83 protein-coding genes, 1 tRNA gene, 1 other RNA gene and 1 riboswitch (1 of these 86 only partly in view) are annotated in these 83,308 nt (G+C 57.4%); of the genes, 57 read left to right on the forward strand and 28 right to left on the reverse strand.

All coding sequences use genetic code 11. From position 1 onward, the window contains the following. From ACQQCD_RS01595 to ACQQCD_RS01615, 5 genes are all read left to right on the forward strand, one after another. A protein-coding gene (locus ACQQCD_RS01595; protein WP_430266730.1) for a peptidoglycan DD-metalloendopeptidase family protein crosses the window boundary here: on the forward strand, positions 1 to 823 show its 3' portion. Its footprint begins 557 nt before the window's first position; 823 of the gene's 1,380 nt are visible here — the last part of the coding sequence; its start codon lies beyond the left edge, outside the window; its stop codon occupies positions 821 to 823. Between the two features lie 51 nt (positions 824 to 874). After that, positions 875 to 1,348, forward strand: coding sequence for an SsrA-binding protein SmpB (smpB, locus tag ACQQCD_RS01600; protein ID WP_430266639.1), 474 nt, complete (start codon positions 875 to 877; stop codon positions 1,346 to 1,348). A 147-nt stretch (positions 1,349 to 1,495) separates the two neighbouring features. Then, positions 1,496 to 1,864: a transfer-messenger RNA gene (gene ssrA / locus ACQQCD_RS01605) on the forward strand. A 277-nt stretch (positions 1,865 to 2,141) separates the two neighbouring features. After that, positions 2,142 to 2,690, forward strand: coding sequence for an AMIN-like domain-containing (lipo)protein (locus ACQQCD_RS01610; RefSeq protein WP_430266640.1), 549 nt, complete (start codon positions 2,142 to 2,144; stop codon positions 2,688 to 2,690). Between the two features lie 59 nt (positions 2,691 to 2,749). Continuing rightward, entirely contained in the window at positions 2,750 to 3,139 is a 390-nt protein-coding gene (locus tag ACQQCD_RS01615; RefSeq protein WP_430266641.1) for a YrdB family protein, read from the forward strand. On the opposite strand, the gene ACQQCD_RS01620 is transcribed toward ACQQCD_RS01615, so the two are convergent. The 10 genes from ACQQCD_RS01620 to ACQQCD_RS01665 all read right to left on the reverse strand — a co-directional run bounded on the left by ACQQCD_RS01620 (position 3,136) and on the right by ACQQCD_RS01665 (position 12,519). Further along, positions 3,136 to 3,522: a fluoride efflux transporter FluC gene (locus ACQQCD_RS01620; RefSeq protein WP_430266642.1), complete on the reverse strand. Its 387-nt coding sequence runs from the start codon at positions 3,520 to 3,522 to the stop codon at positions 3,136 to 3,138. The genes ACQQCD_RS01615 and ACQQCD_RS01620 overlap by 4 nt on opposite strands. Continuing rightward, positions 3,519 to 3,995 (reverse strand): fluoride efflux transporter FluC, encoded by a 477-nt coding sequence (locus tag ACQQCD_RS01625; RefSeq protein ID WP_430266643.1) that lies wholly within the window; start codon positions 3,993 to 3,995, stop codon positions 3,519 to 3,521. Before ACQQCD_RS01625 ends, ACQQCD_RS01620 begins: the two co-directional genes overlap by 4 nt. Positions 3,996 to 4,003: 8 nt before the next feature. Beyond that, positions 4,004 to 4,756 (reverse strand): metal-dependent transcriptional regulator, encoded by a 753-nt coding sequence (locus ACQQCD_RS01630; RefSeq protein WP_430266644.1) that lies wholly within the window; start codon positions 4,754 to 4,756, stop codon positions 4,004 to 4,006. Positions 4,757 to 4,775: 19 nt separating this feature from the next. Beyond that, the gene (locus ACQQCD_RS01635; protein ID WP_430266645.1) at positions 4,776 to 6,044 is read right to left on the reverse strand and encodes an Nramp family divalent metal transporter; all 1,269 of its coding nucleotides are present in this window, start codon (positions 6,042 to 6,044) and stop codon (positions 4,776 to 4,778) included. Positions 6,045 to 6,174: 130 nt separating this feature from the next. Then, complete coding sequence (locus tag ACQQCD_RS01640; RefSeq protein ID WP_430266646.1) at positions 6,175 to 6,930, reverse strand: class I SAM-dependent methyltransferase; 756 nt, start codon at positions 6,928 to 6,930, stop codon at positions 6,175 to 6,177. A gap of 49 nt (positions 6,931 to 6,979) precedes the next feature. After that, the gene (locus ACQQCD_RS01645) at positions 6,980 to 8,380 is read right to left on the reverse strand and encodes an aminotransferase class V-fold PLP-dependent enzyme (protein ID WP_430266647.1); all 1,401 of its coding nucleotides are present in this window, start codon (positions 8,378 to 8,380) and stop codon (positions 6,980 to 6,982) included. Between the two features lie 31 nt (positions 8,381 to 8,411). Continuing rightward, positions 8,412 to 8,526, reverse strand: a riboswitch (SAM riboswitch). Between the two features lie 114 nt (positions 8,527 to 8,640). Then, positions 8,641 to 9,459, reverse strand: coding sequence for a histidinol-phosphatase (hisN, locus tag ACQQCD_RS01650; RefSeq protein ID WP_430266648.1), 819 nt, complete (start codon positions 9,457 to 9,459; stop codon positions 8,641 to 8,643). 65 nt (positions 9,460 to 9,524) lie between these two features. Further along, positions 9,525 to 10,640: a ribosome small subunit-dependent GTPase A gene (gene rsgA, locus ACQQCD_RS01655; RefSeq protein WP_430266649.1), complete on the reverse strand. Its 1,116-nt coding sequence runs from the start codon at positions 10,638 to 10,640 to the stop codon at positions 9,525 to 9,527. Position 10,641: 1 nt separating this feature from the next. Then, positions 10,642 to 11,997, reverse strand: a complete 1,356-nt coding sequence (gene aroA, locus ACQQCD_RS01660; protein ID WP_430266650.1) for a 3-phosphoshikimate 1-carboxyvinyltransferase — start codon at positions 11,995 to 11,997, stop codon at positions 10,642 to 10,644. Between the two features lie 6 nt (positions 11,998 to 12,003). Then, positions 12,004 to 12,519: a DoxX family protein gene (locus tag ACQQCD_RS01665; protein WP_430266651.1), complete on the reverse strand. Its 516-nt coding sequence runs from the start codon at positions 12,517 to 12,519 to the stop codon at positions 12,004 to 12,006. Positions 12,520 to 12,689: 170 nt separating this feature from the next. Here ACQQCD_RS01665 and ACQQCD_RS01670 point away from each other — a divergent pair, with 170 nt between their 5' ends. Then, positions 12,690 to 13,484: a sigma-70 family RNA polymerase sigma factor gene (locus ACQQCD_RS01670; RefSeq protein WP_430266731.1), complete on the forward strand. Its 795-nt coding sequence runs from the start codon at positions 12,690 to 12,692 to the stop codon at positions 13,482 to 13,484. Beyond that, entirely contained in the window at positions 13,481 to 13,738 is a 258-nt protein-coding gene (rsrA, locus tag ACQQCD_RS01675) for a mycothiol system anti-sigma-R factor (protein ID WP_430266652.1), read from the forward strand. Before ACQQCD_RS01670 ends, rsrA begins: the two co-directional genes overlap by 4 nt. A gap of 78 nt (positions 13,739 to 13,816) precedes the next feature. Here the strand turns inward: rsrA and ACQQCD_RS01680 are convergent, their stop codons facing one another. The 5 genes from ACQQCD_RS01680 to ACQQCD_RS01700 all read right to left on the reverse strand — a co-directional run bounded on the left by ACQQCD_RS01680 (position 13,817) and on the right by ACQQCD_RS01700 (position 20,304). After that, positions 13,817 to 13,891, reverse strand: a complete 75-nt coding sequence (locus ACQQCD_RS01680) for a 50S ribosomal protein bL37 (RefSeq protein ID WP_369299106.1) — start codon at positions 13,889 to 13,891, stop codon at positions 13,817 to 13,819. Positions 13,892 to 13,995: 104 nt separating this feature from the next. Further along, positions 13,996 to 14,706, reverse strand: coding sequence for a PadR family transcriptional regulator (locus tag ACQQCD_RS01685; protein ID WP_430266653.1), 711 nt, complete (start codon positions 14,704 to 14,706; stop codon positions 13,996 to 13,998). Continuing rightward, on the reverse strand, positions 14,703 to 15,587 hold the full coding sequence (locus ACQQCD_RS01690; RefSeq protein ID WP_430266654.1) for a DUF4097 family beta strand repeat-containing protein: 885 nt from the start codon (positions 15,585 to 15,587) through the stop codon (positions 14,703 to 14,705). Before ACQQCD_RS01690 ends, ACQQCD_RS01685 begins: the two co-directional genes overlap by 4 nt. Positions 15,588 to 15,722: 135 nt before the next feature. After that, positions 15,723 to 16,322: a GDSL-type esterase/lipase family protein gene (locus ACQQCD_RS01695; protein WP_430266655.1), complete on the reverse strand. Its 600-nt coding sequence runs from the start codon at positions 16,320 to 16,322 to the stop codon at positions 15,723 to 15,725. Positions 16,323 to 16,458: 136 nt separating this feature from the next. After that, positions 16,459 to 20,304 (reverse strand): multifunctional oxoglutarate decarboxylase/oxoglutarate dehydrogenase thiamine pyrophosphate-binding subunit/dihydrolipoyllysine-residue succinyltransferase subunit, encoded by a 3,846-nt coding sequence (locus ACQQCD_RS01700; RefSeq protein WP_430266656.1) that lies wholly within the window; start codon positions 20,302 to 20,304, stop codon positions 16,459 to 16,461. A gap of 484 nt (positions 20,305 to 20,788) precedes the next feature. Here ACQQCD_RS01700 and ACQQCD_RS01705 point away from each other — a divergent pair, with 484 nt between their 5' ends. From ACQQCD_RS01705 to ACQQCD_RS01725, 5 genes are all read left to right on the forward strand, one after another. After that, positions 20,789 to 22,111 carry a hemolysin family protein gene (locus tag ACQQCD_RS01705; RefSeq protein ID WP_430266657.1) on the forward strand — a complete coding sequence of 441 codons (1,323 nt, stop codon included), beginning with the start codon at positions 20,789 to 20,791 and terminating at the stop codon, positions 22,109 to 22,111. After that, positions 22,104 to 23,171 (forward strand): hemolysin family protein, encoded by a 1,068-nt coding sequence (locus ACQQCD_RS01710; RefSeq protein WP_430266658.1) that lies wholly within the window; start codon positions 22,104 to 22,106, stop codon positions 23,169 to 23,171. Before ACQQCD_RS01705 ends, ACQQCD_RS01710 begins: the two co-directional genes overlap by 8 nt. A 101-nt stretch (positions 23,172 to 23,272) precedes the next feature. Continuing rightward, the gene (locus tag ACQQCD_RS01715) at positions 23,273 to 24,229 is read left to right on the forward strand and encodes a metal ABC transporter solute-binding protein, Zn/Mn family (RefSeq protein ID WP_430266659.1); all 957 of its coding nucleotides are present in this window, start codon (positions 23,273 to 23,275) and stop codon (positions 24,227 to 24,229) included. Between the two features lie 55 nt (positions 24,230 to 24,284). Further along, positions 24,285 to 25,082, forward strand: coding sequence for a metal ABC transporter ATP-binding protein (locus ACQQCD_RS01720; protein ID WP_430266660.1), 798 nt, complete (start codon positions 24,285 to 24,287; stop codon positions 25,080 to 25,082). Further along, a complete protein-coding gene (locus tag ACQQCD_RS01725; protein WP_430266661.1) occupies positions 25,083 to 25,976 on the forward strand; it encodes a metal ABC transporter permease in 894 nt (297 codons plus the stop codon). An 11-nt stretch (positions 25,977 to 25,987) separates the two neighbouring features. Here the strand turns inward: ACQQCD_RS01725 and ACQQCD_RS01730 are convergent, their stop codons facing one another. Beyond that, positions 25,988 to 26,431, reverse strand: a complete 444-nt coding sequence (locus ACQQCD_RS01730) for a Fur family transcriptional regulator (protein ID WP_430266662.1) — start codon at positions 26,429 to 26,431, stop codon at positions 25,988 to 25,990. 167 nt (positions 26,432 to 26,598) lie between these two features. Here ACQQCD_RS01730 and ACQQCD_RS01735 point away from each other — a divergent pair, with 167 nt between their 5' ends. Next, positions 26,599 to 27,276 (forward strand): MBL fold metallo-hydrolase, encoded by a 678-nt coding sequence (locus tag ACQQCD_RS01735; RefSeq protein ID WP_430266663.1) that lies wholly within the window; start codon positions 26,599 to 26,601, stop codon positions 27,274 to 27,276. Between the two features lie 10 nt (positions 27,277 to 27,286). Here the strand turns inward: ACQQCD_RS01735 and ACQQCD_RS01740 are convergent, their stop codons facing one another. Next, on the reverse strand, positions 27,287 to 28,372 hold the full coding sequence (locus tag ACQQCD_RS01740) for a PLP-dependent cysteine synthase family protein (protein WP_430266664.1): 1,086 nt from the start codon (positions 28,370 to 28,372) through the stop codon (positions 27,287 to 27,289). A gap of 50 nt (positions 28,373 to 28,422) precedes the next feature. Between ACQQCD_RS01740 and ACQQCD_RS01745 the strand changes: the two genes are divergently transcribed. Then, positions 28,423 to 29,283 (forward strand): sulfurtransferase, encoded by an 861-nt coding sequence (locus ACQQCD_RS01745; RefSeq protein WP_430266665.1) that lies wholly within the window; start codon positions 28,423 to 28,425, stop codon positions 29,281 to 29,283. Positions 29,284 to 29,341: 58 nt separating this feature from the next. After that, positions 29,342 to 29,770 (forward strand): HIT family protein, encoded by a 429-nt coding sequence (locus ACQQCD_RS01750; protein WP_430266666.1) that lies wholly within the window; start codon positions 29,342 to 29,344, stop codon positions 29,768 to 29,770. Here ACQQCD_RS01750 and ACQQCD_RS01755 read toward each other — a convergent pair. From ACQQCD_RS01755 to ACQQCD_RS01765, 3 genes are all read right to left on the reverse strand, one after another. After that, positions 29,743 to 30,753: a beta-ketoacyl-ACP synthase III gene (locus tag ACQQCD_RS01755; protein ID WP_430266667.1), complete on the reverse strand. Its 1,011-nt coding sequence runs from the start codon at positions 30,751 to 30,753 to the stop codon at positions 29,743 to 29,745. The genes ACQQCD_RS01750 and ACQQCD_RS01755 overlap by 28 nt on opposite strands. Before the next feature lie 10 nt (positions 30,754 to 30,763). Continuing rightward, on the reverse strand, positions 30,764 to 34,708 hold the full coding sequence (hrpA, locus tag ACQQCD_RS01760; protein ID WP_430266668.1) for an ATP-dependent RNA helicase HrpA: 3,945 nt from the start codon (positions 34,706 to 34,708) through the stop codon (positions 30,764 to 30,766). Positions 34,709 to 34,851: 143 nt separating this feature from the next. Beyond that, positions 34,852 to 34,924: transfer RNA gene (locus tag ACQQCD_RS01765), tRNA-Arg, on the reverse strand. A gap of 201 nt (positions 34,925 to 35,125) precedes the next feature. On the opposite strand from ACQQCD_RS01765, the gene argS reads away from it, so the two are divergent. The 10 genes from argS to ACQQCD_RS01815 all read left to right on the forward strand — a co-directional run bounded on the left by argS (position 35,126) and on the right by ACQQCD_RS01815 (position 47,729). Beyond that, on the forward strand, positions 35,126 to 36,775 hold the full coding sequence (argS, locus tag ACQQCD_RS01770; protein WP_430266669.1) for an arginine--tRNA ligase: 1,650 nt from the start codon (positions 35,126 to 35,128) through the stop codon (positions 36,773 to 36,775). A 2-nt stretch (positions 36,776 to 36,777) separates the two neighbouring features. Further along, entirely contained in the window at positions 36,778 to 38,268 is a 1,491-nt protein-coding gene (gene lysA / locus ACQQCD_RS01775) for a diaminopimelate decarboxylase (protein ID WP_430266670.1), read from the forward strand. Further along, entirely contained in the window at positions 38,261 to 39,574 is a 1,314-nt protein-coding gene (locus ACQQCD_RS01780) for a homoserine dehydrogenase (protein ID WP_430266671.1), read from the forward strand. Before lysA ends, ACQQCD_RS01780 begins: the two co-directional genes overlap by 8 nt. Next, positions 39,575 to 40,678, forward strand: a complete 1,104-nt coding sequence (gene thrC, locus ACQQCD_RS01785) for a threonine synthase (protein WP_430266672.1) — start codon at positions 39,575 to 39,577, stop codon at positions 40,676 to 40,678. Further along, complete coding sequence (thrB, locus tag ACQQCD_RS01790; protein WP_430266673.1) at positions 40,679 to 41,653, forward strand: homoserine kinase; 975 nt, start codon at positions 40,679 to 40,681, stop codon at positions 41,651 to 41,653. 310 nt (positions 41,654 to 41,963) lie between these two features. Next, on the forward strand, positions 41,964 to 44,126 hold the full coding sequence (rho, locus tag ACQQCD_RS01795) for a transcription termination factor Rho (RefSeq protein WP_430266674.1): 2,163 nt from the start codon (positions 41,964 to 41,966) through the stop codon (positions 44,124 to 44,126). A gap of 85 nt (positions 44,127 to 44,211) precedes the next feature. Beyond that, complete coding sequence (gene prfA / locus ACQQCD_RS01800) at positions 44,212 to 45,285, forward strand: peptide chain release factor 1 (RefSeq protein WP_430266675.1); 1,074 nt, start codon at positions 44,212 to 44,214, stop codon at positions 45,283 to 45,285. A gap of 2 nt (positions 45,286 to 45,287) precedes the next feature. Further along, positions 45,288 to 46,145 carry a peptide chain release factor N(5)-glutamine methyltransferase gene (gene prmC, locus ACQQCD_RS01805; RefSeq protein ID WP_430266676.1) on the forward strand — a complete coding sequence of 286 codons (858 nt, stop codon included), beginning with the start codon at positions 45,288 to 45,290 and terminating at the stop codon, positions 46,143 to 46,145. A gap of 70 nt (positions 46,146 to 46,215) precedes the next feature. Next, positions 46,216 to 46,941, forward strand: coding sequence for an L-threonylcarbamoyladenylate synthase (locus ACQQCD_RS01810; RefSeq protein ID WP_430266677.1), 726 nt, complete (start codon positions 46,216 to 46,218; stop codon positions 46,939 to 46,941). Continuing rightward, complete coding sequence (locus ACQQCD_RS01815; protein ID WP_430266678.1) at positions 46,938 to 47,729, forward strand: WecB/TagA/CpsF family glycosyltransferase; 792 nt, start codon at positions 46,938 to 46,940, stop codon at positions 47,727 to 47,729. Before ACQQCD_RS01810 ends, ACQQCD_RS01815 begins: the two co-directional genes overlap by 4 nt. 74 nt (positions 47,730 to 47,803) lie before the next feature. On the opposite strand, the gene ACQQCD_RS01820 is transcribed toward ACQQCD_RS01815, so the two are convergent. Beyond that, complete coding sequence (locus tag ACQQCD_RS01820; RefSeq protein WP_430266679.1) at positions 47,804 to 48,700, reverse strand: glycosyltransferase; 897 nt, start codon at positions 48,698 to 48,700, stop codon at positions 47,804 to 47,806. 298 nt (positions 48,701 to 48,998) lie between these two features. Between ACQQCD_RS01820 and ACQQCD_RS01825 the strand changes: the two genes are divergently transcribed. The 12 genes from ACQQCD_RS01825 (at position 48,999) to ACQQCD_RS01880 (ending at position 58,652) form a co-directional block, all read left to right on the forward strand. Continuing rightward, the gene (locus tag ACQQCD_RS01825; protein ID WP_430266680.1) at positions 48,999 to 50,129 is read left to right on the forward strand and encodes an MraY family glycosyltransferase; all 1,131 of its coding nucleotides are present in this window, start codon (positions 48,999 to 49,001) and stop codon (positions 50,127 to 50,129) included. 158 nt (positions 50,130 to 50,287) lie between these two features. Next, positions 50,288 to 50,782 carry a hypothetical protein gene (locus ACQQCD_RS01830; RefSeq protein WP_430266681.1) on the forward strand — a complete coding sequence of 165 codons (495 nt, stop codon included), beginning with the start codon at positions 50,288 to 50,290 and terminating at the stop codon, positions 50,780 to 50,782. Then, entirely contained in the window at positions 50,772 to 51,086 is a 315-nt protein-coding gene (locus ACQQCD_RS01835) for a hypothetical protein (protein WP_430266682.1), read from the forward strand. Before ACQQCD_RS01830 ends, ACQQCD_RS01835 begins: the two co-directional genes overlap by 11 nt. An 81-nt stretch (positions 51,087 to 51,167) precedes the next feature. After that, on the forward strand, positions 51,168 to 51,968 hold the full coding sequence (atpB, locus tag ACQQCD_RS01840; protein ID WP_430266683.1) for a F0F1 ATP synthase subunit A: 801 nt from the start codon (positions 51,168 to 51,170) through the stop codon (positions 51,966 to 51,968). 81 nt (positions 51,969 to 52,049) lie between these two features. Next, positions 52,050 to 52,268: an ATP synthase F0 subunit C gene (gene atpE / locus ACQQCD_RS01845; RefSeq protein ID WP_430266732.1), complete on the forward strand. Its 219-nt coding sequence runs from the start codon at positions 52,050 to 52,052 to the stop codon at positions 52,266 to 52,268. Positions 52,269 to 52,321: 53 nt separating this feature from the next. Next, positions 52,322 to 52,879, forward strand: a complete 558-nt coding sequence (locus tag ACQQCD_RS01850; protein WP_430266684.1) for a F0F1 ATP synthase subunit B — start codon at positions 52,322 to 52,324, stop codon at positions 52,877 to 52,879. After that, complete coding sequence (locus ACQQCD_RS01855; protein WP_430266685.1) at positions 52,879 to 53,706, forward strand: F0F1 ATP synthase subunit delta; 828 nt, start codon at positions 52,879 to 52,881, stop codon at positions 53,704 to 53,706. Before ACQQCD_RS01850 ends, ACQQCD_RS01855 begins: the two co-directional genes overlap by 1 nt. 82 nt (positions 53,707 to 53,788) lie before the next feature. Then, positions 53,789 to 55,426: a F0F1 ATP synthase subunit alpha gene (gene atpA / locus ACQQCD_RS01860; RefSeq protein ID WP_430266733.1), complete on the forward strand. Its 1,638-nt coding sequence runs from the start codon at positions 53,789 to 53,791 to the stop codon at positions 55,424 to 55,426. A 72-nt stretch (positions 55,427 to 55,498) separates the two neighbouring features. Beyond that, positions 55,499 to 56,389, forward strand: a complete 891-nt coding sequence (locus ACQQCD_RS01865; protein ID WP_430266686.1) for a F0F1 ATP synthase subunit gamma — start codon at positions 55,499 to 55,501, stop codon at positions 56,387 to 56,389. A gap of 80 nt (positions 56,390 to 56,469) precedes the next feature. Then, positions 56,470 to 57,924, forward strand: a complete 1,455-nt coding sequence (atpD, locus tag ACQQCD_RS01870; protein ID WP_430266687.1) for a F0F1 ATP synthase subunit beta — start codon at positions 56,470 to 56,472, stop codon at positions 57,922 to 57,924. A gap of 1 nt (position 57,925) precedes the next feature. Further along, a complete protein-coding gene (locus ACQQCD_RS01875) occupies positions 57,926 to 58,210 on the forward strand; it encodes a F0F1 ATP synthase subunit epsilon (protein WP_430266688.1) in 285 nt (94 codons plus the stop codon). A 10-nt stretch (positions 58,211 to 58,220) separates the two neighbouring features. After that, entirely contained in the window at positions 58,221 to 58,652 is a 432-nt protein-coding gene (locus tag ACQQCD_RS01880) for a DUF2550 domain-containing protein (protein ID WP_430266689.1), read from the forward strand. A 116-nt stretch (positions 58,653 to 58,768) separates the two neighbouring features. On the opposite strand, the gene ACQQCD_RS01885 is transcribed toward ACQQCD_RS01880, so the two are convergent. From ACQQCD_RS01885 to nucS, 3 genes are all read right to left on the reverse strand, one after another. Further along, positions 58,769 to 58,972, reverse strand: coding sequence for a cold-shock protein (locus tag ACQQCD_RS01885; RefSeq protein WP_430266690.1), 204 nt, complete (start codon positions 58,970 to 58,972; stop codon positions 58,769 to 58,771). Positions 58,973 to 59,216: 244 nt separating this feature from the next. Continuing rightward, on the reverse strand, positions 59,217 to 60,461 hold the full coding sequence (locus ACQQCD_RS01890) for an N-acetylglucosamine-6-phosphate deacetylase (RefSeq protein ID WP_430266691.1): 1,245 nt from the start codon (positions 60,459 to 60,461) through the stop codon (positions 59,217 to 59,219). 32 nt (positions 60,462 to 60,493) lie between these two features. Continuing rightward, positions 60,494 to 61,189, reverse strand: a complete 696-nt coding sequence (gene nucS / locus ACQQCD_RS01895; protein ID WP_430266692.1) for an endonuclease NucS — start codon at positions 61,187 to 61,189, stop codon at positions 60,494 to 60,496. Between the two features lie 42 nt (positions 61,190 to 61,231). On the opposite strand from nucS, the gene ACQQCD_RS01900 reads away from it, so the two are divergent. Together ACQQCD_RS01900 and ACQQCD_RS01905 are read left to right on the forward strand one after the other, a co-directional pair. Continuing rightward, positions 61,232 to 61,558, forward strand: a complete 327-nt coding sequence (locus tag ACQQCD_RS01900) for an ATP/GTP-binding protein (protein WP_430266693.1) — start codon at positions 61,232 to 61,234, stop codon at positions 61,556 to 61,558. Positions 61,559 to 61,594: 36 nt separating this feature from the next. Beyond that, entirely contained in the window at positions 61,595 to 62,401 is an 807-nt protein-coding gene (locus ACQQCD_RS01905; protein WP_430266694.1) for an alpha/beta hydrolase, read from the forward strand. A gap of 14 nt (positions 62,402 to 62,415) precedes the next feature. Here the strand turns inward: ACQQCD_RS01905 and ACQQCD_RS01910 are convergent, their stop codons facing one another. Next, positions 62,416 to 63,768 carry an AI-2E family transporter gene (locus ACQQCD_RS01910; protein WP_430266695.1) on the reverse strand — a complete coding sequence of 451 codons (1,353 nt, stop codon included), beginning with the start codon at positions 63,766 to 63,768 and terminating at the stop codon, positions 62,416 to 62,418. Between the two features lie 160 nt (positions 63,769 to 63,928). Between ACQQCD_RS01910 and ACQQCD_RS01915 the strand changes: the two genes are divergently transcribed. The 7 genes from ACQQCD_RS01915 to ACQQCD_RS01945 all read left to right on the forward strand — a co-directional run bounded on the left by ACQQCD_RS01915 (position 63,929) and on the right by ACQQCD_RS01945 (position 72,184). Beyond that, positions 63,929 to 65,620, forward strand: a complete 1,692-nt coding sequence (locus ACQQCD_RS01915; protein WP_430266696.1) for a hypothetical protein — start codon at positions 63,929 to 63,931, stop codon at positions 65,618 to 65,620. Between the two features lie 24 nt (positions 65,621 to 65,644). Further along, positions 65,645 to 66,664 carry a co-chaperone YbbN gene (locus tag ACQQCD_RS01920; protein WP_430266697.1) on the forward strand — a complete coding sequence of 340 codons (1,020 nt, stop codon included), beginning with the start codon at positions 65,645 to 65,647 and terminating at the stop codon, positions 66,662 to 66,664. 113 nt (positions 66,665 to 66,777) lie between these two features. Continuing rightward, on the forward strand, positions 66,778 to 67,560 hold the full coding sequence (locus tag ACQQCD_RS01925) for an ABC transporter ATP-binding protein (protein WP_430266698.1): 783 nt from the start codon (positions 66,778 to 66,780) through the stop codon (positions 67,558 to 67,560). Further along, entirely contained in the window at positions 67,542 to 69,113 is a 1,572-nt protein-coding gene (locus ACQQCD_RS01930; RefSeq protein WP_430266699.1) for a transporter, read from the forward strand. Before ACQQCD_RS01925 ends, ACQQCD_RS01930 begins: the two co-directional genes overlap by 19 nt. Before the next feature lie 91 nt (positions 69,114 to 69,204). Beyond that, positions 69,205 to 69,987 (forward strand): glucosamine-6-phosphate deaminase, encoded by a 783-nt coding sequence (gene nagB, locus ACQQCD_RS01935; RefSeq protein ID WP_430266700.1) that lies wholly within the window; start codon positions 69,205 to 69,207, stop codon positions 69,985 to 69,987. Between the two features lie 33 nt (positions 69,988 to 70,020). Next, on the forward strand, positions 70,021 to 70,338 hold the full coding sequence (locus tag ACQQCD_RS01940; RefSeq protein WP_430266701.1) for a DUF3039 domain-containing protein: 318 nt from the start codon (positions 70,021 to 70,023) through the stop codon (positions 70,336 to 70,338). A gap of 76 nt (positions 70,339 to 70,414) precedes the next feature. Next, entirely contained in the window at positions 70,415 to 72,184 is a 1,770-nt protein-coding gene (locus tag ACQQCD_RS01945; RefSeq protein ID WP_430266702.1) for a DEAD/DEAH box helicase, read from the forward strand. A 6-nt stretch (positions 72,185 to 72,190) separates the two neighbouring features. Here ACQQCD_RS01945 and ACQQCD_RS01950 read toward each other — a convergent pair whose 3' ends face one another. Further along, entirely contained in the window at positions 72,191 to 73,519 is a 1,329-nt protein-coding gene (locus ACQQCD_RS01950; RefSeq protein ID WP_430266703.1) for a nicotinate phosphoribosyltransferase, read from the reverse strand. Between the two features lie 38 nt (positions 73,520 to 73,557). Here ACQQCD_RS01950 and clpS point away from each other — a divergent pair, with 38 nt between their 5' ends. Genes clpS through rdgB form a run of 6 tightly spaced genes read left to right on the forward strand, consistent with a single transcriptional unit; the run spans position 73,558 to position 77,690 of the window. Next, entirely contained in the window at positions 73,558 to 73,923 is a 366-nt protein-coding gene (gene clpS, locus ACQQCD_RS01955; protein WP_430266704.1) for an ATP-dependent Clp protease adapter ClpS, read from the forward strand. Continuing rightward, the gene (locus tag ACQQCD_RS01960; RefSeq protein ID WP_430266705.1) at positions 73,916 to 74,503 is read left to right on the forward strand and encodes a DUF2017 domain-containing protein; all 588 of its coding nucleotides are present in this window, start codon (positions 73,916 to 73,918) and stop codon (positions 74,501 to 74,503) included. Before clpS ends, ACQQCD_RS01960 begins: the two co-directional genes overlap by 8 nt. Further along, positions 74,500 to 75,462, forward strand: a complete 963-nt coding sequence (gene murI / locus ACQQCD_RS01965) for a glutamate racemase (protein ID WP_430266706.1) — start codon at positions 74,500 to 74,502, stop codon at positions 75,460 to 75,462. The genes ACQQCD_RS01960 and murI overlap by 4 nt, the downstream gene beginning before the upstream one ends. After that, the gene (locus ACQQCD_RS01970; RefSeq protein WP_430266707.1) at positions 75,459 to 76,253 is read left to right on the forward strand and encodes an MBL fold metallo-hydrolase; all 795 of its coding nucleotides are present in this window, start codon (positions 75,459 to 75,461) and stop codon (positions 76,251 to 76,253) included. Before murI ends, ACQQCD_RS01970 begins: the two co-directional genes overlap by 4 nt. Positions 76,254 to 76,296: 43 nt before the next feature. After that, complete coding sequence (gene rph, locus ACQQCD_RS01975) at positions 76,297 to 77,049, forward strand: ribonuclease PH (RefSeq protein WP_430266708.1); 753 nt, start codon at positions 76,297 to 76,299, stop codon at positions 77,047 to 77,049. Further along, on the forward strand, positions 77,049 to 77,690 hold the full coding sequence (gene rdgB, locus ACQQCD_RS01980) for an RdgB/HAM1 family non-canonical purine NTP pyrophosphatase (RefSeq protein ID WP_430266709.1): 642 nt from the start codon (positions 77,049 to 77,051) through the stop codon (positions 77,688 to 77,690). The genes rph and rdgB overlap by 1 nt, the downstream gene beginning before the upstream one ends. A gap of 158 nt (positions 77,691 to 77,848) precedes the next feature. Here rdgB and ACQQCD_RS01985 read toward each other — a convergent pair whose 3' ends face one another. Then, complete coding sequence (locus ACQQCD_RS01985; RefSeq protein ID WP_430266710.1) at positions 77,849 to 78,580, reverse strand: VTT domain-containing protein; 732 nt, start codon at positions 78,578 to 78,580, stop codon at positions 77,849 to 77,851. A gap of 96 nt (positions 78,581 to 78,676) precedes the next feature. Here ACQQCD_RS01985 and ACQQCD_RS01990 point away from each other — a divergent pair, with 96 nt between their 5' ends. Both ACQQCD_RS01990 and ACQQCD_RS01995 read left to right on the forward strand, forming a co-directional pair. After that, the gene (locus ACQQCD_RS01990; protein WP_430266711.1) at positions 78,677 to 79,708 is read left to right on the forward strand and encodes an exonuclease domain-containing protein; all 1,032 of its coding nucleotides are present in this window, start codon (positions 78,677 to 78,679) and stop codon (positions 79,706 to 79,708) included. Positions 79,709 to 79,822: 114 nt separating this feature from the next. After that, positions 79,823 to 80,347: a DUF4395 domain-containing protein gene (locus tag ACQQCD_RS01995; protein ID WP_430266712.1), complete on the forward strand. Its 525-nt coding sequence runs from the start codon at positions 79,823 to 79,825 to the stop codon at positions 80,345 to 80,347. Here ACQQCD_RS01995 and ACQQCD_RS02000 read toward each other — a convergent pair. Beyond that, entirely contained in the window at positions 80,328 to 81,386 is a 1,059-nt protein-coding gene (locus ACQQCD_RS02000; RefSeq protein WP_430266713.1) for an ADP-ribosylglycohydrolase family protein, read from the reverse strand. The two genes, ACQQCD_RS01995 and ACQQCD_RS02000, sit on opposite strands and share 20 nt — an antisense overlap. Before the next feature lie 31 nt (positions 81,387 to 81,417). On the opposite strand from ACQQCD_RS02000, the gene ACQQCD_RS02005 reads away from it, so the two are divergent. The 3 genes from ACQQCD_RS02005 to ACQQCD_RS02015 all read left to right on the forward strand — a co-directional run bounded on the left by ACQQCD_RS02005 (position 81,418) and on the right by ACQQCD_RS02015 (position 83,240). After that, entirely contained in the window at positions 81,418 to 81,774 is a 357-nt protein-coding gene (locus ACQQCD_RS02005) for a YidH family protein (protein WP_430266714.1), read from the forward strand. 11 nt (positions 81,775 to 81,785) lie between these two features. Further along, positions 81,786 to 82,148: a DUF202 domain-containing protein gene (locus ACQQCD_RS02010; RefSeq protein ID WP_430266715.1), complete on the forward strand. Its 363-nt coding sequence runs from the start codon at positions 81,786 to 81,788 to the stop codon at positions 82,146 to 82,148. 126 nt (positions 82,149 to 82,274) lie between these two features. Beyond that, the gene (locus ACQQCD_RS02015; RefSeq protein WP_430266716.1) at positions 82,275 to 83,240 is read left to right on the forward strand and encodes an aquaporin; all 966 of its coding nucleotides are present in this window, start codon (positions 82,275 to 82,277) and stop codon (positions 83,238 to 83,240) included. Positions 83,241 to 83,308 lie beyond the last annotated feature (68 nt).

Raw genomic sequence — 83,308 nt, forward strand, 5'->3', positions numbered from 1 at the left:
TGAGGCTGAGATCAAAGACCTTAAAGCTAAGGCCGACGCTGCACTTGCTCGTGAGCAGGCAGCGCGTGATGATGCAGCGTCAAAAAAGGCCGCTGTGGACAAACTTGTTTCAGACACCACCGCGCTGAACAACCAACTTCAAGCTGCTAAACCTGGCATCCAGAAGAAACTTGCCAGTGTTCAAAGTGCGCAAAACGAAGTTGCAGCGCAGATCAAGGAACGCGATCGTAAGCTTCGCGAAGCTTGGGAAGCAGAACAGCGCCGCAAAGCTGCCGAGGCTGCCGCAGCCGCTGCGGCAGCACAAGCTGCTGCGGAGGCCGCAGCGGCAAAAGCCGGACAAGCAGCTCCGCCGGCCCCGCCGACCCCGCCGGCCTACACCCCAAGCCAGGGTTCGCCGTCGGCCTTTGGTCTCCGGCACCCGTTCAGTGGTGACATTCCCATCACCTCCGGGTTCGGTTGGCGCGCAACACCGCCTGGCACCATCGACTTCTATGGCACCGGTGGATACATGCACACCGGTATCGACTTCGGTGCGGCATGTGGCACCCCGGTGTACGCTGCAGCGGCTGGTGAGGTCACCGTGGGTGGCTGGACCAATTACGGTGGCGGCAACACGGTGATGATCTCGCACGGAGTTGTCCAAGGCAACTCCTTGACCACGGTTTACTACCACAACAGCAGTGTTGTGGTCTCTCCCGGGATGCGCGTCAGCCAAGGTCAGCTCATTGCCTATTCGGGCACCACAGGTAACTCCACTGGTTGCCATGCCCACTTCGAGACGTGGCTTAATGGCTCGCCGGCTGACCCCATGACCCTGCTCTAGGTTTTCTGCGCGTAAACTAGTGGGAATCAATTCGTTCTAAGGAGTTTTACCGTGCCCAGAGAGAGTGGCCGGAAGGTAGTGGCCACCAACCGCAAGGCCCGGCACGACTACCACGTTCTTGATACCTATGAGGCTGGTATTGCCCTCATGGGGACCGAGGTGAAGTCCTTGCGTGAAGGCCATGCCTCAATGGTTGATGGTTTTTGCACCTTCTACAACGATGAGTTGTGGATGGAAGGCATCCACATCCCGGAGTACAACCAAGGCAGCTGGACCAACCACGCAGCACGCCGGCGCCGGAAGCTGCTTTTGCATCGCGAAGAGCTCATCAAAATCAGCCACAAGATTCGTGAATCCGGTTTTACGATAGTGCCGCTTCAGCTGTACTTCGTAGATGGCCGGGCCAAGGTTGAGATTGGCATTGCCCGGGGTAAAAAGGACTATGACAAGCGCCAAACGCTGCGTGAGCAACAGGACAAGCGCGAGGCGTTGCGCGCCATGCGCGAAAAAAACCGCGGTAGCTAAGATTCCTGGCTGGAAGGCCAAGGGCAGTTTGTTTCCTCAAGGCCTGCGCCGTTCTGCCGGCTGAGGTGGCGGGGTGCCCTGTGCCGCGCTATACTGAAAAGTCCTGCTGGACACTTCGGTGCACGTCAGGTATTGGTAACAAAATACGGGGATGATCGGTTTCGACGGTGTTCGTCGCGCCAGGTGAAGCGGGCCGAGGATGCAGAATTATCTCGTAAACGCTGTCTGCAAACCAATAAGTGCCGAATCAAAGCGCACTGACTTCGCTCTCGCTGCCTAAGCAGTAAGACAGTCCGTCAGCCCGGGGATGCTATCGCTCCGGATACTGGCGTCATTAAGATAGCCACTGCTAGTTACTTTTGTCATTGGAGTAGCTGGGACTTTTAGATGACTGGGCCCGGATCGGCTACCTGTTTGCAGGATGGCCGGGGCCGAGAAAATCCGACGCAAACTGCGCCCGGAGAAGCCCTGGCAACACCACATCGGACGGGGGTTCAATTCCCCCCATCTCCACATTTTGAAAGCCCTCAGATCCTTTTGATCTGGGGGCTTTCTTTGTGTCCGCAGAGAAGATTACGGGTGGGACTACGCTTCGAAAGCGGGTGCACCATAGGCGAGCTAATTTGCAACATAAAAGATCCCCTTAGCGCTCTGACCTTGCATGATATTCGTGCCTTAGCATCACCGGTTTATAACACCCATAACGATTCTGGTGCATCCATTTTCCACCGGATCCTTGTTCTCAGAACGGGATTAGTCTGGCGCTATCTAATCGCTCAGTGAGGTGGAAATCATGAAAAAAGTATGGAGGTTCATCGCCGCAGCCGTCTTGCTCACGGGTGGTCTTGGCGTGGTCTCGGCTCCGGCAAACGGAGCAACGGTCAGCTGTAGCGTGGATTGGGGGTCGCTCACCAAAACGCAGCAGCATTCAACTACCGCTGCCCTAACGAATGTACGCACCGGCCACCATGACTGTTTTGACCGTCTGGTGATCGACATTTCCGGCAAGGGCGCTGGCTACTCCGTGAGCTACGTGTCAGCCGTGCACCAAGAAGGATCGGGACTAGTGGTTCCTTTGCGGGGTGGTGCCTTTTTGAACGTTGTGCTCAGAGCTCCGGCGTACACGTCAACGGGGGCTTCCTCGTACAACCCCATTAACCGCAAAGAACTCACCAGCGTCTTGGGCTACCAAACGTTCCGCCAAGTAGCATTTGCTGGTTCTTTCGAGGGGCAAACTACCTTGGGGCTGGGCGTGCGGGCCAGGCTTCCGTTTAGGGTCTTCACCTTGGATGGCCCTGGCGCAGGCAGCCGCGTGGTGATAGATGTAGCTCACCGCTGGTAGGCGCTTGGGTAGGATTCATATATCCGTGATTCTTACCCAAGCCAAGGGGGACACCAGACGTGGAGCAGCGCAGACGACGCCAACGAAACACTCTAGTTCTGCAGTTGAAGCCTCTAGACGTCTTCCATGCGGTGCTGTCTTTTGTCCTCGAAGTGGCCATGCTGGCCGCCTTCGGATTCTCAATGATTCGTTTGGTCCCAGGCCCGTGGGGAATTGTTCTTGGCCTGGTTGTCGCGGCGATTGTGGTCAGTGTCTGGGGAGGGTTCTTGGCACCTAAAGCACGACGACGGTTGAGCTGGCCTCTGCTGCCAGTCGCCACCTTGGGCCTCTTTTTAGTCGCGGCACTGTTGCTGCTTTTGGCTTCCCTACCGGTATTGGCGCTGGTGATGACCATTCTGGCTGTGGTGCATGTGGCTTTGGGTTTCTACTTGTACCGGCGGGCGCATTAGAGCAGCTCACCCAGCAGGATCCCCACTCCAGCAGCAGTGATGCCTACGAGCAAGTTGGCGCCGACATTCAGCACGGCACCCACAACGCGTTTTTCACTGATGAGACGCACAGTTGCAGTAGTCCATGAGCTAAACGTGGTCAGACCACCAGCCAAACCGGTGCTGATGACAAGCTGCCAGCCACTGCTTAGGTGCCCGGAATGAGCCCACCCAAACGCTAGGCCGATCAGTAACGAACCAACCGCATTGACCCAGAACGTTGCCCACGGCCAGTGCCGATGATGCGGGTGGTTGGACGCGAAGTAACCGTCCAGAGCAAACCGGACGAGCGTCCCAAGTGTGCCCGCGAAGCCGATCACGAGAGTCAGCAGCAAGGGATTCATGCCCGGCCCCTCGGAATTTGATCTTTGCTTGGGGCGCCCAGGGCTGGGTTGTCAGAATCTAGAGGGCTTGTGCCAGCGCCTATGCGTTGCCCTGTGATCCAACCTGCACCGGCCGCCGCTAACCCCAGGACGAGTGAAAGCCCCAAATAGCCCAAAAATAAGCCGATCCTCCCCGTGCTGGCAAAGGTATTCAGACTCAAGGCCACAGCGGAAAATGTTGTGAACGAGCCTAGGGTCCCGGGGCCGATGCCTGCACGAATCCACATGGCTGTTCCGGGGCGGGCTATCCACCACGTGCTCAAGACAGCCAGGACAAAGCTACCCCCAACGTTGATGGCCAGGGTGATCCAGGGGATTCCGGTGGTGTGCGGTTCTAAGAGACTCAGCCCGTAACGTATCTCGGTGCCTATGAAGCCACCTACGGCGACGGCGAGCCAAGTACGGCGAGAGTGCCCGCCTACTGCAGTCAGCACTTGGCCCTTCACGCTTTGGTGCTCTCAGCGGAGTGTCTGGCAGGACTGATTGCCTCCGAAAGCGTGCAGCCAGCATGTGCAGTGGTGCTGCTAACCCAGAGAGCGGCGCCTATACTATCGCTAAGATCAATTTCGCGGCGGTCCCTACCAGTGCCGATGCCAATCATGAGTGGCCCACCAAAGGGACGGCGACCAATTAGTTCAATTTTGGTGTCTACGGCGATGGATTCTTCGGCAAGGTAGCGCAGGAGATCAGGATTCTCGTCGCTGATGCGAGTGATTTGCCCCAGGTGGCCGGCATCGAGCGCGGACAGTTGGTGAGCAGGCGGGACAATGATGGTTCCGTCGGCGCTTGGGATGGGATCGCCGTGGGGGTCCCTGGCGGGGTTGCCGAGCTTTTCAGCCATCCGGTCAATAAAGGTGTCAGAGACAGCATGCTCCAGCTGCTCGGCCTCGTCATGAACTTGGTCCCAACTGTAACCAAGTTCCTGAACTAGGAACGTTTCAATCAAACGGTGCCGCCGAACCATAGCCAAGGCTAAGCGGAGGCCCTCTGGAGTCAGTGTTACGGCACTATAAGGCTGGTGATCAACTAGGCCTTGCTCCTTGAGTTTGCGCACCATCTCCGATACCGAGGAGTTGGCCACCCCTAGTCTGACAGCTAGTTGGGAGGAAGTGATGGGTTTTTCCTGCCACTCCGTGTAGCTGTAAATGACCTTCACGTAGTCCTCTATTGAGGATGAGGTAACAGGGGTCTTCACGAGTTCCAGCCTACCGGGTTTAGGAGCCAACCACGGTGAGCCACAACAGAACCCCGTTGAGCCCCACTACGAGTGCTGCGCTGGTCATGGCAGCAATGCGCAGCGGCCAACGGTCCACAAATTTGCCCATAATTTCAGCGTTTCCCGTCAACCGAATCAGTGGAATTAGAACAAAGGGAATCCCAAAACTGAGCACTACCTGGCTCAAAACGAGCGCCCAAGTGGGATCCACTCCAAGCGCCAGTAGGACGATCGCAGGCAATAGTGTTGCCACTCGGCGGGCCAAAAGCGGAATACGGATTTTTAGTAGCCCAGCCATAATTGTGGCGCCGGCGTAACAACCAACGGAGGTTGAAGCGAGTCCGGAAGCCAATAGACCTACGGCAAAAATGACTCCCACCACCGGGCCCAAGCTAGCTACGATCGCAGCGTGTGCACCCGGGATGCTATCAGTACCGTCTTGACCACCCAAGGTGGATGCTGCCAAGAGCAGCATGCCAATATTTACCACGCCAGCCAGCGCCAATGCGGCTAAAACGTCCACTCGAGTGGCTGTCAAAAGTCGTGCAACGGCGGCTGGGGGGACGTGGACGTGAGGGCTGGGGCGGTGCCGGTCTCGGGACAGCGCCGAATGTACGTAGATCGCATGTGGCATCACCGTTGCGCCCAACATGCTCGCGGCTAGCAGTACAGTGTCCGGGCCCGCGAAGCGCGGGATTAACCCGGCAACTACGCCACCGGCGTCGGGCGGGCTGAAGACTAACCCGGTCAAAAAACCTACTGTCACGATCGCCAGGAGGAAAACAATGATTAGTTCAAAGGAGCGCTGGCGGTTATTTCCCTGGGCGAGGAGCAGGATCATGGAGATGACCCCAACAATGCAGGCACCCAGCGGCAGTGGAATGCCGAACAATAGCCATAGGGCTAGCGCCCCACCAACAACTTCGGCGATATCGGTAGCGGCGGCAACGAGTTCCGCTTGGAGCCAGTAGGCGCGCCGAGCCGTTTGCGGAAGGCGTTCGCCGAGCAGTTCGGGTAGCGACTTCCCGGTCACAATTCCAAGTTTCGCTGATTGGTATTGGATCAGCATCGCCATCACATTTGCCGCGACGAGGACCCACACCAGTAGGTAGCCGTACTTTGCGCCAGCAGTGAGGTTAGCCGCCACATTCCCAGGATCTACATACGCGATGGCCGCAACGAATGCCGGGCCCAAAAGGCCCAGGAGGGCACGGCGAGAAACGCGATGCGTCTGTACCGAGATAGTGGTGGGGGATGGCTGACTCATGGTGAATGTTCCTTGTAGTCGCCATCGTCATCGAGGGCGAGCGCACACTAGTTCGATGTTCCTTAATAAAATATTTAGATTCACCGAAACTTTAGCTGGGCAGACATAAGAAGGCAATGCCCAGTGCCGCTCAGAGCTTGAGTGTTCGCCAAGCGTGGCAGCGGTACGGCAAGTGCACTGAATCTGTGGGCGAGTACCCCAAGTGCTCATATAGATACCAGTGAAGGTTGTGCAGCATTCGCTCACGAGACTTGTCATTGGCAGAGAGATAAAAACTGCGCGATTTCGCCAGCTCGATGATGCCCACGGGCGTCAGCGGATCCGCCCAATGAATGGTGAGAGATTCGAGGGCCGCGAATTCAGATCCGACGGCGGGCCGAAAGTCGGGTTTTAGAACATCACCAGCATGCATAATCCGTGAGAGGCGATGAACCCAGGGGATGGTGGTGTCCAGTTGATTCCACACCAGCCCTAACACCCCACCCGGAGTCAGAATCCGGGCAACCTCTTCGCTCGCAAGGTGCGGGTCAACCCAGTGCCACGCTTGGGCAACAGTGACTACTTGGAATGTCTGGGCGGACAGGCCAGTGGATTCTGCAGTGCCCAGATAGGACGACACCGTGGGCAGGACCAGCCTCAACTGCATCAGCATGTCATCGGAAGGATCCACGGCGCTGACTTCGAGTCCAAGCTCCACTAAGCGGGCAGTGAATTTACCCGTCCCGGCGCCCAAGTCTGCAGCCCGCCGTGCGCCCTCAGGCACAAGCCACTGAGCAATCTCAAGCGGGTACCCAGGGCGCACCTCGTTGTAGTGTTCGGCACCATCTTCGAAGGCCTTGCCGAGCTCACGGCGACGTTCGTGGTGGATTTTGGGACCGCCAATCACGCGTGGCTATCCTTCCAAGAAGTGGGGCGAGTTTTATACCGCTTCCACTTTAGACCGAGCAGGGTGCTGCACCGGCTGTTCCCGGAGTATTCGGCGCCCAATCGGGGTAGTTGCGGGAATCGTTGGCAGGAACCCAACGACCAGCGTCGATCACGTAGTCCCACCCCAAGCCACTACTGCGAAGTTCGGTCACAGCCTTGATAAGCCGTTCTGCGTCCTCAAGGCGGGATCCAACGCCGAAGCTGGCCCGCAATGATCCAGCTGGCAGCCCAAGCCGCTTCAACAAGGGGTGAGCGCAGAACTTACCGTCACGAATCCCAATTCCGTGCTCTGCAGATAAGTAAGCGGCCACCAGTCCGGCGTCGTAACCTTCTACCGAAAAGTTCACTACACCAATGGTGTCCAGATGATCCTGAGGGAAGATCTTGTGAACCTTCACCCCGCTAATGGAGCTCAAGCCCTCAACAAGGTGGTCACGGATGGCCGCTTCGTGACCGATCCACTGTGATTCGTCGAGACTGGCCAAAATTTGGGTGGCCCGGGCCAAGGTTGCTGCACCCAAAACGTTGGGCGAGCCAGCTTCATGGCGAGCCGGACCGGTAGTCCACGTCACCGAATCCAGCCGAGCTTCCTTGACGGCACCGCCACCGGCAAGAAGCGGGGTGCCTTCATCGAGCCAGTCGCTGCGTCCCACCAGCACTCCTGCGCCGAACGGTGCATACAGTTTGTGGCCGGAGAACGCGAGATAGTCAACGTCCAGTTCCGAAATATTGATTCGGCGGTGCGGAGCTAATTGAGCAGCATCCACAACAATCCGTGCACCATGCTGGTGAGCGAGTGTGGCTAGTCGCTGTAGCGGCAGAACTTCGCCGGTGACATTTGAGGCGCCCGTGACTGCCAGCAAGGAAATCCCGCCGTTAGCGAGTTCAGCATCCAGGGCCCGGACAGTCGCCTCAATCGTTGACTCCGCCACTACGCTGCGGTGTGGCAACCGTTGCCAAGGGAGCAGATTGGCGTGGTGCTCAATATCCAAGTAGAGAACTTCGCCGAGTGGACTGCCATGAACGCTTGGTAGGGAGCCGGCTAAGACGTTGAGTGAATCGGTGGTGTTCCGGGTGAAAATCACCGTGTCATCAGGACGGCCGCCCACAAAGTCACGCACAATGTTCCGAGCATTTTCGTACACCGAGGTGCTGATCTGCGAGGCATAGCCAGCGCCTCGGTGGACGCTGGCGTAATAGGGGAGGATCTCATTCAAGTAGGCGGAAACCACGCTCAGCGCCGGAGCGGAAGCTCCGTAGTCCAAGTTGGCGTAGCGGACACCACCACCTTGGATCAGTGGGGCAACAATTTCGGCACCGGTGACTGCAGCAAGCGGGCGAACTGCAGAAACAGCCTGCTGAGCAGAGTATTCGGCAGTGAAGGCGGGGGACAGGCGAGCAAGAGACATGTGTGACCTCATCGGAGAGGAACCCCTGAGGGGTTCGCGCTTGCCAGCAACGGTTCATTGCCAGCCAGGTCGTCACCCGGGGCACCCCACCGCGATAGGAGGGTTGCCGACCAGCAAACCGGGGTTTAGCGCTGGCACTCGTGACCTGCCAAAAACACTAAGGTACCCATCCCGGCGAGCTCAAGCCTCCGGGAAATGTTACGTGTTGTGTGAAGCGTGTTTCCACGCCCGCTTTGCCTGAGCCGCAGTTCTTCGAGGTGCTAGTTACTCAAGAGGTCGTCCAACTCGGGATTCAAACGGTGCAGAACCTCGGAGTGAAGAATCGAGTTGGTCGCCAAGGCGTTGCCGCCAAAGGGGCCATCAGCGCCATCGAGCGAGGTAAAACGCCCACCGGCCTCAGTAACAATCGGAACCAAAGCGGCCATGTCATAGAGGTTCAATTCCGGCTCGCAGGCAATGTCCACTGCACCTTCGGCGACCATGCAATAGGACCAAAAATCTCCGTAGGCCCGGGTGCGCCATACGTCTTCAGTCAACGCTAGGAACTCGTCGAGATTTCCGCGTTCCTTCCACCCACTCAGGCTCGAGTAAGACATCGAAGCGTCGGAGAGCTCTGTGACATTAGAAACCCGCAAACGAGTTGCGGAAGCCAAGGAACGGCCCATATAGGCGCCCATTCCCTGAGCTGCCCACCAGCGTTTGCCCAGTGCCGGTGCGCTCACCACCCCAACAACCGGCTCACCCTCGTCAACAAGGGCAATCAGCGTTGCCCACACGGGAACACCGCGAATGAAGTTCTTAGTACCGTCGATCGGGTCAATAATCCAGCGTCGTGCCCCATGACCTGAGCTGCCAAACTCTTCACCCAGCACAGCGTCGCGCGGGCGGGAACGGGAGAGTTGGCCGCGAATGGATTCTTCGGCAGCCTTGTCAGCGTCCGTCACGGGCGTCATGTCCGGCTTGGTCTCAACATTGAGGTCCTGCGCTTTGAAGCGGGCCATGGTCTGGGCGTCTACAGAGTCAGCAAGAACGTGGGCCAGGCGTAGGTCATCGTTGTAGCTTTGTGGCGCAAGAGTCATGTTTCCACGCTACCGGTAAATCCGCCCGAGGGTTGGGAGGTGGGAGCTCTGGAGCGAAGTAACGCCTAGTTGACGGTGCCCAATTCCTTGCCCTCGCGGGCTTCTTGGCGGGGGTCTGTACCCAATAGCCGGCGGAAGGACAGTAGGCGCTCAGCACCGGCCGCTCCGGCATGTCCCTCAGCAACCCACGGGTCAAGACCACAATTTACAGCCGAGGTGTTGTGTTTACAGCCACGTTCGCAAGAATCGGTACCCGGCTCGAGGTCAGGGAAAGCGCGGATGATCCGGTCAGGGTCAACCAAAGCCAAACCAAAGGAGCGGATGCCGGGGGTGTCGATAATCCAACTTCCCGCTGGCGAATCAGTAAGCCTGAGTGCCAGGGCCGAACTGGAAGTATGGCGGCCGCGACCAGTAACAGCATTTACCCCGCCGGTGGCTCGTTGGGAACCAGTTAAGGCATTAACCATGGTGGATTTTCCAACACCGGAGTGACCGATCATCACCGTGACTTTGGCGTCCAAAAAGCTGCGAAGCTGCTTCACAGCTGCCTCGTCGAGACTTGCTGAGAGTCCGTCGTCGGAGCGGGCATCGATACCGGAGGCGCCATTGTCCGCCGTCCGGCTAATCACAATCTCCAAATCCAGATTCGCGTAATTGGCCAAGAAAGGTGCTGGATCTTTGACGTCCGCCTTGGTGACCAAGAGCAACGGCGCAATTCCGGCATCATACGCTGCAACAAGTGCCCGGTCAACAAAACCGGTACGAGGTTCTGGGTTGGCTGCGGCCACCACAATGACCAGTTGGTCTGCGTTGGCTACCACAGCGCGTTCCACCGGGTCCGTGTCATCAGCGCTACGGCGCAACAGGGTGCGTCGCTCTTCGACTCGCACCAGACGGGCTAGTGTGTCCGGCGCTCCAGAGACATCACCCACTAGCGCAACGAAGTCTCCAGCAACCACGGGATTACGCCGCAGTTCACGGGCTCGGGCAGCTATAACTGTTCGTTCTGTGCTGGTGTCCTCATCAACGATCGCGGTGTAGCGGCCACGGTCAACAGTGATAATGCGCCCGATGACCGCTTCAAGATGATCCGGGCGGTCCTTAGTGCGTGGACGTGAACCTTTTTTGTTGGGCCGGACCCGAACATCGGATTCGTCCCAGGACTGCAGACTACGGGCCATGCTAGTCACCACCGTGCTGGGCGAGCATCGCATGCCACAACTGGGGGAAATCAGGCATGGTTTTAGACGTTGTGCCAATGTCTTGGACTTCAACGCCGGGTACCGCGAGGCCAAGGATGGCACCGGCGGTCGCCATTCGGTGGTCAGCGTAACTACGTACGACGTCGGCACGGAGCTTGGCGGGCCGAATTATCAGGCCATCGCTGGTTTCCTCGGCATCGCCACCTAAGCGATTAATTTCCGCCACAAGGGCGGCCAGCCGGTCGGTTTCGTGACCGCGCAAATGTGCGATTCCGGTCAATTGCGAGGGGCTGTTAGCCAAGGCGCACAATGCGGCAACTGTAGGAGCCAATTCGCTGGTTTCATCAAAGGTGGACCCCTTGATCTCGGGCCCGCCAGTTACGGTGAGTGTCCCGCCGTCGAGCGTTACGGTGGCGCCCATTTGGGCAAGAATGCTTCGCCACTGGTCACCCACTTGGGTGGTTTTTTCCGGCCAGTTGGGGATCCTGACGGTGCCATGCGTAGCCAGTGCAGCGGCCAGGAAGGGGCCAGCATTAGAAAGATCCTGCTCAATGCGCTGGTCGAAAGCGCTGATGGCTCCCGGTTCCACCACCCAGTGGTTAGGAACCGAGTTATCAACTGTCACACCCACTTGGCGAAGAACCTCCACCGTCATGTTGATGTGATCCAAGCTTGGGACCGTCTGGCCCACATGTTCGAGGTGAAGGCCCTCGGTAAAACGGGCACCTACCAACAACAACGCAGAGACAAACTGAGAAGAGGCGCTCGCATCGATCACAATGTGACCGCCCTTAACTTCACCCGTTCCGGAGACAGCGAATGGCAGAGAAGTTGCCACCTCGCCGTCGGGCGTTTGCGTTTGAATTCCCAAGGCGCCTAGCGCCGAGATGATGGTGTTCATGGGGCGCTTGCGCGCGTGCGGGTCGCCATCGAAGACCGTAACGCCGTTGCGAAGAGCGGCCACTGGCGGAACAAATCGCATCACCGTTCCGGCGAGGCCGCAATCAATGTTCGTACTCGCGGTAGGAAGGCCTGCAGGAATGGGCGTCACCAAGAGATCAGGACCAAAGGCTGAATCGCCGTCGATCTCTTGGATTACGGCCCCCAACTGCACTAATGCCGCGATCATTAGCGCCGAATCACGCGAGTGCAAAGGGGCGCGCAACCTGGAGGGGCCTTCAGCCAGCGCGGCTAAAACTAAATAGCGATTGGTTAAAGACTTCGAACCGGGAACGGTGACTGTGGCATTAACGGGGCGTTCGGCAAACGGTGCCGGCCACGCACTGGGAGCATTACTGGCGATGCCCCCAGCGGGTGCCTCGGTTCGAGCGGTCATTGGCGCTTAGGCTCCTACGAAGTTGTCGACTGCTTTACGGGTTGCTTTGTCTGCTTTGCGGAGCTGCTTGCTGCTTGCCTTTTTGGTGTCCGCGACCAGGTGCTCAGCACGCCAAGCAAGGCTAGGCTGCCCGGCCGTATCCACCGATGCGAGCAATACGCCGCCGGTCAAAGATACGTTTTTGAGCAACTGTTCGCGACGCGCGGCACGCCCTTCTTTGGTGCTGGCGTCCGCTGAGCGCCACTCTACGTAGCCGTTGAGGGCTGAGGTGAGGGAAAGAACCAATGCCGAAAAACGGGAGAACTTCCCGATTGCGAACAAAGCACCGGCACCGAGCTGTGCACCGCCAATCACTCGGGCAATGAGCTTCTCATCAGCTGGGAAAGGCAAAGCGTCGGAGGCACGTCGCAGCACGGGGGAGAGCTGCCGCGCAGTGTCGTCCACATTCTTGATCTTGTCCAGACCGGCGATCACAAAACTGGAGCCAAGCATGGGGCGGGCGAGAAAACGGACGATAGACATAGAGTTCCTCCTCGAAGGCAGCCCCACCACATTTGTAGTGCGAGCAAATAGTTCAAGTGCAGTCACAACGACTCTAGTTTTGCACTTTTGCGGAATAATTGCCCGGCCGCACTGGTTGTGATCAACAGTTCATTAAGAAGTTCGCGCCCTTCAGGAGGTAAATATTGGTATTGCTGAATGAACGTGTTCGTGAAGCACCGGTGAACATACGCCTTGACGGACGGCCAACAGTAGACTTGAGCTTGATGACTACTGTGGACCCGGCCGGTATGGCCATGGATGAAGATGCAGCCTCTGCTCTCGAACACGATTCCGCTGAACTGGATATCGCTACCGAGGGCGTTGAAGCGCGTCGAGCTCGCTTTGAACGTGACGCCATGCAATATGTTGACCAGCTATATTCGGCAGCTATGCGTATGGCTAGAAACCCCGCGGACGCCGAAGATTTGGTTCAAGAGGCGTACACCAAAGCGTTTTCTGCCTTCCACCAGTACAAGCCGGGCACCAACCTAAAGGCTTGGCTGTACCGGATTTTGACGAACACGTACATCAACTTGTACCGCAAGCGTCAACGTGAGCCGTTGCAGTCCAACTCGGACACCATCGAAGATTGGCAGCTGGCCCGCGCGGAGTCGCACACCTCCAGAGGTCTGCGCTCAGCGGAAGCTGAGGCTTTGGATCACTTGCCGGACTCGGACGTCAAGAGCGCACTCCAGTCCATTCCCGAGGAATTCCGCCTAGCGGTTTACTTCGCGGATGTTGAAGGGTTCGCGTACAAAGAAATTTCAGAAATCATGAACACCCCGATCGGCACGGTGATGTCCAGACTGCACCGTGGGCGACGAATGCTGCGAGAGATGCTGGCGGAATACGCCGCGGAACGTGGTTTCGGGACTCAAGATTCGTCGGCAGAACCATCGAGTTCAGCTGCGAACAACAGCACGCAACAGGAGAAAGAAAAATGAGCGATTGCCAGGGACTGGGCGACTGCGACGATACGCGCATGGAACGCATCTATGAATACCTCGATGGAGCGCTCCCCAAGAGTGCTGTCCAAGAGATCAAAGAGCACCTGGACAGCTGCCCAAATTGCTTGGAACAGCATGACTTGGAGTGCATGATCCGCACCATGGTCAAGCGTTCGTGCACGGAGGCGGCGCCAGAGAAGCTTAAGCAGGGCATTCTTGACCGCATCCATGCGGCTCGTGCAGCTAGCTAATAGAAAACCTAAAAGTAAGGGCCCCAGCCGTTTGGCTGGGGCCCTTACTTTTTAGAACCTTTACGCTAAGTCGTTGACTTAGGTGTTGGGGCGCTTGCCGTGGTTCGCGCCGCCACGCTTACGGTCACGACGCTTGCGTGCACGCTTGCTCATAGCTGGCCTCCTTATTCTTGTACTCAAAAGAGCTGCCCTCTAGTCTCCCACACACCATCCTCTGGGACGAAACGAGCAAGCGCTCGGCTCCATATTTCGTGCCGCTAATGCCGCAAAGAATTCCGCACCGCAATCGATGCTTGCTCCAACACTGTGCGAATGGTCTCCACCGTCACCTGAGAAATAGCTTGCTCACGCGAGGCCAAGCGGAGTTCAACACGCAGATCGTCTCGGAACTGCTGAAGGAGAACTTCGCTGTGCTTGAGCCGCTGAATTGATGCGCCACTGTTATTGGCGGGCGTGTTGCTCGCTGGCACGGTGCTAGCTGGGCTGATATTGGCTGGGCCCGGGCTGACCGGGTTCAGGGGTGCACCTGGGCCGGAGTGGTTCTCTGGTTGGCGGACGGAATTACGCCGTGCAGCCGACTTTGCAGCTTCTGCGGTTGCTGCGAGATCTGCACGCAGGGCTCGCATATTGGTGGTGATATCCGTACGGAGATCATCGGCCAGACGGCGCATAGAGGCAGCGATTCCTTCTTCGACACCCTCGATTTCGGCCCGGCGGTTTTGGATCTCAGTCAGGCCTGCTTCGGTGACCGAGTATCGCGTTCGGCGGCCCTCGGTTTCCGTGGCCACCAGGCCCTCTTCTTGGAGCTTTGATAAACGCGGGTAGATGGTTCCAGCGCTTGGTTTGTAGCTACCACCAAATCTTTCGCTAAGTTCCTTTATGAGTTCGTAGCCGTGTTTGGGGCCTTCTTCGAGCAAAACCAGCAAGTACAAGCGTAAAGCGCCGTGTGGGAAGACAGGAGGAGTCACTGCTGTCCTTCTAATGCTTCCCCTATTGATGGGAGTGTTTCCTGCGCATGGGTTTCTGCTTCTGCTCGGTGCAAAATCGTGAGGTGGCCAGAGACGGAATTCGTACGCATTGTGACCAACTGTAGGTCGGGCCCAGCGATGGTTCGTACTCGCCCAGAAGACGGCACGTACTTTTGGTGGTTGATAATAACTGTTCCCGAGGCTGTGTTGGCGCTGATGTCTACCCCAAGGTCATGCGGAAGCCGTATGGTGACGTCCCCGGAAACTGAGTTGGTGCCAACGTCCTGTGTGTATCCCAACAGATCAAGGCTCAGCTCGCCGCTGACGGTTGAAGCACGGACGTGGCTTAGCTCTCCGGAGGCTGTCACTTCGCCCGAGACGGACTTGGCGGAAAGAAGTCCATTGTGACGGCGGATGATCACTTCACCGCTGACGGTATTAACGTTCAGCTCCCCGGAGGTGGCATCGGCAACGACGGAACCGCTCACGGTGTTGAGTTTAGTGATTTTTGTGGTGCCTTGGACAAGGCCATCGCCGCTAACTGTGCCGGCCTCGACCGTGGTCTGTGCGGGTACTGAGATAGTGATGACAGCGCGGTTGTCATTGTTGTTGGTCACTGAGGTCATCAGGTTTTTGAACCACCCCGGCGCACCCTGAATTTGATGGCGGATTTCTAAGCGCCCGTCCTCAAAGGTGATTGCAAGTGGATCGCCAACCACCTCAGATACTTCGATGCGTGCGGGTTCCTGAAAGTCCTCACCTTCGTTAGCGGCTTGGGCTACAACGTCGAATCGGCCGGCAACGATGCCCAGCTTGAGCGAAGTAACACCACTGAGATCAATGATTTGGGGGCCGGTAACTGACCACACTTCTTGTGCCACAAAAACCTCCAAGACGAGATGCGATATATCGCGTTATGTAACTCACGATATATCGCGTCTTGAGACGCGTCAAGGGCTTGGCAGATGCTGGTTAAGCGCTCTGCCAAGCCCTTGATGACGAGTACTGATAGTTATTTAGACATTCTCAGGGACGTTCAACCACTGGAACCAACCACGGTGCAGTACCAGCCAAGCCATCAAACCGTAGCCGGCCTGGCCCGGGGTACCAGCATTGGCGGCCAGATCAGTACGCCACTGCTCGTGGTTGAGCAACGGCGAGAACGTGTCAACGTATAAGTGCTTGCGGCGGGTGGTGACGTCGGCGAAGGCGGTGTTCAGCTCAGCCAAGCGACGGTTCTGCGCAGGATCCAAAGTGGGCGGCGGACCCACTACAAAAACGCCGATGTTGGACTGAGATGCCGAATCGAGGATGTTGGCCAGATTGAGCCGACTGCGTGCTGTTGAAAGACCGAATTCCACATCTCTGCCCGAGAGGCCAATCACCAGCTTGTTCTCAGTTGAGGCGCTGAAACGGCGGCCAGCTTCCTCTTGCCAACGAGCAGCGAGCCCCTCCGTGCCTTCTTCCGGGCAGGGCAGGGAGAAGCTTTCAATGCTGGCGTGCTCTTGTGGGGTCCGGGCTAAAACTCTGCCAATCCAGCCAAGGGCACGTGGGTCACCCAATCCCGCAAGCAGCTCGTCACCCACGGCGGCGATGCGCACTCTTCTGTCCTCCACTGGTACCTCTTTACCTCGTCGACGCCACCGTTCTTAGGAACAGGCGTGCCGTTGCTGTTGGTTCTTCTAGCTATTAAACAGAACTGCCCGGCTACGGCGCCGCATTTGCAGCGCTGCCGCCGGGCAGTTTGTGTGACTACTTTTGGCCGAAGGCCGATTTGAGCAGAATTTCCTGCTCGGCAGCGTGGCGTTTCATGGAACCAGCAGCGGTCGACGCCGATGCGGGGCGGCTAACCAGACGAACCTTGCGATCCAGCTGGGGTGCCAAATTCAAACCAATAAACGGCCACGGGCCCTGGTTGGCTGGCTCGTCCTGTGCCCAAACAACTTCAGCGTTCGGGTACTTGGCGAGTTCGGCTTCGATCTCGGCCAGCGGCAAGGGGTACAACTGCTCGAGCCGAACAATCGCCGTCGTTTTGTCCTCGGACTTCTGGCGTGTGGACAAGAGGTCGTAGTACAAACGTCCGGAGACCAGCAATACGCGCTGAACATCGGCGCCGTTGAGGGACTCGTGCTCGCCAATGACCGGCTTGAAGGTGCCATTGGTGAAGTCCTCAACCGGAGACGCTGCAGCCTTGAGGCGGAGCAACTGCTTGGGTGTGAACACAATCAGTGGCTTACGCGGACGGCTGTAGGCTTGGCGGCGCAACAAGTGGAAGTGCGAGGCGGCCGTGGTGGGGTTAGCCACAATCAAGTTCTCTTCGGCGCACATCTGCAAGAAGCGCTCAATGCGTGCCGAGGAGTGGTCCGGTCCCTGACCTTCGTAGCCGTGCGGGAGCATCAACACGAGTGAAGAGCGCTGGCCCCACTTCTGCTCGGCCGAGGAGATGAATTCGTCGATGACGGTCTGAGCGCCGTTGACGAAGTCACCGAACTGAGCTTCCCAGAGGACAAGTGCGTCAGGCCGTTCCACGGAGTAGCCGTATTCGAAGCCGAGCGCTGCGTATTCGGAGAGTAGGGAGTCGTAGATCCACAGCTTCGCCTGGTTGTCAGAAAGCTTGGAAATCGGCGTCCACTCTTTGCCGTTGGCACGGTCGTGGAATACTGCGTGACGCTGCACAAAGGTTCCACGGCGGGAGTCCTGACCCGCCAAGCGAACCGGAACACCTTCCATGATCAAGGAACCAAAGGCTGCGATTTCGCCGAAGCCCCAGTCAATGCCACCTTCGCGGGACATCTGCTCGCGCTTTTCAAGGAGCTGCTTGAGCTTGGGGTGAACCGTAAAGCCCTCAGGGATGTTCACGTGCGCCTGGCCAATGTGGGCCAAAGTCTCCGCCGTGATTGCCGTGGAAGCGGGGGAGTTGACTACCGAATCGCCGCGCTGAGAGAGCGGACGCTCGATTCCGGACACTGCTGCGGAATCAGAGGTGACAATCGGGATCGGTGAAGTTTGAGCAGCGTGGGTTTCCGCAAAAACGCGCTCAAGGCGTTCTTGGTAGTCGCGCAGCAGCTGCTCGGCTTCTTCCTCGGTGATGTCGCCACGGCCGATCAGAGCCTCGGTGTACAGCTTACGAACGGAGCGCTTAGCTTCGATCAAGTTGTACATCAGCGGCTGCGTCATCGAAGGATCGTCGCCCTCGTTGTGACCACGACGACGGTAGCAAACCATGTCGATAATAACGTCCTTGTGGAAGCGCTGGCGGAATTCGAAGGCCAACTGTGCCACACGAACTACTGCCTCAGGATCATCGCCATTGACGTGGAAGATCGGTGCCTGAATCATCTTGGCAACGTCCGTGGAGTACGTAGACGAGCGCGATGATGAAGGTGAGGTAGTGAATCCAACTTGGTTGTTCACAATGACGTGGACGGTACCACCCGTGCGGTAACCGCGCAGCTGGGAGAGGTTGAGAGTCTCAGCTACAACACCTTGGCCTGCGAAGGCAGCGTCACCGTGGACTAGGATTGGCAGTACCGGGAACGAGTCGCCCTGGTCCAAAAGGTCCTGCTTGGCGCGGACAATACCTTCAAGTACGGAGTCAACAGCCTCAAGGTGTGAGGGGTTAGCGGCAAGGTAAACCTTTGTCTCGTTGCCGTTGTCCGAGGTGAAGGTGCCTTCAGTACCCAAGTGGTACTTTACGTCGCCGGAACCCTGCACGGAGCGGGGGTCCTGGGTGCCTTCAAATTCGCGGAAAACCTGGGCGTACGTCTTGCCGGCAATGTTGGTCAAGACGTTCAAACGGCCGCGGTGCGCCATACCAATGGCAACCTCATCCATACCCTGGTCTGCAGCGTCAGAAATGAGTGCGTCCAAGAGCGGGATCAGGGATTCTCCACCTTCGAGGCTGAAACGCTTCTGGCCCACGAACTTGGTTTGCAAGAACGTTTCGAATGCCTCTGCTGCATTGAGCTTGGAGACGATCCGAAGTTGCTCTTCACGGCTCGGCTTGGAGTAGGGGTGCTCCAACTGGTCCTGGAACCAAAGCCGCTCTTCAGGATCCTGGATGTGCATGTACTCAATGCCGGTGGTGCGGCAGTAAGCGTCGCGCAGGACACCAAGGATGGTGCGGAACTTCAAGAATGGCTTGCCACCAAAGCCGCCTGTTGGCCATTCGCGGTCCAAATCCCACAGCGTCAAACCATGGTTCAAAACGTCGAGGTCAGGGTGCTTTCGCTGGACGTACTCGAGCGGATCGGTGTCAGCCATCAAATGACCACGTACACGGTACGAGTGGATGAGCTGCTGAATGCGAGCAACCTTGTTGATCTGGCCTGCGGGGTCTACCTGAATATCAGGGCTCCAGCGGACTGGCTCGTAAGGAATGCGGAGCTCTTCAAAGATTTCGTCGTAGAAGTTCTGCTCGCCCAACAGCAACTGGTGGACAATCCGCAAGAATTCGCCCGAGCCAGCACCCTGAATGACGCGGTGGTCATAGGTGGAGGTCAAAGTGATGATCTTGCCAATGGCCTGTTCTGCGAGCTTGATTTCAGAAGAACCCTGGAACTCAGCCGGGTACTCCAAAGCACCAACACCAATGATGGCGGCCTGGCCCTTGGACAAACGAGGAACAGAGTGAACGGTGCCAATTCCGCCGGGGTTGGTCAAAGAAACCGTGGTGCCTGAGTGGTCGTCAGCGGTCAGCTGGCCATTACGGGCGCGCTTAATGAGGTCCTCGTAGGTGTGCCAAAAAGCAGCAAACTTGAGCGTTTCAGCCTTTTTAATGTTCGGCACCATCAGCAAGCGTGTGCCGTCGGGCTTAGGCATGTCAATGGCAATACCGAAGTTGACGTGTGCGGGCTGCACAACTACGGGCTTGCCGTCCTTTTCGTCGTAGTAGACGTTCATCGACGGGAACTGGCTCAGAGCCTTGACCACTGCGTAGCCGATCAAGTGCGTAAAGGAGATCTTGCCGCCACGAGCACGCGAGAGGTGGTTGTTGATCACCACGCGGTTGTCGATCAGAAGTTTGGCCGGAATGGCTCGCACGCTGGTTGCAGTGGGGACTTGGAGGCTCGACACCATGTTGGTTGCGATGGCCTTGGCCGGGCCGCGCAAGACGGAAACGGTGTCCTCTTCCGGTGCCGTAGTTGCCTTGGCGCTCTTGGGAAGTTGAGCGGGGATCGGGGCTGTTGCGGTACCACCGTTTTGCCGGTTGCCGTCCTTGGCAACTACACGCGGCTCGGGCCGCTTCGGTGCTGCGGCAGCCGGTGCAGCAGGTGCGTTAGCGGCAGGTGTTTGGGGTGCACTCGGTGCTGCAGCAGCAGGCGTAGAGCTTGCTGGAGCACTTGCCGGCTGTGCCGCTGGAGCGGGGGCGTCGGCCTTGACTACCGGAAGCTCGCGAGTCGGCGGGTGAGCCGAGGTGCCATTTGAGGTAGCTCCCTTGGAGCTGGAATTATCTCCCGAGTCAAAGGTAGAGAACAGCGGCCACCATTTTGCGTCCACCGAATTCTTGTCCTGCTGATACCGCTCGTAGAGTTCATCGACGAGCCATTCATTTCCGCCGAATTCTTCGGGTAGACGGTGATTGGGCTGCTCTGGCACGTGAAATACGCCTCTTCCATAAATCTGATTGCCCGCTGGCATGAGTCCCGGCGCCTGTGCCGGTAGGAGCTCTTATGTCTGAGCCGCAACCCAGACTTTGCCAGTCTAGTGAGGTTTACGGGCTAACTGCCAATCTTTGTGATGGAGATGACCGTGCCGCGACTTTGACGTTCAGAACTAAGGGGCCTGTCACGCGCTCCTGTAGACTGTTAGCCTTATGGACCCTAATTCTAGGTGCCGGCCCGGAGCCGCTCGCCGTCTTGCTCACGCAAGCACAGCGCCGAGTTCCCCAGTTGCCGGCAAACCCCGTTCACGCGCCCCTCATGAAGCAGTTAGTCAGGACTCTGCCGCCGGGGCTGCCGCGGCCTCCGCTGATCATCCTCCGCCTGCCCGATCTCAGCCCATCGCTATTTCTCCGTTGGAGCCCGCCTTGCGAGCAGTGAGATTCGGTGCTGCTGGCGCTCTAAGCCGAGGTGCCAACTAAATGGAATGGTTGCTTCTAGTTGCCGGACTTCTGCTGATCGCGGGGACCGGCTTCTTCGTTGCTGTTGAGTTTTCGATGTTGGCCCTTGACCAAGCGACAGTGCAGCGTGCAGTGGACGACGGCGACGAGGGTGCAGTTCCGCTTTTGCGCTGCCTCAAGTCCCTTTCCACTCAGCTCTCTAGCTGCCAACTTGGCATCACCTTGACCACGTTGCTGACCGGTTACGTGATGGAACCGTCCGTGGGCAAGCTCCTAGAGGGTCCACTGACGGCCATCGGCTTGCCTGGCGCTGCGGCGATTTCCTTGGTTGTGGCAATGGTTTTGGCGACTTTTTTGTCGATGCTGTTAGGCGAATTGGTGCCTAAAAACTTGGCTATTTCACTGGCGTTTCCGATTGGCCGCGCTGTGGCTCGTCCCCAATTAATGTTTACAGCGGCGTTTCGACCAGCGATTGTATTGCTTAATGGTTTCTCGAATCGGATCTTGAACATTTTTGGTCTCGAAGCCAAGGAAGAAATTTCCGGGGCACGCACACCGGCGGAGCTCTCGTCCTTGGTCCGCCGTTCGGCTGAGATGGGCACCTTGGATGCCGGAACTGCGAATTTTGTGGCCCGCACACTGAGATTCTCTGGCCGCAATGCCGCCGATGTGATGACTCCGCGGATTCGAATGGAAACTATCGACGCCGATGCGCCCTTGACTGAGGTCGTTGCAGCTGCTCGACGCACTGGGTACTCGAGGTTTCCTGTAATTGGTGACTCGCCCGATGACATTAAGGGTGTTGTTCACATCAAGAAGGCAATCGCTGTGCCAGCCGATCGCCGTGAAGGCGTTGAAGCTGGCGCGATTATGACTGAAGTTCTTCGCGTTCCAGAAACCATGCATTTGGACGCCTTGTTGACTGAGCTTCGCGAAGGCAATCTTCAGCTAGCTGTTGTGCTCGATGAATACGGTGGCACGGCTGGTATCACCACGCTCGAGGACCTTGTTGAAGAAATCGTTGGCGAAGTTTCCGATGAACACGACAAGGTCAAGCCAGGCGTTTTGCAAGGCGCGGGCGGTGATTGGTACTTCCCTGGCCTGATGCGCCCGGATGAAGTCACTGAGCATGTACCGTTTTTGGTGGTCCCTGACGAGGCGTCGTATGAAACGGTCGGTGGCTTTGTGATGAGCGAGCTCGGCCGCATCCCAGAAGTGGGAGACGAGGTAGAGCTACCCGCGGGGACGTTGGTAGTAACCCGGATGGACGGGCGCCGGATTGACCGGATGCGCTTTGTTCAACGTGTGGAAACTAACGACGGCGAGGAGACTAGCCATGAGTGATTGGTGGGGGATCGTTTGGCTAGTGCTGCTCTTGATGGGCAACGCATTTTTTGTTGCTGCAGAGTTCGGCATTATGTCTGCCCGCAGAAGCCAGATTGAACCGTTGGCTGATTCCGGGTCCCAGCGTGCAGTAACCACGCTCAAAGCCATGGAAAACGTGTCACTAATGTTGGCGTGTGCGCAGCTAGGCATCACCGTGTGTTCACTGTTGATTCTCCAAGTTGCGGAGCCCTCCATCCACCATCTTCTGGCTGGACCGCTGGAACTGTTGGGTATCCCGGTGGAGGCCGCCGACGTCGTGGCGTTTGTACTGACTTTGTTGCTGGTGACTTTTTTGCACGTGACATTTGGCGAGATGGTCCCTAAGAACATCTCAGTGTCCGCCGCTGACAAAGCAGCACTGTTGTTAGCGCCGCCGCTGGTTGCCCTTGGCCGGGTGTTTAAGCCAGTCATCTCAAGCTTGAACTGGATGGCTAACCATATTCTTCGTCTACTAAAAGTCGAACCGAAGGATGAGGTGTCCTCGAGTTTCACCCTTGAGGAAGTTCAGTCCATCGTTCAGGAGTCCACGCGTTCGGGCCTTGTTGATGACGAGTCCGGGTTGTTGAGCGGAGCTCTGGAATTCTCTGAGCACACCGCCGCGCACATTATGGTTCCCCTGGATCGCCTAGTAACTCTCAAAGCAAGCACTACGCCGTCCCAGTTTGAAAAGGCTGTGGGGCGTACTGGCTTCTCGCGTTTTCCGATCCTGGACGAGGATTCGGTGCTTGCAGGTTATTTGCACATCAAAGACGTCATCTCTATCGATGCTGAGCAGTACCGTCAGCCGATTGCCGTGAGTCGGGTTCGGACCTTGGCGAACCTGCGTCCAGAGGAAGAAATTGAAGATGCTCTGGCCACGATGCAGCGCACCGGCTCCCATCTGGCCCGTGTAGTGGGCGCGGACGGTGTGACGGTGGGAGTGCTTTTCCTCGAAGACGTTATTGAACAATTGGTGGGCGAAATTCGTGATGCCACACAGGCCACCGGTATCCGCCGGCTAGGCGAGCAGGAAGCCTAGACCGCTCGGTGTAGCGCTAAATAGGAATCATTCCCATTTAGCGCTACACTCGATGAGTACTTATTGTTACTGATTCTCATCTGAGTAGAACTGAGGCTTCCGTGCGACGTCGAGCCGCCCGAACTTCCTTTGCCGCCCTCGCGGTATTTTCCCTAGTTTTGACCGCGTGCGGAACATCTGCGGATTCAAAAACGAGCTCCGCCTCAGGGGCGATCAATGTGGTTGCCTCCACCAACGTCTATGGCGACATTGCCAAAACGATTGGTGGCGAACACGTCACTGTGGAAGCGATTATTTCCAAAACCAGCCAGGACCCGCACTCCTACGAAGCCACAGCCCAGGATCGTTTGAAACTCTCGCATGCAAAGCTCGTGATCGAAAATGGAGGCGGTTACGACTCGTTTATGGATGGTCTCACCCAAGCAAGCAAGGTAGACCCCGCAAACGTTATTTCCGCCGTCGACGTTTCTGGCCTAGATTCGTCCAGTACTCAAGGCAGCACAAACGCAGTTCATGGTCACACCGACTTCAATGAGCACGTGTGGTATTCGCTTGAGACGATGGGCAAAGTCGCTGATACTGTTGCAGCGCATTTGAGCAAACTCGATGCTACTAATGCTGCTCAATTCGGCTCCAACGCGAAGACGTTCAAATCCTCGCTGACAAAGCTCGGCACTCGCCTTGAAACCATCAAGAGTGAGCACCCGGGGACCGCAGTGGCCATCACCGAGCCTGTTCCGCTCTACCTGGTAGAGCAAGCTGGGATGGAAAACAAAACTCCAGAAGCGTTCAGTCACGCTATTGAAGAAGGCACAGACGTGCCAGCCACAGTTCTGCGCAGCACCTTGGAACTATTCAGCTCACATCAGGTAAAGCTGTTGGCCTACAACGAGCAAACTGAGGGATCGCAAACTCAGGCCCTCAAACAGGCTGCTGAGGACTCCGGAATTCCAGTCCTCAATTTCACTGAAACCATGCCGGAATCGAGCAACTACCTTCAGTGGATGACAGCGAACGTTTCCTCCCTGGAGAGTGCTTTTCAGCAAGCCAAAAGCTAGGTACCCACTAGGCTGAGATTCATCATTTCAAGGAAATAGAACCGCGAAGGACGTTATGACCAAGGCCGCTATCGAGCTGCACAATGCCGAGCTCAAATTTGGCCAGAGAACGCTGTGGCACCGGCTGAACCTTGAGATCAAGCCGGGGGAGTTCTTCGCGGTTCTTGGCCCGAACGGATCCGGGAAAACTAGCCTCCTGAAAGTTCTTTTGGGGCTTCAGCCACTCAGCGGCGGAACACTCTTGATGGATGGTGCTCCAGTCACGCGGGGCAGTCGCAGCGTTGGGTACATCCCGCAGCAAAAATCCCTAGGTATGGACACACCTCTGCGAGCTCGTGACCTAGTAGCGCTAGGCGTTGATGGCCACCGGTGGGGTGTTCGGTGGCGCAGCGCCGAGGTCAACAAAAAAGTTGATCAATTGCTAGAGGTGGTGGGTGCATCCGCCTATGCCAAGGTTCCGGTGGGTCAACTCTCTGGCGGGGAGCAACAACGACTACGTGTAGCTCAGGCGCTGGCCTCGGATCCCAAGATCCTCTTGTGCGATGAGCCTTTGCTCTCTCTAGACCTCCGGCATCAACAAGAAGTCAGCGCCCTAGTCAACGAACGCTGCCGCAAGGACAATGCAGCGGTTGTTTTTGTGACCCACGAGATCAACCCGATCATCGACTACGTTGATCGCGTTTTGTATCTAGCCGGTGGTGACTTTCGGATTGGTCCGCCAGAAGAGGTGATGACCACATCAGTCCTCAGCGAGCTCTACGGCAGCCATGTAGAAGCGATCCATAGCAACGGCCGAATTGTGGTGGTTGGTATCCCAGACGGGCCTCACCACGAAGAAGAAGAGACCGAGTAGATGAATCTCAATGATGCGCTTGGCGCCATCTTTAACTTTGACAACTATGGGGAGCTGCTAGTCCTCGTTCAGAATTCCGTCTGGGCCGGGGCCGTACTAGGAATCCTCGGCGGAATGATCGGCGTTTTTGTCCTCAAACGTGACCTAGCTTTCGCCGTTCACGGCATCTCAGAGCTTTCCTTTGCTGGCGCGGCCTTTGCACTTCTCATCGGTGCCGATGTGATTATCGGTTCGCTCACAGGCTCCATATTGGCAGCGCTTCTGCTGGGCATTATGGGCGTCCGGGCCAGAGACAAAAACTCCATTATCGGAGTGATTATGCCTTTTGGCCTAGGCCTCGGAATCCTTTTCCTAGCCTTGTACGAAGGTAGAGCAGCCAACAAATTCGGGCTCTTGACTGGGCAAATCGTCTCGGTGGATACCATCCAACTTCAAGGTCTAGCAGCCGCCGCTGCAGTGGTGATGATCGCTCTGATCATCATGTGGCGTCCGCTCACGTTTGCCAGCGTTGACCCGGAGTTGGCTGAGGCTCGTGGTGTACCGGTTAGAGGACTTTCGCTAGTGTTTATGTTCTTGCTGGGCATCAGCGTTGCACTTTCCATCCAGGTGGTTGGAGCTTTGCTGGTACTAGCGCTGCTGATTACACCTGCTGCCGCGGCCTTACAGGTCACAGCATCACCGCGCTTGGTCTTGCTATTGAGTGTGGTTTTCGCGCTGACTTCAACCGTAGGTGGAATCCTGCTAGCACTCGGTGGCCGGATTCCGATCAGCCCGTATGTCACCACCATCTCGTTTTTGATCTACGTGGTCTGCCGCATTATTGGGAGCGTTCGGCGCCGTGCAGGCCTGAATAATCGTGTTCTGCCCAGCCCCGGACCGGCACCAGCGCAATAGCCGGGTAGCTGTTATTTTGCGGCTTTCGCCGCGCTGCACTCCGGGCACAAACCAAAGATCTCCACCGTGTGCGCTACCTCAGTGAAGCCGTTGTCCTGGGCAACACTGGCGGCCCAAGCCTCAACAGCCGGGGCTTCGATATCCACCGTTTTGCCACAATTCCTGCACAACAAGTGGTGGTGGTGAGTGGAAGCCGCGCAGCGGCGATACACTGCTTCCCCTTCAGCGTTACGTAGAACGTCCACCTGGCCATCTTCGGCCATAGATTGCACAATGCGGTAGGTGGTGGCCAGCGAAACGCGAGAACCGGCGTCGTACATCATTCGATGCAATTCTTGTGTACTCACAAAGTCATCGATGGTATCCAAAGCGGCCCCCACAGCAATGCGCTGTTTGGTGACTCGCTGCTCTTTAATTGCCGGTTCCTCAGCACGATTGCCGTGTGCATTACTCATGTGCCGAACCTACCTTCCACGGTGACTTTCGCGAATTGTTCACGTGTGAATCCAGAGGAAACGGGTCCCCTTCCGCGGTAATCCAGCCTATCAGTCAGCCGCCAACCAGCAGCGAATTTTCAGGCTAGATGATGGTTTGGGACAGGGAAGAACCGTAGGCTGGGATGATGCTGCTGACTAAATTTACGCATTCCTGTATTCGCCTTGAGAAGTCCTCCGCTGATTCAGCTGAACCGGCCGTTTTAGTGCTTGACCCGGGGTCCTTTTCCGAGGCCGATCAGGCCCTCGCTGGCGCCCAGACGGTTTTGATCACGCATGAGCATCAGGATCATTTTGATTCCAAAGCCTTGGCCACAGCGTTGGCAGCCGAAGGTTCAGCTCTTCAGGTGTGGGCGCCGGTTGGGGTAGCCGAGACCTTGCGCAGCGAGAACCCAGCCGCAGCGGAACGCATTCATAACGCCGAACCCCGGCAGAGCTTCTCGGCTGGCGGTTTTGAGATCCGCACTTTTGGTGGCCAGCATGCCTTGATTCATGCGAGCATTCCTATGGTGGCCAATGTTGCCTACCTCGTGGACGATGCTGTTTACCACCCGGGGGATTCGTTTACGATTCCGGACGGCCACAACGTTGAGGCACTATTGGTTCCGGTCCACGCGCCGTGGTCTAAGTCCAGTGAAGTGATCGACTTTGTCCTGAGCGTTCGTGCAAAACAAGCCTTCCAAATGCATGATGCCCTGTTGAACCAGCTAGGTTTGGGCTTAGTGGAGTCACACGTCGGACGGCTCGCAGCAACGGTTGGAACAACGTTCCGGCACTTGGCAACGTTGGAATCCGTGGAGATCTAATACTCCTGATTTAGGCGAGTGTGACTGGCAGCAATGTTCCAGTCTCGAAGAACTCGGCGATCGCTGCTTCGTAAGGTGCAGGATCCAAGCCTTGGGCGCTGATCCACTCCTGGTTGTAATAGTTGCCTTCGTAGCGTTCTCCGCCGTCGCACATCAAGGTGACAATGCTGCCCGTTTCACCCTTGGCCATCATCTCTGAGATGAGCATCCAGACACCCCACAGATTAGTACCCGTAGACGGGCCGGCGTGGAGACCGGCAACTGTATGCAGGTGCCGCATCGCCGCGATAGATGCGGCATCCGGCACCTGGATCATGTGGTCAATAACGCTTGGGACAAAGCTTGGTTCTAGCCGTGCCCGGCCAATGCCTTCGATGCGTGAAGGTTTCCCCGTGCAGGGAGTGCCTTGTGGCTCCCGCCAGTTCGGGTAGAACGCACTGTTTTCAGGGTCCACTACAGTGAGTTCTGTTGGGTGACGGCAATAGCGCAAGTACCGGCCAATGGTGGCGCTGGTTCCACCGGTTCCGGCTCCCACCACAATCCACCGTGGTATGGGATTAGGTTCATGGGTCAGCTGGCCGAAGATTGATTCGGCAATGTTGTTGTTGCCACGCCAATCCGTGGCACGCTCGGCGAAAGTGAACTGGTCCATGTAATGCCCGCGAGTCTTGGTTGCCATCTCTTGTGCTGCCTCGTAAACCTGTGCGGCGTGGTCCACGAGTAAACAAGAACCGCCAAAGTTCTCGATGAGCCGGATCTTCTCGGGGCTGGTGGTGTTGGCCATCACCGCAACAAAGGGCAAACCTAAGAGTGAGGCAAAGTAGGCCTCGGAGACAGCAGTGCTGCCGCTACTTGCTTCCACGATGGTGGTGCCTTCATGTATCCAGCCATTGACCAGGCCAAAAAGGAATAGCGAGCGTGCCAGCCGGTGCTTGAGGCTTCCCGAGCGGTGGGTGGACTCATCTTTGAGATACAACTGTATGTCCCAAGACTCCGGCAAAAGCACTGAATATAGGTGGGTGTCCGCCGAGCGTTTGGTTTCGGCCTCGATCTTGCGGATGGCTTCCTCAGTCCAAACACGGTTTTGGCGGTTCATATGACTCACCCTCGAAGCCTATAACGATCTCTTCCGGTTAGAGTCGGAGCATGAATCCTCTCATCGACGCTCCTAGCCTTGCTCAACGCCTGGAAAGCGAAGCAAGCATTGTTCTCTTGGATGTTCGCTGGGCATTGGGCGATCCGAAGGGGGCGCAGCACTACGCTGAAGCTCATGTGCCCGGTGCGGTGTTTGTTGACCTTGACCATGAGCTGGCGGACCCCGCCACACCCGAACGCGGTAGGCATCCGCTGCCCTCCGTGGACCGCTTTGAAACGGCCACCCGTCGGTGGGGGATAACGCCCAGTAGCTTGGTGGTGGTTTATGACAACACCGGTTCTCTAGCCGCTTCCCGCGCATGGTGGCTTTTGCGTGCAGCTGGCCATGCAGAGACTTTAGTGCTCGACGGCGGATTGGCGGCATGGTCCCAAGCGGGACTACCGCTCGAGTCCGGTTCCGTCACGCCGGCGCCTGGTCCGGGACTAACACTCGATACACAGAATCCGTGGGCCGGGATGGCAACTATTTCGCAAGAACAGGCGGGCGCTTGGACCAGTGGTTCTGGGAAGGTACTACTGGACGCGAGAGCTGGCGAGCGGTACCGCGGCGAAGTAGAACCCGTGGATCCGCGGCCCGGGCACATCCCGGGTGCGCTGAGCGCCCCAACGGCAGGGAACCTTGCTGCGGATGGACGCTTTGGGGCAGCTGCTGAGTTGCGTGAGAGGTTTGCGGGGCTGGGTGTTGACCCTGGCACAGAAGTAGCAGCCTATTGTGGCTCGGGCGTTACGGCGGCTCACACCGTGCTTGCGTTGGAGATTGCCGGAATTTCCGCGGCACTTTACCCAGGATCTTACTCACAGTGGTCTTCGAATCGGATGAATGAAGTAGCCACCGGAGATCAGCCCGCTTAGAAGATTTTCCATTCTGGACGGTAGTTTTTTGTTATACCCCGAAGACTTAGGAGAGCACATGCCCACGTTGTTCACTCGAATCATTAACGGTGAAATTCCCGGCCGCTTTGTGTGGCGTGACGAGGACGTTGTGGCGTTCTTGACGGTTGGTCCCCTCGCAGATGGGCATACTCTGGTGGTTCCGGTTGAGGAAGTGGATCGCTGGACCGATGCAGATCCTCAAACGTGGAGCCGGGTGATGGACGTTGCACAGAAAATTGGTGCCGTACAGGTAGCAACCTTTGGTGCTGCGCGCGCCGGCTTGCTGGTTGCCGGCTACGAGGTTAACCACCTGCACGTGCACGTGTGGCCTTCAAACACTATGGCTGACTATGACTTCGCTTCGGTGGACAACAATCCAGATCCAGCGCAGCTTGATGCCAATGCGGAAAAGCTCCGCGAAGGTCTGCGAGCAGCCGGTTACAGCGAGTCTGTTCCGGCAGAGTGAGCCTTTCGCGGGGTCATTGCCACCATTCCCGCGTAAGTAAATCCGCCACCGAATCCAAAGAGCAGGGCTGGGACATCGGAAGGGATTTTACCGGCGTGCCACCATTTGCTGTAGCCAAGCGGAACACTGGCTGCGGAGGTGTTGCCGGATTCGATGACGTCCGTCATGACCACCTTCTCGGCTAGGCCCAGTGCCTGTGCCAGGGGTTCGATAATGCGCAGATTGGCTTGATGGCTGAGGAGCACCTCGATGTCTTCCATCTCGAGGCCAGCGGCTTGAACGGCGGCACGGGCGTGCCGCTCGGCGTCCTTGAGCGCCCAGCGGAGGACTTCACGGCCGTTCTGCCAGAACTTATTGCTCGGTGGTGAGATCAATACGGCGTCCGCTAGATCGCCCTTCGAACCCCATACCACTGGCCCAATCCGGGGCTCGTCAGTGGCTCCGATGACCATGGCCCCTGCGCCGTCGGCCGTGAGAACTGCTGTGCTGCGGTCTGTCCAGTCGGTGGCCTTGGAGAGGGTCTCTGAGCCAATAACCAAGGCGTATTTGGCTGATCCGGTCCGGATGGACTGGTCTGCCAGGCCAAGTGCGTATTCAAAGCCGGAGCACGCGGTGTTGACGTCAATCACACCGGGCCCTTGTTCGCCGGTTCCAAGGCCCAAAGCTTGGGCTACTCGTCCAGCGGTATTGGGGGTCCGTTCTACGGCGGTGGTGGTTGCAACGATCACTAGATCGATCTGTTCGGCTGCTACGCCGGAATCCTCGAGTGCCATACGGGCGGCAGTAATGGCCAGATCCTTGGCGGACTCGTCCTCGCCCGCAATATGCCGGGTGACAATGCCGGTGCGCTGACGGATCCACGCATCAGAGGTGTCCATCATGTTTTCGAGTTCGTGGTTATCCATGACCCGTTGTGGCTGGGCGTGGCCTAGGCCAAGAATTTCAGACCCGGCGTTCGGCGCGGGGAATGTCAGCTTTTTCATGTGGGGTCCTTTACACCGGGGATAGGGCTTTATTGAGGGCAACGCGGATACGTTTCTCGGACACTGAATAAGCTGTGCCAAGCTCAACGGCGAAGAAGCTGACGCGAAGCTCTTCGATCAGCCAGCGCACATGAGTTAAATCGGCAGTAGTGCCGCGGCCAGGTGCCAAAGCCGCCACGGCGTCGTCGTAATCATCCTCGAGGCGCTGGACAACGCTCATGTTCGCGCCGTCACGCGCCACGTTGTTGGGGAGCTTCTCGAGGCGCTTTTCAATCCCTGCCAGATAGCGTGGCAATTGGCTCAATTGGGCATAGCCCGTGCGTGCTACAAAGCCCGGATACACCAATTGCTCCAATTGGGATTTGATGTCATTCAGGGCGCTAATGAGGGGCAAGCTCGAGGTTTGGCGCAGGGCTTTGCCAATCCGCATACTGCTAGCCAGAATTCGCTCCACAATGGCCGTGACAGCAAAAACTGTATCGATCAGATCAGCACGGACTGACTCATACAACGTCTCGAAGCTGGCCTGATCCCAAGGGAGTTCTTGGGGTGTGAGCTTGTCCACGGCCGCTTGAGTGCAATCGGCGATCAACGATTCAACCGAGCCATGCGGGTTCTGGCTAAAGGTCAATTTCTCGGTATTGGACAGATGCTCCAGCACATACCGCGCAGGCGAGGGAACCCGGAGTACCAAAAGGCGGATCACACCGGCCCGCATTGCGGTATTCGCCTCTGCAGCACTCTGGAAGATCCGCAACGCTACGGTGCTACCTTCGTCGACTAATGCCGGGTAGCCCGTCACACTGTGCCCAGCAACCAAGCGAGTTACCGAGCGTTCAATCTTGCCCATAGTCCACGAAGTGAGCCCACCCTGCTCCGGAACCCCAGCACCGGATGCCCCAGGTGCGGCATCTACTTGTTGAACAGAGCTACCGGTGCCTTGAGAGTGGCCCGCGCGAGGGTTTGAAGCCTGAGTTTTTTTGTTGGCTGCGGCATTGCTCGCCGGTGTAGCACCCAAAGATTCCGCAATAGCGCGGCGCGTTGCAGGGGCTAGGGCAGCTTGGAGGGCGGCTAGGTCTTTACCTTCGTCGAGGACTTTGCCTGCGGAGTCCACAACTTTGAAACTAACCCGCAAGTGTGGGGGAACAGCGTCCCAATTCCAAGAACCAGGAGGAATGACATGGCCTTTGAGCCTACGCAGGGCAAGCTCAAGGGACGCCTCGAGATTATCCACGGAGGGATCAAAGTCCTGTTCTAATAGCTGCACCGTTTGGCGTGCCACGTCCGGGGCTGGAACAAAATTCTTCCGTACCTGTTTGGGCAGTGACTTGATCAAAGCGGTGACCAGATCTACGCGTTGGCCAGGAATCTGCCAGCGGAAAGCAGTGTCGTCCAGTTGGTTCAAGAACAGAACCGGGACTTCAGCCGTTACACCGTCAGATGGATGAGGGGTAGAACCGGGAGCCACTGGATGGAATTCATAACTCAGGGGGAGGTCGAAGCCTTTGTGCAGCCACACCTTGGGGTAAGCGGTGTCATCCAAAGCCTCCGCTTCGGGATTGATCAACAGAGACTGATCAAAATCTAGAAGTGCGGCGTCCTGAGCGCGTGCTTCTTTCCACCATTTGTCGAAGTGCCTTTCGGAGACAACTTCCTTGCCAATCCGAGCGTCATAGAACTCAAAGAGCGCCTCGTCGTCAACCAAGATGTCCCGGCGCCGCATCCGGGTCTCAAGTTCTTCAACTTCTTGCAACAGGGCGCGGTTGCGGTGGAAGAACTTATGGTGTGTACGCCATTCACCCTCCACCAAGGCGTGGCGGATAAAGAGTTCACGGCACAACTCTGGGTCGATCCGCGCATAGTTGATTCGACGTTGAGCCACGATTGGCACACCGTACAAAAGGACCTTCTCATAGGCCATCACTGAGCCAGAACGGCTAGACCAATGTGGTTCGCTATAGCTTCGTTTGACTAGATCAGGAGCCACGAGTTCGGCCCAAGCCGGTTCAAATTTTGCCGCTACACGAGCCCACAGCCGGCTGGTTTCAACAAGTTCAGCTGCCATCACAAAGGTTGGCGACTTCTTAAACAGCGCGGACCCGGGGAAAATGGCGAAGCGGCTACCGCGTGCACCGGCATATTCGCGTTTGCGCTCGTCCAAAAGACCAATGTGGCTGAGGAGCCCGGACAAAAGACTGATGTGGACGGACTCGTGGTTTCCCACGGCGTCTGCGTCACGTCGCCCGTCAACGGAAATTCCCAACGGCTTGGCCATCTGGCGTAACTGGGCGTAGAGATCTTGCCATTCGCGCACTCGCAAATAGTTGATGAACTCCGCCCGGCATAACTTCCTGAACTGCGAAGAGGAGAGTTCAGCCTGCTTCTCTTGAAGATAGTTCCAGAGATTCAAAAACCCAGTAAAGTCCGAGTTCTCGTCGCGGAAACGGGAGTGCTTTTCCGTAGCTTGTTGCTGCTTATCGCTAGGGCGCTCGCGTGGGTCCTGAATGGTCAAGGCGGCGGCGAGGATCATCACTTCTTTGACGCAGCCACGCTTGCCAGCTTCAACAATCATGCGGCCTAATCGTGGATCTACCGGCAATTGCGCTAATTGGTGGCCCACGGCGGTGAGCCCACCGCCGCTCTTCGCGCCAGCGGCGCGCAAGGCCCCGAGTTCGCGGAGGAGAGTGACGCCGTCGTTGATTGCTTTGGAGTCTGGCGGCTGAACAAACGGGAAGTCTTCTACGTCTTTGGGACCGCGAGCAACGCCCATTGCTGTCATTTGCAAAATGACAGCGGCGAGGTTGGTCCGCAAAATCTCAGGATCGGTAAAAGCGGGCCGGGAATTAAAGTCTTCTTCGGAGTACAAGCGGATAGCGATGCCGTCAGAGACGCGCCCGCAACGGCCAGAACGCTGATTGGCTGAGGCTTGCGAGACTCGTTCAATCGGCAATCGTTGAACCTTGGTCCGGTGCGAGTACCGGGAGATGCGAGCCGTGCCGGTGTCCACTACATATTTGATGCCAGGAACGGTCAGTGACGTTTCTGCCACGTTGGTTGCCAGCACAATTCGACGCTTGGAACCCGGGTTGAAAACCGCGTGTTGCTCTTGCAAACTCAAGCGAGCAAACAGCGGAAGTACCTCTGTGCCAGCAAGTCGCCTATTGGACTGGATTCGGCCCTTGAGCGCTTCTGCAGCGTCGCGGATTTCACGTTCGCCGGAGAAAAAGATCAGGATGTCGCCGGGCGCTTCTTTGGCTAGCTCGTCCACTGCGTCACACACAGCATCGAGAGGATCTCGGTCCTCTTCGAGATCGTCGTCAGAGGCGTCGGCATCGGTGTTGTTGGCCTGGGAAAGCGGGCGGTAGCGAATTTCTACCGGGAAAGTTCGCCCAGATACCTCAATGATGGGCGATGGCTCTTCGGCGCTACCAAAGTGCTCGGCAAAGCGTTGTGGATCAATCGTGGCCGAGGTGATGATGACTTTGAGGTCCGGGCGCTGGGGGAGGAGTCGTTTGAGATATCCCAGAATAAAGTCGATATTGAGGCTGCGCTCGTGAGCTTCGTCGATGATGATGGTGCTGTAACGGCGCAAGAGTTTGTCGCGTTGGATCTCGGCGAGCAAGATACCGTCGGTCATCACTTTGACCTTGGTTTGTTTGCTGACTTCGCCGGTAAACCGGACTTGGAAGCCAACTTCTTGGCCTATCTCCACTCCGAGTTCCTCGGCGATTCGCTCTGCAACTGTCCGTGCAGCGAGTCGGCGCGGCTGGGTGTGGCCAATCATGCCTTTCTCACCAAGGCCCAGTTCTAGACACATTTTGGGGATCTGAGTGGTCTTACCGGAACCGGTCTCCCCAGCGATGATGGTGACCTGGTTGGCCGCGATAGCCGCCATGATGTCCTCGCGGCGTTCGGAAACCGGCAAAGCCGCAGAGTAAGAAATGTGAAAAGTCATGGCCTAGACAGTCTACTGTGCCGGGTGTGGACAGTATTAGCCGTCCACCTAGGCGGTTTGTCTCGTAGCTCCTGGAATGATTCCGGGGGCAAACAAAAAAGTAACCCGACCCCACACCGTGGGATCGGGTTACTCGAAAAACGTGCCCTCGATAGGATTCGAACCTACGGCCTGTTGCTCCGGAGGCAACCGCTCTATCCCCTGAGCTACGAGGGCAACAGGGTCTCCGCTAAAGCCAGCGGAACGTCCTAGAGCTTATCAGCAGGCCGGGCCGTTCAAAAAACCATCCGAGCCTGGGCCCTTCTTTGAGCAAGGAGCTAGCGGCGTTTGCTGCGTCAGCGACTAGTGTCGAGTGCCTTTGACCACTTCGCTGAACACAGTTCTAGCCCCGGCGCCTGTGCAAAGTAGGATTGCAGGGTGACTCCAGAACAGCTTTCCGCCGCCATTTCCGCTTGCCTCAACGACGCCGTCCATGACGGCGCCATTGCCATGAACGTTTCCGATATCCCGGAACACGTCCGAGTGGACCGACCCAAAAATCGGGAACACGGGGACTGGGCCAGCAATATCGCGATGCAGCTGTCCAAAAAAGCTGGCATCAACCCGCGCGAATTTGCCCAGATTCTCAGCGAGCGGTTAGCGAAGGCTGAGGGTGTGGCCAAGGTGGACATCGCCGGTCCCGGCTTTTTGAACATCACTTTGGACGCTGCCGCTGCCGGCGCCCTGGCCAAGGCCATTGTGGAAGCGGGTGCCAGCTACGGAACAAACGATGCGCTCGCGGGCCACGTGATCAACATGGAATTTGTTTCCGCTAACCCCACGGGTCCGCTACACATCGGTCATACCCGCTGGGCCGCGCTCGGCGACGCTATCGCCCGAGTTCTGCGTGCCTCTGGTGCCGACGTCACCGCTGAGTACTACATCAACGATGCTGGCTCTCAGATGAACGTTTTTGCTAATTCAGTTCTGTCCCGCTTGCACGGCCGTGATGTGCCGGAAGGCGGTTACCCGGGTGAGTACATCAAGGAACTCGGTGATGAGGTCCTCAAAGCGCACCCGGCCATCCGCGAACTGACCGATGAAGCAGCACTGCCGGTAATTCGTGAAGCTGCATACGAAGCTCAAATGGCTGACATCAAAAAGACTCTGGCTGAATTTGGCGTGGAGTTTGATGTGTTCTTCTCCGAGAAGGAACTCCATGAAGCTGGTGCGATCGAATCAGCTGTGGCGCGTCTTCGTGAACAGGGACATGTTTTCGACGATGGCGGCGCCGTGTGGTTGCGTACCACCGACTTCACGGATGACAAGGATCGTGTGATGATCCGTGCCAACGGCGAGCCCACGTACTTTGCCGCTGACGCTGCGTACTACTTGTCCAAAAAGGACCGTGGCTTTACCGAAAAGATCTATCTCCTAGGGGCCGACCACCACGGTTACATCAATCGTCTTAAGGCCATTGCTGCTGCCGCTGGCGATGACCCGGAGGTAAACATCGAGGTCCTCATTGGTCAGCTGGTTTCGATTAATGGCGCCAAGCTCTCCAAGCGTGCCGGCAACATCATTGAGCTCAAGGATCTTATTTCGTGGCTCGGGAAGGACGCTGTTCGGTACTCACTCGCGCGCTTCCCTGCAGATTCGCCACTGACGCTGGATCCCGAGCTATTGACAAAGAACACCAACGAGAACCCTGTTTTCTACGTGCAGTACGCCCACGCACGCTCATGTGGCACTGCCCGGAACGCTGTGGCGGCTGGAGTGGACCGCTCAGAGTTTGATGCTGCCCTGTTGGATCACGCTACGGAGAATGAGCTGCTCTCTTACCTTGGGAGCTACCCGTCGATTGTGGCTAAGGCCGCTGAGTTCCGCGAGCCGCACCGCGTGGCCCGTCACCTCGAAGTAATTGCTGGTGCTTATCACCGCTGGTATGACGCTTGCCGTGTGGCGCCTATGGGCGATGAGCCCATTACGGCGCTGAACCGCACGCGTTTGTGGCTCAATGATGCCACTAGCCAGGTTCTGGCGAACGGCCTAGGTCTATTGGGTGTTTCGGCTCCGGAGAAGATGTAGTTATGGTCGCTTCGAAAAACGCGCTGGCACCCGAGTGGCTCGACGTTCCCGAGGATCTAAACGCCCTCCACGCACCCATGTGGGCACAAGACGTTGAACGCAATAACGACGGCGAACTCGCAGTTGGTGGCCTCAGCGTCGCCGAGCTTCAGCAACAGTTTGGGACGCCGCTGTTTGTGATGAGCGAACCTGACTTCCGGGCCCGCGCACGAGACTTCAAAACTGCCTTTGATACCGCGTTTGAAGACATCTGTGGCGGTGTTGACGTTTACTACGCCGGCAAGTCTTTCCTGTGCACCACTGTTGCTCAGTGGGTAGCAGAAGAAGGTCTGCGTTTGGACACGTGCTCCGGGGGAGAGCTCGCGGTAGCACAACGTGCAGGACTCGAAGGTAGCCAGCTTGGCCTTCACGGGAACAACAAATCCCGCGCCGAGATCACACGTGCCCTCGAGATGAACGTGGGCCGCATTGTTGTTGATAGCCTCGATGAGCTTGAACGCGTTGCCGAGATCGCTCAGGAACTGAACCGCACCGCCAAGGTGATGCTTCGGCTCACTCCCGGTGTCCACGCGCACACCCACGAATTTATTGCCACTGCTCATGAGGATCAGAAGTTCGGGCTGTCCATGGCTGAGGACACTTCAACCACCGCTGGTATATCGGCTGCCGAAGAAGCAGTGGCTGCTGCGATCAACGCCCCGAGCATTGAACTTTTGGGCTTGCACTGCCACATTGGTTCGCAGATTTTTGAAGCGACTGGGTTTGAGATTGCCGCCGAGAAGTTGTTGCGCTTTTTGGACGCCATGCAGCGCAACTATTCGGTCGTACTGCCGGAGCTGGATCTGGGTGGCGGGTACGGCATTGCCTACACCCCTGTGGACACCCCACGGCCGGCGACGGAGATCGCTCAGGCGATGGCCGCCGTCGTGCGTTCTACTTGCTCTGCTCTGGGTATCACCTCGCCGCGAATCTCGATTGAACCTGGACGGGCGATTGTTGGATCCACCACTTTCACGCTGTACGAGGTCGGCACACGAAAGACGGTTCGGGTTGAGGCACCTGCTTCATCCAACGTTTCACCTACCGAAGATGGAGTCGACGCCCAACAGAACGTTACGTTGGCGCGCCGCTATGTGTCGGTAGACGGCGGTATGAGCGACAACGCCCGGCCAGTGCTCTACGACGCGGATTATTCGGCAGTATTAGCCTCCCGAGCTTCCTCGGCTGCGCCTTCGCTGTCCCGGGTAGTGGGCAAACATTGCGAGAGCGGAGACATTGTTGTTAGAGATGTATATCTGCCCGAGGACGTAGCAGCGGGGGATCTGCTCGCAGTTCCTGGTACCGGCGCCTATTGTTGGGCGCTCGCAAGCAACTACAACTATGTAGCCCGCCCGGGCGTTGTTGCCGTGCGCGATGGTGCCGCCCGGTTGATTGTCCGAGGGGAGACCGAGGAAGACCTATTGAACCGTGACATGGGAGCAGTACGTGACTGATTTGCAAACGCTCAAGGTGGCTCTTTTGGGCTGCGGCAATGTGGGTTCACAAGTGGCGCGAATTTTGATTGACGACGCCGATGCCCTGGCCGCGCGCACTGGTGCGCGTCTTGAACTGACCGGCATCGCAGTCCGCCACATCGACGCTCCACGCGACGTTGAACTGCCGCGAGAGCTGTTCACCACAGACGCCGAAACCCTCGCAAAGGGCGCCGACATTGTGGTGGAACTGCTGGGCGGCATCGAGCCTGCCCGCACATTGATTCTGACGGCCATTCGCAACGGTGCCAGTGTCATCACCGGTAACAAGGCGTTGCTGGCTCAAGATGGCCCCAGCCTTTATGAAGAAGCAGACAAAGCTGGCGTTCAGCTCTCCTATGAGGCCGCAGTGGCAGGCGCCATCCCGATCCTGCGCCCCATTCGCGACAGTCTCTCCGGGGATCACATCACGCGTGTTCTGGGCATTGTCAACGGCACCACAAACTTCATTCTGGACCAGATGGACTCCACTGGCGCGCAGTTCGCAGACGCCCTCGCCGAGGCACAAAAGCTTGGTTACGCCGAGGCGGACCCCACGGCCGACGTTGAAGGACACGATGCTGCGGCAAAGGCGGCCATCCTCGCCTCACTTTCTTTCCATACACGTTTTGCTCTTGAAGACGTTCACTGCCAAGGCATCACTGAAGTCAGTGCCGCGGACATTTCAGCGGCAAAAGATGCTGGCTTTGTGATCAAGCTGCTGGCCATCGCAGAAAAGATTTCCGGCGACGCCGGCGAAGGAGTGAGCGTCCGCGTTCACCCCACGCTTTTGCCGCGCGAGCACCCGCTCGCCGCTGTACGTGGCGCGTTCAACGCCGTTTTTGTTGAGGCAGAAAACGCAGGCGAGTTGATGTTCTACGGACAAGGTGCTGGTGGTACCCCCACTGCCTCGGCAGTGCTCGGAGACCTAGTATCGGCCGCGCGTCGAATTGTTTTGGGCGGTCCCGGCCGTACCGAGACCACCACTGGTCACGTGCCTGCGTTGAGCATCAACGCAGTGAACACGAGCTACTACATTGGCTTGGATGTTGCCGATCAGCCTGGTGTTTTGGCGCGTATTGCGCAGATTTTCGCTGAAAACGGCGTCTCCATCGAGCAGTTGCGTCAGACCATCCACCGCGGCGATGCCAAGGTAGCAAACTCTGCAGAACTTCGAATTGTCACCCACCGCGCTTCCGAAGCCTCATTGGCCGCAACGGTAGAAGCGGTTCGCAAACTTGATGTCATCAATTCGGTGTCATCTGTACTTCGTGTAGAAGGGGTCTAAGTGGCTCAGCAATGGCGCGGTGTAATCCGCGAATACGCCGAACGTCTTCCGGTAACTGCGGAAACCAAGATCATTACGCTCGGCGAAGGCGGCACGCCGCTGGTACCCGCGGTGAAGCTTTCAGAGCTCACCGGCTCCACTGTTTACCTCAAAGTTGAGGGGATGAACCCCACCGGTTCTTTCAAGGACCGTGGCATGACCATGGCCATGACCGCCGCTGTTGAGGCCGGGGCCAAAGCTGTTGTTTGTGCCTCTACTGGCAACACCTCGGCCTCTGCTGCAGCGTATGCAACAGCAGCAGGTCTGACCTGTGCAGTACTGGTCCCCGAGGGCAAGATCTCCATGGGCAAGCTCAGCCAGGCCATCGCCCACGGCGCCACACTGTTGCAGGTAGACGGAAACTTTGACGACTGCTTGGAAATCGCGCGCAAGCTCGCCGAGTCCTACCCGGTCTTTTTGGTCAACTCGGTGAACCCTGCCCGTATTCAGGGCCAGAAAACCGGTGCCTTTGAAGTAGTGGACGCACTCGGGGACGCCCCGGACATTCACGTCTTGCCGGTAGGTAACGCTGGAAACATCAGTGCTTACTGGAAGGGCTACCAAGAGTACGCGGCACCTTACCAAGCGGGGGAGACCCTCTTGGATGCAGTGGCTACCAAAACTCCCGCCATGTGGGGATTCCAAGCTGCTGGTGCTGCACCGTTTGTTGCCGGACACCCCATTTCCGAGCCTGACACTATCGCCACCGCCATCCGGATTGGTAACCCCGCATCGTGGGATACCGCCGTAGCTGCTCGCGACGATTCCGGCGGGCTAATTGAGGCAGTTACGGATGAGGAAATCCTCGCCGCGCACCGTTGGCTCTCTGCCAAGGAAGGTGTGTTTGTTGAACCCGGTTCTGCCGCTGGTGTTGCAGGCCTGATCAAAAAGCATGCTGCGGGAGAAGTCCCCACGGGCAAAACCATTGTGATCACGGTGACCGGTCATGGTCTCAAGGATCCTCAGTGGGCCCTTCGAATGGCTGATGGTTCTGATGTTGAGCCCGTGAAGGTTGGCAACGACGTCGTTTCAGTTGCGAGTGCCCTCGGATTGGAAAGCCAGTAGATGGACGCGACCGCAGGCGCGAATTCCTTGCCTCAGACCGTCACCAGCGGCCAGCTGGTGACGGTCACGGTTCCAGCAACTAGCGCTAACTTGGGCCCGGGTTATGACAGTTTGGGCCTAGCACTTGGACTCCGGGACACCCTGACGGTGGAAACCTTGGACACCGGTGCACTCGAATTTGATCTTGAGGGCGAAGGGGCAAAGACCCTGCCGCGAAACGCCAGCCACCTAGTGGCGCGGACCATCAACGCCGCCCTTGGGGAACTCGGTTACCAGCACAATGGTCTGAAGATTACAGCCAACAACGTTAATCCTCAGGGCCGTGGGCTAGGCAGCTCCGCCTCGGCAATTGTGGGCGCAGTAGTTGCAGCAAACGCTCTGGTGCCGGAGGAAGCCCAAAAGCCCAGTAGCTGGGTGCTGCAATTCTGCAGTGCGTTGGAAGGTCACCCTGACAATGTGGCGCCAGCCATTTTTGGTGCCTTAGCGCTTTCATGGCAGGACGGCGAGAGCTATAGCAGCACGCGAGCCGAAGTGAACCCGAACATTGTTCCGGTAGTTGCCATTCCCGATTTTGAACTCGCAACCGAGGCGGCACGAGCACTACTTCCTACCTCCGTGGCGCACCATGTTGCAGCGATGAACTCAGGACGTGCTGCATTGCTCATTCATGCTCTGACCCACCGCCCTGAACTTTTGCTCCCGGCAACACAGGACTACCTCCACCAGGACTACCGCGCTGAAGCAATGCTCCCGAGCGCTGAGCTGATTCAGGCCCTGCGCGCACGTGGTCATGCTGCAGTTGTCTCCGGTGCTGGGCCTACGGTGTTAACGCTGACGCACAGTGATGCTGAAGCGCTTGAGGTGACGGCCTTGATTCACGAGCTCACGGAGAATCAAAGAAGCAAGGGCACATGGCGTGTTCACGCGCTTTCTGTTGACCCTGAAGGTGCTAAAGTGGAAGTGCACCGGCGGTAAAACCGCACTGGATGCTGGCCGCGATTCGTTCTAACAAGCTAGCTTGCTGAAGGATCCTTCTGGTCTCTAAGCCTCTACTGCGCTCTTTCAACGGTGCCATCTTCCTTGGTATGCCCCAGATTTCTGCCGAAACTTTTTGTGCAGCGACGGGCATTTATCCAGATGGATATGGAAGGTGAGTAATACCAGCCCGGCAGGCTCATTGCCTCCCACTTGGGTTGGGAATCAAGGCTTCAGATCTGAACTGAGGCCCCAATTATCATCGCGTTCGGCTCAAGTTCCGAACGCCGTCGAGGGGGAAGGATCCTTCGTGACCGAAACCACTGACCTGGCAACAGGTGTGGACCATTCAACTTCTGCTGCCGCCGAGGCAGCACCAGCCAAGAGCAGTGGATTGGCCGGGCTTAAGCTCGCCCAACTTCAAGTTCTGGCTAGCCAGCTAGGAATCTCCGGCGGTTCGCGGATGCGCAAGGGAGACCTTGTTAGCGCAATTTCCGCACACCAACGTGGATCTTCAGTAGCTGATCGTGCGCCGAAGGCAGCAGCAACTGAGCAGAAAAATGCGCCGCAGGTCACCGATAAGTCCGCCCCTGTGGCGAGCGAGTCGGCAGCAGCAACCACCGGCAATAACGCTGGTGAGTCGAGCGAGCAAGCCCCGGCAGAAACCACGCGTGGACGCGGTCGGGGACGTTCACGGCGCGCGGTGAGTGACGGCGTCGTAACATCTGCTGGCGAACGTACTGCGGAGGTTAGCAACGCTGCACCGGCGACTGAAAGCGCGCCTACTGAAGAGAGCGCGAGCCGCCCCTCTGAGGCCGCAGCTGAGCCGGCAAACGATCGTCGTCAGCCTCGCACACGGAACCGTCGCCGTTCGGAAAACCCGGCCAGCAACGAGGGTGCAACCGCTGAAGAATCAGCGCCAGCCGCACCTGCAGCGTCGGAAGAAAACAACGGCCAGAACGACGGCGGCCAAAACCGTCAGCGTAACGACCGCCAGCAGGATTCTCGCCGGGAAAACCAGCGGGAAAACTCCCGTGGCGACCGCCAGCAGGACAACCGCCGGGAAAACTCCCGTGGCGAACGTCAGCAGGACAACCGTCAGCAGGATAACCGCGTAGAGGTCGACGACGACGGTGGCAACCGCCGTAACCGTCGCAATCGCCGCGATCGTAACGAGAACAACTCGCGTAACGACCGTAACGACCGTAATGATCGCAACGATCGTTTCCGCGATCGCAACGAACGCCGTCGTGGACGCAACCAGGGCCCTGACGTTGATGACGTTGAGGTCACTGACGACGACGTCCTGTTGCCCGTTGCCGGTATCTTGGACGTTCTTGAGAACTACGCATTTATCCGTACCTCGGGTTACTTGCCCGGTGCCAACGACGTCTACGTCTCCCTGGCCCAGGTCAAGAAGTACAACTTGCGCAAGGGTGACGCCGTTGTAGGTGCCATTCGTGCACCGCGTGAAGGCGAGAGCCAGAACAACAACAGCAATCAGTCAGCTCGCCAGAAGTTCAATGCTTTGGTCCGGGTCACCTCGGTCAACGGCAAAACGCCTGAAGAGCTCAAGGATCGTGTTGAGTTCGCCAAGTTGGTGCCGTTGTACCCGTCCGAGCGTTTGCGCCTTGAGACTGATCCCAAAAAGATCGGTCCTCGCGTTATCGACCTCGTGGCACCCATTGGTAAGGGCCAGCGTGGTTTGATCGTTTCTCCGCCTAAGGCTGGTAAAACTCTCATCCTGCAGTCCATCGCCAACGCCATCACCACCAACAATCCTGAGGTTCACCTCATGATGGTGCTAGTGGACGAACGTCCTGAAGAAGTCACGGACATGCAGCGCACGGTCAAGGGTGAGGTTATTGCCTCCACCTTCGACCGTCCCGCAGATGACCACACCACCGTTGCTGAGCTCTCTATCGAACGTGCCAAGCGTCTGGTGGAAATGGGTATGGACGTTGTGGTCTTGTTGGACTCCATGACCCGTTTGGGCCGTGCCTACAACCTGGCAGCTCCTGCCTCGGGCCGTATCCTCTCCGGTGGTGTGGACTCCGCAGCTCTGTACCCGCCCAAGCGTTTCTTCGGTGCTGCCCGCAACATCGAAAACGGTGGCTCGCTCACCATCTTGGCGACGGCTCTGGTTGAGACCGGTTCCAAGATGGACGAGGTGATCTTTGAGGAGTTCAAGGGCACCGGCAACATGGAACTGCGTTTGTCCCGCCAGTTGGCTGACAAGCGAATCTTCCCGGCTGTTGACGTCAACGCTTCGGGTACCCGCCGCGAAGAAAACTTGCTCTCTCCTGAAGAGGTCAAGATCATGTGGAAGCTGCGCCGCGTCCTCTCGGGCTTGGAGACTCAACAGAGCTTGGAGCTCTTGACCTCCAAGATCCGTGAGACTCAGAGCAACGTTGAGTTCTTGATGCAGGTTCAGCAGACAACTCTCGGCGCCAAGGGCGACGACAAAAAGTAGCTACCTCTGGGACGGGTTTGCCATCAACATGGCGAACCCGTCCCTTTGTGTTCACTACACTTGAATGGTCGAAAGAGGTTAGAAAATGTTTGAGTCCGTACAGGGACTGCTGGACGAGCACTCCGAACTGCAAGCCCAATTGAGTGACCCTGCCGTTTACGCGCAGCCCGCGGTGGCTCGTAAGCTGGGCCGCCGTTCCGCTGAGCTCAACGGCATCGTTGAGGCCTACCACCGGTGGGAAGGGCTCAAAAACGACCTCGAGGCCGCTCAAGAGATGGCTGAGGAAGACCCAGAGTTCGCAGCCGAAGTTCCAGTGCTGGCCGCTGAACTTGAAGCGACGCAAGCCCGTTTGCGTCGATTGCTGATTCCCCGTGACCCTGACGACGCACGCGACGTCATCATCGAAGTTAAGGGCGGTGAAGGTGGAGACGAAGCTGCACTGTTCGCCGGTGACTTGCTGCGTATGTACACGCGTTATGCCGAGTCACGTGGTTGGAAGACCGAGATGATTTCCGCCACCGAATCAGATCTTGGTGGCTACAAAGACGTCCAGATGGCTATCAAGGGCAACTCGAATGACCCTGCCGAAGGCGTTTACGCGCGGTTGAAGTTTGAAGGTGGCGTTCACCGTGTTCAGCGTGTTCCCGTGACTGAGTCGCAGGGACGCATTCACACTTCAGCGGCAGGTGTGTTGATCCTTCCGGAAGTTGACGAGCCTGAAGAGCTGGATATCAATCCGAACGATCTCAAAATCGACGTTTACCGTTCTTCAGGTCCTGGTGGACAGTCGGTGAACACCACTGACTCTGCCGTACGTATTACTCACTTGCCTACCGGCATTGTGGTGGCCATGCAGAACGAGAAGTCGCAGCTGCAGAACCGCGAAGCTGGTATGCGTGTTCTGCGTGCCCGTATTTTGGCTCACCAACAGGCCATCATCGATGCTGAGAACTCAGCACAGCGTAAGTCTCAGATCCGCACCATGGACCGTTCCGAGCGCATCCGCACTTATAACTACCCGGAAAACCGGATTGCCGATCACCGCACTGGTTACAAGGCGTACAACCTTGACGCAGTGATGAACGGTGATTTGGAACCGGTGATTCAGTCAGCAATTGAAATGGATGAGCAGGCTCGGCTGGACGCAATCGGCGACTAGTGATGGACCTGGATCAAACTCTCGCTGCGGCGGTTAAGGAAGCGGAAGCTACCCTGGCCGCTGCTGGCGTACCCAGCCCCCGCAATGATGCTGAACTGCTGGCTGATCATTTGATGGGCGTTGGCTTGGGGCGCTTACGGGCCCTCATGCTCACCGATACACCTGCTCCCCAGGGGTATGCCGACCTCGTTGCTGAGCGGGCGCACCGCACACCCTTGCAGCACATCACGGGGGTTGCCTACTTCCGTCATTTGGAGCTTTCTGTGGGGCCGGGGGTATTTGTCCCACGCCCGGAGACTGAGTCGGTAGTCCAGCTGGTGATTGACCACGCTCAGGGCCTCCGGCGTCCTGTCATTGTAGATCTGGGTACTGGGTCCGGTGCCATTGCGGCTTCGGTGGCTACAGAGATTCCTGGATCCGAAGTTTATGCCGTGGAACTTAGCCCTTTGGCATTCGCGTGGGCTGAGCGAAATCTCAAGCCTCTTGGTGTCAACCTAGTTCAGGGTGACTTGCGTACAGCTTTTGAGGAGCTGGATGGAGTGGTGGACATTGTGGTGTCTAACCCGCCGTACATTCCCGCTGAAGCTATCCCTCATGAACCGGAGGTGGCCCTCCACGATCCGCAGATCGCACTTTACGGCGGCGGAGCGGACGGTATGGAACTTCCGACGGCGGCTGCCGCGACAGCTGCTCGGCTACTCCAGAACGGGGGCTACTTCGTGATGGAACATGCAGAAGTTCAGTCCGAGTGGATCGCCGAGCACTTGAGGTCGCAGGGCTGCTGGACCGATGTGCAAAGCCATCAAGATCTCAACTCAAGAGAACGCGCCACCTCGGCGATTTTGCGTCGCCCGGCCTAAGTGTTCGCTATCTGCGTGTAATGCAAAATTTCGTGACGTCCCAGCGACTGGTGAATGGAAGAATAGAGCCGTGACCACTTCATATAACTGCACCACAGAAGAACAGCGCACCGAAGGGTTAGCTCATGCTCAGCGTGCCATAGCTGCCCGGCAGTGCATTGTTTTTCCTACTGACACTGTTTACGGAATCGCCGTTGATGCCTTTTCTGCCCAGGCGGTTACCTTGATGCTGGCGGTTAAAGGCCGTGGCCGCACCATGCCACCCCCCGTATTGATTCCTCGGCTTCAGACCATGGATGGCTTGGCCACGGACATCAGTGAGGATGCCCGCAAGCTGGCCGAGAAATTTTGGCCCGGAGCGCTGACGCTGATTCTTCACGCACAGCCGTCGCTGGACTGGGATCTGGGGGACACCAAAGGCACCGTGGCTTTGCGTTTGCCTGACGATGCTTTGGCGCAGGATCTATTGACGGTTACGGGTCCTCTGGCGGTGTCCTCTGCGAACCGCACGGGGCAGCCAGCAGCCCAGACGGCGTCCGAGGCGCGGGAACAACTTGCCGAGTCAGTCGAGGTCTACCTCGAGGGCGGTTACCGTCCGGTTGCTGGGACTGAAGGCTTGGCCTCAACGATTGTCGATTGCACCGGTCTGCGCGCCAAAGTCGTGCGTCAAGGCGGAGTGACGCTCGAGCAGCTTCGCGAAGTGGTGCCATCCGTATTGGGTCTCGGCGAAGAAGCTGCCATGTGGTCACCGGCGCGTGAAGAACCCGCTACCGAAGCTGCGGCTCCCGAGGCGTGAGTGCCCTAGCTCGCGAACGAGTGCCGTTCCTGGGAGTCACGGTGACGCCCTTGCGGGTGGAACAGCTGATCCCTGTGATTGGCGACTTTCTCAATGACGGCCAAGTTCACACCATTGCGGGGCATAATCTTCATAGCGTGACGTTGTGCCACAGTGACGAAGCGTTCTTTGACTTCTATCAGAACAGCGATGTTGTTCTGATGGACGGGGCACCGGTGGTGTACCTCTGGGGTTCGCGCAATGAGCATCAAGGGCGGCGAGTCGAGTACCGTCTAGGCTCAACAGACTGGATCCCGGAGCTTTTTCGGTTGCCCCAGATCCAGCGTGTATTGGTTGTTGGCTCTACCCCAGAGGCAAATCTTTTGGGAGTTGCTCGACTTCAAGAAATCCTGCCAGATGCCACAGTTCAAGGCCTTCATGGTTCCGACTGGGATCAAGGCCTTGAGCGCCAGTTTCTTAATTTGGCGCATGACTTTAAGCCTCAGTTGGTCCTATTGGGCTTGGGGATGCCACTGCAAGAGCATGTATTGCTCCGCAACAAGGAGGCCCTGCCGCCGGCCACCTATTGCACCGTAGGTGGTGCCATTGATCAGCTTGGGGGAGTGCAGCGCTTGGCGCCACGATGGCTTGGCAGGATGGGCTTTGAATGGGCGTGGCGTCTGATGCTGCATCCCAGCCGCGTTGCCAGCCGGGTATTTGTGGAGCCTTGGATCTTGGGATGCATTCTGGCCCGGAAAAAAATTCAGCGGTTCAGAAAGCAGCGAGCACTCAAGAAGTCACGGTCGTAGCCATTTCGCAACTACTAAATGGGGTCCACTACACGCAGCATTCGGCAACCCAGATGGAAACCGTGCCGCTGGAGCTAGAACTCTTGATCCTCTAGCCTGCCAAAACCGCGGCCGCGCAGGCCCAGGCTGAAGGCGCGGAACCACTGAGCTAGTCCCTTGTAGTCGCCGCGCTTGAGGAAATAGCCACCATAACCACCAAGATCTGCCACGAGTGATTTAACCCGGAAATACCGGCGGATCAAGTAGCCGCGATTGCGGTAGTAGAAATAGCGCTTGAACGCTGAGTCCGGGACGATCACGTGCCACCGGGCGCCGAATACATGCTGTGTTTCATTCTGCGCATGGGGATGTTTGATGGATGCCGACGTCACAGTTCCAAAACGGATTCCGGCTTGACGCAGACGTAAAGTGAAATCAACTTCATCGCCTCGGATAAAGAGGCGAATATCCGGGAGCCCCACGATCGAAAACACATCCGCGCGGATTAATGCGCCGTTAAAAAAGTGCCCTTCGTTCTCAAGGAATCCGCGTTTTTCAACTTCTGCCCGCTCATGGGTGACCTTCCCGTCTAGGCGAAAAAAGAAGGACAGCTTCGTCTCGTCCTCGGGAGAAATCACTAAGGGCACCACCGCCTGAAGGTCCCGGGCTGTAGCCTCACGAAGCAATGTGGCGAGGCAATCTGGATCGGCAGGTTCGGCGTCGTCATCCATCAGCCAAATCCATTCAGAGCCCGTGGCGAGTGCCTTCAGAATCGCAAAAGCAAAGCCGCCTGCCCCGCCAAGATTAGCCTCGGAACGTTGGTAGCTGACGTTGCTGTGTGCCTCGGCCACAGCACGTGAAGCGGTAGTTCCAGAGTCCACCAAACAGATGGTCGCCACCGGTGCGCTTTGTTTGTTGATGGCGTCCAGAAGAATGGAAAGCTCATGTGGACGGTCGAAGGTCACGGCGGCGACTGCGACCGATGCTGACATAAATATTTCCTTCCGAAGGGCCGCCCTGAGGCGAAAATGCGGCCCGGGCGCCGTGTGGCGGCGAGCCAAAGACCCGCTGACTTTAGTATCTTGACTAGGGACAACTGTATTACAGCCGCCTTGCACGCTGCCCGGCGACTACGAATGTCATCGAGGCATTCATCCTTCGAGAGTCAGATTCACAACCATTGAGATACGCAAACTTGCTGGGCCGGGACACCAATAGTGCGTTCAAGCGCACCATGGAAACCCCTCGCCGTCGCTCGCATTGCGCAGGCTCTGAACTTGGCGGCCACCTATGATCATGTATTCGTTGATGGTCCTGACCGCTGCCGTGGTGTCTTACTTGGCGACGTGGGTGGCGCGCTTGGCCGGGAATCGTTTTCGACTTTTCGCTCCGATTCGTGTCCGTGATCAGCATTCCAAACCAGTGTCTCGGCTTGGCGGCTTAGGAATATTCCTTGGCTGCTGGGTGGCACTAGTGGTGGCGAGCCAATCCTTTTTTGTGAAAGACATCTTCCGCCACAATGACGCTCCCTGGGGAGTGCTGGCCGGTGCCGGCGTTATTGTCCTCGTGGGTATGGCGGATGATTTATTAGATCTCCGCTGGTGGATCAAACTCATCGGCCAGGCCGCTGGTGCTTGGGTTGTTGCGGTTTGGGGCGTCAAGATGTCCATCATTCCGTTTTTTGGTGGGCCAGTGCAGATTCAGTCTGAAGTACTGAAAATTGTGCTGACTGTCCTTCTGATCGTGACCACCATGAATGCGTTTAACTTCATCGATGGTCTGGACGGGCTTGCGGCAGGAGTTGCCATCATTGGCGGTGTCGCATTCTTTCTCACTGCTTACTGGGTACACCGCAGTGCTGTTCTTCTAGACCGTTCCGATCTGGCCACCTTGCTGACTGCCGTGATCATTGGCAGTTGTTTGGGATTCCTTCCGCACAATTGGTACCCGGCCAAGATCTTTATGGGCGACTCCGGTGCCATGCTGATCGGTTTGCTGATGGCGTCGGCAGGTATTGTGGCGACGGGCCAAATCGGCTCAGGCCTGTATGACCGGGCCAACGGTATCCCCACCATCATCCCGATCTTGTTGCCATTTACTGTTCTTTTTGTTCCGTTCTTGGACCTGCTCTCGGCAGTGGTCCGGCGGACAGCGCGCGGCCAGTCGCCTTGGTCAGCCGATCGCGGCCATTTACATCACAAGCTTTTGGACCTAGGGCACTCGCACCGTACTGCCGTTGTGATGATGTATGGCTGGACAGCAATCTTGGCATTCGGCGGCGCAGCTTTTGCGGTGTTCCCGTGGCAGATTGTTCTTGTCGCCAACATTCTCCTAGTGCTGGTGTTGGGCCTTGTTACTGCCTGGCCGTATCTCTCCCGTCATGCGGGGGAGAGCGAGGACGAAACTCTCAGCGGCTCCTAGCCGGTCAGCGGCATAGTTCTATCTCGTGTAGAATTCACTAGTGGCGTGAAGAGCGCCACTCACCGCACCCAGCCCCTCCTTGTCACCGCCCAGACCGTCGTCTGACAGTCTTTAGGTGGGATATTTTCAGAGCGGGCGGACCTGAGGATTGGGACTACATGACCTCCAACGCCGCACCAGGACGGGCCTCCGGGCAACCGTCTCTTGTCGCGTCTGGTCCCACTTCCTCACTCTGGCTAAAGTTGCTTCGGCTTAGCTCGCTTGTCACGGCTGCGGCAATCTTGACGACGGCGGCCCTCGCCCTTTTCATCGGCCCAAGCTCCACTGCTGGTAACCGAGTCCTCTCCGTGGGGTTCTCGGGGCTACTAGTAATGGTGTTCTTCGGAATTTCCTTGCTGATTGGTCACTTTGTGGGCCGCAATAATCCCTCTGGTGCCATGGGAACGTTTGTTGCCGTGTACTTCATCAAAGTTGTGTTCTTCGCCGTGGCGCTGTGGCTCGTGGGCTCACCCGTCTGGATTGAGTCCGCCTGGTTCATTGCTGGCGCCGTGGTAGCAGTTGTTGTTTGGCAAGTTGCTGAAATCTTTGGCTTTAGCCGAGCGCGACTGCAGATCTATGCTGACCCGGTGGAGGAGACGCAGAATGGCCACTAATAATGCAGACTCAGAGTCGGCCGAGATCAATGGTTCAGGCGACGGTGGATACAACGCTGGAATTGCGGTGTTTAGTTACATCACCGGCGGAATCCTCGTCTGGAGTTTGGTAGGCTGGGGTCTGGATCATCTGTCTGGAACTCGCTGGATGGTGCTCGCAGGCGCTCTGCTTGGAGCACTCGGAGGTTTCTACCTTTCTCACATGCACGGCTTGACCCGTGCCGGTGGGGCGGTCGCAGGAATCAAACCAGCCAAAACACCGTCACATGACGGCGCTGAGGATGGACACGGAAATGCCAAATAATTTCACACGGGGGGACACGGCGCATCTCGTCGAGTACTCCCTACCAACGCCCAATGATGGACACTGCAGAGAGGAAACGCGTTGATCGCGCTTGCGCTCCCGGCCCAGGATTCAGGGGACTTCACACCTCCCGGAATTGAAGAAATGCACCTTCCGGCAATCTTGCCGTGGGGCGCCGCAGACGGATTCTCCAAGCAGATGCTGCTGGTAATTCTCTCGGTCGTAATTATCGCCACGTTCTTCCTGCTCGCAGCACGGAAGGGCCAGCTTGTCCCCGGCAAGCTCCAGTTTGCAGGCGAGGCTGCTTACGGCTTCGTACGCAACGGCATTGCCAAGGACATCATCGGTGGTAAGGACTTCATCAAGTATGTCCCGCTGCTCTTTAGCCTCTTCTTCTTTATCTTGGTCAACAACATTTACGGTGCTATTCCGGTAATCCAGTTGCCCAGCTTCTCCCACGTTGGCGGCGCGTATGTCCTTGCGGCCATCGTGTACGTGACCTGGATTGGCATTGGTATCAAGAAGAACGGCTTGAAGTACTTCAAGCTGGCCACCGTTCCGTCAGGTGTACCGATGTACATCTTGCCGCTCGTGGTCCCGATTGAAATCATCTCCAACTTTGTTGTTCGCCCCATCACTCACTCCTTGCGTTTGTTCGCAACCATGCTTGCCGGCCACTTGATCGTGATGATCGCCGGCTCAGGTATTGAGTTCTTGGTGATGCAGGAAAACATCTGGCTCAAGGGCACCTCGGTACTGGTTCTGGTTGGTGCCGTAGCTATGTACATGCTCGAAGCACTGATCATGGCTCTGCAGGCCTACGTATTCACCCTGCTGACCGCGATCTACATCGAAGGCGCACTTCACGCCGACAGCCACTAAGGCTAAAAAAGAATTCCCCTCGCGGGGATAAAGCAACCCAAACAACCTGCCGCAAAGAGCGGCATCTTGAAAGGAAAAACAATGGACGGCTCCATCAACGGCTCCCTCAACCTCATCGGCTACGGCCTGTCGGCTATCGGCGGTGGTATCGGTGTGGGTCTCGTGTTCGCTGCCTACATCAACGGTGTTGCACGTCAGCCTGAAGCACAGCGCGTTCTTCAGCCGATCGCATTCCTCGGTCTTGCATTGACCGAAGCATTGGCCATCCTCGGCCTCGTGTTCGCATTCGTTCTCAAGTAAATCCTTAGAACAACAGCGAATATCCAAAACCGAGAGATAAGGACGGGTGAAATATGAATCAGCTGATCATCTCAGCCGCCGCTGAAGGTGAGACTGCGGCCAACCCGCTGGTTCCCAATATTTGGGAAATCTTTGTGGTTCTCGTTGGCTTTGCAGTCCTCATGTTCATCGTGGTCAAGTACGTTGTCCCGATGTTCGAGAAGACTTTTGCCGAGCGTGCCGAAGCAATCGAAGGCGGCATCGCAAAGGCTGAAAAGGCCCAAGCAGAAGCCTCTGCAGCACTCGAAGAGTACAAGCAGCAGCTCACCGACGCCCGCGCCGAAGCCAACCGCATCCGTGAGGAAGCGCGCGCTGAAGGTGCCCAGATCCTCGCAGATCTGAAGGAAAAGGCAGCAGCCGAGTCCGCTCGTATGACCGAGCAGGCCCACACCCAGATCGAAGCAGAGCGCCAGGCAGCAGTTGTCTCGCTCCGTTCCGAGGTGGGCACCCTTGCCACTACGCTGGCCGGCCGAATCGTTGGCGAATCGCTCAATGATGACGAGCGTTCTGCTCGCGTTGTAGATCGTTTCCTCTCCGACTTGGAGAACCAGAGCGCAGGTGCAGCTAAATAATGGCAGGTGTATCGAGCGAATCGCTGGCAGCAGCACAGGCAGCTTTGGAAGCCAAGCTTCCAACAGCATCGCTGCAGTTGGCTAAGGACCTCTTCGGCATCCTGGGGACCGTGGACAGCTCCGCTAGCCTACGTCGCGCCCTGACTGATCCTTCCCGTACGGGAGCGGAAAAGTCTGCTCTTGTCAGGCAGCTGTTCGTTGGAAAAGTTTCCGACGACGCAGCGGACATCACGTCAGGTTTGGCCAGCTCACGTTGGGCAAACACCCGTGATATCGGCGATGCACTCGAAACGCTTGCCGCCACGGTGGCTATTGCCATCGCGGAGAACAAGTCAGCAGCATCCACTGGTGGTTTGAACGGACTGGAAGGGTTAGAGAATGATCTTTTCTCCTTCAACCAAGCAGTCGACTCAAGCCATGAGTTGCAGCGCGCCCTCGTGGAACCGCAGGCATTGGCGCAAGCTAAGTCTGCACTGGCCCTCAAGCTTGTTCCGGGTGCCAGCGAGGAAGCACAGCTCTTGATCAACCAGGCAGTGACCGCCCCCCGGGGTGTCAAGCCCACGCGTTTGGTGCAGCGTTTTGCTGAGCTTGCTGCCAATCGCCAGGAGCGCTGGATTGCCTCCGTTAGTGTCACCCGTCCTCTGACGGATGAGCAGTCGCGGCGGCTTCAAGACGGGCTGAATGCCATGTATGGGCGAGAGCTCAAGGTCAACACCACCGTTGACCCCACACTGATTGGCGGAATTCGAGTCAAGGTTGGGGACGAAGTCGTAGACGCTTCGGTTCTCACCAAGCTTGGCAACCTCCGCCGTCAACTCGCTGGCTAGTCCAGGGAAGCACAACTTAACTCATAGAAAACCGGTCATCGTGAACAGCGATGATCACGAAACAGGAGAGCAGGGACTGCAGATGGCCGAATTGACCATCAACGCCGACGACGTCCGTAATGCGTTGAACGAGTTCGCGGCGTCCTACGAACCCGGTAACGCGGAACGCGTAGAGGTTGGCCGCGTAACCGCCGCCAGTGACGGCATCGCCCGTGTTGAGGGTCTTCCCTCGGTCATGGCGAACGAGCTGCTTCGCTTCGAAGATGGAACTTTGGGCTTGGCCCAGAACCTCGACGTACGCGAAATTGGTGTCATTGTACTCGGTGACTTCACCGGCATTGAAGAGGGCCAGGAAGTGCACCGCACGGGACAGATTCTCTCTGTCCCTGTAGGCGACGCATTCTTGGGCCGCGTAGTTGACCCCTTGGGTCAGCCCATCGATGACCTTGGCGAGATCAAGGCTGAAACCACTCGTGCACTTGAGCTTCAGGCTCCGGGTGTTACCGAGCGTAAATCGGTTCACGAACCGATGCAGACCGGTCTCAAGGCAATTGACGCCATGATTCCGATCGGCCGTGGCCAGCGTCAGCTGATCATTGGTGACCGCCAGACCGGTAAGACCGCTATCGCGGTGGACACCATCATCAACCAGAAGGCTAACTGGGCGTCGGGTGACACCACCAAGCAGGTGCGTTGCATCTACGTGGCAATTGGCCAGAAGGCATCCACGATTGCGGCTGTTCGTCAGACGCTCGAGGATAACGGTGCACTTGAATACACCACCATCGTTGCCTCCCCGGCATCTGACCCGGCTGGCTTCAAGTACTTGGCTCCTTATGCAGGCTCGGCTATTGGCCAGCACTGGATGTACGGTGGCAAGCACGTTCTGATCATCTTCGATGACCTCTCCAAGCAGGCCGAGGCTTACCGTGCAGTGTCGTTGTTGCTGCGCCGTCCGCCGGGACGCGAAGCCTACCCCGGTGACGTCTTCTACTTGCACTCTCGCTTGCTTGAGCGTTGTGCAAAGCTTTCGGACGCACTCGGTGCAGGTTCGATGACCGGGTTGCCGATCATCGAAACCAAGGCAAATGACGTCTCGGCTTACATTCCGACCAACGTTATTTCCATCACTGATGGCCAGATCTTCTTGCAGTCGGACCTCTTCAACGCCAACCAGCGCCCCGCTGTTGACGTTGGTGTCTCGGTGTCTCGCGTGGGTGGTTCTGCTCAGGTGAAGTCCATGAAGAAGGTCTCCGGTACGTTGAAGCTTGACTTGGCTCAGTACCGCGACATGCAGGCCTTCGCAATGTTCGCCTCGGACTTGGATGCGGCATCTCGCCAGCAGCTGACCCGTGGTGCACGTTTGATGGAGCTGCTCAAGCAGGGCCAGTACTCACCGTTCCCGGTCGAAGACCAGGTTGTCTCCATTTGGGCCGGCACCAACGGCTACTTGGATGATGTTCCGGTTGAGGACATTGGACGTTTCGAGGCTGAGTTCTTGGAGCACCTGAAGCACAGCTCGTCGATTCTGACCACTTTGGCTCAGACCAACAAGCTCGAAGATGACACCGTAGAAGCCTTGAAGACCGCAGTTGTGGACTTCAAGAAGGGCTTCTTCGGCGAAGGCGACAACCACCTGGTTGGTGCTGGCCACGAGGCGCACGACGCGCTTTCGGATGGCGACGTTGACCAGGAACAGATCGTCAAGCAGAAGCGCTAGATTCACCCAACGCTCCGGCCAGGGAGCAATCCCTGGCCGGAGCGGGCAGTGAAATCTTAGGAAAGGAAAAGTATGGGAGCCCAGATTCGGGTCTACCGCCAGAAGATTGCCTCGACAACGTCGATGCGCAAGATCTTCAAGGCGATGGAACTGATCGCTACCTCGCGTATTGGTAAGGCGCGTGCCCGTGTGGCAGCATCCCTGCCGTATGCAAACGCTATTACCCGCGCTGTTTCTGCTGTCGCTTCTCAGACCGAAGTTGACCACCCGCTGACGACCGAGCCGGAGCAAATCCGCCGGGCCGCCGTTGTGGTGCTCACCTCCGATCGTGGCCTTGCAGGCTCGTACTCCGCCGGTGTTCTCAAGCAGGCCGATGGCCTCAATGAGTTACTCGCTAGCGAAGGCAAAGAAGTCACCACGTACCTCGTTGGTCGCAAGTCCCAGGCATACTTCGACTTCCGTAACCGCCCGTACAAGCAGGTATGGATTGGTAACACGGATGCTCCGGAGTTCGCTACGGCTCAGGAGATCGGCAAGGTCCTATTGGAAGCCTTCGCTACCGACTTTGAAGACGGTGGCGTGGATGAGATTCACGTGGTTTACACGCGCTTTAAGTCCATGGTGACGCAGGAACCGACAGTCATTCGTCTTTTGCCGCTAGAGGTAGTTGAGCAGGAAGCAGTGCCGGAAACGGAACTGTTGCCGTTGTACGAATTCGAACCGGAGACGGAGCAGGTACTTGATGCTTTGCTGCCGCGCTACATCGAATCTCGTATCTTCGCTGCGATGCTGCAGGCTGCTGCCTCTGAGCTTGCTGCACGTCAGCGGGCCATGAAGTCGGCTGGCGACAATGCGAGCGATCTGATCAAGAAGTACACGCGTCTGCGCAACACGGCCCGTCAGGCCGAAATTACGCAGGAGCTTTCCGAGATCGTGGCCGGTGCCGACGCTTTGGCGTCCTGACCTCACGTTTTCGCTGGCCCTAGGCCTGCACCAATTAGCTAAACCGAACCCCACGCCATCTACTGAGTGAAGTGAGAGAGATGACTGCCACAGCTACCGAACACGTAGCCGCCACGTCCGGCGCCACCGGTCGTATCGCCCGTGTTATTGGCCCGGTTGTCGACGTCGAATTCCCGGCTGACGCAATCCCCGCGATTTACAACGCACTGACCACTGAGATCACACTCAACGGTGAGACCAAGACCATCACCTTTGAGACCTCCCAGCACCTGGGTGACAACCTCATTCGTGCAATCTCCCTGCAGGCCACTGACGGTTTGGTGCGCGGCACCACCGTTGTGGACTCCGGTGCCCCCATCTCCGTGCCTGTTGGCGACGGCGTGAAGGGTCACATCTTCAACGTTTTGGGCAAGCCGCTCGACGTCGAAGAGTCTGAGATCAACGCTTCTGACTACTGGCCCATCCACCGCAAGGCCCCGGCCTTCGCGAGCCTGGAAGGCTCCACCGAGATGCTGGAAACCGGCATCAAGGTGATCGACCTCCTCACCCCGTACATCAAGGGTGGAAAGATCGGTCTCTTCGGTGGTGCTGGTGTTGGTAAAACGGTTCTGATCCAGGAAATGATCACCCGTGTTGCCCGTAACTTCGGCGGTACTTCGGTATTCGCCGGTGTTGGCGAGCGTACCCGTGAAGGTAACGACCTCTGGGTCGAAATGGAAGAGGCAGGCGTTCTCAAGGACACCGCCCTTGTATTCGGCCAGATGGATGAGCCGCCGGGAACGCGTTTGCGTGTAGCTCTTTCGGCTCTGACCATGGCGGAGTACTTCCGCGATGTGCAGAACCAGGACGTGTTGCTCTTCATCGACAACATCTTCCGCTTCACGCAGGCAGGTTCTGAGGTGTCGACCCTTCTGGGCCGTATGCCTTCCGCCGTGGGTTACCAGCCCAACTTGGCTGATGAGATGGGTCTCCTCCAGGAGCGCATCACGTCCACTAAGGGTCACTCAATCACCTCGATGCAGGCCATCTACGTACCTGCCGATGACTACACTGACCCGGCGCCGGCCACCACGTTCGCCCACTTGGACGCAACCACGGAACTGTCCCGTGAAATTGCTTCCCGTGGTCTGTACCCGGCCGTTGATCCGCTGACCTCAACCTCGCGTATCTTGGACCCTCAGTACATCGGTAAGGATCACTACAACACGGCTGTCCGTGTTAAGCAGATCCTGCAGAAGAACAAGGAACTCCAGGACATCATCGCGATCCTTGGTGTGGACGAGCTCTCCGAAGAGGACAAGATCGTTGTGTCTCGCGCACGTCGTATCCAGCAGTTCCTCTCGCAGAACACCTACACGGCTAAGCAGTTCACTGGTGTTGAAGGCTCCACGGTTTCCATCAAGGACACCATTGAGGGCTTCACCGCTATCTGCGACGGCGACGTTGACCACATTGCAGAGCAGGCGTTCTTCAACGTCGGTGGCATGGAAGACGTTGAGCGTCAGTGGGCCAAGATCCAGGAATCGACTAAGTAATATGGCTGAGCTCGAGGTAGAGATTGTCGCGGCTGACCATTTTGTGTGGTCTGGCGCGGCCAAGATGGTCAAGGCCCGCACCAGCGATGGTGAAATCGGTATCCTTCCCGGCCACTCACCGCTGCTCGCAATCCTGGCGGAAGGCGAGCTGGCCATTGTGCCGGTAAGCGGTGAACGCCTTGCTGTCACGGTGGACGGCGGATTCTTCTCCGTTGACAATGACCGAGTTGTGATTGTTGCTGACAACGCCGATCTGGGCGAAGCGGCTACAGCTGGGATTCGATAGCACAACCTTGATGAACGATTCGAGTACTGCGTTCATCGCTCTGGCAGTCATCTTCGGAATGCTGATTGTTCTTCTGTGTCTTTTCGGAGCGCGTCGCTTCTCCTTGCGGCGCGCTCTGGGCACGGTGGATGCCTCCATTCGCCCGGCCGGTGGCCGTTGGCGGATGGGGGTCTGCCGTTATCAGGACACTGAGCTTGAATGGTTCCGATTGTTTTCGCTCAGTCCGCGGCCCAAAATGTCTTTTCAGCGTAGTTCGCTGGAGCTTTTGGGGTGGCGTGAACCAACTGAGGCCGAACAAGGCAGTATTCAACCGGACGTAGTGGTGGTTGAGCTGAACTACCAGGGCGCTGGACTGTTCCTGGCGATGGATTTTGATGCTTACACCGGTCTGTCTTCATGGTTAGAAGCCGGCCCCGTTGTGGGTGTTGGAACATGGCGCTAGAAACGTTTGCATAAGTCAAAATAGTTGTGGCCCCCAAGTTTCCTTGGGGGCCACAACTATTTTTTCGTCTCGGGGACCTCACTGTCCCTCAACGCTGTCCCTGAGGGAAGGCTCCCTTAGAGAGCTGATACGCCGGTAGCCTGCGGGCCCTTGGCGCCTTGGCCGATTTCGAATTCAACCCGCTGGTTCTCTTCAAGAGTCTTGAAGCCGCCGGTCTGAATTTCAGAGTAGTGAACGAAGACATCGCCGTCAGAGTTGTCCGGAGTAATAAAGCCGAAGCCCTTCTCAGCGTTGAACCACTTCACAGTTCCCTGTGCCATTTTGTTTCTCCTCATTGTGGAACGTTCGTTCAGTGCACTTTGCCCTGAACACTAGTTACTTTGCGAGAAGAAACCCTGGACACATTCGTAGAATGCATTCCGGTTGGCGCTTCACGCTCGCAACGCGTCTTGCGAGCATGAATTACACGTACACAAAGACAAAAACTACAATTCCACGGCGACTAGCCGTGGTCAATGGTTCCAACAATCAATTGTCTAAATGTTTAGTGACGCCTAGGTTAACTCACAGCCATCTTCCACCGCGGACTACACCAGCTAGTTGCAGTTGGGCATCGACCACCACAAGATCAGCCCTGTAGCCGGCTTTGAGGCTGCCCACTTCGTGGCTTAAACCTAGGACGGCGGCGGGTACGGCCGTTGCTGACCGTACTGCAATTGGAAGGGGCACTCCGGCCGCAACAGTGCGCTGAATAACTTGCAGTAGCGTTGCTGTTCCACCGGCAATGGAACCTGTGGCATCCAAAGTGGCTACGCCGTCGGTCACAGTCACGGGAGAGGGGCCCAACATATATGCGCCATCGGAAAGTCCGGCGGCTGCCATTGAATCGGTGACCAGCACAACGTTCTCGCCGCCAACCCATTCGAAGACGGATCGTACGGTCCGCGGATCCAGATGGGTGTTGTCGCCAATAAGCTCAACCGCGGCTAGGCCGGAGGCAGCCGCCCGCAGGGATGCTGCCACGGGTCCTGGTGCCCGGTGGTGCATGGGGGGCATTCCGTTGAACAAGTGTGTCACCGTGGGACGGCCACCGGCGGAGGTGGCGCTCAAGGCTACTTTTGCACCGGCGAGCGACTCTTCGGCGCACTGATCGTCGCAATCGGTATGTCCCAAGGATGGAGTGACGCCGTGGGCAGCCAAGAAGTCCACCAGGGCGCCAGCGTCTTCCAGTTCCGGGGCGTAGGTCATGGTCTTGAGCTTGCCCTGTCCGGCCGCAACTAAACGCGCCGCAAGTGAAAGATCAGGGCTCAGAAGAAAGGCAGGGTTCTGTGCACCGCATCGGGCGTGTGAGAGAAACGGGCCTTCAAGGTGGATCCCGTGGATCAGGCCTTCGTTGCTGAGCCGAACGTAGAGCTCAATGCCTTTGATGAGGTCAGCCTCAGCAGCAGTGACCATACTGGCAAGCAGGGTGGTTGTCCCGGCTTTGTGCAGGAAGTCGATGGCTTGGCGGGCGGAATCTTCGTCCCCGCCGGGGAAGTCGCCACCATCGCCACCGTGGCAGTGGATGTCCACAAGACCTGGCATAATGGTTCGCTCAAGGGGGAGAGCCTGACGTTGCAAGGAAGCGTCGTTGGCATCCCAGCCAGGTAGGGAAAATTCTGCTGCCGTTCCGGCATAAACTATTCGGTCCGCTTCCAGAGCTACCAAGCCCTCATCGATCACCTCGCCGTCTGTGACCAATCTGCCCGTGACGATCTTTCGAATCGAAGCGGAACTGGGAACGTCTGTGGAGGATTCAGGGAAAGCCATAAACAGATTCTATGGCGTGGACTCCAAGAGCCTTAGAACAGGCGCAATTCGCTGTCATCGACGCCGCGCATGGCGTCATAGTCCAGCGTCACACAGTCAATTCCACGGTCGTTCGCAAGAACCTTGGCTTGTGGTTTGATCTGTTGAGCCGCGAAGATTCCGCGCACAGGGGCCAATAAGGGATCTCGGTTAAGGAGTTCCAGGTATCGCGTGAGCTGTTCAACGCCGTCGATGTCCCCCCGACGTTTGAGTTCAATGGCCACCGTGGCACCGGAGGAGTCCCGGGCCAAAATGTCCACTGGGCCAATGGCTGTGTAATACTCCCGGCGAATGAGACTATAGCCACTGCCTAGTGTCTCAATCTGTTCGGCAAGCAATCGCTGCAAGTCTGCCTCAACCCCGTCCTTGATCAGCCCGGGGTCGGTCCCAAGATCGTGAGCGGAATCATGCATCACTTCATAGATATTGATGATGAGCCGGTCGTCGGTTTTAGCGGATTGAACGCTCCATTGCTCGCCAACACCTTCTTCGAGCTCAATCTCGCTGGCGGTGGCCACCCGCATCATGGCGGGCGGGCTCATCCAGTTCAAGGGTTTGTAAGAACCTCCGTCGGAGTGCACCAAAACTGAGCCATCGGCCTTGATCATCAAGAGCCTGGTAGCCAAGGGGAGGTGGGCCTTGAGCCGGCCAACGTAATCAACAGAGCAACGAGCAATAACTAGACGCACCTAGAGAACTTTACCTGCTGGCGGAGAGGGCAGAATAGAAACATGCCTCGTTCCAACCGTCCGCGCCGGAAATTCACCGATCCACGTGCCAAAACACCTGTGGTAGCGGAGCTGGACCTTGAACGTGCTCGCAATGGGATTGCCCGGCGCGAGCAGGCCCCCGATGGTGTGTGGATGGTACGTAGCATCACCGCACGTAACGCAGCCAAACAGTACGTTTGTCCAGGCTGTTCGCGGGCCATTATGCCGGGCATTGCGCACCTTGTGGTGTGGCAGGATGATCATCTTTTTGGCGAGGAAACCGGAATAGCCGAACGCCGCCACTGGCATCCAAAGTGTTGGACGGGACGTAGCTATTGGCGGCGCTAGAGCCACGATATAGGCAGAATCCTCTAGGCTAGGCGCATGAGTTTTGATCCGGCTAATCCCGACACACTTGAGTTTGCAAACTACGCCACGGAACAACAAATTCGTGCCTCCACCGTTCTCCCAGCAACCCGGGAGAACGTCGAGTTCCGCACCGAAGACGGCAAACTTTTAGTCGGCGAACTTGCTTTGCCTGCCTCGGGGCCAATCACCGCAACGCTCATCACACTGCACCCACTGCCAACTCACGGCGGGTTCATGGACTCCCATGTCTACCGCAAAGCTTCCTACCGGCTCCCGGCTCTCGCTGGCGTCGCGGTACTGCGCTTTAACACCCGCGGAACATCCTCGCCTCGTGGAACCAGCGAAGGTGAGTTCGACGGCGGTACAACAGAGCGTCTCGACGTTGAAGCGGCGGTGCGATTCGCCGTCGAACGTTCACTGCCCAACCGATGGTTGGTGGGTTGGTCCTTCGGAACTGAGCTAGCGCTCAAATATGGTGCGATCGAGCCGGTGGCTAGCGAGATCGAAGGAGCCATTTTGCTATCTCCGCCGCTGCACCGTGCAGGAGATGAAGACCTAGCCCGGTGGGCGCAGAGCGGTAAGCCCCTCACCGTTCTGGTGCCTGAGCACGACGATTACCTCCAACCCAAGGAGGCCGCACAACGCTTTTCGCTGGTGCCTCAAGCGCGCCTGGTTCCAGTGGCTGGTGCCAAACACTTGTGGGTGGGAGAGAAGTACGCGGCGCGGGTGTTGAACGAGATCGTGGACGACGTTACAGCAGCTGGTGCAGGCCAAGAGGGCCTGCCCACAACGTGGACAGGCCCTCTTGCAATCGTCGGTTAGCGGCGGATTAGCACCTAGTGCTGATCTTGGCGCTTGATAAAAACTTCTTTCATCAGCAGCATCACGGCAGCTGCCGTGGGAATGGCGATCAAAGCGCCCAAAATGCCGAGTAGAGTTCCGCCAGCAATCACGGAAATTACGGCCACGGCGCCGGGTACAGCAACTGCTCGCTGCATAATTCGAGGTGATATGAAGTATGCCTCGAACTGTAGGTAGGCGAAGTAGCAGATCGCGTAGATCACAGCGGTTTGCCAGCCAACGGTGAGCGATATCAAGATCACAACCACCGCTGCAATCATTCCGCCCACTAGAGGGATAAAGGCCAGGAGAACCACCACAAAGGCGAGCAACACGCTAAAGGGAACGTGCAAAATGGTCATCACAATAAAAGCGAAAGTTCCATTGAGTAATGCCACGCACGCCTGACCAATCACGTAGTTGCCTACGGAACGGGTGATCTCTTCGGAAAGTGCCTCCACGCGGGGGCGGCGCGAACGCGGAGCCAAGCGGTAGGCCCAACGCTTCATGGCCGGCATGGCGGCGAGGAAATACAGGCTCAAAACCAAAACAATCAAGGCCCCGAACAAGCCATTGGCTACGGTGGATCCAAAACCCAAAACCCCACCGAAGATGCCACCGATGGTGTTTGAATCCTTTGTGAATTTGCCGAGCTCCTCGGTGATACGGTCTTTGATGCCAAATTGCTCATTAAGGTTCCGGTAGAAGTCCGAGTTCAAGAAATCCTGCACCCAGATGGGGCCTTGTTGGACAATCTGGGTGACTTGGTCAACGATCGTTGGGATCAGGCTGGCAAAGAATGCGCCCACCCCGGCAACGAGAATAAACAGCACAATGGCAATGCCAGCCGGGCGGGGGATCTTGTGGGATTCAAACCAGCGAACCACCGGATCCAACCCCAGAGCAATAAAGAGTGCTGCAACAATCCACAGGATCAGCTGCGTATTCTGGCTCGCGATGCCGTAGAGGAACAGTGCTATGCCCACGCCTACGGTGCCCATAAAACCAAAATAGAGCGGGTGCTGGGATGAAATTCGTGGGCCGGGTGAACCAAAGTTTCCGGCGCCGGATGACTCGGTCTGAAGCTCTAGGTCCTCGGATTCTTCGGACTCAGGCGGCATCTCGAAACGGATTCGAGGCTGTGCTCCAGGGATTGGGCGGCGCAGTGCAGTAAGGACTCGATTCACTAACGAACGTGGTCCTGCTGTGCGCGCATTTGATACCGGCACTGTGTCGCTGTGCGCAGGCTCATTGGAGGTGTTATCCGGGGGAGGAGTCACGGCTTTTGGGTGCCTTTGCTTGTCTGGGTTCTTGTGGTTCGCGTGTCCGAGGGCACGAGTGATGATCATCGCAAAGACTACCAGCCACCCTTGCCAACACTGGGAAGTACAGGGGTACTTGGCCAGCGAATAGCCCCTGATCTCGGTGCGATGGTGGGGCTCGACCTGACTCTTCGGTAACAAAACGGTTACTATTAGAGGGAACTTTCCGCCGATGATAGGTATATTTGTGCGTTTGAAATCTGCGCTGGCCCTCGTATTGCTCGGGCTGTTGACGCTGTTGCTGGGAATTGGCCAGAAGACATTCTGGGCACCGTCGAGCACCATTACTGCGTCCGCTTCCGCTGACGTTCAGGATGCTCCGCTGACCGTTGTAAAACAAGCTCTACGGACCTCGGCGGGTTCAACCGTGGAGATCAAGGTCAAAGGCGATGGCAATTTCTTGCTCGCTACGGCCCGGCCCGACGACGTTGACGCTTGGGTGGGCAAAACTGCCCACAACACTGTCGAATCGATCTCAGAAGACAAAAAGTCGCTCAATATTACCCACAGCGACGGCGACGCGAAGTCTCCGAATCCGGCAGGTGCAGACCTGTGGGCAAGCAGCGAATCGGCCAGTGGCGAGCTGACCTACAACTGGACGGTCCCGGGCGATGGGGACTGGGACCTTCTGATTGCTAGTGACGGCACCAAGCCCGCACCTAAGGACATCTCCTTCACGGTTGCCAACGACACGTCTACACCTTGGGCCATTCCACTGATAGTTCTCGGTGGGATTTTGGTCCTGGCAGGTATCGCCTTGGTTGTGCTCAACAAGAATTCCAACGGCAAGCGTGGAACAACTGCTGGCGGCAGTAAGCCGGTTACAGACGCGGCTCCCGCTAAGGGAGCTGGCTCGGCCAACGGAACTGGCACTCTGGCTTTGATCGCTATTTTTGGTCTATCAGGCGCAGCAGCTTTGGGTGGAGCCTCTGCTGCTTCCGCAGACACCGCAACGCCAGCGCCTTCGGCTTCCTCTACGGCGGTTGCGCAGGACAGCGCTCCTGATTCGCCGGTAGTTCTCGACACGCAGCTCAAGCGCATCCTTGATCAGACGGTCAACGCAGTAGGAACTGCTGACGCGGCCAAGGACGCTAAGAAGCTCACTGGGCGAGTTGCTGGAACAGCTTTGACGGTTCGCACTCAGAACTACAAAATTCGTGCCCAGTCTGGAAACTACACAGCTGTGGCTCCGGTGACGTCGAGTAAGCTACTGACCACCGTCATTGGTACTTCCCGTGCATGGCCGCGCCAGATTATGGCCGTCACGCAGGGCAGCGGCAACCCGGTACCCCAGTTGCTGACCCTGACTCAAGCTGGACCGCGCGAGAACTACAAGCTCGTTTCGGCCTCCTACCTACTGCCTGGCAATACCTTCCCCAATGCGGACCCTAAGGGCGCGGCGGTACTCAAGGCAGACAGCAAGGACAAACTCCAGCAGGATGCCAACTCTGCCCTTAATACCTTGGGCGATAAATTGAGCAATAACGTTGGTGCCTCAAAGGCCAAGTTCCCGGAGAACGCCTACTTCTCTGACACCGCGGCCTACCAAAAGGATCTTCTGTCCAAGAGCCCCGATGCCGTTACTCAATTTGCGCATGTAGCGGTGCCAGCTGATACCAAGGTCTTCCGTACTGAAGATGGCGGTGCGTTGGTGATTGGTCACTTGAAGTACACCGTGCTGCAGAAGCCCAAGTCGGCAGGCGATAAGCTCTTGCTCGACGGCGGCGCTTCGGTTCTCGCTGGCGGTAAGGAAACTACCAAGAGCTTGCGCATTACCTACGACGAGTCAGTGGCGGTTTATGTTCCGAGCTCGGATTCAAAAGACACTATGAAGTTGATCGCCGCTACCCGCGGCCTGGTTGGCGCAACCTTCGAGTAAGCACACGGCAGATAGAGTAGATCCATGAGTTTGCCTCCATCCCGCCCGTCCGTCCCGGGGGCTTCTGAGCCCATTAGTCTTCGTGGGGCGGTGGACTTGTCCCCGTTGAAAAACCCGCGTCCTGGTGCTGCGGGCACTGGCGCTACGTCGAGTGCCGGCTCCGCGCCGGGTGCTGGCCAACCCGCTGGCCAAGGCGCTGCGGTAGCCGAAGGACAGCGAAGCTACCGCGTTGATATCACGGAGCAAAACTTCCAAGAGCTTGTGCAAATATCTGCACAGGTTCCGGTGGTTGTGGCGATGTGGGCTCAGTACTCTCCGGAGTCCGCTCAGGTGCTGGCCACCACTCAGGCCCAGGTGGACAGCTATAACGGTGCCCTAGTCCTTGGTGCTGCAGACATTGAAGCGTTTCCCCAGCTAGCTCAGGCATTTGCCGTAACCGCAGTTCCTTCCGTGGTGGCGCTGGTCAAGGGCCAGCCCGTCCCATTGTTCCAAGGCTCGGCTGACGCCGATCGCATCCGGACGTTCTTGGATGAACTCTTGAATGTGGCTCGTGCTAACGGTGTAACGGGCAGCCTGAACGGTGCGCTCGGTGATGATCCGGCTGCCGCGGCTGAGGTTCCGTTGCCGCCCCTGCACCAAGAGGCTTACGACGCCATTGAAGCGGGCGACTTTGCCACTGCAGAGCAGGCATATCGCAAGGCACTTGCCGAGCAGCCGGCTGACCGTGATGCCAAAGCCGGTTTAGCCCAAGTTCAGCTGATGATTCGTTTGCAGGACGTCACAGCACCTCAGGCAGAGGAACTGCGTGCAAAGGCTGCTGATGCACCAGATGACTTGGACGCTCAGTTGCTTGTTGCCGACCTCGATATTTCAGGTGGCCACGTTGAAGACGGATTCGCACGCATTGTGAGCTTTATTGGACGTAACTTCGGTGAGTCCCGCGAACCGGCTCGAGTGCGCTTGCTGGAACTCTTTGATGTTGTTGGCCCTCAGGACGAGCGTGTGGCAAAGGCGCGCCAAGCGTTGGCAAGGGTGTTGTTCTAGAGAGCTTCTGAAACGCTTTTTTGAACTTTCCCTTTGGTCCGTCCAAAAGTAAGCACCAATGTAGTCCTTTCGATTGACACGTAGTCGTTCCAGAGCTTGTTAGCGTGGAGGGCATGACTGACACGCAAGAACATCACACTCGTGTGCCTGGTTTGACTTTGCGCGGCTTGGGGAAACGCTTCGGAGAAAAAATTGCCGTTGACGCTATCAGCCTTGAAGTTCCGGCAGGCTCGTTCTACGGACTCGTTGGCCCTAATGGTGCCGGTAAAACCACCACACTGTCGATGGCGACTGGCCTCTTACGGCCAGACATTGGCCAAGCCTTTGTTTTGGGAACGGACGTTTGGCAAAAGCCATTAGAGGCGAAGCGTCTTTTGGGAGTTTTGCCGGATGGCGTCCGTCTTTTTGATCGCCTGACCGGCGAGCAGCTCGTCACCTATTCGGGCCTCTTGCGGGGTATGGAGCGGGACGTTGTGGCACAACGAACGGCCGATCTGCTGAGTGCGCTGGATCTCACGGGGGACGCCGGAACCTTAGTTGTTGACTACTCGGCCGGTATGACTAAAAAGATCGCCCTCGCCTCGGCGCTGGTTCATGCTCCGCGGGTTCTGGTGCTGGATGAACCCTTCGAATCAGTTGATCCAGTCTCTTCAGCGAACATTCGATCCATCCTCGAGGACTACGTAGCCTCAGGTGGAACCGTCATTGTTTCGAGCCACGTGATGGATTTGGTGCAACGTATGTGTGACCACGTCGCTGTCATTTCTGGTGGCCGAGTTCTTGCTGCAGGAACTGTGGATGAAGTGCGCGGTGAGCAGAGCCTAGAAGAGCGCTTTGTGGAATTGGTTGGCGGACGCACACACGGAGGGGGACTGGAATGGTTGCGAACCTCTTAAGGCTCAAGCTTCTCCTATTGCGCAACGGCTTCCGTCGAAGTCCATGGCAGCTAGTAGGAATCATCCTCGGCGGCGTGTACGGCCTCTTTGTGATGGCCCTGCTGGTAGCCGGGCTCATTGGGTTGCATCAAACTAGCGTCACCGTTGCTGGCACCGCAGTTGTTCTTGGCGGTTCTATTGCCATGCTGGCCTGGGCTATTGTTCCCGTGGTCGCCGGGGGAGTGGACATGACTCTGGACCCGGCACGATTTACAAGTTTTCCCATCCCCGTGCCCAGATTGCTGATGGGGATGACGCTCGCTGGCCTGATTGGAATTCCCGGGGTTGCCACCCTTTTAGTGTCCCTAGCCACCTTGTTTACGTGGGCACGTGGGCCACTTGTTTTTGTGGGGGCTCTAGTTGGTTCTTTGATGGCTGTTCTGAGCTGTGTGGTGCTCTCGCGGCTAGTGGCCACCGTCACCACCAATTTGTCTGCTTCGCGTAGATTCCGTGACGTTAGCCGGATTATTGCTTTTATCCCCCTGATGCTTTTGGGGCCGATCGTTGCAACGACTGCAACAGCCGCCGAAAAATCCACTGATGTTTTTATTTCCCTGGCTCAGGCTTTTGCTTGGACGCCGCTGGGTGCCGCGTGGTCCATTCCAGCTGAGCTTGCCGCTGGTCATCTGGGCTTTGCTGGGCTCAAATTTTTGATCGCGCTGGTATCACTGTTGGTCTTTGCATGGCTGTGGAAGATCAGTATGGACAGCGCTTTGGTCAACCCTCCGCACAATAGTGCTGTCAAACGCTCTGGCGGCAAGCTGGGATACTTCAACCTTTTTAGTTCGACGCCGACTGGTGCAGTTGCGGCTCGTTGCCTGAGCTATTGGTTCAGAGACCCGCGATATGGCGGTTCCCTGGTGGTGTTGCCATTGATGGCGGTGCTTTTTTACTTCGTCGGCACCCAGAATGGCAACTTTGGTCAGTTGTTGTTCTTGGGCCCACTCACAGCGTTTCTGCTGGCCTGGTCCATTTCCTCAGACGTCTCCTATGACAACACGGCCTTTGCTTTGCACGTTGCCACGGGGACTGCTGGACGGGCTGATCGCTGGGGGAGGGTTATTGCGTGCGCGGTGTTTGCAGTGCCGGTAACCCTGGTCTTTGTACTTGGTGCGTGTGCCATAACGTCTCGGTGGGATCTAGTCTGGGGACTTTTGGGGGCCTCGATCGGGGTCCTTGGAAGCGGGTTCGGCTTAGCCTCGGTGGTTTCGGCCCGGTACACCACTCCTGTACCGCACCCGGGCGAGAGTCCTTTCAAAAGACCGGCAGGCAATACTGCTCAGACCATGGCGGTTCAATTTGGTGGGATGGGTATTCTGACTGTTCTAGTGGCGCCAGAACTCGTGCTGTGTATTACGCAGCTTAGAACTGACGATTCAACCTTAGGGCTGATCAACCTTTTGGTGGGGCCGTTGCTAGGTGGGATCCTGATGATTCTTGGCGTCCGAGTGGGCGGTCGCTGGTTGGATGCGCGGGCACCTGAGTTGTTGGCCCAGCTCAGAATAAACAAGTAGGACACGTCAAAGTATTTCCAAGTCATCGGACATGGGATAACCTCGAGAGCGAGGGGATTCGATGAGCCGTGTGTAGAGAAGGTTGTTGTCCATGGAAGTTGTTATTCTGCCTAGTTCCAAACAAATAGGAATCATGGCCGCGGACGCCATAGCTGCGTTGCTGCGCAGAAAACCCAATGCTGTCTTGGGTCTTGCCACGGGCTCCTCACCGCTGCCGATCTACAACGAATTGGCCCGCCGCCACACAGAAGAGGGTCTCGACTTCTCTCAAGCGCATGGCTTTGCTCTGGACGAATACGTGGGCCTTGAAGCTGGCCACTATGAGTCCTACAAGGAAGTCATCCGCCGGGAATTTACCAATCGGGTCAACATCGCACCGGAGAATGTGCACGGGCCAGACGGCTCCGCCCAGGACATTACGGCAGCTTGCCAAGCCTACGAGGACTCAATGATGGCCCTGGGCGGGGTGGACCTCCAGATCCTTGGTGTAGGCACTGATGGGCACATTGGCTTCAACGAGCCGGGTTCTTCTTTAGCGTCCCGCACTCGGATCAAAACGCTCATCGAGCAAACACGCCGAGACAACGCTCGGTTCTTTAACAGCATTGATGATGTCCCACACCACGTTGTGACACAGGGGCTGGGTACCATTATGGATGCCAAGCACGTGGTTCTAGTGGCTACCGGCGCGCAGAAAGCCCAGGCAGTTAGGGAGTTCGTAGAGGGCCCGGTATCTGCCATGTGTGCTGCCTCAATCCTCCAAATGCACCCGCACGTGACCATCTTGGTAGATGAGGCAGCTGCGTCCTCACTCAAGTTGGCTGACTACTACCGGCACACCTTCGACAACAAGCCGAGCTGGCAGGGCATCTAATCCTCCACCGCTTGGCGCGCTAAGATGGAACACATGACTTTGCCTCCTGATCCCTTCGAAAACGATCCGATGCGCGAACTCTCCGGTACTGGTGGTTCAACGGCCACTATCGAGCGCGAAGAGTTGCGCCAAGAGGTAGAGCCGGGGGACCGGGAGCGCTTTTCGCACTATGTACGCAAAGAGAAGATCATGGAGTCTGCCCTGAGCGGTGAGCCTGTGATCGCTTTGTGCGGCAAGGTGTGGACGCCAGGGCGGGACCCTCAGAAGTTCCCGGTATGCCCACAGTGCAAGGAAATTTATGAGGGGCTGCGCCCGGGTAAAGATGGCGGAGATTCGGGCAAGGACAAGTAGCGGTTAGACCCGCTGAAGCCGTGATGCCTTTGCCACGGCGTATGTCCGTTCAACCGAAACGATAGGTGCTTTTTTAATGACCGAGACGCTCTTCGGTGGCCCCGTACTGCCCCCCGCATACCCTGAACGAGCAGCGTGGGGCACAGCGCCCAAGCTGCGTGCATGGCAGCAAGAGGCTCTTGATAAATACGCGGCGTTGGCTCCGCGTGACTTTTTGGCAGTGGCTACTCCCGGCGCAGGTAAAACAACGTTCGCCCTTCGGGTTGCCAGCACCCTGGTCGACGCAGGCGTTGTTAACCGGATCACGATTGTTGCTCCTACGGATCACCTCAAGCGCCAGTGGGCGGACGCAGCGGCCAAAGTTGGCTTAGCGATTGACCCCAACTTCAAAAACTCAGACGGTCAGCATGGCCGGGGGTTTATTGGTGTTGCAGTGACCTATGCGCAAGTTGCTAGCAAACCGCTTTTGCATCGCGCCAAAACGGAAGCCGCCCGCACTCTGGTGATTTTGGATGAAATCCACCATGGCGGTGAGGCACTCTCTTGGGGTGACGGTCTGCGCGAGGCCTTTGACCCCGCCGTTCGTCGTTTGTCCCTGACCGGTACACCGTTCCGTTCAGACACCTCGCCCATCCCTTTTGTGGAGTATGAGCAGGACCGGGACGGTATTCGTCGATCCAAGGCCGACTACAACTACGGCTACGGCAAGGCGCTCAAAGACCATGTGGTCCGTCCGGTGATGTTTATGGCCTACTCGGGTCAAATGCGCTGGCGCACAAGTGCTGGCGAAGAAATGGCTGCGTCCCTCGGTGAAGCAGCGGTGACCAAGGACATTACATCCCAAGCGTGGCGAACGGCACTGAACCCTACCGGTGAATGGATTCCCGCAGTGCTTGCCGCAGCTGACAAGCGGCTCAGCGAGGTCCGCCGAACGGTGCCCGACGCCGGCGGATTGGTCATTGCCACTGACCACGAGGATGCTCGCGCCTATGCTGGTCAGCTCAAACGGATCACCGGCGAATCGCCCACCGTTATTCTTTCTGATGACGCAAAGGCCTCAAACAAGATCGAAGCGTTTGCCGAAGGTGAACAGCGCTGGATGGTTGCTGTACGCATGGTCTCCGAAGGTGTGGACGTTCCCCGCCTCGCCGTTGGTGTTTACGCTACTTCTACGTCAACGCCTTTGTTCTTTGCCCAGGCTGTGGGCCGTTTTGTGCGTGCCCGTAAGCGCGGAGAAACTGCCTCCGTCTTCCTGCCCTCGGTGCCTCAATTGATGGCCCTGGCTAACTCCATGGAACTCGAGCGAGACCACGCCTTGGACCGGCCAGAGAAGGAAGATTCTGACGGGCTCTTTAACCCTGAAGAGAATCTGATGGAGGAAGCCAACAAGGAAGAAAAGGCTTCTGACTCGCTCACTAAGGGCAAATTCGAGGCACTCGATTCCCAAGCGTCCTTTGACCGTGTTTTGTATGACGGTGGCGAATTCGGTACTGGTGGCGACATCGGCTCTGAGGATGAACAAGACTTCTTAGGCATTCCGGGCTTATTGGACGCGGAGCAAGTGGGCCTATTGCTACGTCAACGTCAGCAACAGCAACAGAGCCGTAAAAAGGCAGCAGCCCCAGCCGCCGCACCCGGTATTCCGGATCACCGAATGTTGATGGACCTGCGCAATGACTTAGCCAAAAACGTTTCTGCTTGGTCAGCGCGCACCGGGACGCCACACGGTGTTATTCATAACAAGCTGCGGGAAGTGTGCGGCGGCCCGGCGGTGGCGCAAGCCAATGAACAGCAATTGCAAGCTCGAATAGCTCGCTTGCAAGGCTGGTTCATCGGCCGCAAATAGCCTGTATTACTCGGTTTCGAAGACAGTAGGAATAGCGGGCTCGCCACGTTGAAGGCGGTTGACCACCACGGGCAGTTCAGCCATTGTCGCTTCGTAGCGTTGCTGGGCGCGGGTGACACCTTCGTTGCCCGTCCAGCCAGGCAATAGCTCACCATCTTTCATAAATTGCACCAATAGCTCACGGTCGTTGCCATCGTCGGCCGGGTGGTGGCCAATGCCCACCACCTCTGCCGTGGCCACGCCACGTTCGTTCAGTTGACGCAGCGCGTATTTGCGACCACCCACACTGGTTTTATTTTTGGCAGCTTTGGCAACTGAGACGAACTCTCCCGTCTCATCCGTACGGCTGACGAGTTTGTAGACCATGCTGGCCGTCGGTGCGCCGGAACCGGTTACCAGCGAAGTTCCCACACCGTAGGTATCGACCGGGGCTGACTGCAAAGCCGCAATGGCGTACTCGTCTAGATCAGAGGTCACCACAATTTGTGTATTGACGTTGCCCAAGTCATCCAGCAAACGACGCACCCATTGGGCTTGAGTCACCAAGTCGCCAGAGTCCAAGCGCACAGCACCTAACTCAGGTCCGGCCAAGTCAACGGCCGTGCGGACGGCGGCCTCGACGTCGTACGTGTCAACGAGCAGCGAGGTTTCCTTGCCCATGGAATCAAGCTGGGCGGCAAACGCTTCACGCTCGGTGTTGTGCAAGAGCGTAAATGAGTGGGCCGCGGTGCCTACGGTTTTGACCCCGTAGCGAAGGCCGGCCTCGAGGTTTGAGGTGGAATCGAATCCGGCAATGATCGCGGCGCGTGCTGAGGCCACGGCTGCTTCCTCGTGGGTTCGGCGTGAGCCCATCTCAATGCAAGGACGCCCACCCGCCGCAGTGGTCATACGCGAGGCGGCAGAGGCAATCGCGGAGTCGTGGTTGAGGATCGAGAGTACATAGGTTTCCAGGATGCAGGCCTCGGCGAAGGTGGATTCTACCATCAAAATGGGGGAATTCGGGAAGTACGCTTCACCCTCTGGGTAGCCCCATATATCGCCGCTGAACTTGTAGGACGCTAAATATTCCAGCGTCTCCGCGTTGACTACCTTGGTGTCTCGCAAGAAGTTTAGCTCAACGTCGGTAAAACGGAAGTTGGCAATTCCCTCGAGTAGACGCCCGGTTCCGGCCACAATCCCGTACCGACGCCCGTCAGGCAATCGACGCGCAAATGCTTCAAAAACGGACTTCCGGTGCGCCGCGCCAGAGTGCAGCGAAGCCTGAAGCATCGTCAATTCGTAGTGGTCGGTGTACAAGGAGGCGCGTGGGTGGTCCCAGCCGGCTGATGTGCTCACGAAATTTACTCTAATGTCCACAACCGTAGAATGGACAGATGAGCACTCGCCACCGCGCCGCCGTTTTGTTGCCTCGTGCGGCAGTGACGGTCAAACCAAGGACCGAAGAACACCGCCAGACCGAGGAGCTTGCAGCCACCGACACCCCGTGGAATCTGGTTATTTGGGATGATCCGGTCAACCTGATGAGCTACGTGAGTTACGTTTTTCAAAGCTATTTTGGATTTTCCGAGTCCAAGGCCAATAAATTGATGCTTGAAGTCCACCGCAAAGGACGCGCGATTGTGGCGCACGGTGCCAAAGAACAAGTTGAGCGTCACGTGGTAGCCATGCATGGTTTTGGTTTGTGGGCCACTGTTGAACAGGCTGGCGGTTCACAGGGAAATGGGGGACAGCGTGGCTAAAGCTTTTATTTCTGGCCTTAAAGGAATCACGGGTCAGCTCGAAACCAACGAACGGGATCTCCTCCGGAACCTTTTTGCTGACGTCATTTCGCTGCTAGAACCCGCCACAGCTGAGTCTGAAGACCCACTGACAGCCATGTTGGGTTTGGACATGGACGTTTCAGTTCCCACGGACAGCGCGCTAAAGCGCTTGCTTCCGGACGCCATTAAGGACGACGCCGACTCCGCACTTGAGTTTCGCCAGTTGACTGAACGGTCCATCCGGTCCACAAAAACCGGGGCGCTACGCGCCGCCGCACTAGTGCTGGATCGTCAAGAACTAGTTCTCAGCGATGACGATGCACGGTACTTCTCCTCGGCCCTCAACGACGTGCGTTTAGTGCTGGCCGAACGACTGAACATCAAGGATGCAGCCGACGCTGAGGCAATTCACTTGGTTCAAGACTGGCCCAAGGCAGAAGATGTTGAGGCCTATTTAGCCCTGGTTTATAACTTCGTCACGTGGCTCCAAGAATCTCTGCTTCAGGCACTGCTTGAGGGTCTTGGGGCGCGAAGACGCACCACGGGTAGGAACGCATGAGCCAGCTCAACAACCCGGTTAGCGGCGCAACTGACGCAGCTGAGCGGCCCATCGGGATCTTCGACTCCGGAGTGGGAGGACTAACTGTTGCCCGCTCGGTGATTGACCAGCTCCCCAGCGAAGCAATTCTTTACGTGGGGGACACGGCTAACGGACCGTACGGCCCGCTACCGATTGCTGAAGTGCGCGCCAACGCACTGGGGGTGATGGACGAGCTAGTTGATTCCGGGGTGAAGCTTCTGACGATTGCCTGCAATTCGGCTTCAGCGGCTGTGCTCCGGGATGCCCGTGAGCGGTACACGGCCCGGTATGGCATCCCCGTCATTGAGGTCATTCAGCCAGCAGTGCGGCGCGCCGTGGCAGCAACCCGCAACGGCAGAGTAGGTGTGATTGGTACCTCTGCCACGGTGGGCTCGCGCGCCTATGAAGACACGTTTGCTGCAGCCCCAGAGCTGAGCATTACTTCAGCCGCCTGCCCGGAATTCGTTTCATTTGTTGAAGCTGGAATCACCACCGGTCCAGAACTTTTGGCGGTGGCCCAGGAATACTTAGCGCCACTCAAAGCTGCCCAGGTGGACACAGTGGTTCTAGGGTGCACGCACTACCCGCTACTAACTGGTGTAATTTCTTACGTTATGGGGGAAGACGTCACTCTGGTCTCAAGCGCGGAGGAAACCGCTAAAGACGTTTACCGTGCCTTGGTGAGCCACGACTTGCAACGGACTTCACCGGAGCCCCCGCAACACAGCTTTATTGCCACAGGAGATGCTGCATCCTTTGAACGGTTGGCTCGGCGCTTCCTAGGGCCGGAAGTTCTCAGCGTTCAACACGTAGATCATGTGGCCGCGTATTACCCCACTGGTAGCCTTGCTCGGATCACCCCGGAAATGATCGTCGCAGCGCGGGAAGCCGTTTCCGCACCACGCATCTCACACTTTGTGAAGCGGGACTCCAAATGAAACTCACCATTGTGGGCTGCACGGGGAGTTTCCCCGGCCCTGGTTCGCCGGCGTCGTGCTATTTGTTAACCGCCGAAGACGGCGAGCGACGCTGGAAGATTGTGATGGACTTAGGGTCCGGTGCACTGGGCGCCATCCAGCGTTACACCGATCTTGAAGATATCGACGCGATTTTCTTGACCCACTTACACCCAGACCACTGCATGGACTTGTGTGGTCTCCACGTTGCCGTCCGCTGGAAGCCCGGAGGATGGGACCGCGGCCGGATCCCCGTATGGGGGCCAGCAGCTACGGCTGACCGGATGGCCACGGCCTACGGTTTGGATTTAGACCCGGGTATGCATGAAGAGTTCGACTTCTCCAACTGGGCCGAGCGGGAATCAGTAACAGTAGGTCCGTTTACCGTAACCCCCTACGCGGTCAATCATCCCGTTGAAGAGGCCTATGCTCTCCGTGTGGAATGCACCGAGCTAGGTACTGACGGGCCCGTGACTAAAGTGCTCTGCTATTCCGGGGACACTGATTCATGCCAAGGCCTAGAAGATGCGGCAGTGAATTCAGACATGTTTTTGTGCGAAGCAGCTTTTGAAGAAGGCCGGGATGACAGCATCAAGGACGTGCATCTCACCGGAAAACGCGCCGGTGAGGCAGCACGCCGTGCCGGAGCAAAAAGGCTGCTCCTGACCCATATACCGGTGTGGACTTCCACCACCACCGTGGCTGCGGAGGCTCGCGAAGCATTGGGCGCGGAGGTGGCCGTAGCCGTGGCTGGCGTCCACTACGAGCTCTAAGCCGGTACTCCTTCTCGGCGGTGGGCCGGATAAGCTGGGGATCATGACTTCCCAAGAAACATCTGCTGCAATTGTCCGCGCCGATGGCCGCGCACCTGATCAACTGCGTCCCATCACCATCACCCGCGGCTGGTCCAAGCAGGCCGAAGGTTCAGCGCTCATCGAATTCGGTAATACCCGTGTTTTGTGCACCGCTTCCCTCACTCCCGGTGTGCCGCGCTGGCTCAAGGGCGAAGGTACGGGGTGGGTCACTGCCGAATACGCCATGCTTCCGCGTGCCACGAATACCCGTAACTCCCGCGAATCAGTCAAGGGAAAAATCGGTGGCCGCACCCACGAAATCTCACGACTGATTGGCCGCTCCTTGCGCTCCATCATCGACACCAAAGCTTTAGGCGAAAACACCATTGTTTTGGACTGTGATGTTCTTCAGGCCGACGGCGGAACGCGCACAGCCGCGATCACCGGCGCCTACGTGGCGCTCGCCGACGCGATCGCTTACGCGAAGGAAAACAAGCTCATTAGCAAAAACGCCCAACCACTGATTGACACAGTTTCTGCGATCTCTGTGGGCATCATTGACGGTGTTCCAATGTTGGACTTGCCCTATGTTGAAGACGTCCGAGCCGAGACAGACATGAACGTTGTAGTCACCGGTTCCGGAAAATTTGTGGAAGTTCAGGGCACCGCCGAGGGCGCGCCTTTTGACCGCGATGAACTCAATAGCTTGCTAGACCTCGCGCTGATTGGCACCACCGAGCTCAGCAGCATTCAGCGAGAGACTCTGGGCGTCTGATGACGGGTCCCAAACTGGTGCTAGCCACCCACAATGAGGGAAAACTCAAAGAGCTGCGTGAGCTCCTGCGCGGACAGATTCCCGGTCTGGACGTAGACACGCAAGTAGTGGACGCTCGCTCCGCTGGTGCTGCCGACGTTGTTGAAACTGGTGTGACGTTCGCGGAGAACTCGCTGCTGAAGGCAACAGCCGTGGCGCAAGCAACTGGCCTGGTGGCCATCGCTGATGATTCTGGGCTCGCCGTCGACGTCTTAGGAGGTGCGCCTGGAATCTTCTCAGCACGCTGGTCCGGCAAACACGGTGACGATACAGCGAACCTCAACCTGCTTTTGGCACAGCTCAACGATGTGCCAGACGAGCACCGCGGCGCAGCTTTTGTTTGTGCAGCGGCGCTCGCAGTTCCGGAGAGCTATTCGGTAGAAGTTTTCGCGGGGCGTCAAGAAGTTGAATACGGCCAGCTTGAAGGAACGTTGCTGCGCGAGCCTCGCGGCGAAGGCGGATTTGGTTATGACCCTATTCTTCAGCCGAAGGGACAGGGCCGAAGCTGCGCAGAGCTTACTAGCGAGGAGAAAAATGCCATCAGTCACCGCGGTCAGGCCTTCCGCGCGCTCTTGCCGCGCATCATTGAGGTCCTGAGTTAGCTTGGGGCTCTGAGCTAGCGATCGCCCCGCTGTTGATCAGCATGAGGCAAAAAATGGCGCTCGCCCTGAATTTACTTCAAGGGCGAGCGCCATTTTTTGTACCCAACTGACGAGCATATGTGGTTGTTTTCAGCCCTCAGGGCAGTCACACGTGCAATCTACTTAGGCTCAACTTCTGTGGCGGGGGAGTCCGTTCGGGTGGCCTTGCGCTTGGCCAGGAAACCACGGATAACTTCGATCAAAATCGGCAACACCGAGACCAGCACAATAACGATAAAAATCAGATCCAAGTTGTCCTTGACCCACGGGACACGATCGCCCAGCAGGTAGCCGAGAAGAGTAACGCCGCCGCCCCACAAGACGGCGCCGATGACGTTGAACACAAAGAACTTGCGAGCATCCATTCGGGCCACACCAACAATGACCGGAACAAAAGTGCGAATGATCGGAACAAAGCGAGCCAGAATTAGGGCCTTGCCGCCGTGCTTTTCAAAAAAGGCGTGTGCGCTGTCAACGTTTTCGCGCTTGAATAGCTTGGAGTTAGGCCGGTTAAAGATGGCCGGTCCTGCTTTGCGCCCAATGAAGTATCCACACTGATTGCCGATGATGGCAGCCACAATCACCAGAGCCGCCAAAGCAAAAATGTTGAACTTGATGGTTCCCGTGGCCACCAGCAGCCCGGCTGTGAAAAGCATCGAGTCACCCGGCAGGAAGAATCCCACTAAGAGGCCAGTCTCGGCAAAAATGATGCCGCAAACCAACAGCACTACCCATGGTGCCAACGCAGGATCGGCCAGGAAGTGTTGAGGGTCAAGCCACGGAGGCAGGAACGAAGCCATCTTGGGCTGAATGGGGCCGCCGCCGAACATAGCAACAGCAAGGTCAGTCATTACTGGAAGTTTCACCGTCTCAGAATACGGGACGAGTCTGGCAAATCACTGCGTCGACAGGCGCCCCTGCCCGGGCTGGGGCGGTAGAGTTTTACGGTGGCTTTGGACTTTACGGCGATTGACTTCGAAACAGCGAACGGATTCCGAGGATCGCCATGTTCGGTGGGCCTGAGTAAAGTTCGCGACGGGAAAGTTGTTGACGAAGCCTACTGGTTGATTAGACCACCTGAAGGGCACGATCACTTTGAGCCGCGAAACATTGAAATCCATGGCATCTACCCTGAAGACGTTGCCCAAGCGCCGAGATTTGGCGAAGTGTTTAACGAAGTCAGCGACTTTATTGGCGGAGACATTCTTGCCGCTCATAACGCGGCCTTTGACCTGGGGGTTATCCGGTCTGGGCTAGAAGTCTCTGGGCTTCCTGGGCCGGCCTTTGACTATGTGTGCACGGTGATCCTGTCCCGCCGTTGCTATTCGCTAGTGTCAAACTCGCTCCCGTTTGCGGCTCGCGAAGCTGGTGTTCCCTTGCTCAATCACCACGACGCCTTGGAAGATGCCCGGGCTTGCGCCGGAATTCTGATCGACATTGCCGGACGCCACCAAGCCAGCAGCGTCCCAGCTCTCTTTTCCACCTTGGGAATGCAACAGCCTCGTCAAGAAGCCTTCGATCCGGCCGTTGATGAGTTGTCCAAGCCCAGCCGGTCTGCACTCGAGGAAAGACTCTCCAGAAGTTTGACCCCCGAGACTGTCTCTGGATACGGGGCAGGCGTAAGGCAAGGCTATTGGCCAGTAGAAGGCCCCAACCCAGCACCGAATCTCAATGCAGACCCCGCGCATCCACTGTTTGGCCAAAGAATCGTGTTCACCGGCAACCTTGGCTTGCCGCGCCCGGAAGCCAAACGTCGCGCTGCACAACTAGGCGCTGCCCCAGATAGCAGGGTGACCAAAAGCACTAACGTGTTGGTGGTGGGGGATGGTTTTGTTGCGGCAGACTTGCGCTCTGGCAGAGTCACGGGCAAAGCACGCAGAGTCTTGGAACTTCATGATCAAGGGCAGCACATTGAAGTAGTCTCCGAAGGCGAATTCCTTCAGATGCTTGGCGGTGAGTGGCCAGCTAACGGCGCCTAAGCGCCAATGCGGCTAGCACGCTGTTGCAGGTTGAAGTCGTAGGACTTACCCTGCCGCGTTCATGTGAAGCAACAATCCTCGTAGTATTGGCCTCCGCGGCCGTAGCGTTGTCCTATGACTGAGTTCAGCACCATCACCGCCGCACCGGCAACCACGGGTTTGAAGCACTTTTTCCGTTTCCCCAACCCGGTCAACGAATACGCAGCGCGCGTCACGGCCGGCATTGTGGTGGTTCTGGCGGTTCTAACTCTGGTCACCGGTTGGGGGCCTGGACTGGCCATTATCGCCGTCGGGTTTTGGCTTCGTTTAGCATTTGGTCCCCGAATTTCACCAGCCGGTCTGCTCTCCACCAAAGTCATCACACCGTGGTTGGGTAAAACTCGTCTAGTTGCCGGGCCGCCCAAGCGCTTTGCTCAAGGCATTGGCGCGGTCTTGTCCACCGCTGCCGCCGTGCTCTGGTTCTCAGGCGCCACCACAGCAGCGTGGATCCTCGTTGGCCTGCTGATTATTGCAGCGTCTCTAGAATCCTTCGCGGGCTTTTGCCTCGGCTGCACCATTTTCGGTTTCCTTCAGCGGCGCGGTTTGATCCCGGAGGACGTGTGCGAGGCGTGCAACAACATCACACTTCGCCGCTCGTAACAGCCACCAAAGAATCGGCCATGTGGGTGATGGTCTCAGGGGATTCCAACACTTCAAGCCACTGAGCCGGGATTGCGTCCATGCCATATTGGGCGCCAAGAATGTTGCCTGCAATAGAGCCGGTTGAGTCGCTATCTCCGCGGTGATTAATCGCCAAGGCGATGGCTGCCCGGAAGTGTTCTTCCGGCGTCGTAGTTGACGCTTCTGTGGCCAGCACCGCATAAAGTGCGACGGCGAGGGCCTCCTCGGCCACCCAGCCTTCACCGAGCGTATCCACCAGTTCCTCGGGGCTTAGTAACGTTCCGGTGCTGGCACGTTCAGACGCCGCTAAGGCGGCATTAATCCGGCTGAGCACTTCCGGTGCGGGATTCCGTCCGTTGAGGTGAAGCAGAGCGGACTCGAGGGCGGGACGAATCTGTTCGCCGCTGCACACACCGTGAATCAGGACGCTGAATATGCCCGCAGAGTGGGCCGCAGCCGAGTGTCCATGGGTGAGGTAGGAGGCATCGTAAGCGAGCTTAAACGCCGCCTCGGCGCTGATGTGGGGGACCAGACCAAACGGTGCCGAGCGCATCACGGTACCGCAGCCTTTGGAACCAGGATTTACCGGCCGGGCCTGAGTTCCCATCTCGCCGGTAGCCAAGCCGCTCAAGCAGGCGTTGCCCGGTGCACGGCGGTGTTGGAGAACTTCTTGAGCATCAATCCAACGCGGCTGAGGACGCGGCGCGGATGCTGGCAACGCGACATCCTGAGTTGCGAGCCAGCGCAAGTAGGCGAGCCATAAGCAAGCGTTTTCATTGGCGGCAACGCCTTCATTGGCCCATTCAAGTGCCTCCACCAAACCGTCCACCGTGTAGAGGGTCATTTGGGTGTCATCAGAGAAGTGGGTGCGGGAATCGAGCTGGGAGAAGTCCTGCAAACCGTCCGGCCCAAACCGCTGGCGAATAGTTTCAATTCCATCAAATTCAATGACATAGCCCAAGGAGTCTCCGAGGGCGCCGCCCAGAAGGCAGCCGTGGATCCGCGACGCAATACTCATAGAAGTAAATTTACCCGGCTAAAGTGGTGGCATGCGTGAACCCGCCTGGCGCCGAACTGGAACAACCCCTGACTACCGATTTTCTTTAGCCAACGAGCGAACCTTTTTGGCGTGGTTGCGCACTTCTTTGGCATTGTTGGCTGGCTCCGTGGCCATTGACCAACTAGCGCCAAACATTGCACCGCCGCTTGTCCGGCTTCTGTTGTGTGTGGTTTTGGCAGGAATTGGCGCCACCCTTGCGGTGATCTCTTACCGGCGCTGGGCCCAGACCGAATCGGCTTTGAGAAGGGGAGAGGCACTGCCGTTCTCCTGGATTCTTTTGGTGATGACGGTGATTGTGGCGCTCGCGGCACTAACGTTCGCCATTCTGATCATTCTGCGAAAGTAAGCGAGTCACTTTTGTCCACGGATGCTGACACAACCTTGCGGGATTCTGGCCTGCAACCTGAACGTACGGCGCTTTCGTGGCGCCGAACTCTTTTGGCCATGCTGGTGATTGACGTGTTGCTGTGGCGCAGTTGGTTTGTTCATCGCGGCCCAGAGCTGGCAGGCGTGGCAAGTGCCGGCGTCGTAGATTTACGGGCTCTGGCTGCAGCGGTAGCGGCACTAGCAACGGTATTGGTAGCGGCGATCACTTGGCACCGCTCTATAGCCCTTGGCAAACCTCTTCAGGCTCCGCCTGCGCTCTTGCTCGCAGCTATTGTTGGGGCTGTGGCACTAACCGCGCTGGCCGCTGCGGCCGCTATTGTGTGGGGTAACTGAGCCGGACACAGGCGGAACACAGCTTTCTTTGAGAGACTTCTTGGTGATTGCGCCTCGTGGCTTCTCCTTATGCGCGGAAGTTCCTCGTGGCGCACGCCCCTGTAACAACAGCAAAGGACAGTACCATTGACGACCTCTAGTACCACTGTGCCGGTTGACGGCCCAGAGACCACGATCGCCACAACAGGCCTGGTGGGACGTTTGTCCGCCGAAGCCTTTGGCACTTTCCTTATTGTTCTCGCCGGACTCGGCGCCGTGTTGTTCGTTCACCCCAACTATCAACCAATGCAGGGACCGGTAGCTACAGGTCTGGCAGTGACTGTCGCGATGCTCGCCGTTGGGCACCTGTCCGGTGGGCACTTCAACCCGGCGATCTCTCTCGGTAGCGCAATCGCTGGCCGTACCGCATGGAAAGACGCAGGACTTTACGCGGTAGCTCAGCTGCTTGGTGGACTTTTGGGACTGCTCAGCTTGCTCGGTGTGGTTCAGACCATTTCCGGTGCGAACATTCCCACCGTTCTTTCTACTTTGGCGTCCGGGTTCGATGACCACTCTCTCTACAAGGTGCCGCTAGCTGGTGTGCTCTTGCTTGAGGTTATTGGCGCCGCAATTCTGGTGGGGCTCTTTTTGGCTGCCCGTAATTCGCGTGCGAACAGCTGGTTGGCAACCTCTGTGGCGGTTGGCCTGGGCACTGCAGTTTTGGCCCAGACCGCTCAAGCGATCTCCAACAGCACTTTCAACCCTGTTCGTGCCACGGCTGTTGCCCTCTTCTCCGAAAGCTGGGCAATAGGTCAGTTGTGGCTCTTCTGGGTAGCTCCGCTCCTGGGTGCCGCAATCGCCGGATTGATTGTGCGTGGCTTTGCCGCAGCGGCACCGGCAAGTGCTGCCGGTACGACGGCGATTATCGCCTCGGGTGACGAGGACGCAGACAGCGATTTTGATGACTCAGAAGAACTCTCCGATGTAGCTGATGAATCCAACGAGACAAGCGCTGCTGGCACCGCTGAGGTCCCGGCTGGGGCATCAGTGCAGGACAAGGTTGTGGATGAGGATGCTCGGAACTTCTTTGATGCACCTCCGGCTCCCCGCTAAGGACTACTTTTTTACACCTTGAGGCTCTTGAGCAGCACTTCGAATGCTGTGTCCTCGCACGCTAGCGG

Source organism: Pseudarthrobacter sp. J1763, assembly GCF_050490295.1.
Classification (GTDB): domain Bacteria; phylum Actinomycetota; class Actinomycetes; order Actinomycetales; family Micrococcaceae; genus JBNPEO01.

What these genes read in the sequence shown, in the direction of transcription:
- ACQQCD_RS01610 (WP_430266640.1), top strand. Translation starts at nt 2,142, where the DNA reads ATGAAAAAAGTATGGAGGTTCATCGCCGCAGCCGTCTTGCTCACGGGT.
- ACQQCD_RS01620 (WP_430266642.1), bottom strand. Translation starts at nt 3,522, where the DNA reads ATGAATCCCTTGCTGCTGACTCTCGTGATCGGCTTCGCGGGCACACTT.
- ACQQCD_RS01635 (WP_430266645.1), bottom strand. Translation starts at nt 6,044, where the DNA reads ATGAGTCAGCCATCCCCCACCACTATCTCGGTACAGACGCATCGCGTT.
- ACQQCD_RS01645 (WP_430266647.1), bottom strand. Translation starts at nt 8,380, where the DNA reads ATGTCTCTTGCTCGCCTGTCCCCCGCCTTCACTGCCGAATACTCTGCT.
- hisN (WP_430266648.1), bottom strand. Translation starts at nt 9,459, where the DNA reads ATGACTCTTGCGCCACAAAGCTACAACGATGACCTACGCCTGGCCCAC.
- rsgA (WP_430266649.1), bottom strand. Translation starts at nt 10,640, where the DNA reads ATGGCCCGTAGTCTGCAGTCCTGGGACGAATCCGATGTTCGGGTCCGG.
- aroA (WP_430266650.1), bottom strand. Translation starts at nt 11,997, where the DNA reads ATGACCGCTCGAACCGAGGCACCCGCTGGGGGCATCGCCAGTAATGCT.
- ACQQCD_RS01665 (WP_430266651.1), bottom strand. Translation starts at nt 12,519, where the DNA reads ATGTCTATCGTCCGTTTTCTCGCCCGCCCCATGCTTGGCTCCAGTTTT.
- rsrA (WP_430266652.1), top strand. Translation starts at nt 13,481, where the DNA reads ATGAGCGATTGCCAGGGACTGGGCGACTGCGACGATACGCGCATGGAA.
- ACQQCD_RS01705 (WP_430266657.1), top strand. Translation starts at nt 20,789, where the DNA reads ATGGAATGGTTGCTTCTAGTTGCCGGACTTCTGCTGATCGCGGGGACC.
- ACQQCD_RS01710 (WP_430266658.1), top strand. Translation starts at nt 22,104, where the DNA reads ATGAGTGATTGGTGGGGGATCGTTTGGCTAGTGCTGCTCTTGATGGGC.
- ACQQCD_RS01720 (WP_430266660.1), top strand. Translation starts at nt 24,285, where the DNA reads ATGACCAAGGCCGCTATCGAGCTGCACAATGCCGAGCTCAAATTTGGC.
- ACQQCD_RS01725 (WP_430266661.1), top strand. Translation starts at nt 25,083, where the DNA reads ATGAATCTCAATGATGCGCTTGGCGCCATCTTTAACTTTGACAACTAT.
- ACQQCD_RS01730 (WP_430266662.1), bottom strand. Translation starts at nt 26,431, where the DNA reads ATGAGTAATGCACACGGCAATCGTGCTGAGGAACCGGCAATTAAAGAG.
- ACQQCD_RS01735 (WP_430266663.1), top strand. Translation starts at nt 26,599, where the DNA reads ATGCTGCTGACTAAATTTACGCATTCCTGTATTCGCCTTGAGAAGTCC.
- ACQQCD_RS01740 (WP_430266664.1), bottom strand. Translation starts at nt 28,372, where the DNA reads ATGAACCGCCAAAACCGTGTTTGGACTGAGGAAGCCATCCGCAAGATC.
- ACQQCD_RS01745 (WP_430266665.1), top strand. Translation starts at nt 28,423, where the DNA reads ATGAATCCTCTCATCGACGCTCCTAGCCTTGCTCAACGCCTGGAAAGC.
- ACQQCD_RS01750 (WP_430266666.1), top strand. Translation starts at nt 29,342, where the DNA reads ATGCCCACGTTGTTCACTCGAATCATTAACGGTGAAATTCCCGGCCGC.
- ACQQCD_RS01755 (WP_430266667.1), bottom strand. Translation starts at nt 30,753, where the DNA reads ATGAAAAAGCTGACATTCCCCGCGCCGAACGCCGGGTCTGAAATTCTT.
- hrpA (WP_430266668.1), bottom strand. Translation starts at nt 34,708, where the DNA reads ATGACTTTTCACATTTCTTACTCTGCGGCTTTGCCGGTTTCCGAACGC.
- lysA (WP_430266670.1), top strand. Translation starts at nt 36,778, where the DNA reads ATGGTCGCTTCGAAAAACGCGCTGGCACCCGAGTGGCTCGACGTTCCC.
- thrB (WP_430266673.1), top strand. Translation starts at nt 40,679, where the DNA reads ATGGACGCGACCGCAGGCGCGAATTCCTTGCCTCAGACCGTCACCAGC.
- prfA (WP_430266675.1), top strand. Translation starts at nt 44,212, where the DNA reads ATGTTTGAGTCCGTACAGGGACTGCTGGACGAGCACTCCGAACTGCAA.
- prmC (WP_430266676.1), top strand. Translation starts at nt 45,288, where the DNA reads ATGGACCTGGATCAAACTCTCGCTGCGGCGGTTAAGGAAGCGGAAGCT.
- ACQQCD_RS01820 (WP_430266679.1), bottom strand. Translation starts at nt 48,700, where the DNA reads ATGTCAGCATCGGTCGCAGTCGCCGCCGTGACCTTCGACCGTCCACAT.
- ACQQCD_RS01825 (WP_430266680.1), top strand. Translation starts at nt 48,999, where the DNA reads ATGATCATGTATTCGTTGATGGTCCTGACCGCTGCCGTGGTGTCTTAC.
- ACQQCD_RS01830 (WP_430266681.1), top strand. Translation starts at nt 50,288, where the DNA reads ATGACCTCCAACGCCGCACCAGGACGGGCCTCCGGGCAACCGTCTCTT.
- ACQQCD_RS01835 (WP_430266682.1), top strand. Translation starts at nt 50,772, where the DNA reads ATGGCCACTAATAATGCAGACTCAGAGTCGGCCGAGATCAATGGTTCA.
- atpE (WP_430266732.1), top strand. Translation starts at nt 52,050, where the DNA reads ATGGACGGCTCCATCAACGGCTCCCTCAACCTCATCGGCTACGGCCTG.
- ACQQCD_RS01850 (WP_430266684.1), top strand. Translation starts at nt 52,322, where the DNA reads ATGAATCAGCTGATCATCTCAGCCGCCGCTGAAGGTGAGACTGCGGCC.
- ACQQCD_RS01855 (WP_430266685.1), top strand. Translation starts at nt 52,879, where the DNA reads ATGGCAGGTGTATCGAGCGAATCGCTGGCAGCAGCACAGGCAGCTTTG.
- atpA (WP_430266733.1), top strand. Translation starts at nt 53,789, where the DNA reads ATGGCCGAATTGACCATCAACGCCGACGACGTCCGTAATGCGTTGAAC.
- ACQQCD_RS01865 (WP_430266686.1), top strand. Translation starts at nt 55,499, where the DNA reads ATGGGAGCCCAGATTCGGGTCTACCGCCAGAAGATTGCCTCGACAACG.
- atpD (WP_430266687.1), top strand. Translation starts at nt 56,470, where the DNA reads ATGACTGCCACAGCTACCGAACACGTAGCCGCCACGTCCGGCGCCACC.
- ACQQCD_RS01875 (WP_430266688.1), top strand. Translation starts at nt 57,926, where the DNA reads ATGGCTGAGCTCGAGGTAGAGATTGTCGCGGCTGACCATTTTGTGTGG.
- ACQQCD_RS01880 (WP_430266689.1), top strand. Translation starts at nt 58,221, where the DNA reads ATGAACGATTCGAGTACTGCGTTCATCGCTCTGGCAGTCATCTTCGGA.
- ACQQCD_RS01885 (WP_430266690.1), bottom strand. Translation starts at nt 58,972, where the DNA reads ATGGCACAGGGAACTGTGAAGTGGTTCAACGCTGAGAAGGGCTTCGGC.
- ACQQCD_RS01890 (WP_430266691.1), bottom strand. Translation starts at nt 60,461, where the DNA reads ATGGCTTTCCCTGAATCCTCCACAGACGTTCCCAGTTCCGCTTCGATT.
- ACQQCD_RS01900 (WP_430266693.1), top strand. Translation starts at nt 61,232, where the DNA reads ATGCCTCGTTCCAACCGTCCGCGCCGGAAATTCACCGATCCACGTGCC.
- ACQQCD_RS01905 (WP_430266694.1), top strand. Translation starts at nt 61,595, where the DNA reads ATGAGTTTTGATCCGGCTAATCCCGACACACTTGAGTTTGCAAACTAC.
- ACQQCD_RS01910 (WP_430266695.1), bottom strand. Translation starts at nt 63,768, where the DNA reads ATGATCATCACTCGTGCCCTCGGACACGCGAACCACAAGAACCCAGAC.
- ACQQCD_RS01920 (WP_430266697.1), top strand. Translation starts at nt 65,645, where the DNA reads ATGAGTTTGCCTCCATCCCGCCCGTCCGTCCCGGGGGCTTCTGAGCCC.
- ACQQCD_RS01925 (WP_430266698.1), top strand. Translation starts at nt 66,778, where the DNA reads ATGACTGACACGCAAGAACATCACACTCGTGTGCCTGGTTTGACTTTG.
- ACQQCD_RS01930 (WP_430266699.1), top strand. Translation starts at nt 67,542, where the DNA reads ATGGTTGCGAACCTCTTAAGGCTCAAGCTTCTCCTATTGCGCAACGGC.
- nagB (WP_430266700.1), top strand. Translation starts at nt 69,205, where the DNA reads ATGGAAGTTGTTATTCTGCCTAGTTCCAAACAAATAGGAATCATGGCC.
- ACQQCD_RS01940 (WP_430266701.1), top strand. Translation starts at nt 70,021, where the DNA reads ATGACTTTGCCTCCTGATCCCTTCGAAAACGATCCGATGCGCGAACTC.
- ACQQCD_RS01945 (WP_430266702.1), top strand. Translation starts at nt 70,415, where the DNA reads ATGACCGAGACGCTCTTCGGTGGCCCCGTACTGCCCCCCGCATACCCT.
- clpS (WP_430266704.1), top strand. Translation starts at nt 73,558, where the DNA reads ATGAGCACTCGCCACCGCGCCGCCGTTTTGTTGCCTCGTGCGGCAGTG.
- murI (WP_430266706.1), top strand. Translation starts at nt 74,500, where the DNA reads ATGAGCCAGCTCAACAACCCGGTTAGCGGCGCAACTGACGCAGCTGAG.
- ACQQCD_RS01970 (WP_430266707.1), top strand. Translation starts at nt 75,459, where the DNA reads ATGAAACTCACCATTGTGGGCTGCACGGGGAGTTTCCCCGGCCCTGGT.
- rph (WP_430266708.1), top strand. Translation starts at nt 76,297, where the DNA reads ATGACTTCCCAAGAAACATCTGCTGCAATTGTCCGCGCCGATGGCCGC.
- rdgB (WP_430266709.1), top strand. Translation starts at nt 77,049, where the DNA reads ATGACGGGTCCCAAACTGGTGCTAGCCACCCACAATGAGGGAAAACTC.
- ACQQCD_RS01985 (WP_430266710.1), bottom strand. Translation starts at nt 78,580, where the DNA reads ATGACTGACCTTGCTGTTGCTATGTTCGGCGGCGGCCCCATTCAGCCC.
- ACQQCD_RS01995 (WP_430266712.1), top strand. Translation starts at nt 79,823, where the DNA reads ATGACTGAGTTCAGCACCATCACCGCCGCACCGGCAACCACGGGTTTG.
- ACQQCD_RS02000 (WP_430266713.1), bottom strand. Translation starts at nt 81,386, where the DNA reads ATGAGTATTGCGTCGCGGATCCACGGCTGCCTTCTGGGCGGCGCCCTC.
- ACQQCD_RS02005 (WP_430266714.1), top strand. Translation starts at nt 81,418, where the DNA reads ATGCGTGAACCCGCCTGGCGCCGAACTGGAACAACCCCTGACTACCGA.